General features: G+C 39.8%; 119 protein-coding genes and 5 tRNA genes (1 of these 124 running past the window's edge). 40 read left to right on the top strand and 84 right to left on the bottom strand.

Features of this window, described 5'->3' with window-relative positions; all coding sequences use genetic code 11:
* The 8 genes from PF327_RS06170 to rdgB all read right to left on the bottom strand — a co-directional run.
* Positions 1–490 carry the start of a D-alanine--D-alanine ligase gene (locus tag PF327_RS06170; protein ID WP_289401751.1) on the bottom strand. Its footprint begins 551 nt before the window's first position, so only the first 490 of its 1041 coding nucleotides appear in the window; its start codon is at positions 488–490; its stop codon lies beyond the left edge, outside the window.
* Between the two features lie 9 nt (positions 491–499).
* On the bottom strand, positions 500–1618 hold the full coding sequence (gene carA, locus PF327_RS06165) for a glutamine-hydrolyzing carbamoyl-phosphate synthase small subunit (protein WP_289401749.1): 1119 nt from the start codon (positions 1616–1618) through the stop codon (positions 500–502).
* Positions 1618–2169 (bottom strand): DUF507 family protein, encoded by a 552-nt coding sequence (locus PF327_RS06160; protein WP_008245712.1) that lies wholly within the window; start codon positions 2167–2169, stop codon positions 1618–1620. The genes carA and PF327_RS06160 overlap by 1 nt, the downstream gene beginning before the upstream one ends.
* Before the next feature lie 12 nt (positions 2170–2181).
* A complete protein-coding gene (locus PF327_RS06155) occupies positions 2182–3432 on the bottom strand; it encodes an adenylosuccinate synthase (protein WP_289401746.1) in 1251 nt (416 codons plus the stop codon).
* Positions 3433–3438: 6 nt separating this feature from the next.
* Complete coding sequence (locus PF327_RS06150; RefSeq protein ID WP_289401744.1) at positions 3439–4284, bottom strand: ATP phosphoribosyltransferase regulatory subunit; 846 nt, start codon at positions 4282–4284, stop codon at positions 3439–3441.
* Positions 4285–5394 (bottom strand): pyridoxal-phosphate-dependent aminotransferase family protein, encoded by a 1110-nt coding sequence (locus PF327_RS06145; RefSeq protein ID WP_289401743.1) that lies wholly within the window; start codon positions 5392–5394, stop codon positions 4285–4287.
* A 130-nt stretch (positions 5395–5524) separates the two neighbouring features.
* Positions 5525–7360 (bottom strand): invasion protein CiaB, encoded by a 1836-nt coding sequence (gene ciaB / locus PF327_RS06140; RefSeq protein ID WP_289401741.1) that lies wholly within the window; start codon positions 7358–7360, stop codon positions 5525–5527.
* On the bottom strand, positions 7357–7950 hold the full coding sequence (gene rdgB / locus PF327_RS06135) for an RdgB/HAM1 family non-canonical purine NTP pyrophosphatase (RefSeq protein WP_289401740.1): 594 nt from the start codon (positions 7948–7950) through the stop codon (positions 7357–7359). Before rdgB ends, ciaB begins: the two co-directional genes overlap by 4 nt.
* Before the next feature lie 153 nt (positions 7951–8103).
* On the opposite strand from rdgB, the gene PF327_RS06130 reads away from it, so the two are divergent.
* Positions 8104–9435, top strand: coding sequence for an MFS transporter (locus PF327_RS06130; RefSeq protein ID WP_289401738.1), 1332 nt, complete (start codon positions 8104–8106; stop codon positions 9433–9435).
* On the top strand, positions 9435–10112 hold the full coding sequence (locus PF327_RS06125) for a hypothetical protein (protein ID WP_289401737.1): 678 nt from the start codon (positions 9435–9437) through the stop codon (positions 10110–10112). Before PF327_RS06130 ends, PF327_RS06125 begins: the two co-directional genes overlap by 1 nt.
* Positions 10113–10156: 44 nt before the next feature.
* On the opposite strand, the gene tkt is transcribed toward PF327_RS06125, so the two are convergent.
* Both tkt and PF327_RS06115 read right to left on the bottom strand, forming a co-directional pair.
* The gene (gene tkt, locus PF327_RS06120) at positions 10157–12145 is read right to left on the bottom strand and encodes a transketolase (RefSeq protein WP_289401736.1); all 1989 of its coding nucleotides are present in this window, start codon (positions 12143–12145) and stop codon (positions 10157–10159) included.
* 10 nt (positions 12146–12155) lie between these two features.
* Positions 12156–13004, bottom strand: coding sequence for a polyprenyl synthetase family protein (locus PF327_RS06115; protein ID WP_289401735.1), 849 nt, complete (start codon positions 13002–13004; stop codon positions 12156–12158).
* A gap of 57 nt (positions 13005–13061) precedes the next feature.
* On the opposite strand from PF327_RS06115, the gene PF327_RS06110 reads away from it, so the two are divergent.
* Positions 13062–13283 carry a hypothetical protein gene (locus PF327_RS06110; RefSeq protein ID WP_289401734.1) on the top strand — a complete coding sequence of 74 codons (222 nt, stop codon included), beginning with the start codon at positions 13062–13064 and terminating at the stop codon, positions 13281–13283.
* A gap of 224 nt (positions 13284–13507) precedes the next feature.
* On the opposite strand, the gene PF327_RS06105 is transcribed toward PF327_RS06110, so the two are convergent.
* Together PF327_RS06105 and PF327_RS06100 are read right to left on the bottom strand one after the other, a co-directional pair.
* Positions 13508–14020, bottom strand: coding sequence for a shikimate kinase (locus PF327_RS06105; protein WP_008245751.1), 513 nt, complete (start codon positions 14018–14020; stop codon positions 13508–13510).
* Between the two features lie 3 nt (positions 14021–14023).
* Entirely contained in the window at positions 14024–14275 is a 252-nt protein-coding gene (locus PF327_RS06100; protein WP_008245752.1) for a hypothetical protein, read from the bottom strand.
* Positions 14276–14406: 131 nt separating this feature from the next.
* Between PF327_RS06100 and PF327_RS06095 the strand changes: the two genes are divergently transcribed.
* On the top strand, positions 14407–15099 hold the full coding sequence (locus PF327_RS06095; RefSeq protein ID WP_289401731.1) for an SDR family NAD(P)-dependent oxidoreductase: 693 nt from the start codon (positions 14407–14409) through the stop codon (positions 15097–15099).
* A gap of 38 nt (positions 15100–15137) precedes the next feature.
* On the opposite strand, the gene PF327_RS06090 is transcribed toward PF327_RS06095, so the two are convergent.
* From PF327_RS06090 to PF327_RS06075, 4 genes are all read right to left on the bottom strand, one after another.
* Positions 15138–16463, bottom strand: a complete 1326-nt coding sequence (locus tag PF327_RS06090) for an MATE family efflux transporter (RefSeq protein ID WP_289401729.1) — start codon at positions 16461–16463, stop codon at positions 15138–15140.
* Positions 16464–16472: 9 nt separating this feature from the next.
* Positions 16473–16793, bottom strand: coding sequence for a hypothetical protein (locus PF327_RS06085; RefSeq protein ID WP_289401728.1), 321 nt, complete (start codon positions 16791–16793; stop codon positions 16473–16475).
* A gap of 93 nt (positions 16794–16886) precedes the next feature.
* Positions 16887–17159, bottom strand: coding sequence for a DUF4389 domain-containing protein (locus PF327_RS06080; RefSeq protein WP_008245766.1), 273 nt, complete (start codon positions 17157–17159; stop codon positions 16887–16889).
* 79 nt (positions 17160–17238) lie between these two features.
* Positions 17239–18372: a site-2 protease family protein gene (locus PF327_RS06075; RefSeq protein ID WP_289401726.1), complete on the bottom strand. Its 1134-nt coding sequence runs from the start codon at positions 18370–18372 to the stop codon at positions 17239–17241.
* Between the two features lie 176 nt (positions 18373–18548).
* On the opposite strand from PF327_RS06075, the gene thpR reads away from it, so the two are divergent.
* Entirely contained in the window at positions 18549–19049 is a 501-nt protein-coding gene (gene thpR / locus PF327_RS06070; protein ID WP_008245769.1) for an RNA 2',3'-cyclic phosphodiesterase, read from the top strand.
* Here thpR and purN read toward each other — a convergent pair.
* Both purN and PF327_RS06060 read right to left on the bottom strand, forming a co-directional pair.
* A complete protein-coding gene (gene purN, locus PF327_RS06065; RefSeq protein WP_008245771.1) occupies positions 19046–19603 on the bottom strand; it encodes a phosphoribosylglycinamide formyltransferase in 558 nt (185 codons plus the stop codon). The two genes, thpR and purN, sit on opposite strands and share 4 nt — an antisense overlap.
* A gap of 54 nt (positions 19604–19657) precedes the next feature.
* Complete coding sequence (locus tag PF327_RS06060) at positions 19658–21076, bottom strand: NAD(P)H-hydrate dehydratase (RefSeq protein ID WP_289401725.1); 1419 nt, start codon at positions 21074–21076, stop codon at positions 19658–19660.
* Between the two features lie 132 nt (positions 21077–21208).
* On the opposite strand from PF327_RS06060, the gene rpsU reads away from it, so the two are divergent.
* From rpsU to PF327_RS06030, 6 genes are all read left to right on the top strand, one after another.
* Entirely contained in the window at positions 21209–21421 is a 213-nt protein-coding gene (rpsU, locus tag PF327_RS06055; protein WP_008245774.1) for a 30S ribosomal protein S21, read from the top strand.
* 135 nt (positions 21422–21556) lie between these two features.
* A complete protein-coding gene (gene purT, locus PF327_RS06050; protein ID WP_289401723.1) occupies positions 21557–22720 on the top strand; it encodes a formate-dependent phosphoribosylglycinamide formyltransferase in 1164 nt (387 codons plus the stop codon).
* A gap of 11 nt (positions 22721–22731) precedes the next feature.
* Positions 22732–23580, top strand: coding sequence for a thioredoxin domain-containing protein (locus PF327_RS06045; RefSeq protein ID WP_289401722.1), 849 nt, complete (start codon positions 22732–22734; stop codon positions 23578–23580).
* Between the two features lie 8 nt (positions 23581–23588).
* Positions 23589–24524, top strand: a complete 936-nt coding sequence (locus tag PF327_RS06040) for a D-2-hydroxyacid dehydrogenase (protein ID WP_289401721.1) — start codon at positions 23589–23591, stop codon at positions 24522–24524.
* Positions 24521–26125: an FAD-dependent oxidoreductase gene (locus PF327_RS06035; RefSeq protein WP_289401720.1), complete on the top strand. Its 1605-nt coding sequence runs from the start codon at positions 24521–24523 to the stop codon at positions 26123–26125. Before PF327_RS06040 ends, PF327_RS06035 begins: the two co-directional genes overlap by 4 nt.
* On the top strand, positions 26116–26847 hold the full coding sequence (locus PF327_RS06030) for a succinate dehydrogenase/fumarate reductase iron-sulfur subunit (protein ID WP_289401719.1): 732 nt from the start codon (positions 26116–26118) through the stop codon (positions 26845–26847). The genes PF327_RS06035 and PF327_RS06030 overlap by 10 nt, the downstream gene beginning before the upstream one ends.
* On the opposite strand, the gene PF327_RS06025 is transcribed toward PF327_RS06030, so the two are convergent.
* Positions 26844–28124, bottom strand: a complete 1281-nt coding sequence (locus PF327_RS06025; RefSeq protein ID WP_289401718.1) for a 3-isopropylmalate dehydratase large subunit — start codon at positions 28122–28124, stop codon at positions 26844–26846. The genes PF327_RS06030 and PF327_RS06025 overlap by 4 nt on opposite strands.
* 99 nt (positions 28125–28223) lie before the next feature.
* On the opposite strand from PF327_RS06025, the gene PF327_RS06020 reads away from it, so the two are divergent.
* The 10 genes from PF327_RS06020 to PF327_RS05975 all read left to right on the top strand — a co-directional run bounded on the left by PF327_RS06020 (position 28224) and on the right by PF327_RS05975 (position 37953).
* A complete protein-coding gene (locus PF327_RS06020; protein WP_289401717.1) occupies positions 28224–29567 on the top strand; it encodes an NFACT RNA binding domain-containing protein in 1344 nt (447 codons plus the stop codon).
* A 58-nt stretch (positions 29568–29625) separates the two neighbouring features.
* Positions 29626–30384 carry a phosphatidate cytidylyltransferase gene (locus PF327_RS06015; protein WP_289401716.1) on the top strand — a complete coding sequence of 253 codons (759 nt, stop codon included), beginning with the start codon at positions 29626–29628 and terminating at the stop codon, positions 30382–30384.
* Positions 30385–30396: 12 nt separating this feature from the next.
* Positions 30397–31467, top strand: coding sequence for a 1-deoxy-D-xylulose-5-phosphate reductoisomerase (gene dxr, locus PF327_RS06010; protein WP_289401924.1), 1071 nt, complete (start codon positions 30397–30399; stop codon positions 31465–31467).
* A complete protein-coding gene (locus tag PF327_RS06005) occupies positions 31451–32008 on the top strand; it encodes an RBBP9/YdeN family alpha/beta hydrolase (protein ID WP_289401715.1) in 558 nt (185 codons plus the stop codon). Before dxr ends, PF327_RS06005 begins: the two co-directional genes overlap by 17 nt.
* Entirely contained in the window at positions 32005–33018 is a 1014-nt protein-coding gene (tsaD, locus tag PF327_RS06000) for a tRNA (adenosine(37)-N6)-threonylcarbamoyltransferase complex transferase subunit TsaD (protein ID WP_289401714.1), read from the top strand. Before PF327_RS06005 ends, tsaD begins: the two co-directional genes overlap by 4 nt.
* 92 nt (positions 33019–33110) lie before the next feature.
* Entirely contained in the window at positions 33111–35426 is a 2316-nt protein-coding gene (gene gyrB, locus PF327_RS05995; RefSeq protein ID WP_289401713.1) for a DNA topoisomerase (ATP-hydrolyzing) subunit B, read from the top strand.
* On the top strand, positions 35426–36853 hold the full coding sequence (locus PF327_RS05990) for an EAL domain-containing protein (protein ID WP_289401712.1): 1428 nt from the start codon (positions 35426–35428) through the stop codon (positions 36851–36853). Before gyrB ends, PF327_RS05990 begins: the two co-directional genes overlap by 1 nt.
* Before the next feature lie 10 nt (positions 36854–36863).
* Positions 36864–37241, top strand: coding sequence for a preQ(1) synthase (gene queF / locus PF327_RS05985; RefSeq protein ID WP_008245801.1), 378 nt, complete (start codon positions 36864–36866; stop codon positions 37239–37241).
* A 79-nt stretch (positions 37242–37320) separates the two neighbouring features.
* Positions 37321–37557 carry a helix-turn-helix domain-containing protein gene (locus PF327_RS05980; protein WP_289401711.1) on the top strand — a complete coding sequence of 79 codons (237 nt, stop codon included), beginning with the start codon at positions 37321–37323 and terminating at the stop codon, positions 37555–37557.
* Positions 37558–37611: 54 nt separating this feature from the next.
* Positions 37612–37953, top strand: coding sequence for a DUF2853 family protein (locus tag PF327_RS05975; RefSeq protein ID WP_289401710.1), 342 nt, complete (start codon positions 37612–37614; stop codon positions 37951–37953).
* Positions 37954–37968: 15 nt separating this feature from the next.
* Here the strand turns inward: PF327_RS05975 and PF327_RS05970 are convergent, their stop codons facing one another.
* The 19 genes from PF327_RS05970 to PF327_RS05880 all read right to left on the bottom strand — a co-directional run bounded on the left by PF327_RS05970 (position 37969) and on the right by PF327_RS05880 (position 55963).
* Complete coding sequence (locus PF327_RS05970) at positions 37969–38334, bottom strand: hypothetical protein (RefSeq protein ID WP_289401709.1); 366 nt, start codon at positions 38332–38334, stop codon at positions 37969–37971.
* A gap of 206 nt (positions 38335–38540) precedes the next feature.
* On the bottom strand, positions 38541–40631 hold the full coding sequence (fusA, locus tag PF327_RS05965; RefSeq protein ID WP_289401708.1) for an elongation factor G: 2091 nt from the start codon (positions 40629–40631) through the stop codon (positions 38541–38543).
* 11 nt (positions 40632–40642) lie between these two features.
* Positions 40643–41110, bottom strand: a complete 468-nt coding sequence (gene rpsG, locus PF327_RS05960; RefSeq protein ID WP_008245811.1) for a 30S ribosomal protein S7 — start codon at positions 41108–41110, stop codon at positions 40643–40645.
* Positions 41111–41240: 130 nt separating this feature from the next.
* On the bottom strand, positions 41241–41612 hold the full coding sequence (gene rpsL / locus PF327_RS05955; RefSeq protein ID WP_008245813.1) for a 30S ribosomal protein S12: 372 nt from the start codon (positions 41610–41612) through the stop codon (positions 41241–41243).
* Positions 41613–41835: 223 nt separating this feature from the next.
* On the bottom strand, positions 41836–46395 hold the full coding sequence (gene rpoC, locus PF327_RS05950) for a DNA-directed RNA polymerase subunit beta' (RefSeq protein WP_434481330.1): 4560 nt from the start codon (positions 46393–46395) through the stop codon (positions 41836–41838).
* Complete coding sequence (gene rpoB, locus PF327_RS05945; RefSeq protein WP_289401706.1) at positions 46358–50515, bottom strand: DNA-directed RNA polymerase subunit beta; 4158 nt, start codon at positions 50513–50515, stop codon at positions 46358–46360. Before rpoB ends, rpoC begins: the two co-directional genes overlap by 38 nt.
* 182 nt (positions 50516–50697) lie before the next feature.
* On the bottom strand, positions 50698–51069 hold the full coding sequence (gene rplL, locus PF327_RS05940) for a 50S ribosomal protein L7/L12 (RefSeq protein ID WP_008245819.1): 372 nt from the start codon (positions 51067–51069) through the stop codon (positions 50698–50700).
* Between the two features lie 81 nt (positions 51070–51150).
* Complete coding sequence (gene rplJ, locus PF327_RS05935) at positions 51151–51636, bottom strand: 50S ribosomal protein L10 (protein ID WP_289401705.1); 486 nt, start codon at positions 51634–51636, stop codon at positions 51151–51153.
* Between the two features lie 196 nt (positions 51637–51832).
* Positions 51833–52537 (bottom strand): 50S ribosomal protein L1, encoded by a 705-nt coding sequence (rplA, locus tag PF327_RS05930; protein WP_008245825.1) that lies wholly within the window; start codon positions 52535–52537, stop codon positions 51833–51835.
* A gap of 64 nt (positions 52538–52601) precedes the next feature.
* A complete protein-coding gene (gene rplK, locus PF327_RS05925) occupies positions 52602–53027 on the bottom strand; it encodes a 50S ribosomal protein L11 (protein WP_289401704.1) in 426 nt (141 codons plus the stop codon).
* A gap of 34 nt (positions 53028–53061) precedes the next feature.
* Complete coding sequence (gene nusG, locus PF327_RS05920) at positions 53062–53592, bottom strand: transcription termination/antitermination protein NusG (RefSeq protein WP_008245829.1); 531 nt, start codon at positions 53590–53592, stop codon at positions 53062–53064.
* Positions 53593–53600: 8 nt separating this feature from the next.
* Positions 53601–53780, bottom strand: a complete 180-nt coding sequence (gene secE, locus PF327_RS05915) for a preprotein translocase subunit SecE (protein ID WP_008245831.1) — start codon at positions 53778–53780, stop codon at positions 53601–53603.
* An 18-nt stretch (positions 53781–53798) separates the two neighbouring features.
* Positions 53799–53874, bottom strand: a tRNA-Trp gene (locus tag PF327_RS05910).
* Between the two features lie 51 nt (positions 53875–53925).
* Positions 53926–54078, bottom strand: coding sequence for a 50S ribosomal protein L33 (gene rpmG, locus PF327_RS05905; RefSeq protein ID WP_008245833.1), 153 nt, complete (start codon positions 54076–54078; stop codon positions 53926–53928).
* Between the two features lie 51 nt (positions 54079–54129).
* Entirely contained in the window at positions 54130–55338 is a 1209-nt protein-coding gene (gene tuf / locus PF327_RS05900; RefSeq protein ID WP_289401703.1) for an elongation factor Tu, read from the bottom strand.
* Positions 55339–55461: 123 nt separating this feature from the next.
* Positions 55462–55536: transfer RNA gene (locus PF327_RS05895), tRNA-Thr, on the bottom strand.
* A gap of 118 nt (positions 55537–55654) precedes the next feature.
* Positions 55655–55730, bottom strand: a tRNA-Gly gene (locus PF327_RS05890).
* Between the two features lie 22 nt (positions 55731–55752).
* Positions 55753–55837, bottom strand: a tRNA-Tyr gene (locus PF327_RS05885).
* A 49-nt stretch (positions 55838–55886) separates the two neighbouring features.
* Positions 55887–55963 (bottom strand) — tRNA-Thr (locus tag PF327_RS05880).
* 157 nt (positions 55964–56120) lie between these two features.
* On the opposite strand from PF327_RS05880, the gene PF327_RS05875 reads away from it, so the two are divergent.
* The gene (locus PF327_RS05875; protein WP_289401702.1) at positions 56121–56855 is read left to right on the top strand and encodes a YaaA family protein; all 735 of its coding nucleotides are present in this window, start codon (positions 56121–56123) and stop codon (positions 56853–56855) included.
* A gap of 110 nt (positions 56856–56965) precedes the next feature.
* Positions 56966–57298 (top strand): SUI1 family translation initiation factor, encoded by a 333-nt coding sequence (locus PF327_RS05870; RefSeq protein WP_008245841.1) that lies wholly within the window; start codon positions 56966–56968, stop codon positions 57296–57298.
* A gap of 15 nt (positions 57299–57313) precedes the next feature.
* On the opposite strand, the gene PF327_RS05865 is transcribed toward PF327_RS05870, so the two are convergent.
* Together PF327_RS05865 and PF327_RS05860 are read right to left on the bottom strand one after the other, a co-directional pair.
* Positions 57314–58588, bottom strand: coding sequence for a SagB family peptide dehydrogenase (locus PF327_RS05865; protein ID WP_289401701.1), 1275 nt, complete (start codon positions 58586–58588; stop codon positions 57314–57316).
* Positions 58572–58934: a DUF309 domain-containing protein gene (locus PF327_RS05860; RefSeq protein WP_289401699.1), complete on the bottom strand. Its 363-nt coding sequence runs from the start codon at positions 58932–58934 to the stop codon at positions 58572–58574. Before PF327_RS05860 ends, PF327_RS05865 begins: the two co-directional genes overlap by 17 nt.
* A gap of 192 nt (positions 58935–59126) precedes the next feature.
* On the opposite strand from PF327_RS05860, the gene PF327_RS05855 reads away from it, so the two are divergent.
* Complete coding sequence (locus tag PF327_RS05855; protein ID WP_289401698.1) at positions 59127–59465, top strand: TraR/DksA family transcriptional regulator; 339 nt, start codon at positions 59127–59129, stop codon at positions 59463–59465.
* Positions 59466–59631: 166 nt separating this feature from the next.
* Here the strand turns inward: PF327_RS05855 and PF327_RS05850 are convergent, their stop codons facing one another.
* The 4 genes from PF327_RS05850 to PF327_RS05835 all read right to left on the bottom strand — a co-directional run bounded on the left by PF327_RS05850 (position 59632) and on the right by PF327_RS05835 (position 62423).
* Positions 59632–60285, bottom strand: coding sequence for a LexA family transcriptional regulator (locus tag PF327_RS05850; protein ID WP_289401697.1), 654 nt, complete (start codon positions 60283–60285; stop codon positions 59632–59634).
* Between the two features lie 265 nt (positions 60286–60550).
* Complete coding sequence (locus tag PF327_RS05845; protein WP_289401696.1) at positions 60551–61756, bottom strand: molybdopterin molybdotransferase MoeA; 1206 nt, start codon at positions 61754–61756, stop codon at positions 60551–60553.
* Between the two features lie 8 nt (positions 61757–61764).
* The gene (locus PF327_RS05840) at positions 61765–62199 is read right to left on the bottom strand and encodes a molybdopterin synthase catalytic subunit (RefSeq protein WP_289401695.1); all 435 of its coding nucleotides are present in this window, start codon (positions 62197–62199) and stop codon (positions 61765–61767) included.
* A 2-nt stretch (positions 62200–62201) separates the two neighbouring features.
* Entirely contained in the window at positions 62202–62423 is a 222-nt protein-coding gene (locus PF327_RS05835) for a MoaD/ThiS family protein (RefSeq protein ID WP_289401694.1), read from the bottom strand.
* A gap of 108 nt (positions 62424–62531) precedes the next feature.
* Between PF327_RS05835 and PF327_RS05830 the strand changes: the two genes are divergently transcribed.
* Entirely contained in the window at positions 62532–63179 is a 648-nt protein-coding gene (locus tag PF327_RS05830) for an MqnA/MqnD/SBP family protein (protein ID WP_289401693.1), read from the top strand.
* Between the two features lie 16 nt (positions 63180–63195).
* On the opposite strand, the gene gltX is transcribed toward PF327_RS05830, so the two are convergent.
* Both gltX and PF327_RS05820 read right to left on the bottom strand, forming a co-directional pair.
* The gene (gltX, locus tag PF327_RS05825; RefSeq protein ID WP_289401692.1) at positions 63196–64584 is read right to left on the bottom strand and encodes a glutamate--tRNA ligase; all 1389 of its coding nucleotides are present in this window, start codon (positions 64582–64584) and stop codon (positions 63196–63198) included.
* 140 nt (positions 64585–64724) lie between these two features.
* Positions 64725–64922 carry a ComEA family DNA-binding protein gene (locus PF327_RS05820; protein WP_289401923.1) on the bottom strand — a complete coding sequence of 66 codons (198 nt, stop codon included), beginning with the start codon at positions 64920–64922 and terminating at the stop codon, positions 64725–64727.
* 131 nt (positions 64923–65053) lie between these two features.
* Here PF327_RS05820 and PF327_RS05815 point away from each other — a divergent pair, with 131 nt between their 5' ends.
* Positions 65054–66070 (top strand): glycosyltransferase family 4 protein, encoded by a 1017-nt coding sequence (locus PF327_RS05815; protein WP_289401691.1) that lies wholly within the window; start codon positions 65054–65056, stop codon positions 66068–66070.
* A 2-nt stretch (positions 66071–66072) separates the two neighbouring features.
* On the opposite strand, the gene PF327_RS05810 is transcribed toward PF327_RS05815, so the two are convergent.
* The 13 genes from PF327_RS05810 to rfbF all read right to left on the bottom strand — a co-directional run bounded on the left by PF327_RS05810 (position 66073) and on the right by rfbF (position 80161).
* Positions 66073–68184: an STT3 domain-containing protein gene (locus PF327_RS05810; protein WP_289401690.1), complete on the bottom strand. Its 2112-nt coding sequence runs from the start codon at positions 68182–68184 to the stop codon at positions 66073–66075.
* Positions 68185–68261: 77 nt separating this feature from the next.
* The gene (locus PF327_RS05805; protein ID WP_289401689.1) at positions 68262–69011 is read right to left on the bottom strand and encodes a glycosyltransferase family 2 protein; all 750 of its coding nucleotides are present in this window, start codon (positions 69009–69011) and stop codon (positions 68262–68264) included.
* A complete protein-coding gene (locus tag PF327_RS05800) occupies positions 69011–69958 on the bottom strand; it encodes a glycosyltransferase family 2 protein (protein ID WP_289401688.1) in 948 nt (315 codons plus the stop codon). Before PF327_RS05800 ends, PF327_RS05805 begins: the two co-directional genes overlap by 1 nt.
* A 13-nt stretch (positions 69959–69971) precedes the next feature.
* Entirely contained in the window at positions 69972–70907 is a 936-nt protein-coding gene (locus PF327_RS05795) for a glycosyltransferase (RefSeq protein WP_289401687.1), read from the bottom strand.
* A gap of 55 nt (positions 70908–70962) precedes the next feature.
* A complete protein-coding gene (locus tag PF327_RS05790; protein ID WP_289401686.1) occupies positions 70963–71781 on the bottom strand; it encodes a glycosyltransferase family 25 protein in 819 nt (272 codons plus the stop codon).
* 29 nt (positions 71782–71810) lie between these two features.
* A complete protein-coding gene (locus PF327_RS05785) occupies positions 71811–72632 on the bottom strand; it encodes a polysaccharide pyruvyl transferase family protein (protein ID WP_289401685.1) in 822 nt (273 codons plus the stop codon).
* Positions 72633–72662: 30 nt separating this feature from the next.
* Positions 72663–74039 (bottom strand): flippase, encoded by a 1377-nt coding sequence (locus PF327_RS05780; protein ID WP_289401684.1) that lies wholly within the window; start codon positions 74037–74039, stop codon positions 72663–72665.
* Positions 74020–74730, bottom strand: coding sequence for a hypothetical protein (locus PF327_RS05775; RefSeq protein WP_289401683.1), 711 nt, complete (start codon positions 74728–74730; stop codon positions 74020–74022). The genes PF327_RS05780 and PF327_RS05775 overlap by 20 nt, the downstream gene beginning before the upstream one ends.
* A 318-nt stretch (positions 74731–75048) precedes the next feature.
* Entirely contained in the window at positions 75049–76086 is a 1038-nt protein-coding gene (locus PF327_RS05770; protein WP_289401682.1) for a GDP-mannose 4,6-dehydratase, read from the bottom strand.
* Complete coding sequence (gene rfbH / locus PF327_RS05765) at positions 76083–77417, bottom strand: lipopolysaccharide biosynthesis protein RfbH (protein WP_289401681.1); 1335 nt, start codon at positions 77415–77417, stop codon at positions 76083–76085. The genes PF327_RS05770 and rfbH overlap by 4 nt, the downstream gene beginning before the upstream one ends.
* Positions 77410–78285: an NAD-dependent epimerase/dehydratase gene (locus PF327_RS05760; protein WP_289401680.1), complete on the bottom strand. Its 876-nt coding sequence runs from the start codon at positions 78283–78285 to the stop codon at positions 77410–77412. Before PF327_RS05760 ends, rfbH begins: the two co-directional genes overlap by 8 nt.
* The gene (rfbG, locus tag PF327_RS05755) at positions 78285–79394 is read right to left on the bottom strand and encodes a CDP-glucose 4,6-dehydratase (protein ID WP_289401922.1); all 1110 of its coding nucleotides are present in this window, start codon (positions 79392–79394) and stop codon (positions 78285–78287) included. The genes PF327_RS05760 and rfbG overlap by 1 nt, the downstream gene beginning before the upstream one ends.
* On the bottom strand, positions 79388–80161 hold the full coding sequence (gene rfbF / locus PF327_RS05750) for a glucose-1-phosphate cytidylyltransferase (protein ID WP_289401679.1): 774 nt from the start codon (positions 80159–80161) through the stop codon (positions 79388–79390). The genes rfbG and rfbF overlap by 7 nt, the downstream gene beginning before the upstream one ends.
* A 193-nt stretch (positions 80162–80354) precedes the next feature.
* Here rfbF and PF327_RS05745 point away from each other — a divergent pair, with 193 nt between their 5' ends.
* Together PF327_RS05745 and dcd are read left to right on the top strand one after the other, a co-directional pair.
* Positions 80355–81170 carry a peptidylprolyl isomerase gene (locus PF327_RS05745; protein WP_289401678.1) on the top strand — a complete coding sequence of 272 codons (816 nt, stop codon included), beginning with the start codon at positions 80355–80357 and terminating at the stop codon, positions 81168–81170.
* Positions 81171–81197: 27 nt separating this feature from the next.
* Positions 81198–81764, top strand: a complete 567-nt coding sequence (dcd, locus tag PF327_RS05740; RefSeq protein WP_008245898.1) for a dCTP deaminase — start codon at positions 81198–81200, stop codon at positions 81762–81764.
* A gap of 31 nt (positions 81765–81795) precedes the next feature.
* Here dcd and asnB read toward each other — a convergent pair whose 3' ends face one another.
* On the bottom strand, positions 81796–83592 hold the full coding sequence (gene asnB / locus PF327_RS05735) for an asparagine synthase (glutamine-hydrolyzing) (protein WP_289401676.1): 1797 nt from the start codon (positions 83590–83592) through the stop codon (positions 81796–81798).
* 124 nt (positions 83593–83716) lie between these two features.
* Between asnB and topA the strand changes: the two genes are divergently transcribed.
* From topA to PF327_RS05720, 3 genes are read left to right on the top strand one after another with little or no spacing between them, the layout of a single operon-like run.
* A complete protein-coding gene (topA, locus tag PF327_RS05730) occupies positions 83717–85915 on the top strand; it encodes a type I DNA topoisomerase (protein ID WP_289401675.1) in 2199 nt (732 codons plus the stop codon).
* A complete protein-coding gene (locus tag PF327_RS05725) occupies positions 85915–86775 on the top strand; it encodes a biotin synthase (RefSeq protein ID WP_289401674.1) in 861 nt (286 codons plus the stop codon). Before topA ends, PF327_RS05725 begins: the two co-directional genes overlap by 1 nt.
* On the top strand, positions 86762–87940 hold the full coding sequence (locus PF327_RS05720) for a cation:proton antiporter (protein WP_289401673.1): 1179 nt from the start codon (positions 86762–86764) through the stop codon (positions 87938–87940). The genes PF327_RS05725 and PF327_RS05720 overlap by 14 nt, the downstream gene beginning before the upstream one ends.
* Before the next feature lie 14 nt (positions 87941–87954).
* Here PF327_RS05720 and PF327_RS05715 read toward each other — a convergent pair whose 3' ends face one another.
* The 4 genes from PF327_RS05715 to recA form a co-directional block, all read right to left on the bottom strand.
* Positions 87955–88662, bottom strand: a complete 708-nt coding sequence (locus PF327_RS05715) for a hypothetical protein (protein ID WP_289401672.1) — start codon at positions 88660–88662, stop codon at positions 87955–87957.
* A gap of 3 nt (positions 88663–88665) precedes the next feature.
* Positions 88666–88917, bottom strand: a complete 252-nt coding sequence (locus PF327_RS05710) for a hypothetical protein (RefSeq protein WP_223899456.1) — start codon at positions 88915–88917, stop codon at positions 88666–88668.
* A 15-nt stretch (positions 88918–88932) separates the two neighbouring features.
* Positions 88933–90207: a phosphopyruvate hydratase gene (gene eno, locus PF327_RS05705; protein ID WP_008245905.1), complete on the bottom strand. Its 1275-nt coding sequence runs from the start codon at positions 90205–90207 to the stop codon at positions 88933–88935.
* A 293-nt stretch (positions 90208–90500) separates the two neighbouring features.
* Positions 90501–91538, bottom strand: a complete 1038-nt coding sequence (recA, locus tag PF327_RS05700; RefSeq protein ID WP_289401671.1) for a recombinase RecA — start codon at positions 91536–91538, stop codon at positions 90501–90503.
* A gap of 171 nt (positions 91539–91709) precedes the next feature.
* Between recA and PF327_RS05695 the strand changes: the two genes are divergently transcribed.
* Positions 91710–92573, top strand: coding sequence for a menaquinone biosynthesis family protein (locus tag PF327_RS05695; protein ID WP_289401921.1), 864 nt, complete (start codon positions 91710–91712; stop codon positions 92571–92573).
* Positions 92574–93350: a UDP-N-acetylmuramate dehydrogenase gene (locus tag PF327_RS05690; protein ID WP_289401670.1), complete on the top strand. Its 777-nt coding sequence runs from the start codon at positions 92574–92576 to the stop codon at positions 93348–93350. It begins immediately after the preceding gene.
* A 5-nt stretch (positions 93351–93355) separates the two neighbouring features.
* Here PF327_RS05690 and PF327_RS05685 read toward each other — a convergent pair whose 3' ends face one another.
* From PF327_RS05685 to PF327_RS05645, 9 genes are all read right to left on the bottom strand, one after another.
* Entirely contained in the window at positions 93356–93880 is a 525-nt protein-coding gene (locus tag PF327_RS05685; RefSeq protein ID WP_289401669.1) for an Lcl C-terminal domain-containing protein, read from the bottom strand.
* A gap of 108 nt (positions 93881–93988) precedes the next feature.
* Complete coding sequence (locus PF327_RS05680) at positions 93989–94582, bottom strand: L,D-transpeptidase family protein (RefSeq protein ID WP_289401668.1); 594 nt, start codon at positions 94580–94582, stop codon at positions 93989–93991.
* Between the two features lie 22 nt (positions 94583–94604).
* A complete protein-coding gene (locus PF327_RS05675; RefSeq protein ID WP_289401667.1) occupies positions 94605–94991 on the bottom strand; it encodes a hypothetical protein in 387 nt (128 codons plus the stop codon).
* A 9-nt stretch (positions 94992–95000) separates the two neighbouring features.
* Positions 95001–95570: a L,D-transpeptidase family protein gene (locus tag PF327_RS05670; RefSeq protein ID WP_289401666.1), complete on the bottom strand. Its 570-nt coding sequence runs from the start codon at positions 95568–95570 to the stop codon at positions 95001–95003.
* 153 nt (positions 95571–95723) lie between these two features.
* Complete coding sequence (gene tpx, locus PF327_RS05665) at positions 95724–96239, bottom strand: thiol peroxidase (RefSeq protein ID WP_008245916.1); 516 nt, start codon at positions 96237–96239, stop codon at positions 95724–95726.
* Positions 96240–96374: 135 nt separating this feature from the next.
* Positions 96375–97544 carry an NAD(P)/FAD-dependent oxidoreductase gene (locus tag PF327_RS05660; protein ID WP_289401665.1) on the bottom strand — a complete coding sequence of 390 codons (1170 nt, stop codon included), beginning with the start codon at positions 97542–97544 and terminating at the stop codon, positions 96375–96377.
* An 11-nt stretch (positions 97545–97555) separates the two neighbouring features.
* The gene (locus PF327_RS05655; protein ID WP_289401664.1) at positions 97556–97747 is read right to left on the bottom strand and encodes a hypothetical protein; all 192 of its coding nucleotides are present in this window, start codon (positions 97745–97747) and stop codon (positions 97556–97558) included.
* Positions 97748–97755: 8 nt separating this feature from the next.
* Complete coding sequence (gene ccoG / locus PF327_RS05650) at positions 97756–99201, bottom strand: cytochrome c oxidase accessory protein CcoG (RefSeq protein ID WP_289401663.1); 1446 nt, start codon at positions 99199–99201, stop codon at positions 97756–97758.
* Positions 99202–99876 carry a recombinase family protein gene (locus PF327_RS05645; RefSeq protein ID WP_289401662.1) on the bottom strand — a complete coding sequence of 225 codons (675 nt, stop codon included), beginning with the start codon at positions 99874–99876 and terminating at the stop codon, positions 99202–99204.
* 163 nt (positions 99877–100039) lie between these two features.
* On the opposite strand from PF327_RS05645, the gene moaC reads away from it, so the two are divergent.
* The gene (gene moaC, locus PF327_RS05640) at positions 100040–100513 is read left to right on the top strand and encodes a cyclic pyranopterin monophosphate synthase MoaC (RefSeq protein ID WP_289401661.1); all 474 of its coding nucleotides are present in this window, start codon (positions 100040–100042) and stop codon (positions 100511–100513) included.
* 18 nt (positions 100514–100531) lie between these two features.
* A complete protein-coding gene (locus PF327_RS05635; RefSeq protein WP_289401660.1) occupies positions 100532–100801 on the top strand; it encodes an HP0495 family protein in 270 nt (89 codons plus the stop codon).
* Between the two features lie 6 nt (positions 100802–100807).
* Here PF327_RS05635 and PF327_RS05630 read toward each other — a convergent pair whose 3' ends face one another.
* Entirely contained in the window at positions 100808–101626 is an 819-nt protein-coding gene (locus PF327_RS05630) for a paraquat-inducible protein A (protein ID WP_289401659.1), read from the bottom strand.
* Between the two features lie 26 nt (positions 101627–101652).
* Between PF327_RS05630 and PF327_RS05625 the strand changes: the two genes are divergently transcribed.
* A complete protein-coding gene (locus PF327_RS05625) occupies positions 101653–102432 on the top strand; it encodes an inositol monophosphatase family protein (RefSeq protein ID WP_289401658.1) in 780 nt (259 codons plus the stop codon).
* A gap of 19 nt (positions 102433–102451) precedes the next feature.
* Here the strand turns inward: PF327_RS05625 and lspA are convergent, their stop codons facing one another.
* Together lspA and glmM are read right to left on the bottom strand one after the other, a co-directional pair.
* Positions 102452–102901 carry a signal peptidase II gene (lspA, locus tag PF327_RS05620; RefSeq protein WP_289401657.1) on the bottom strand — a complete coding sequence of 150 codons (450 nt, stop codon included), beginning with the start codon at positions 102899–102901 and terminating at the stop codon, positions 102452–102454.
* Positions 102901–104238 (bottom strand): phosphoglucosamine mutase, encoded by a 1338-nt coding sequence (gene glmM / locus PF327_RS05615; protein ID WP_289401656.1) that lies wholly within the window; start codon positions 104236–104238, stop codon positions 102901–102903. Before glmM ends, lspA begins: the two co-directional genes overlap by 1 nt.
* Before the next feature lie 225 nt (positions 104239–104463).
* Between glmM and rpsT the strand changes: the two genes are divergently transcribed.
* The 3 genes from rpsT to PF327_RS05600 are packed head-to-tail and all read left to right on the top strand — an operon-like array spanning position 104464 to position 106317.
* The gene (gene rpsT / locus PF327_RS05610) at positions 104464–104733 is read left to right on the top strand and encodes a 30S ribosomal protein S20 (protein WP_008245947.1); all 270 of its coding nucleotides are present in this window, start codon (positions 104464–104466) and stop codon (positions 104731–104733) included.
* Positions 104734–104784: 51 nt separating this feature from the next.
* A complete protein-coding gene (gene prfA, locus PF327_RS05605) occupies positions 104785–105852 on the top strand; it encodes a peptide chain release factor 1 (RefSeq protein ID WP_289401655.1) in 1068 nt (355 codons plus the stop codon).
* Positions 105853–105855: 3 nt separating this feature from the next.
* Positions 105856–106317, top strand: a complete 462-nt coding sequence (locus PF327_RS05600; protein ID WP_289401654.1) for a hypothetical protein — start codon at positions 105856–105858, stop codon at positions 106315–106317.
* Between the two features lie 384 nt (positions 106318–106701).
* Here PF327_RS05600 and soxZ read toward each other — a convergent pair whose 3' ends face one another.
* From soxZ to PF327_RS05570, 6 genes are all read right to left on the bottom strand, one after another.
* Complete coding sequence (soxZ, locus tag PF327_RS05595) at positions 106702–107019, bottom strand: thiosulfate oxidation carrier complex protein SoxZ (RefSeq protein WP_008245951.1); 318 nt, start codon at positions 107017–107019, stop codon at positions 106702–106704.
* 75 nt (positions 107020–107094) lie between these two features.
* Positions 107095–107541 (bottom strand): thiosulfate oxidation carrier protein SoxY, encoded by a 447-nt coding sequence (locus tag PF327_RS05590; protein WP_008245952.1) that lies wholly within the window; start codon positions 107539–107541, stop codon positions 107095–107097.
* Positions 107542–107641: 100 nt separating this feature from the next.
* On the bottom strand, positions 107642–108916 hold the full coding sequence (locus PF327_RS05585; protein WP_289401653.1) for a c-type cytochrome: 1275 nt from the start codon (positions 108914–108916) through the stop codon (positions 107642–107644).
* Entirely contained in the window at positions 108897–110246 is a 1350-nt protein-coding gene (soxC, locus tag PF327_RS05580; RefSeq protein ID WP_289401652.1) for a sulfite dehydrogenase, read from the bottom strand. Before soxC ends, PF327_RS05585 begins: the two co-directional genes overlap by 20 nt.
* A gap of 267 nt (positions 110247–110513) precedes the next feature.
* Positions 110514–110981, bottom strand: a complete 468-nt coding sequence (locus tag PF327_RS05575; RefSeq protein WP_289401651.1) for a thiosulfate oxidation carrier protein SoxY — start codon at positions 110979–110981, stop codon at positions 110514–110516.
* Positions 110978–111415 carry a hypothetical protein gene (locus PF327_RS05570; RefSeq protein WP_289401650.1) on the bottom strand — a complete coding sequence of 146 codons (438 nt, stop codon included), beginning with the start codon at positions 111413–111415 and terminating at the stop codon, positions 110978–110980. The genes PF327_RS05575 and PF327_RS05570 overlap by 4 nt, the downstream gene beginning before the upstream one ends.
* A gap of 132 nt (positions 111416–111547) precedes the next feature.
* On the opposite strand from PF327_RS05570, the gene PF327_RS05565 reads away from it, so the two are divergent.
* Positions 111548–111985 carry an MOSC domain-containing protein gene (locus PF327_RS05565; RefSeq protein ID WP_289401649.1) on the top strand — a complete coding sequence of 146 codons (438 nt, stop codon included), beginning with the start codon at positions 111548–111550 and terminating at the stop codon, positions 111983–111985.
* A 59-nt stretch (positions 111986–112044) separates the two neighbouring features.
* Here PF327_RS05565 and PF327_RS05560 read toward each other — a convergent pair whose 3' ends face one another.
* Positions 112045–113022, bottom strand: a complete 978-nt coding sequence (locus PF327_RS05560) for a DUF302 domain-containing protein (protein WP_289401648.1) — start codon at positions 113020–113022, stop codon at positions 112045–112047.
* A 169-nt stretch (positions 113023–113191) separates the two neighbouring features.
* Positions 113192–114718 carry a DUF3373 family protein gene (locus tag PF327_RS05555; protein WP_289401647.1) on the bottom strand — a complete coding sequence of 509 codons (1527 nt, stop codon included), beginning with the start codon at positions 114716–114718 and terminating at the stop codon, positions 113192–113194.
* Between the last annotated feature and the right edge of the window lie 625 nt (positions 114719–115343).

The following is a 115343-nucleotide window of genomic DNA, read 5'->3' as shown; positions in this document are numbered from 1 at the left end:
TAGGGTATGGCATAGCGATCTTTCTCTCATCATTTTTAGAAAGATATTCGTAGGCTACCGTTTTGACACCTACACTTTCTGCTAAAAATTTGGTATAAAGTTTGTTATAAGAGAGTGCCGAAGCTTCTATTCTAGGGGAGATGAAAGGAATCGTGTAGAATTCCATCAATGATGCTATCTTCCCATCCTCTCCATCTCTTCCATGGATAAGGTTCAGTGCTACATCAAAATCGATACGCTTGCTTCCAAACATACCATCTACCTGGAAACCACCATTTTTAAGTGTCAATTCTTTGGATTTTTTATATTCACCTGATGAAAAGAGTTTAGAATTGATCTTCTGCGTATCTATGAGATAAAATTTTCTGTCACTGCTTACAAAGATATAGACCAGTGTAGCGTTTTTTAAAACTTTTTTCATTGTAATGGCAGACACAATGCTTATCTCATGTTCATAACTGGATCCACCAAACAATATCGCTATTTTCATCTCTCGTCCTTAAAGCATTTTGGCAAATTCGCCAAAGATATAGGCACTTTCATGCGGTCCAGGACTAGCCTCCGGGTGATGTTGTACCGACATGGTTGGAGAATCATTGTATTTGAGTCCCTCTATCGTATTGTCAAAAAGGTTCATATGTGTGACAGTCGCCACTTCAGTAATGTTATCAGGTACATTATAGTTGTGGTTTTGTGCCGTGATCTCTACTTTACCCGTTACCACATTACTCACAGGGTGATTTCCACCATGGTGTCCGAACTTCAGTTTATAGGTATCATAACCATGTGAGATAGAAAGTAACTGATGCCCAAGACAGATACCAAAAATCGGTACTTTGCGAGCGATCAGTTTTTTGATCTTCTCATGTTCCTCTGTTAAAATAAGCGGGTCCCCGGGTCCATTTGAAAGGAATACCCCATCACACTCTTTTGCATCGACTTTCTCAATGATCTCTTCGGCTGATATGGAGTTTGGTACAACCGTGACTTCCATACCTGCATGTGTCAATTCATTAAGAATATTTCTTTTAATACCAAAGTCAAGTGCGATGATCTTTTTTGTGGTATTAGGTGCGTCATACTGGAATGTATCTGTATTGTAACGCCCTTCAGGATGGATATAACTCTCTTTTGTACTGACCTGTTCAATGTAATTCACTTCCTCAATACGCGGGGAAGAGTCCAGTACTTTTTTCAGTGCATCCTGATCATGTATCTCAGTAGAAGCTACCATCATCATCGCCCCTTCGTCTCTAAGCATTTTTGTCAAAAATCGAGTATCTATCTCAGTAATACCAAGTACATTCTCTCTTTTGAGCAACTCTGCTAACGTCTCTTCACATCTAAAGTTAGAAGGGCGATCCTGATAACTGCGTACGATGACCCCTTTACAGTAGGCACCTTTACTCTCCATATCTTGAGCATTGCACCCTACATTACCTATCTCGGGTGTCGTGAATGTCACAAATTGTCCTGCATAAGAAGGGTCTGTCGTGATCTCTTGGTATCCTGTCAGAGATGTATTAAAAACGATCTCTCCTACAGACGTACCTTCTGCACCAAAACTTTTTGCTTCAAGCATCAATCCATTTTCAAAATACAAAGATATCTTATTCATCACAGCATACCTCTTTTCGATAGTTCTTCCTGATACAATCTTTCATAGAGGAGTTCATAATCCTGTGAACCAGGAATCACTTCTTTCTCCATACCTTTGATCTTTGTATAAACTATATCATCTATCTCATCATAGGCATCTGCAAAGGTTTTGAAAGATTTAAATATCACATTCTTCACCTGGTTTTCATTCACTGTATATTCTGCAAGGTAATTTTCATACAATTCATCCAAGATCAAGTGTGCCAGGTCATTGTATCTGTCATCATAATTCATGATCACACCATGCTCAGGGGCCATTTTCTTTTTGATCATAAAAAAGAGTTGTCTCTCATCGGCATGTTGGAACTCTATCTCATCATAATTCTCTTCTATGATCTTTTTGACTTTTTCATCAAGCGCGCGTTCTTTTTCAAGATTTTCATCGATGATCTTTTTTGCTGCAGCCACTACTGCTTCTCTTCCTTTTGGCAGAGTAATAAAAGGTGCATTGGCTAGATCTATCCCGATTTTTGTTGCTACATATCCTGTCTGTTGTGGTTTTAGTCTCATTGCTACCCCTTATTATCGAATTATTGTGTCTTCACGCTCTGGACTTGTCGAAATGATCCCCATCTTTGTTCCGATCATCTCTTCTAGTGCCAAAATATATGATTTGGCTGTCTCCGGCAAGGCATCGAATTCTCTCACACCTTCTGTTTTGTCCCAACCCGGAAAACTCTTATAGACAGGTGTTGCATCATCAAGCTCATAAGGCACATAGTCGATCTCTTTGCCATCTACTTCATAAGCCACACATACTTTTACCTCATCAAAACCATCCAGTACATCCAATTTCATCAGTGCTACCTGGTCTACACCATTTACACGCACTGCATGACGCATCGCTACAGCATCAAACCAACCACATCTTCTCGGACGTCCTGTCGTTGTACCGAACTCATGTCCATTTTTACGAAGTGTGTCACCCTCTGCACCAAAATCTTCACTTGGGAAAGGCCCATTCCCTACTCTTGTACAGTATGCTTTTGCTATACCTGTGACTTTTCCAAGGTCTTTGGGATTGATACCAAGACCAGAACAGGCACCTGCACTGACCGTTGTTGAAGAGGTTACATACGGATAGGTACCATGATCGATATCAAGCATCGTTCCCTGTGCACCCTCTAAAAGTATCTTTTTCCCATCATCCATGATCTCCCACATCATTTGTGTCGTATCTGTGATAAAAGGCCCAAGTACTGCTTTATACCCTTCCAGCTCGGCTAAAAGTTCTTCCTCTTTCGGAGCTTCAACACCCATCGCATCAAAGATCGGCTGGTTCATTGCAAAAAACTCTATAATTTTAGCCGTAAGCTTTTCAGGGTTTAACAATTCTCCCAGTCTATGTCCTACTCTAGCGATCTTATCACCGTAGGCAGGTCCGATACCTTTACCCGTTGTACCGATGGCTTTGTCACCCTTCAAACGCTCTTTGGCTTGGTCTATGAGTGCATGGTAAGGCAAAAGTACATGTGCTTTGTCTGAAAGGAAAAGTCTTCCCTCCAGGTTATCAAACTGCTCCATCTCTTTAATGAAATCTTTTGGAGAAAGTACGACACCATTCCCTACAATATTTTTTGCTTTTGGGTTCAGTACACCAGAAGGGATAAGGTGAAGCGCATACTTCTTGTCACCAATGACGATCGTATGCCCCGCATTATGACCACCTGCAAAACGACATACATAGTCATGTGTCTGCGCCATATGGTCAACGATCTTTCCTTTTCCTTCATCTCCCCATTGGAGACCTACGATCAAATCTGCTTTACTCATCTACCTTTATCCTCTGTTCATTTTATTACTGATACACTCATCTGTATAGAGTGCAAATCCTGCTGCTTCTACGCCGTCTATGGTGTATATTCCGCCCATTGCCAAAAGACTGTTGTCTTCAAACATTCTGAATGTCAAAGAGTCATAGTATCTCATCTTCGCATAGAAGAGTGGAGAGATAACCATGTTGTTGTACGCTACTTTATCTGTGGCTTCTTTGATCTTTTCAAGTTCCGCTTTGATGTCATCAGGGAATGGGTTAAGATCTTCAAGGTCACTGACAGCATTGATTCTTACAAGCTGTTCGATCCAAGGCAGATCTGCCGCCATGATCTGTTCCACATGCATCGATTTCAATACATCTAAAGAGACCCCGTATTTTTCATTTAAAAGATGCGGGATACGGATATTGGCTATCTGCATCACAGGTTCGGATCCTATCTGCTTTAAAAGCGTTGTCGTTGTCTCTGCGATGTCTTTAAAGGTACCATCAATCACTTCTGCCCCGATCTGATACTGCTCTTTTGTCGGGAACGTCACTGTTGGTTGGATATAGAACCACTTTTTTGACTCTGTACTACGCCCCAATCTTTTGGTCACGATACGCACCACATCTGCCGTGGAGTCTGCACGTAACGTGACTTCGTGATTTTCTGCATCATTCAGTCTGACCAAGAGCTTTTGGTCTTCGAAACATTCATGCTGGTGGTAAGAGAAGAGCGGTGTAACGATCTCTTCAAATCCAAGCGTCTCCAATGTTTCACTGGCGATACGTTCTATCTCTCTTTTTATCTTGGCACTTTGTCCAAAATAAAGCCTACTCCCACTAGGGATCTCGTGTTCAAATATCATTTAGTTACTCTTCTCAAAATACGTTTCGTTAAAAACACGGCCTGCCGTACCATCAAACGCTCTTCTACCGAGGTCAGCCAAAGCCAACTCAATAGCATTCACTACCCATGCAGACTCATAGACAGGGATAAGACCCATTTGGTTGATACGGAATATCTTACCTTTGAGGTGGTCTTGCCCACCTGCCATATTTACACCATACTTTGTTTTAAGCAGTTTACGTATAGGTTCAGCATCTTCATCGAACACTGTACTCATAGATGGTGCCGGTGTTTGAGGATACATGGAAAAACCTATCGCTTCCAGTGCTGCCTGTGTTGCACATGCTCTTGCTGCTGTATTTGCATATAAAGCATCGACACCCTCTTCCTCGATCGCATCGAAGATAGCATTGAGCCCTATGATCAGTGTTGTTGCAGCCGTATATGCTGTCGTGTTCTGCTGCTGTTTTTTGATCTCTGAAGCAAGGTTGAAGTAGTAGTCTTCCCCTTTACCTATCTTCTCTACAGCTGCCTGTGAAAGACCGATCATCGCAAGTCCAGGAGGGAGCATCAACGCTTTTTGGCTTCCTGTCACCAATGCATCGATATTCGAGATATCAATACGCTCTACACCTACCGCCGTGATACCATCTGCTACGATCATAATATCAGGGTTGATCTCTTTGGCTCTTTTCGCAATCGCTTCTACAGGATGACGAAGTCCGCCGGCACTTTCACACACCTGTATAAAGATCGCATCGATATCCGCATTCTCATTCAAAGCATTCTCAACATCGGCAACTGAACAAGGTGTATTCCACTCATAGCTGAGCTCCACTTTGTCTCTTCCCATTGCATCAGCGATCTTCCCGAAACGCTCACCAAACTTACCGGCATTTACCGTCAAAGCCTTGCTCTTACACAGGTTTAACATACATGCCTGCATTGCACCTGTGCCTGAAGAGGCTATCATCACACACTCATCCATCCCAAGAAGTTTTAAAAGTCGTTCACGGGCTTCTTTAAAAATAGCTTCAAATTCTGGTGTTCTATGGTGTATCGTAGGTGTTGCCATAGCTTGGCGTACAGACTCCGGTACTGGTGTAGGTCCTGGGGTAAAAAGTAGCATAAGTATCCTCGTTTTCACCGTTCTAATGACGGCATAGTTACGTGGATTATATCCAAAATGAGGTTAGAGAATGGTGAAGGAAAATAATTAAATAATGGCAGAAGAGTAGGAACTCCCTGCTGCTGAGTTCTTAGGATAGTGTAATCGTTTGCTGACCTATCTCTTTATATCTTGCATAATAGTGTTCAACAAATGATCTTATCTCCTCTTTTACCGGTAGATATACACCATTTTCTTTACGCGCATACGTATTCAAATAGAGCGTTGCATCTACTTTTGAAAGATAGTTTTCTGCTAAAGTTCTATAGGCATTTTGATAGGATTCTTTCATCTTGTCATACTTGCTGTAGTCGATACGTATCTCTCCGTCATAGGTGATAACACCTGAGCTGAAAAGGATATCAAGATGGATCAATCCTTCACAATAATAGGGTAAAACTTCACCGACCTCACGCCAGGCCATAAGCCCCACTGCCCGTGAAACCACATCGTCTACAATGTGTGTTTTCAGCGCTTCACGCTCATTAGAGAAAAATGCCATCAGTCCGCCTGCCGTAGCTTTGAACTCTTCGATATTTTTAAACTGTCCCGAGCGGTTCATCTTTTTTTCCGTCTCTTCATCTATCCAAAGGATATGACCATACTCATGTCCTACTGTAGAGATATCGTAGATCTCTTGCCAAAGGTCAGGATCCGTATCTATAAGTTCTCTTTGTTTCTTCACAAAATCTTCACCCATAGTTTCGACTGAAAGTTTCATAATGGGTTTGGATTTTTTGGACTCCATGACAAAATCGGCATAGGCAAAGATCTTTTTCCCAAGTTCTGTTGAAACCTGTTCATCATTCGGTACGACCTGTGCCGAGAAAAGACCGTTGAACTCTGCTCCATAGTAAAGGACAGGTTGACCTATATAAAGCTGGGTTTCATCCACCTGTAAAAGATTCTTACTCATCGTATGCAAGGCTTCTTTACCAAAGTTTTTTGCCATTTCATAGGCAAAAAGTTTAATGTTGTTACGTGTACTTGAACCCTCTTGCAATTTGGGATTGACAATACGCAGATCCCATTCCAGAGCCACAGCTTTTCTGTAATGATCTTCATAATACTCTAAGGGATGCCCTACCTGCAATGGTGTCGTTATAGCCATCCAACGTCTATCAACATCTGCCCATTTACCTATGAGTTCATCGGTTTTCGTATGTGTAAAAGCCACTTTAAGCGCCGTAAAATAGGCGATCCATTCTGATTTTTGATCAAAAACATCATCTTTATATTGGTTCAAAAGAGCAATGAGCTGTTCAAGTGCTGTAGTCACTTGTGCCACCTCTTCAGGAAATGCTTCCGCATAGGCAATGCTTTTATACCCAGTGTCCTCTTTTTTAAGTACAGAGTAAGATCTGTCTCCTATAGATCCGCTCTCGTCTCTGTCTAGCAGCGACTCATTCTGAAGCATCTCAAATACTTTTGCATCATCACCGTGAAACATCTCACTGAGCTCAAGGTTCACAGAGTAAAGAATATGATCTGTCCAGTGGCTTTGCCAGACGCTCATAGCAAGACCAACATGATGTACACCCAACATCAACGCACGATAAAAAGGTGTAAGAAGCTGCTTCTCCTCTACCCATGCAATGAAATTTTCATGCCGGTTTATGTGCATCGTACTCGTAAATCCATAGGCCAACTCTTTTTTCACTGCTATCTCTTCTTTAGAACAGCCCTGCTTCTCCAACACTTGTTCCAGCGCATCTTCACGCAAATTCACAAAACGGGTAAGCGCTGCCATTTCAGAGTCTTTATTTCTCGGTAACCCAATAAGCGTTAAAAATGCCTCTACGCTCTTATAAGCTTGATCGTGCCCTTTTGTTTCATCCAATAGTTCATAGTATTGGTTGAGATCGGCCTGTCTGCTTTGTAATTCATCATATATGACCTGCAGATCTTCCATAAACTGTTTTTTCATGCTTTACCCTTTAACATTTGTATGATCGGTTTGGCCAACTTCAATGCTTGTGCTCTGTGTGAGATCGCTTTTTTAACACAATCATCCAACTCACCCAAAGTCTTGTCAAATCCTGCAGGAATGAAGATCGGATCATACCCAAACCCTTTGTCGCCTCTTACCTCATCTATGACATCCCCATGCATCCATCCATGCACCACATACTCTCCATATTTGGAGACAATAGCGATCGCTGCCGTATAATATGCCGGTGTAGACTTCAAACCTTTTTCTTTCACCGCTTCTATCAGCTTATAGAGGTTCTCTTTGTCTGTGGCACCCTCTCCTGCATAACGTGCGGAGTAAATACCCGGTGCCCCGTCCAGTAGTGGCAGAGAGATACCACTGTCATCAGATATCACTAGATACTCTTCACCCAGTTTTTCATAGATCTTACGTGCTTTAATGAGTGCATTGGCAGCAAATGTATCACCGTCTTCTACGATATCAAATTCACCTAAAAGTTCAGAAAAAGCAACCACTTCATCTTCACACATCTGTTTGAATTCACGTAGTTTTCCTTTGTTCCCTGTCGCTAGAACGATACGCATTTCAGTCTCCTTTTCACAGAGTGAAACCGTGTGAAAATCCCTTCCACTCAGGCTTCCTCTTTTACATAAGATGACAGATCTTCACCTATATCATCTACTCTTAAATATTTCGTTATATAATGAGAGAAATTTTATCTAAATAGAGGTATCACTATGATTAAACAGATCATGCCGCTCAGTCTCATTGTGGGATTGAGGTTTTTTGGACTCTTTATCGTTCTTCCTGTTCTCTCCATCTATGCACTTGACATGGAAGGCGCAACACCTTTCCTTGCAGGTCTTGTTGTAGGTGGTTATGCACTTACACAAGCCGCTTTTCAAGTACCTTTTGGACTGGCAAGTGACAAAATAGGACGTAAAAAGACCCTGCTTTTTGGTCTGATCATCTTCATTATAGGTTCCGTGATCGCTGCAATGAGTGAAAATATCTACATGCTTCTTATCGGGCGTTTTCTACAGGGTGCAGGTGCCATCGGTTCTGTGGTTTCAGCGATGGTTGCAGACCTGGTAAAAGAGGAGCAGCGTGCCCATGCTATGGCCATCATGGGTGGAACGATCGCGCTTAGCTTTGCCGCAGCGATGATCATTGCACCTGTCGTGGGTGGTCACTGGGGGATAGACAAACTCTTTTGGCTGACTGCGATTCTTTCGGTGATGGCGATAGGTATTTTATTTACTGCCGTCCCTCAGCCTCCGACGATCGTTCACAGCTATGAAGAAGAGGAATCCAAGATGCTAGAGGTCTTTAAAGACAGATCTCTGACACGTATGTACATTACGTTTCTTTTCCATTCCTCTATTATGACCATGGCATTTTTTATCATTCCAGTCGTGATGACACAGGGGCTCACTGAAGGCGGCTTTGGTTGGGAAAAGTCTGAACTCTGGAAAGTCTATTTCCCTGCGATGATCTTTGGTTTCTTCGCTATGGCACCTGCAGCAATATTTGGAGAGAAGTACGGTAAGGGGAAACAAGTCTTTATGATCTCGGTTTCTGTGATCTTCTTTGGTTTTCTTGCGATGGGATTTGCGAGTTCTGCGTGGGTCTTTGTCGTGGGTGTCGTGCTTTTTTTCATCGGATTCAATATGTTCGAACCTCTCCTGCAGAGTTTTGTGGCCAAATTTGCCAAAGTCCACCAGAAAGGTGCAGCATTGGGTGTAGCCAATACTTTTGCCTATGTAGGTATCTTCCTGGGTGGTCTGCTTGCAGGTTGGCTCATGCAGCACTATGACAGAGCCACACTTGCCGTTGTGGTGGCAATCATTTCTGTAATATGGTTCATCTGGGTAGCGACCATGCCAAACCCAAACAACAGAGGGAATGTCTATCTTTCTTTAGACATTTTTGACCGCGAAAGGGTGGCTTCCCTGAAGAGTCATGAAGCGATTGTAGAGAGTTATGTGAATGAAACAGAGAACATCGCTGTTATCAAATATGAAAAAGACCTCATAGATGAAGATGAGATCAGAGGGATGTTGAGTTAATGCTTACACCACTTATTAAAGAGCTCCAGGAGGCACTTAGACATACGCCTTCGAATATACAGATAAAAGATGCATTACATCTGCTCTTTAATGAGAGTCACTATGGATGTCAAAAAGACTATCCTGTCGCTGTAGTCCATGAAAAAACCAGGATCACCGACCCCTCATCTCTTAAGTTTTTCACACAAAAAAACCTGATAGATTCAGAGGGTTTTACCCCTGGTGACTATGACGATACGCAGATTGAACAGATTGTTTCACATGCACCTAATTACATCCAAAGGGTCAACTACATCGTTACCCATAGTAAAGCCATTCCTCAACCAACATTTTTCAATAAATTCAAACATGACTACTGGAAAAAAATTCAAAGTGTCAATGGTCTGGAAGCGCTTATTGATGTCACTGTATTGTCTCACGATACGACAGAGTGTGAAGCGGAAGCCTCTTTACGTGCGATCATCCGAAAGAGAAAAGAGGTACATCAATTAAAAAAACTGACCTTTATCTGGATAGCAGAGACCGTAGGTCAAAATACATCTATAGAAACTGTGCTCAAACACTATTTTAAAGAAGACTACACTGTTGTAAAAAATGGAGAAAAAAGCTACTACATAGGGTGGAGCACACCATTGCAAAGTATCAATATGCGTTACTTTGTATGCCCACCCAAATAAAAACCGAGGTTTTAAACGAAAAGGATATGAAATTCTCAGGGAGCTTAGAGTTTACACTCTCCAAGCTCAACTTCTCTATACTCTACATCCATCAATTTACATGCACGCTTCATGATGCCTTCTTGCGTAAATCCGAACTTCTCAAAGAGTTGCTCTGCCGGTGCAGATGCTCCAAAACATTCCATACCAAGGACATCATCTGCATAACGGTAGTACTCTGTTCCTGTTGCTGCTTCAACAGCAAGCACTTTGGTATTTGGATCAATGACTGCTGCCTTGTACGCTGCATCCTGCTCATTGAAGAGATCAAGACACGGTACAGAAACCACGTTTGCCTTAATGCCAAGTACAGCCAGGTGACATGCTGCCTTTAGACACGGCATCAACTCTGAACCTGAAGCCATCAGCGTAAAGTTCGCATCTTTTCTTTTCTTGACGATGTAGGCACCTCTGCTTACATCACCGAAATCTCTTTTTGGTTTGAGTGTTTCAAGCTTTTGACGGCTTAATACAAAACCGTGTGGTGCTTTCATGGTCAGTGCTGTTCTCCATGCTTCCACATTCTCCGTAGCATCTGCCGGTCTCCATACATAGAAGTTAGGCAATGCTCTAAACTGTGACATATGCTCGATAGGCTCATGGGTAGGGCCATCTTCCCCTACTCCGATACTGTCATGCGTCCAAACAAAGAAGTTTTGAATCTTTGTCAATGCTGCGATACGTGCTGCTGGCTTAAGATAATCAGAGAATACAAAGAATGTTGCATTAAATGGGATCGTCGTACCATAGAGTGCCATCGCATTCGTGATAGCAGCCATAGAGTGCTCACGGATACCAAAGTGAAGGTTTCTTCCTTTAGGGAAATCCCCGAGATCTTTCAACTCTGTTTTGTTCGACGGTGCCAGGTCTGCTGAACCACCGATAAAAGAAGGAACCGCTGTTGCAATGGCATTAAGAATCTTACCGTTTGAATCTCTTGTTGCCATCGCTTTATCTCCGGAGAAATCCGGGAATTCGATCGCAGAGAAATCAGGGTTAAGCAGTCTAGCCAATGCTTCGTTCTGCTCGATAAGCGGTGCCTCTTTTTGTCTATGTATCCACTCTTTCTCTGCAAGTTCACCCTGCTCTAAGGCACATCTGAATCTAAGAAGGACATCTTCTGGGATCTGGAAGAATGCTTCAGGATCGAAACCTTCTTTGGCCTTTGACTCAGCGATGATATCGGCACCTAGCGGCGCCCCGTGTGTATGGTGAGACCCTTCCATATCACCTGCACCCTTACCGATGATCGTATTGGCAATGATGATCGTAGGTTTAGTGGCTGTTTGCACTTCTTCTAAGGCTTTTTCAATGTCATCATAACAGTGTCCGTTGATCTTAATCACGTTCCAGTTCTGTGCTTCAAAACGTTTTGCAACATCTTCACTCCACGCGATACTTGTATCACCCTCGATCGTGATCTCATTGTTGTCATAGATCAGTACCATGTCTTTAAGCCCTAAATGCCCGGCAAGTGCACAGGCTTCATAAGAGATACCTTCTTGCAAGTCACCATCACCACAGAGACAATAGACTTTATGGTCTATCAGTTCACAGGTCTCAGAATTTACCTGATTTGCCGTATAGGCTTCTGCCATTGCAAAACCTACAGCATTGGCGATACCCTGTCCCAAAGGACCTGTCGTGATCTCTACGCCTTCCGTATGTCCATACTCCGGGTGTCCCGGTGTTTTAGAGTCTAATTGACGGAAATTTTTCAGGTCATCAAGCGTTACATCATAACCCCAAAGGTGTAAAAGAGAGTAGATCAGTGCTGAACCATGTCCTCCTGAGAAAACCAAACGGTCACGGTTGAGCCATTTTGGGTTTTTAGGATTATGGCTCAGTTTTTCACTCAAAACCACTGCGATATCTGCAAGACCCATAGGTGCACCCGGGTGTCCTGAATTTGCTTTTTGTACCATATCAGCCGCTAAAAATCTGATCGTATTTGCCATCTTTTTACGCATTTTGTTCTGCTCTGTCATTGCCATAGTTATTCCTTTAGTTATGTCTGTATAGGTATGTGTTCATCAAGGGTTGTAAAGCCATTTGCAACTTTTCATCAAAGCTTTCAAATCGTCTTTGTAAATCTTTTGCCAGAGTATTTGCTTCTTCAACACTTTTCTCCAGTCCTAAAAGATTGACAAAGCTATTTTTATCGCTGTCATTTCCTGTGGGTTTTCCCGCCTCTTCTTCACTCTGCGTCTCATCTATAATGTCATCTTGTATCTGAAAAAGTAATCCCAGATCGATACCAAAATCATAGAGGGCATCCTGTACCCTCTTCTCAAGTCCTACGATAACGGCTCCCATCTGCATGGAGGTAGCGATGAGTTTTGCCGTTTTGTTCTTGTGCAGTGTTTTTACCTGTTCTATATCCAATGGTGTGTTTTCAAAATAGCAGTCCATAGCTTGTCCAAGTACCATACCACGGCTTCCTCCATCACGTGCAAGCAACTCTACAAGTTTTATTTTCACATCTGCACGCAATGGTGCTTTAGAGATGAGATAGAAAGCATCCGTGTTAAGTGCATCCCCCGCAAGTATAGCCGTCACTTCATCAAAACGTTTATGTAGCGTCTCATGTCCACGGCGCAGATCTGCATCATCCATCGCAGGCAGATCATCATGTATCAGAGAATAGGTATGGAACATTTCAAGTGCAAGTGCTACGGGTAAAGCACCATTATAAAGCATCGGTTCATAGGCATCAACGATATTTAGAAGTAACATAGGACGAAAACGTTTTCCACCTGCAGTCAGCATCACACCCAGTGCTTCTTCATATACGGGATGAAAGCTTGGGACTTTTGGTAAATTTTCGTTTAGATACGTTTCAAATCGTTGCAATTTATACCTTCGAAGTTTATTTGTTGAAATTATATCAAATTTGGATAAAATAAGCATATGAAAAAAGAAACATCACTCTTACTTATCACATGGAGCAAGCGGTTACTAGGTTTTATCGCTTTTTTGGTGTGGGGATATGTTATTTTTAGCATTTCACAATCACCGGCCCCATTTATAGAACAGGCACCCTACTGCATGGGGAGTACCATGCTTATCTTCGCTTTACTGACCGCTGCCTATAAAGGACTGGATCACTGGAGTTTACAAAATAATAAGTAACACACCTTATTATTCATAACTTCTGTCGTGGCGAACGCCCTTGTAAGCGAAGCGATTGTCCTCGTTCCTGCGGGATTACATCGAGAACCACGACGCTTTTTTCTAAAGAAGTTTTCACTACGTGAACCGCATTTGCTAACTTTGCTTCGTTTTTTTTAAAAAAATGAAGAGAGAAACAACGCCACAAGTTAAACCTAAAGGAAATTTAGTCAATCAAATAAACTTTACACCTTACATTTTTTGGCAATTTGCGCAATCTGTTCCTCTAAAGTAAGCTTCTCGACATCAATGATCACATCTGCCACTTTTCTGTATGCCTTTTCACGTTCATTATAGAGTTTCTTAGCCTTTTTTTCATCTGAAAAAAGTGGGCGTTTCGCAAGTTTTGATTTAGCGTTTTTTGCTGTTTTCAAACGGTTGTGTATCCAGTCAAAGGAAGCATCAAGCAACACCACCGTGCCCAATTTTTTAAGGTTGTTCACTTTGTAAAAACCACCACCGCAAGAGATAAGCGTACCTGTCACGCATTTCTCTATCCAATCGGCAGTGACCTGTTCTTGTGCCCTGAAATACGCTTCACCCTTTTTCTCAAATATCTTTTTGACCTCTTTGTTCTCTTTGGATTCTATCAGATCATCTGTATCTATGATATAGGTACCATATTTTTTAGTAAATGCACGGGCGGTGGTACCTTTACCTACACCCATGAAACCTATGAGAATAATATTCTTTTTCAAAGTTTATACCATATTGTAACGGTCTATAATTCTTGAAAGACGTTTACGCAGATTTTTCAATGCCTCCACCGCATCTTCACCTTCAGCAACAAGAGATTCAAACTCATCGAACTGTATCTTAGCGACCCAACCGATCTTGGTATGTTTTTTGATCCCAACAAAACGTACTTCACCAAAATGTTCTTTTGCCATTTTATAAATACGCTCAATTCTTTGATCTAGAGTTTTGACTTCTTTATTGCTTTTGTTGCTCATTGCTTTCCTTTTTTTTGATTAGATAGATCCCGTTCAAGCATCATATTTTCATTATGTGTTATAGGACTTTTACTTTCTGATATAATTATATCATATCAAAATGGCAAATATATTACAAAAGGATGAGAGTGATGAAAAACATACTGATCACGGGTGTGAGTTCAGGGCTTGGTGAAGCTTTGGCTGAAAAATATTTGGAAAATGGCGACAATGTCTATGCTATAGGGAAAACCATACCCAAAAAACTTGACCATTATCCTCACTTTTTCTTTTTTCCCTATGATCTAAGTGAAACTTTCATGATCCAGTCTACACTCACAGAGTTTCTTCAACACCGTTCCTTTGACCTAGTGATCCTCAATGCAGGGGTTTTAGGTGATATAAAGACTCTCTCTCAGACTGATCTCATGGATGCCAAAGCAGTGATGGAGGTCAATGTCTGGGCGAACAAAGAACTCATAGATACCCTCCAAGCCCATGCACAGGTCAAACAGATTGTAGGTATCAGTTCAGGTGCTGCAGTGAATGGATCTATAGGTTGGGGCGCCTACTCACTTTCTAAAGCAGGTCTCAATATGCTACTCAGTGTCTATGCCAAAGAGTTACCGGAGATCCATTTTACTGCATTGGCACCTGGTGTCATCCGTACCCCTATGGTTGAGCATATCATAGAAGAAGTCGATGATGCCCTATTCCCCTCGGCCAAAAGACTCAAAGAAAATCCTATCCAAACACCTGAGAAAGCAGCCGAAAATCTCATCGCTACTTTTCCCAAACTTCTAGCGTATGAGAGTGGAAGTTTTTTAGATATAAGGACCATGTAAAATAAGCGTAAAAAATGATCTAGTGTGCAATGGATCATTTAGACTTTGATCTTTTGCCATTCACCTTTATCGAAGGTCCTCCAGAGCCATGTCGCTTTGACAAACGTATCGGATATCATTGCAAGATAGACCAGTAAGATAGAATCAAAATACCAGCTCAACACAAAAGCAGGGATGATACGGACAAGCCAGACAGAAATAAGGTTGATCTTCAACGTTCGCTTGGTATCTCCTGCGCCTCGCAGGGCACCAGAGAGAACAAAATTATAAGCCAAAGGAATTTGTGACAATCCCACAATACGCAAATAAAGACTCGCTTCTTCAATGGTCTGTGCATCATCAGTAAAGAGCCATACGATCTTCTCAGGCATAAAGATCATAAAGAAAGAGAGGAAGAACATGAAACCCACGGTGTATTTGAGTACAAGAATGACATCCTCTCTGGACTGTTCAGGCTTTTTAGCCCCTAAACCCTGTCCCATCAGTGCCATGGCTGCAATGGTAAAGCCAATGCCCGGCATGAAAGCCAATCCTTCTACCCGCAGCCCTATCTGATAACCTGCCAATACTTCTGTACCAAATTGTGCAATGATCACCGTAAACAGCATAAAACTTCCAAATGTCAAAGAACGTTCAAAGGAAGCAGGTATACCCACTTTGAGTGCACGTTTTAAAAGAGATCCAGAGTAGTGCCATGCAGGTATGTAAGGTGTTTTATGTCTAAGATAGAGCACCATATAGACGATCAGTTCCAGGACATTGACTATCACGGTACCTACCGCTGCACCCATCACACCTAACTCTGGAAACCCATGGTTACCGAAGATCAAAAGATAGTTTAAAAATACGTTGAGCACAATAGAGACTATCTTGATCATCATAGGTGTCTTTGTGTCACCTGCCGAGTTCAGTGCCGTCACAAAAACTAGTTTCCCAAATACAAAAGGAAGCATCCATGTCAATGTTTGTACATACTCCTCACCCAATCTGATCACCTCAGCTGCTGTGCCAAACCATACATAGATATTTGAGGCAAAAAAGTACCAAAAAACCATCAGAGGCAAAGAGATGTAAAGCACAAAATGAAGCAGGGTTGAAAGTCCCGTTGAAGCACGCTTCATCTGCCCTGCTCCAACAAAACGGGAAAGTAGTGCTGAAGTACCTATATGAAGCAAAGAAAGCATCGCGAACAAGAACATAAGCGACTGCAGTCCCAGTCCTACCGCTGCCACGGCAAAAGCAGAAATACGCCCCACCATGATAAGGTCTGTGATCACTTGCAGCATATCCAACAGGGAATTCACTGCAGCAGGGAGTGAAAGCTTGAGTATCTTTTGGTGTTTTTTAGGGAAGAATCGTATCAAAGAGAAAGGTTACCCTACGATCTGTGCAACATAGACATAAAGTAGCACGATGATCAGTGACGCTGTAGCCATCGTCCATATAAAAGCACCCATCATTTTGCCTGCATTGAACATTTGACGATATTTATAAAGGAGAATAGGAAAAATGACCAGTGCTACAAACACAGGAAAGTACATCAGCGGGCTCATACCATACTCTTCTATGGCATACCCTACAGCCACGAAAGAGGTATAGATGATGATGTAGACCATAACAAGCACTACCATCTGTGCAATCATAAAGAACACTTTGGCACCTGCTTTGTTTTGTTCATCGTTGTAGTACTGCATATAAGTGCTCCTCTATAATATCTTTGCGGAATTATAGCACACCGTTTACTTCAATATCTTACATAGAACTATTTTTCAATCCCTAAAGTTTTGCTACACATCCGGCCAATCACCAAACGGCCATGGTTTTTCATCAGAATTGAATCCTACATAAGAGACAAGCTGTTTTGCGTACTCTGATAAACCCTCTGTAAACTGTAAGATCTTTTCATTCGGCTCACCTGACAGCCAAGTGTAAATAAATTGGGTGATGGCGACCACAAAAAGCACCATAGAGATAAATCTGCCTATGATCAGATATAAAAGTATATAGACTGCCCTTGCGATCCCCGGTTTTTCACGCTCATTCGTTTCGATCTCTTCCATCTTGACTCCCTTTTTGATTTGATTATATCAAATTTCTTTATATTCCTGCAAATCCTATGTGTCTATAAAACAGGCATTGCTAGGGGATGGTTTCCAGCTCCATTTTCAGTGCGATATACTCAAGCAGGTCTTTGAGCGTAATAATACCAACTATTTTGTTATGTTCAACAACTAGTAGACGGATAGTTCCACTTTCATTCATTCTATTCAGGGCATCCTCGATAGGCGTATACGATGCGATCGTATTGGAGGGATTGGGTTCTTCCATGACCTGTCCTACAAAAAGATGTTTCCACTCTTCATGAGTATGCTGTTTTAGCATCTGAACTGTGATGATTCCAAAGATCTTGCTCTCTTTGACCACAGGGAACATTTTATAGTGATAGCGATAGAGATACTTCTCAACAAACGCTTGCAGTGTGATATCAAAAGGCACACTTACCGGGGAGGGGTTCATAAAATGACGTACGGTTTTTCCTGAAAATGACTCCCTGATCAATAATCTCTGATACGAAGCATTCGCAGCGAAGAAGAGAAAAGCTCCGATCAGTATCCACCATAAGCCTCCTATAGTGTTATCTCCCATCATATGCATAAAGCCCATAAAGATAATAACAACGGCAAACATCAGACTGATACGTGAAGCAAGCTGTGTTGCCCAATGGATATCCCCCTTCATCCACCATAACAATGAACGAAGCACCCGTCCTCCATCGGTTGGAAATGCAGGTATCAGATTGAAAATAGCGATCAAGAGATTGATCGTACTCAAATAGCCCAAAAGCGCTATCATGGGTACCGAAAACTTCATGTTCTCTGCGGCTTGTGCTAGCCCGCCAAAGAGTATAGAGAGTGTAAAACTGGCTATCGGCCCTGCGATCGCCATAAAAAATTCACTTTTAGGCGTGCTGGGCTCATCCTGCATCTCAGCCACACCTCCAAAGATAAAGAGTGTAATACCTTTGATCTTCATACCATATTTACGGGCGATCAATGCGTGTGAGAATTCATGGATGATGATGGAAACAAAAAGCCCTATGGCTCCGATGACTCCCATCACCCAGTAGGTTTGTATGCCAAGTCCCGGGAAATAACTCGGGAAGAACCCCTTGGAAAGAGACCATACCACCAAAAAAAGGATAATACCCCAGCTCACATCTAGCGAGACTGTAAATCCAAGCAGTTTAAATAACGCCATTTTTCTTTTTAACATGCCAGTCCTTTACAACTTTGATAGGGTGAACTTTTAATTATAGCGGTTTTTTACACCCTTGGCTTTTTATTTTCCCATTCAACCCATTCCTTGAACAAATCATCTCAGATCTAAAGAAAAAAGTTAGTAAAGTATGTCAATATATGATACTTCATTAGTTAAGAAAGGCAATCCAAATGAGATTCTTCATCGGTTCACCTGTTATCATGGATGACTATGCTTCCATACAAAATGAGTTTAAAGATATTATCGAAGGGAAATGGGTAGAAGAGCAAAATCTGCATCTGACTTGGGTCTTTCTAGGGGATGTGAAAGAAGTAAATCCCATCATTGACAGACTTCAAGATGTATCCCCCATGAAAGATCATACCAGTATCAAAGCGTTAGGATATTTCGGACGGCCGCCAAAAATCTTTTTTGCTAAATCTGAAGAGACGGCATTGTACGACAAAGCAAGAGAGTTTAGAGATTCAGGCTTTGATCTTTACCGTTTCAAACCACATATTACGCTTTGCCGCATCAAAGCCATACATGATTACAAAGCCTACAAAGAGAAACTCAAAACCTATCGTGAAAGATCTTTAGGAGTGATACTCCCTGAAATACACCTTTATGAGAGTAACCTCTCTTCAGAGGGTGCACACTACAGCTGCAGATATACCGTTAAAAAAACTTAACCCAGCACCTTTTGAATGGCTTCCACCAATGCCTCTTTTTCAATACTCCGTATCTTTTTATCATAAGCTTCAAAACTCAAGCCCTCTTTAGCAACCTCTTTTTGTAAGATCACCTCTCCTCCATCAAGTTCAGAAGTGACATAATGCACAGATGCTCCACCATGGGTATGTTCATCTTTATAACTCTTCTCTATAGCATTAAGCCCTTTGTGTCTTGGGAGCAGAGAGGGGTGCAAGTTGATACTTTTGATATGCTCTGTAAAGGTAGGTGTCAAGATACGCATAAAACCTGCAAGTACAGTAAGGTCGGGGTTGTACTTGTGTAGGCACTCTACCACTGCAGCATCAAAATCTTCCCTGCTCTCATAGGCTTTTGAATCTATGATCTCAAGAGGGATAGATGCCTCTTTTGCAATGTGTATACCTTCAGCATTCGGATTATTTGTCAAGGCAACGACAACTTCAAATCCTTTGTGATGTAAAGTCTTGACGATATACGCGAAGTTGCTTCCTTTACCGCTAAAAAGTACAGCTATTTTTTTACCATTTGCCATTCAATGATTCCCTGCCTTGGTGTGTCATGCTTATTATCGTCGCATTGTAGCGTTTTAGCCCTTAACTGTATACTCTAACCTGCCTATCTCCTCTACCAGGTCTGTAGGCAGCATTGCATAAGAAGCCCCCTCATACTGATGTGCAGCGATCACTAAAGCCAAAGAGGCTTGAATGGCCGCATCAATGGCCGTATAGCCCTGTGCAAGTAGTGCAACGATGAGACCGGAAAGTACATCTCCACTGCCTCCTTTACTGAGTTTAGAACATCCTAAAGGGTTAATGTAAAGTCTCTCTTCCTGCATGATAAGGGTATTTGCTCCTTTAAGCAGGATCGTAATATGCGGATACCTGTCATTGAACTTTCGTACCATCTCAAAACGTTTCTCTTGTACCTGTGTCACCGTTAACTGCTCCCCTGTCAATACCTTCCATAGTACGACAAACTCTTTGGGATGCGGGGTGATAACGATCTCCCTGTCCTTCTGCTCCAAAACAGCCAGGATCTCTTCATTATAGAAACTGTCTGCATCCAATACAATAGGCAAGTGGCTCTTTACCACATACTTCTGTAAAAATTCACTCTCAAAGTGACATCCCAGTCCCATACCTATGGCCATGGCCGATGCATTGTCAGGAACGACCGTTGAGTGCATCAGATAAGGAGGCGGTGTGATCTTTTCATGTACTACCAGTGTCGTAAGCCCTGCACCGAATGTAGCTGCAGCCATCCCAGAGATGATACCCGCCCCCTCTTTTTCTCCACAAAATACAGCTGCATGTCCGAAACTGCCTTTATGCGTGGACTGTTCTCTTCTGCTGGGAAGTTTTAGATCACACCTCTCGAGTAGACAAGTGTGACTCTCTCCTTCATAAAACAGTGAACTCACGCCAAGATCAACACGTAAAAGTTCTCCTACTACATCTTTACAGGCATCTAAAAACAATGCTTCTTTATAGGCTCCCATGGTCAAGGTCACATCTGCATGAAATGCCATAGGCATAAGTGTACCTTTCACTCCGACCCCTGTAGGGATATCACAGGCTATCTTATATGCTTTCATCGCATTAAGCTGATGCAGTAGATGTTCTGTAGCCTCATCTATATTCCTATTGAGACCTGCACCAAAAAGAGCATCCACCACTATATCCGTCTGGCTTACCTCATCGACAGTTTTTAGGCCTAAAAGCCTGGCACGTTCAAACTGTCTTTTTGCCATTTCCGAATGTAAAGTAAAAGGGATATGTAGTTTAATCTCGTAATCTCCGTGAAGCTGACGCCCCAATGCGATACCGTCTGCCCCATTGTTCCCAGTACCTGCCACGATCAATACAGACGTGCCTTTGGGAAAATGTTTACGGATATAATCAGCCATACCCGCAGCTGCATGCTCCATCAGTATATCTTCACTCAGCCCATAGCTTTCATAACATCTTTCATCTAAGGCATAACAATTTTCAAATACTTTTTGCATCTTGGCTCCTTCGACTGCTTACTACTCCTCCCATTTTATCACAAATTAATACTAACTCGATATAATCCCATCATAATTTATCTATCTTGGTCCAGAACCAGGAAATTTTGATAAGGAAGGGGGTGCCTTTCGATGCCAGGAATTATGCTATCACAACGTGATTCTTTTGATGATGCTTACAGAAAATTCAAAAGACAATGCGACAGAAACCTTATCGTGACAGAAGCGAGAGCTAGACAAAACCACGAAACTGAGACTGAAAAGAGAAAAAAAGAGAAGATTGCAACTCGCAAGAAAATCCTTAAAAAACTCTTCATGCTTAGAAGATACGAGTCTAGACTGTAATTTTTACAGCTGTAGGGCATCTGCCCTGCGACTCACCTCACTTTTTTACTCAAACCACCACAAATTTCCTTTAACTCATTACACCTTATTTAACTTTTCGCTAAAATAATTTCATATTTTTACGAAGGTTTTCTCATGACATTTACGACCACATTACAAAAAGACGCTATTAAGATCATGCTCCTGGGTTCGGGTGAACTTGGTAAAGAAGTTGCTATTGAAGCACAACGACTTGGGATAGAGGTCATCGCAGTCGATAAATATGAAAATGCCCCTGCACACCTTGTAGCTAACCGCTCTTATGCCATAGACATGCAGGACAAGGAAGCCGTACTGGCACTCATAGAAAAAGAGCAGCCCTCTTTTATCTTACCTGAAGTAGAAGCGATCAGCATTGCAGCCCTTTTTGAAGCAGAAACCAGAGGTTTTCATGTAATCCCAAATGCCGAAGCGGTCAATAAAACAATGAACCGTAAGAACATCCGTGTTTTTGCAGCAGAAGAACTGGGATTAAAAACAAGCAAATATGAGTTTGTGACCACGCTTGAAGGGCTTAAAGAAGCAGGTGAGCGTATAGGTTTCCCTTGTGTCATCAAGCCTGTGATGAGTTCATCAGGCCATGGTCAAAGTATCGCAAGAACAGCGAATGACATAGAAAGATCATGGGAGATGGCAAAAGAGGCACGTGGAGATGCCTCTGAACTGATCGTAGAAGAGTTCATACCTTTTGACTACGAGATCACCCTTTTAACCGTACGTAACGAAACAGGAACGACATTCTGTGAGCCTATCGGGCATGTGCAAAAAGATGGGGATTTCATCCTCTCATGGCAGCCGATGCAAATGACCCCGGCATCGCTTACAAAAGCACAAGAGATCGCAAAATCTGTCACTGACGGTCTAGGTGGCCGTGGTATCTTCGGTGTGGAATTCTTCGTGAAAGATGATGAAGTCTACTTCTCTGAACTAAGCCCTCGTCCCCATGATACAGGGATGGTCACACTCGTGACACAAAGCCAAAGTGAGTTTGCCCTGCATGTAAGAGCAGTACTTGGACTGCCTCTTGACTTTACCTTCTATGGTTCAGGTGCCTGTGGGGCATACAAAGCCAAAAATGAAAGCCATAACCCTACACTTGAAGTCCCGGACACTGCCTTTACAAAAGACAGTTTTGTAAGGGTCTTTGGAAAGCCGGAATCCCACGTAGGCCGTCGTATGGCAGTCAGTCTTGTACTGGATGAAGTAGAAGAGGCCAAAAGAAGAGCCACGCAGATCGTAGAGAATATTTCAGATCACTAAGAGGAGCACTGATGTATTTTTTTGCCAGGGTTTTTTTACCCTTTCTGCTCTTTGTCTATATCGGTATTGAGACATATCTCAGGTTACAACATACCTCGCTTTGCGGAGAAGTAGGTTGTGCACTCGCGGGAGAACTCCTTAGATTTGACCATATTTATCTCAATTATTTTGGTTTGGCCGGCGTACTCTCTTTGATCATCACAGGCTACCGTTCACTCAAAAGCAGTTTTTTTGAAACACTCTTTTTCGTTCTGCTTTACTCTGGTATAGCCTTTGAAACAACTATCATTAGCTACCAGTTCATTGCCAACCCTGAACCCTGTCTCTTCTGTCTGAGTGTCTTCTCCTCTCTGCTTGTCATTGCACTCTTCAGTCAAGTAAAGCATTTTGCTGTAGTTCTGGCTACCGTGCTTTTCATTTTTATCGGATTGAATACCCTGACCATTCCCCAAAATCGATCTTTTGTGACTGCCCCTGGTCTCTATCTCATACAGTCAGCGACATGCAGCCACTGCAAAAAGATAAAAACGTATTTTTCGGAGCATCATATAGCCTATACACCTATCTCTGCAAAAGAGATCAATGCCAGAGGATTTTTAAAATTTGTGGATATCAGCACTATACCCGTACTCATTATCAAAGAGTCCTCAAACATGACCATTTTAAAGGGTGATCAAAAGATCATTGCACATTTTGATGCAAAAAATAAAGAAGAAGTTAATCCCATGCCGGTACAAAACAGTACTTTAGGGCTCTCTTCAGATTTTTTAGCTGCAGGAGGAGATGCAGGCTGTGCACTGACTATCACAGAAACTCCTTCCTGTGCAGATGATAATACTACACCCATACTTCAACACTAAGGCAATAGATGAATATCGTATTACTAGACGCTAAAACATTAGGTAGTGACCTGGACATCACTGCCCTGGAATCTTTTGGAACACTGACCGTCTACCAAACCACTTCTAAAGAAGAGACACTTGAACGCATCCAGAATGCAGACATCATCATCACCAATAAAGTGATCATCTCTGCGGATATGATGCAAGCAACACCTACTCTGAAACTCATTTGCATCGCTGCTACAGGGATGAATAATGTAGACCTGGATGCTGCCAAAGCCAAAGGTATAGAGGTCAAAAATGTTGCAGGGTATTCAACCAAGAGTGTGGTACAACATACCTTTGCGATGGCACTCTATCTCCTTGAAAAAATGGCATATTATGACAGTGTGGTAAAAGATGGTTCATGGAGTGCATCAGGGCTTTTTACGGATGTCAGTCAGCCTTTTTATGAAATATCAGGAAAAAAATGGGGGATCATCGGTTTTGGAACCATAGGCCAAGAGGTTGCCAAGGTCGCAACAGCATTCGGAGCCGAAGTAAGCTACCACTCTACCAGCGGGAAAAACCTTCAACATGCTTACCAGAATCAGAGTTTAGAAGAACTGCTCAAAGCGTGTGACATTATCTCTATTCATGCGCCGCTCAATGATGCTACCTATAACCTCATCAATGAGAACAACCTCTCTTTGATCAAAGAAGGTGCTATTCTTTTAAATCTCGGACGGGGAGGCATCGTCAATGAAAGAGATCTGGCCTTTGAACTGGACAGACGCATACTCTATGCCGGTCTGGACGTGCTTGAAAAAGAACCCCTTACACTCGACAATAGCCTCAATGAAGTCAAACATAAAGAAAGGCTCCTGATCACGCCGCATATGGCTTGGGCAAGTATCGAAGCGAGAAAAAAGCTTCTTGAAGGTATTGTAGAGAATATTCAAAGATTTATGGAGCGCATATGATAGATGTACTGATCATCGGTTCGGGTGGTGCGGGTCTTACAGCGGCACTTTCAGCAAAAAATGCCGGGGCTTCTGTCACCGTAGCAGGTAAAGCCTATCCAACCAATTCACAAACCTCTATGGCACAGGGAGGCATGAACGCTGCCCTTGGCAATGTCGGTGAAGACCATATACGTTCTCATATTGCAGATACCATCAAATCAGCAAAGGGACTTTGTGATGAAGCCATGGTAAAACAAATGTGCGAAGAGGCTCCTGGGACCATCGCATGGTTAGAGCGTTTGGGTGTGCCTTTTTCAAGGCTGGACAACGGAGAGACCGGTACCCAAACCATAGCCCAACGTCAAATGGGTGGGGCATCGGCAAAACGTGCCTGTTATGCCCAAGACTATACCGGGCTGAAAATACTCCATACATTGTATGACACCTGTTTGAAAGAAGAGATTAACTTTTTGGATGAGCACTATCTTCTCAATCTTATCACAGAAGAAGGGAGAGTCAAAGGTGCCACCTTTTTAGAGATACGTACAGGTGAGGTCAAGCAGATCAATGCAAAATCTATTGTGATCGCCACAGGAGGATATGGTGCCCTCTATCATGGGTTTACGACCAACGCCTATGGCTCTACAGGAGACGGTATAGCTGCAGTACTGCGTGCAGGCGGAGCAGTCTCTGACATGGAATTCATCCAATTCCATCCCACGGCACTCAAACACTCCTCCATTTTAGTCTCTGAATCTGCCAGAGGGGAAGGCGGGTATCTTGTCAATGAGAAGGGTGAGCGTTTTGTAGATGAGCTCAAACCACGTGATGAAGTCGCCCGTGCCATCTTTAGCCAGATCCAAGAGGGACAGCGGGTCTTTTTGGATGTACGTCACCTGGGAGAGGAAAAACTCATGGAGCTACTCCCACAAGAGGTAGAGCTCTGTAAATTGCATGAACATGTGGACCCTGCAAAAGCGCTCATCCCCATCAAACCTGTCGCGCACTACACGATGGGCGGGATAGAGGTAGACAGTATGTTGGAGGTCAATGGCATCAAAGGGTGTTTCGCCGTAGGTGAATGTTCCAATGCCAAAGTACATGGTGCCAACCGTCTTGGGGGGAACTCACTGCTTGAGATCACCGCTTTAGGAAAACTGGCAGGAACCAATGCTTGCAAATATACCCTTGATGTAAGCGATACTCCTGCAGATGATACCCAACGACAGAAAGATGCCCAAGAGATAGAAACACTCTTGTCACAGGCAGAAGCTGTCAATTTTTACCCTTACCGAGAGAGACTGGGGAATCTTTTTTATCATAAGGTCGGTATCGTTAGGGACAATGACCATCTCCATGAAGCTTTTGCTGAAGTCACTGCAATGCAAGAGAGTCAAAAAGAGATGGGGATCGCAGACAAAAGCCCTGCGAACAACCAGAACCTCATAGAATTTTTGGAATTTAAAAATGCCCTGCTTTTAGCACCTGCTATCATCACTTCGGCTATTGAAAGGGATGAAAGCCGAGGGGCACACTTCAAAATCGGATTTGAAAGTGAGAATGAAGCACTGAAAAAACACAGTATATACCACTTAGGAAAGGAAGAAACATGCAAATAAAGATCTTTCGAAGTGAAACAGGTACCCATAAATCCTACACCCTTCCTGAAGGAGAGATTCCTCTTCTAAATGCCCTGAGCTATATCAAAGAGACACAGGATGCCTCACTTACTTTTTCTGCAGGATGCCGTGCTTCGGTTTGCGGTACATGTGCCGTACGTGTGAATGGAAGAGAAGTACTTGCCTGTGCCTATAAAGTAAAACCAGAAGATATTATTGAGCCGCTACAGTACCACCCTGTACTGCGTGACCTCAAAGTAGATAAACACAAAGCCAAAGAGACACTTCAAAAAAGTACCGCATGGATGCATAGTGCACAGGAGGCCTCGCTGACACACAGCGATGAAAAACTCTCTGAAAGACAAACAGACTGCATACTTTGTGACTCATGCTATTCCGCCTGTCCTGTCTATGCAGTAAACCCTGACTTCCTTGGCCCTTTTGCGTTGACTCGTGCCTATCGTTACAGTACAGACAAACGTGAAAGTAAAGCAAAAAGCATCATCGATAACATTCAGAGTAATGGTGTGTGGGATTGTACCCTATGCGGTGAGTGTACCGCTGTGTGCCCTAAAGGGATAGACCCCAAAATGGACATCACGATGTTAAGAGGACTCTCTGTACAAGAGGGATATCAAGATCCCTCGTTTGCAACACAGAGTTTTGGCACGCCGGATTTTGGCGGCGGAGGATTTGGGTTTGACCCCAATGCCGGATTTTAGAGGTCTCTAGGATCCACGATCTTCCCAGCTATTGCTGATGCCGCTGCCACAGCTGAGTTCGCCAAGTAGATCTCAGAGGTTCTGGCACCCATACGACCTACGAAGTTACGGTTGGTTGTAGCGACACAACGCTCACCATCACCCAAAATACCCATATATCCACCCAGACATGCACCACAAGTAGGGTTAGAGACTACGGCACCTGCTTCGATCAGAATATCCATCAAACCTTCATGCTGTGCTTGAAGCAATATCTTTTGCGTAGCTGGCGTTACGATCATACGTGTATGCTTTGCCACTCTTTTGCCTTTCATGATCTCCGCTGCGATACGCAGGTCTTCGATACGTCCGTTCGTACAAGACCCGATCATTACCTGGTCTACTTTGAGGTCATCTGCAACCGCTTGTTCTACAGGCTTACCGTTTGATGGCAAGAAAGGATACGCGATCACCGGAGAAAGTGCTGCTGTATCTATCGTGATCACTTGACAGTAGTTGGCATCTGGATCCGCTACATGGATCTTAGGTTCAGCTCTTAACCCACCGTTGATCTCTTTTCGCTCTTCAAGATATGCCAAAGTGATATCATCCACCGCAAAGATACCATTTTTAGCTCCCGCCTCGATCACCATATTCGCAATAGAAAATCTGTCAGCCATACCAAGATGCTGGATCGCCTCACCAGTAAATTCGATCGCTTTGTATAAGGCACCATCCACGCCTATCTGACGGATCAGTTCCAAGATGATATCTTTACCGTAGATATGCTCACCTGGTATACCTGTCAACTCGACTTTGATGGTTTCAGGTACTTTAAACCAGTTACCTCCTGTGATCATTCCGAATGAAAGGTCTGTACTCCCCATACCCGTTGAAAATGCACCCAGTGCACCATGGGTACAAGTGTGGCTGTCTGCACCGATAATCACATCACCAGGAACCACCAATCCTTTTTCCGGGAGTAGCGCATGCTCGATACCCATATCTTTTTCATCAAAAAAGTATTTCATATCATGCTTATAGGCAAAATCCCTAGAGATCTTTGCCTGGTTTGCTGAAGCAATATCTTTTGCCGGAATGTAGTGATCCATTACGATACAAAAGTTGTCAGGTCTTGCCAATTTCTCAGCACCTGACTCTTCAAATGCTCTAATAGAGATAGGTGTCGTAATGTCATTTCCGATGATCATATCGATATCTACTCTAACGATCTCTCCTGCATGCACTTCACGCCCGGCATGCTCCGAGAAGATCTTTTCTGTCATAGTTTGTCCCATAGGTTGTCCTTAGTTCTACATAATGTATATAATATTACGCGAATTATAGCGAAAAAAAATTATGCTAGAATTTCACAACAATTATGAAGAAAGACTCAAATGAAATTATACGAACTCAAAGCCATCGCCAAACGTCTGAATGACTTCTCGTTTATCAGTCGTGCCAGACGTGTTGAAGATAATACTTTAGAGTTGGTATTTGACAAATCCGACAGTTACTTTTTCAACATGACACGAGGGCACAGTTTCATCTACAAAGCCCCGTCACAAAGACCGATCCAAGGCTATAATGCACCTTTTGACACCTTGCTTCATACACTCTTGTCTGCAAGCAGGATCATCTCAGTGGATGTACCAAATGAAGATCGTATCCTTCGTTTGACACTCGCGCCTAAAAGTTCTTATAAAGACAAGATCATCCACCTCCAATTGGAATTTACAGGTAAAAATACCAATGCCATACTCATCGATGACAATGAAGTCATCATAGAAGCACTCAGACATATTGATGCGGACAGCTCGTTTCGTGTCATACGTCCAGGCATAGAACTTCTTCCTATTCCTCCATTTAGACGTACAGAAGAGAGCAAAGAGATCCCAGATATTGATGCCTACCTTGAAGAACAATATCTTCAGATACAGTCTAAAAAACTTTCAGAGCTCAAAAAACAAAAACTCTCTCTTACGGATAAAAAGATTCAAAAACTCAGCCAACTTTTGAAAAAACTTCCCGATGAAACACAATTGAATGAAGAAGCGCAGAAATACAAAGAGTATGCCAACCTCATCCTGGCCAATCTCTATCAGATCAAGCCCTATGACACGAAGCTTCAAACCTATGATTTTGAAGGCAATGAGATTACCATAAAACTGCCTAAAGATACGAAGGTAAACCGCATGAGTGACTACTTTTTCAACCTCTCCAAAAGGGCTAAAAACAAAGCCAAGAATGTACATATAGAAAAAGAGAACCTGGAAAGCAAAAAAACGTTCTATGAAAATATCTATTATGCTCTTGAACAAGCCAATGATCCGTATGAACTTGAACTTCTTGTCCCCAAACGCGGTAAGTCTCAACGTAAAAAAGAGCGTCTGAAAGAGGGAGAACTCTTCTGGATAGAAGACTATAAAGTCCTTGTAGGACGAAACAGTAACGAAAACCAAAAGCTTCTGGAAATGGCCAAAGCCAACGACCTGTGGATGCATATACGTGATGTGCCATCAAGCCATGTCATCATCAGAACCGATAAACAAAACCTGCCCGACTCCGTACTCAAAGCTGCCGCAAAGCTCTGTGTAGATTTTTCTGTGAAAAATCCCGGAGATTACGAAGTCGATTACACCAAGCGTAAATTTGTCAAAGTACAAGAAGGCTCCAATGTTCTTTACAACAAATACGATACGATTTCTGTCACCAAAGAGGGTGTGGAGATCAGAGTCTAGTACCTTCTAATCCAAAGCATGCTATAATATTCTTCATTTCAAAAACGAGGGAAGCGTCATGACAAAACTATTTACAGAGTATCAAGAACGATGGCTTACGGGTATTGGACTATTGGCACTTGTTGGATTTATCGGTTGGGTAGATAACTTTTTTGTGATGTGGGCTTTTTTGGGTACTATCTACATGTTCGCCTTTTATGAAGCGATGAAACTTTTCAAACTGACCGGTCCCTCTATGTATGTATGGGCTGCACTCTTATGGTTCGTTGCCTATTTCTACCCTAATCCGGATGATCTCTTCTTCTTTATGGCCGTTATATTTGCTTCTTCTCTTGCCTATTTCCATAATTTTGACAAGAGGTTGCTCCTTCCTTTCCTTTACCCGGTCAGCGGAATACTCTTCTTTTTGATCCTCTACCAGGATTTTGGTATCGCATCTATGTTCTGGCTTCTTGTCACTGTCGCACTCACGGATGTCGGTGCATTTTTTACAGGTAAAACCATAGGGAAAACAAAATTTTCAGATACCTCCCCAAATAAAACCCTAGAAGGTGTGTTTGGCGGTATTATCATCGCAACTCTTGCAGGTAGTTTTACCGGACTTTTTGTCGTTGAGTGGTGGATCGCGATCATTGTAACGCTTTTGACTTCTGTGGCTTCAGTGTTTGGAGATCTTTTCGAGTCTTATCTTAAACGTGAAGCGGGGGTAAAAGACTCTGGAGATTTGCTCCCGGGTCATGGTGGTATACTGGACCGAATAGATGGGTATCTCTTTGGTGCAGTCATCATGGTCATCGCACTCAGATCTTTGCTCTAATCTATGTCCAGCATCGTTTTACTCGGTTCGACCGGCTCCATCGGGGTCAATACTCTCATCATTGCAGAGCGCTATAATATTGCGATAGAAGCGCTTGTTGCAGGCAACAATATTGACCTGTTGAACGAGCAGATCAAAAAGCACCAACCCAAAGTGGTTGCGATCGCCAATGAATCAGACAGATCAAAAGTGGATCACCCTCATGTACTCTGTGGTACACAAGGTATTTTAGAACTGATAGAGATGTCTCATAGTGATACTGTAGTAAATGCACTTGTAGGCTATACCGGTCTTGCACCTACACTTAAAGCCACCGGTCTTGGTAAAAGAGTAGCATTGGCAAACAAAGAGTCCCTTGTGGTTGCAGGAGAATTCATAGACATGTCCCTCATCACACCTATAGACTCTGAGCACTTTGGACTATGGTACCTTATGAATGAACGTCCTGTCTCTAAACTCTATATCACAGCAAGCGGCGGTGCATTTAGAGACTGGGAACTGGACAAAATGAAAGATGCAAGCTTTTCAGATGCACTCAAACACCCTAACTGGTCCATGGGGAACAAGATCACTATCGATTCAGCTACCATGACCAATAAACTGTTTGAACTTTTGGAAGCAAAATGGCTCTTTAATACAACAAAGGTGGATGCTCTGATAGAAAAAAAATCGATCATTCATGCACTCGCAGAATTCACAGACGGTTCTACCACGGCACATTTTGCGGGTGTAGACATGAAACTCCCTATTGCCTTCGCACTAAGAGGAGAAGTGGAAGAGCCTATCCTGCCCCCGACAGATCTGCTCAGCATAGGTGCCTTGGAGTTTCTCCCCATTGAAGCGGAGCGTTACCCTATCTGGAATATCAAAGAGCATATCTTGGAACATGCCCATCTGGGTGTGGTGGTCAATGCGGCCAACGAAGAAGCGATAGAGGCATTTCAGAAAGATCAATGTTCCTTCTTTGGTATGAGTACAATGGTTTTAGATGCCTATAAACAGTTTGAAGATGTAAAAGCATCAAATATAGAAGAAATTATCCAAATAGATCAAGAGGTAAGAGCGTATGTCAAACAACGATAAAGTACTCATCCTGCATGGTTGGGGAGGGAGTGATACACCGCACTGGCAGGCAGAATTGGCTGCTGCTGTTGCCAAAAACTATGGCACTGTCTCTTTCCCTCTGCTTGACAACTGCCACTTTCCGAGCAAGAACAGATGGATAAAACAACTCAAAGAGATACTTGAAGCGTTTAAACCTGATACCGTTGTGTGTCACTCTTTGGCCAATACGCTGTGGTTTTGGCTCTGCGAAGAAGAGGATTTCATGCAAGAGATATCTAAGGTAAAAAGACTTTTTATGGTATCACCACCAAGTCTTACTACTGATGTAGATACTATCAAAACCTTCTTCCCTTGCAAGATGCCTCCAAAGCTCTATGCAAAAGAGATAAAAATGATCATCTCGGATAATGACCCATACATCGAAATCGCAGAAGCCCAAATAATAGCAAGCCGCTACGACATCCCTTTGAATATTATTGAAAATGCAGGGCACATCAATGCTGACAGCGGCTATGGGAAATGGCCCCTTATAGAAAAACTTGTATTGGACAGATCATGATCTTAAGTATCGAATCAAGCTGCGATGACAGCTCTATAGCCATCACTGAAATAGCCACAAAAAAAGTGCTGTATCATAAGAAGATCTCTCAGGAAGCACAACACTCCTGTTACGGTGGTGTGGTTCCTGAACTTGCATCCAGACTGCATGCTGTAGCACTCCCTGAGATACTGAAAGAGACCCAGCCCTACTTTGAAAAACTCAAAGCCATTGCAGTCACCAATCAACCAGGACTAGGGGTCACCCTGCTTGAAGGTATCGCTATGGCAAAGACCTTAAGTACGCTACTCGAGTTACCTCTGATCCCTGTACATCATCTTAAGGGGCATATTTACTCACTTTTTATAGAAAAGGAAGCTACCCTTCCCCTGCTGGTACTTCTCATCTCAGGAGGGCATACACAAGTCATAAGGGTTGAAAGTTTTGAACATATGGAGATCCTTGCTACGAGTATGGACGATTCTGTAGGTGAAAGTTTTGATAAATGTGCCAAGATGATGGGATTAGGCTATCCTGGAGGACCACTCATAGAAGCACTTGCCCTTAAAGGAGATGAAAACCGTTTCGACCTTCCTGTACCGTTACGCAACTCTCCTCTCATCGCCTTTTCTCTCTCAGGGCTTAAAAATGCGGTCAGACTTCATATAGAAGAGCTTGGCGGCAGTGAAGGGATGAGTGAACAGGACCGTGCGGATCTCTCTGCATCCTTTCAAAAAGCGGTCAAACTGCACCTGCTTCAAAAAAGCAAAAAGATCTTTGCAAAAGAGAAGATCAGAGACTTTGCCATTGTAGGCGGGGCATCCGCAAATAAATATATACGGAGTGCGTATCAAGATCTTTGTGATGAGTTTGGAAAAACAATGCATGTGGCACCCCTTGAATATTGTGCTGACAATGCGGCTATGATAGGGAGATATGCACTGGAAGCCTACAAAAGAAATCTCTTTATTGACCCCAATGAAATCGATATTGTAAGCAACAAAAAACAACAAAATGGCATGCTCCTTTGATTGTCACTTCAATCCCCGCTTTATAGCCAGATATCTAAGCTAGTTTTAGCTAGAATATATAGACTTATACCCCCACGAAATGGAGTTTAAACATGGCAGAATATGGTGCTAGTAATATTAAAGTTCTTAAAGGACTTGAAGCGGTAAGAAAAAGACCTGGTATGTACATCGGTGATACATCGATAAAAGGTCTTCATCACCTTGTATACGAAGTTGTAGACAACTCTATCGATGAAGCGATGGCAGGTTTCTGTGACACGATCAAGGTCACACTTACAAAAGAGGGATCTGCTATCATTGAAGATAATGGTCGTGGTATCCCTGTCAAAGAGCACCCAACTGAAAAAATATCTGCAGCGACAGTCGTATTGACCGTACTTCATGCCGGTGGTAAATTCGATAAAGATACCTACAAGGTTTCAGGTGGACTTCACGGTGTGGGTGTTTCTGTTGTAAATGCACTTTCCAAAAAACTGGATATGACGATCTTCAAAGATGGCGAGATCCACACACAAAGTTTCCAAAAAGGTATCCCTGATGCCCCGCTAGAATCTGGTGACAGTACAAGAAAACACGGAACCAAGATCGAGTTCTGGCCGGATGAGACGATCTTCAAGGATAGTGTCACTTTCCAAAAAGAGATCCTGATGAAACGTTTCAAGGAACTCTGTTACCTCAATCCAAAGATCACGATCGACTTTAGAGATGAACGTGACGGGACAAAAGAGGTGTATCATTTTGAAGGTGGTATCAAGCAGTTCGTTGAAGATATGAATACGAAGACACCGCTTTCAACGGCACAGTTTTTCCAAGGGAAAGCAGATGATATCGAGATAGATATCGCACTCATGTATTGTGATGCGGATTCAGAAAAATCACTCTCTTTTGTAAACAATATTAAAACTGCTGAAGGTGGGACACATGAAGCAGGTTTTAGGGCCGGGCTTACACGTTCTATGGCAAGCTATATCGCTAAAAATGCCAATGCAAAAGAAAAAGGCACCAAAATCACCGGTGATGACTGTAAAGAAGGTCTTATATGTATCGTTTCCGTGCGTGTCCCTGAACCACAGTTTGAGGGACAGACAAAAGGCAAACTAGGTTCTTCTTATGTACGTCCATTGGTACAAAAATTCTTCTCTGAACACTTCAATAAATACCTTGAAGAGACACCTTTAGAAGCAAAAGCGATCATGGGACAAATACTCCTTGCGGCCAGAGGTAGAGATGCAGCAAAACGTGCAAAAGACCTAGTAAAACGTAAAGACTCTATGAGTATCGGGACACTCCCGGGTAAACTTGCAGACTGTCAAAGCAAAGACCCTGAGATCTCTGAGATCTACCTGGTGGAGGGAGACTCTGCCGGTGGTTCTGCCAAACAGGGACGCGACAGGGTTTTCCAGGCGATCCTGCCGCTCAAAGGTAAGATCCTTAATGTAGAAAAAGCACGTTTGGAGAAGATCCTCAAATCTGACGAGATCAAAAATATGATCACGGCACTGGGTTGCGGTATCGGAGACGAGTTTGATGAAGAGAAATTAAGATACCACAAGATCATCATCATGACCGATGCCGACGTCGATGGTTCTCACATTCAGACACTGCTTATGACCTTTTTCTTTAGATTCTTGAAGCCGGTCATTGAAAAAGGATATCTTTATCTTGCACAGCCGCCGCTTTACCGTTATAAAAAAGGTAAAAATGAGGTCTACTTAAAAGATGAGAAAGCACTCAATGATTATCTGATAGAAAACGGTATTTCTGCGATTGAAAGTGAGACTATGGGACAAGCAGACCTTGTGGATCTCTTCAAACTAGTTGCGTACTACCGTATGACCCTTAAAGAGATAGAAAAACGTTTTGCACTGCCTGAAGTACTTCGTTATATGATCGAAAACCCAGATGTAATAGGGACCGACAATAATGAGCTTGCAAAAACGATCGAAGCATACATCGCCGAACTTGGGTATAACATCCTCAACAAAACCATCTCTGATGATACAATACATCTCTTTGTACAAACCAATGATGGACTCGAAGAACTCATCGTAGATGAGATACTCTTTACAAACCCTCACTACAATGAAGCGATCCATATACACCAAAAGATCAAAGACCACATCACAGAGGAGTTTGAAGACCAAGACCTTCTTGCACTCTTTACAGAGGTGGAGAGCTCGGCAAAAAAAGGTGCCTATATCCAGCGTTATAAAGGTTTGGGTGAAATGAACCCTGAACAGCTTTGGGAAACAACGATGACCCCGGAGAACAGAAGACTGTTACAGGTGACCATAGAAGATGATGAGAGTGCCAGTGATACATTCACACTCTTCATGGGTGACGAAGTAGAACCTAGAAGAAACTACATTGAAAGCCATGCAAAAGATGTAAAACACTTGGATGTTTAATGCTCTACTCACAAAAAGAAGAAAGAGAACGACGTTTTACCCTGGCTCTTAGAGCAGGGGTACCCATACTAATTCTTGTTTTTCTTGTTTTTTACACTACACTTGATCATACAAGCACACTGACCATTGGCCTGAAAGATGGCATGCTCCTTGCTGCCATTACTTTTATTGCTATCTATTATATTTATTTTTTAATGAATCTCAGTGTACAGGAGACTTTTTTAGATGCAACTACACAAGGCTTTAATAAAAAAACATTTGTCAAAAAACTACAAGAGTACAAACCAAAATCTTTGGCATGCTTGAGTGTTGAAAACCTTCCCTTACTCAGTGAAAATTACAGCAGCGACCAGATAGATAATCTTCTTTATACCATTTCCAAAAAATTGAACCTCATATTTAAACAAAATGGTTTGGAAAAAGTGCTTATTGGCCGGGGACGCGGTTCAGAATTTTTGATCGCACTGAATGATGACTATACACATATAGAGAAGATTTTGGAAACGCTGATAAAAGAAAATGGACATATCAACGATATTGACGTAGAGTTAAAATTTGCGATTATCACAAATCCAAATGGAGACTTCAAAAAAGCGATCCTGCAACTTCGAGATATTCTTGCAAGTCAAGCTGAAGATAACAATCAAGAGAAAGATACCTCTAAGATCAAAGATGCGCAGGAACTTTCAGACATAGAAAAAGAGGTGATTGCTACAATTCAGAAGAAAAAACTGCTTTTATCATTCAGACCTCTTATGAACACATCCAACCATAAGATAGATACCTATGAAATATCGGTCAAGCTGAAATCAGACACCCATAAAGATATTTTACCGCGCATATTCTTACCCATCATTAACCGTTTAGGGCTGGGAAGGGAGTATGACTTCACATTGATCACACACGTGATAGACCTCTTGCCTCTTGTCAATGAGTCGATCTCATTTACTTTTAATCTCTCTCCCTTTTCCCTCAGAGACAGCTCTTTTCAGGCAAAACTTTTTGCCTACTTAGAGGAGAAACAGGTTGACCCATCTCGTATCATTATTCAGCTCTATGAACGCAAAACACACCATGACCTTAGCGGATACCTTAGAACGCTAAAAAGTTTCAGATCTCACGGTATACGGATCTGCATCGATAACTTTGGTTCCTCTAATGCTTCTATGGAGTATATGAAGCATTTTAAATTTGACATGATACAGTTTGATAGAAGTTATGTAACGAACTTAGAAGATGAAACAACGTATGCTATGCTACACTCTTTGATCAATATGGCAAAAGAGTTAAACGTACAGACGGTGGCTAAATGGGTCGACAATGAGATACAAGAAAATAAACTCAAAGCGCTGGGTATTGACTACATACAAGGATTTGGTGTAAGTAAATCCATCAATGAAGAAACACTTATCAATAGATACAACTAAAGGAAAGACAATGAAATACGGTGAACAAGAGATACTAGAATTCGACATTAACAATGAAGAGAACTACTGGCCCAATGAGCATCCAAAAAATTATACGATCAATATTGAACTCCCCGAGTTCATGTGCATGTGCCCACGTTCAGGATATCCTGATTTTGCTACGATCAAACTCAGCTATCAACCAGATCAGAAAGTGATAGAGCTTAAAGCATTGAAACTCTACATCAATTCTTTTATGAGACGATATATCTCTCATGAAAACTCTGCCAATGAGATCTATGATGCGCTTTATAGTAAGCTCAAGCCTAAATCCATGAAACTCATCGCAGATTTTAATCCCAGAGGAAATGTACATACCGTTATAGAGATAGACAGCACAAAAAACTAAAACATTACAATTTGACATACATTTAAATTTTCTTCAAAAAATCTATTATGATACACTTACATGAACAGTAAGGATACCCATGATAGATTTTCATGATGTGATGCAAAGAGTCAAAGAGATCCTCTCTGCAGAGACCAAAAAAGAAAAAATACTTGACAGAGATATAGCAGACTCTCTGAAACTTGACCCCCAATACTTTGCGGTCATCAAAAGACGCAAAAAGATCCCCTATGAATCGCTGGCCCATTTTTGTAAGCAGCATAAGATCAGTCTGAATTGGATACTTCTGGCACAAAAACCTCAGTATTTGACCTAAATCGACTTTATAGCTATAATAAAACGCGTTATAAAATTTAATTAAAGGAACATCATGAGTAAATTAGACGAAAAAGTTGAACACTATATTGCTGCTTCCGAAGAGTTAGGTTTAGGTCTCTCAGAAAACCTCATTGCCAAAGTAACAACTGGCCTGGGGCCATCTATCTATCAACAGGATGCTGAAACAGTATCATGTTCAGACAGTGCAGAACTTGACACCGTCAAAAAGAATTTTTTAGGGAATAAACTCGGAGTTGATGCAGATGATGCTACGTTGGATGCTGCGATCAAAAAAGTATGTGAAACGATGGGAATATCCAACAGACATAAATACCGTGCACTCTTCTATGCACTTCTTGTCAAGGAATTTGGCAAAGAATCAGTGTATGGATAAGCACTAAAAGAAGATTTATATCTTGATAAACAGGATATATCTCTTCTGCTCATCATTTTTACCAAATCCAACGATCTCCATATCTTTATACTGAGCATTGACATCCATTTTAAGCTCAAAAAGCATCGCTTCCATGTCAAGAATCAAGATGGATGGGATAAGCTCTCCTATGGTCAATTTTTTATCACTGCCATCTATCTTAAATGTCAGTTGTCTTTTTTCTCTCTCCAGTTCCACACTGTTTAAAGGGGCTTCTCCCGCATAGATAAGCTGTTCACTATTCTGGTCATCTATTTTAAGCAGGCCGGCCGTCACCTCATAGGTTTCATGATTACCTATCTGCTCTCTTACATCCTCTATAAGGTCTATAATTACTCTCATACTGTGTCCTTTAAATACTATACTATGCTAATTCAAAAATTAAAATAGAATAATACTCTTCCGTCATATTGGTAATAGTTAAGTTCATAGCTAATTTGCTGTAGATTTGGTTTGATGGTGTTTTCGTAATGAGAGAGCTTACAATGAGTAAGTGGCCGAATGGAGAAAACTCCATCCGACCAAATGTATAGTAAAGAAACTCGAAATTAGCTATTACGCTTTTCGATGATCTCTTTAGCTACGTTCGCTGGAACTTCTTCATAGTGATCAAATTCCATAGCGTACGTTGCACGACCTTGTGTCATTGAACGTAGGTCAGTTGAGTAACCGAACATTTCAGAAAGTGGTACGAACGCATTAACGATCTTGTTACCAGCTCTATCATCCATACCAGAAACATTTCCTCTTCTTTTTGCAACGTCACCGATCACGTCACCCATAAAGTCTTCTGGAGTCTCAACTTCAACTTTCATCATTGGCTCAAGGATTACTGGATTCGCTGTTTTACAACCCTCTCTGAATCCCATAGAACCAGCAAGTTTAAACGCCATTTCAGATGAGTCAACATCATGGTAAGAACCATCGTAAAGTGTTACTTTAACGTCCTCTACAGGATACCCAGCCTGGATACCTCTAGCCATTGCTTCTTGTACACCTTTGTTAACCGGTTGGATAAATTCTTTTGGAACAACCCCACCTTTGACTTCATCAACGAACTCGTAACCAAAACCTGGCTCTTGTGGCTCGATTCTAAGGTATACGTGACCGAACTGTCCACGACCACCAGACTGCTTCGCATACTTGTATTCTTTTTCTACAGATTTTCTAATCGTCTCACGGTATGCAACTTGTGGTGCACCAACTTCCGCTTCAACTTTAAACTCTCTCTTCATTCTGTCTACAAGAATTTCAAGGTGAAGTTCACCCATTCCCGAGATGATCGTTTGACCAGACTCTTCATCTGTAGCAACACGGAAAGATGGATCTTCTGCAGCAAGTTTACCAAGTGCAAGTCCCATTTTTTCCTGGTCAGCTTTTGTTTTAGGCTCAACCGCAACAGAGATAACCGGCTCTGGGAAATCCATTCTTTCAAGTACCACTTTATCTTTGTCTGAACAAAGTGTATCACCTGTTGTTGTATTTTTAAGACCAACAACCGCACCGATCTCACCCGCGTAGATCTCAGATACCTCTTCACGTTTGATCGCATGCATTTTCATGATACGACCGATACGCTCTTTTTTCTCTTTTGTTGAGTTCAGTACATAAGAACCAGACTCCAAAGAACCACGGTAAACACGGATAAATGTCAACTGACCAACAAATGGGTCTGTCATAATTTTAAATGCAAGTGATGCGAATTCACCGTTATCTGTTGATTCAACAGTTACTTCAGCATCTTCATCTTCCATTTTAGTACCTTTGATCGCAGGTGCTTCAACTGGAGATGGAAGGTAAGCAACAACAGCGTCAAGTAGTGTCTGAACACCTTTGTTTTTAAATGCTGTACCTGGAAGCATTGGTACGACATGCATACCGATCGTTGCAGCTTTAATACCAGCAACGATCTCTTCATTCGTAAGCTCTTCACCTTCCATATATTTTTCCATAAGCGCTTCGTTACCGTCTACTGAAGAGATCTCTTCGATCATCTTTTCACGGTACTCTTCAGCTTGCTCTTGAAGCTCAGGACGAATATCTTGCTCGCTGTATGCTGAACCCATTGCTGCGTCTGCATCCCATACAACTTCTTTCATCTTTACAAGGTCAACAACACCTTCAAAGTTCTCTTCTGCACCGATAGGAAGTTGGATAACCAGTGGATTACCTTTAAGTCTTTCACGGATCTGTCTTTCAACTTCAAGGAAATCTGCACCTGTTCTGTCCATTTTATTAACAAATACAAGTGATGGTACACCATAGCGGTTTCTTTGTCTCCAAACTGTTTCTGATTGTGGTTGAACCCCACCAACAGCACAGAATACTGAAACAGCACCATCAAGTACTCTCATTGAACGTTCAACTTCAATAGTAAAGTCAACGTGACCCGGAGTATCGATAATGTTGATCTGCTTGCCTAACCACTCACAAGTTGTAGCAGCAGAAGTAATCGTAATACCTCTCTCCTGCTCTTGCTCCATCCAGTCCATTGTTGCAGCACCGTCATGTACCTCACCGATCTTGTGTTCAACACCTGTATAGAAAAGGATTCTTTCAGTTGTTGTCGTTTTCCCTGCATCAATGTGAGCAGCAATACCGATGTTTCTTACGTCTTCAAGTTTGTGCGTTCTTGCCATAACTTAGTTCCTTACCATCTGTAGTGAGCAAACGCTTTGTTCGCTTCAGCCATTCTATACGTATCTTCTTTCTTCTTGAAAGCAGAACCTTTTTCAGTTGCAGCGTCCATAAGTTCATTACTTAAACGCTCCATCATTGTTCTTTCATTTCTTTTTCTCGCTGCATCAACAATCCATCTGATTCCCAGTGATTGTTGTCTTGCAGGTCTAACTTCTATAGGCACTTGGTACGTAGCACCACCTACTCTTCTAGACTTTACTTCCATTACAGGTTTCACGTTATCCATTGCTTTGTTGAATACGTCAATACCTTTTTCTCCAGATTTTGATTCAATTCTCTCTAACGCAGCATACATAACTCTTTGCGCTGTGCTTTTCTTACCATCAAGCATTACTGCATTGATGAACTTTGTTAATACTTTAGAACCGTGTACTGGATCTGGCAATACCGGTCTAACGGGAGCTTTTCTTCTTCTCATTCTATTTCCTTCTTCAATCTTATATGGTTGATTTACTCAAGTCTTGTCCCCTAAGGATAAATGACAACACCTGTTTAAAGTCTATCTGTAGACTAAACTCTTACTTTATACGCGTTTAAATACTCTAAGATTACTTAGGTCTTTTAGTACCGTATTTAGATCTTGCAACTGTTCTTCCAGTTACACCTGAAGCATCGAGTGCACCACGAACAATGTGATACTTAACACCAGGTAAATCTTTAATTCTTCCGCCTCTTACAAGTACGATAGAGTGCTCCTGAAGGTTGTGACCCTCACCACCAATGTATGAGATTACTTCAAAACCACTTGTCAATCTTACTTTAGCAACTTTTCTAAGCGCCGAGTTAGGTTTCTTTGGTGTTGTAGTATATACTCTTGTACATACGCCTCTTCTCTGAGGACATTTTACGAGTGCAGGTGATTTTGATTTTTTCACTTGCTTTTTACGTTCTTTACGAATCAATTGATTAATTGTAGGCAAATCGTTTCCTTTCTAGTTAGTTTGAATTGAGATCTTATCTCTTGAATCTGGGTTCTTACACCACATAAAAACATTCACTGTGAACGTTTATATCTAGTCTAGTTCCTAGAGAAAATTGGATGCAAATTATATCGAAAAATTCTTTAGAATTTCTTATACTTAGAATAAGGGAGAAGAAAGAGGGTTAAACTGTTTCTTTAAGACAAGAAACAGCCTGCAGAGATTACTCTGCAGCTGTGAATTTGATGCTATCTTTATCTATCATACCAGTACCTACTGGGATAAGACGTCCGATAACAACGTTTTCTTTAAGATCTTCAAGCGTATCTACTGTTCCTGCGATCGATGCAGAAGTCAGTACTTTTGTTGTATCCTGGAATGAGGCAGCAGAGATAATACTGTCTGCTCCAACCGCTGAACGGGTAATACCTACAAGCATTGGCTCAGCAATAGCAGGTTCACCGCTCAGTGCGATCACTCTTTCATTCTCTTCTTGGAACTTACGACGAGAGACGATATCTCCAGCGATAAACTTAGAGTCACCACTCTCAACCACTTTCACTTGTCTCATCATTTGAGATGTCACGATCTCGATGTGCTTATCTGAGATATTAACCCCTTGTCTACGGTAAACCATCTGTACCTCAGATACAATGTACTCATACAATGCTTTTTCACCGAGTGCCGCAAGGATATCATGACTTGAGATCGTACCGTCAGTCAGTTTTTCACCCGCATGCACATATTCACCCGCATGAACAAGTGCTACTTTATTCTTATCTACAAACTGCTCAGTGACCTGATTATTGTCACCAGTAATGATCAGTCTCTCTTTACCACGTAATGGCTTACCGAAACTTACTACACCATCAATCTGTGCAATTAATGCGATATCTTTAGGACGTCTCGCTTCAAAGAGTTCAGAAACTCTTGGAAGACCCCCGGTAATATCTTTTGATTTGATCGCCGCTTTTGGTGTTTTTGCCAAGATATCTGCGATACTTACTTCGTCTCCATCTTTTACAAAAAGGATCGTCTTCGCATCCAATTGATAACGTATCAACTCTCCGCTTTCAGTTGCCAACACGATCGCTGGTTTATAAGCAGCAGGGATATACTCATTCAGCTCAAGTCTTGTATCACCTGTCACTTCATCAAACTGTTCAACCACAGTTACACCCGGGATGATATCTTCAAACTTCAGTTTCCCTTGCTGTTCAGCAATAATAGGCTCTGAATATGGATCCCACTCAGCGATCACTACCTGAGAAGCTGTCTCTGGTGCAGAAAGAAGATCACCTCTTTGTACCATTGCATCATTGTCCACTTTTACGACAGAACCTCTTGAGATATAATGTCTTGCTGCTTCTCTGTTGTTTTCATCAACAACTACAGCAAAGAGACCTTTTTCTACTACTTTTGTACCTTCAGTAATCCCTGTATGTGCTTCAAGGTAATCCCCTTTAAGTAAGAAGAACTTCACTGTACCTTTTGACTCAGAAACCACATTTTGTGTCACTGGTGCACCATCTTCCACTTTAAGTTCAGAAGCAAATGGCACACGGCTTGGTACAGACCAACCCTCATTGATCACTTCAACAATAGAGTCACCCTCTTTTACCTTATCACCATCTTGAAGCGGTAAGAAAAGTTTTCCTTCAACTTTACCTGCAACACCTGCAAGTTCATTTGACTTGGCGACATCTGATTTTCTGAGATTATACTTTATCTCATCTGCGCTGCCTGCATTGACAGAGATCACATACTCGTCATGTGTCACAATAAGAGAGATCGTACCATCTACCGTTGCTTTGATCTTCGGTTCAACCAAAAGAACCCCAGCATTTCTTCTGTTTGCGACGATCAGGTTACCCTCTCTGTTACGGTATACATTCAGGTTGTAGTATCTGATGAAACCTTCTTTGCTCGCGATGACTTGTCTATCTTCTTTACCTGCTGTTGCCGTACCACCTGTGTGGAATGTACGGAGTGTAAGCTGTGTACCTGGCTCACCGATAGATTGTGCGGCGATAACCCCTACCGCTTCTCCACGTTTCACGATTTTGTTATCCGCCATGTTCAGACCATAACATTTTGCACAGATACCTTTTGGTGCTTTACATGATGATGGTGCTCTCATCACCACTGAACGTACACCTGCATCTTGTACTCTTCCCGCAGTCTCTTCATCTATCATCGTACCTTCACTGACCAATACTTCAGAAGTAATAGGATCAATCACATCTTCAGCCAATACTCTACCGTAGATACGATCTGCCAATGGCTCGATCATTTCATTACCCACAACGATATCTGATACTTCTACACCTTCGTGTGTACCACAATCTGTCATAGAGATCTTCACGTTTTGTGCCACATCGATCAGTTTTCTTGTCAAGTAACCCGCATTCGCTGTCTTAAGTGCTGTATCGGCAAGACCTTTTCTCGCACCGTGCGTTGAAATAAAGTACTCAAGTACATTCAGACCTTCACGGAAGTTCGACGTAATAGGTGTTTCAATAATAGACCCGTCCGATTTCGCCATAAGACCCCTCATACCAGAAAGCTGTCTGATCTGTGCTGCGGAACCTCTCGCCCCAGAGTCTGCCATCATGTGAACCGAGTTAAACCCGTCTTTGTCTTCTCTAATAAGAGACATAAGACCCTCGGCAATACCATTGTTCGCATCCGTCCAGATATCGATAATTTTGTTATACCGCTCTTGATCCGTTAAAAGACCCGCACCATACTGTCTTTGGATCTCTTTTACTTCTTCTTTGGCAGAAAGAACGTTCTCTGCTTTCATCTCAGGGATCTTGATATCATCCACAGAGATAGAAACACCTACTTTAGTTGCATATTTGAAACCCATATCCTTAAGATTATCAAGGAAACCTGCAGCTTCAGAAACACCACCTATTTTATAGATATAGTCAACCAACGCACCGATATCTTTTTTCTTCAACACTTTGTTCCAGTATTTTTCCGGTACATAATCAGGAATGATCGATTTCAAGATCAGTCTACCTGCAGTTGATTTTGTAATATGTCCATCGACCACTGTTCTGATACGTGCATTAAGATCCAGTGACTGTTGTTCAAAAGCAATTTCTACTTCTTCTACATTTGCAAAGAGTTTATGTTCACCTTTGACATCATTTTTTTCAAGTGTAAGGTAATACAGACCCAAAATCATATCCTGTGAAGGTACGGCGATCGCCTTACCTGATGCCGGAAGCAAGATGTTCATCGATGCAAGCATCAATACTTTTGCCTCAGCGATCGCTTCATCAGAAAGTGGTACGTGTACGGCCATTTGGTCCCCATCGAAGTCGGCGTTGAACGCAGAACATACCAGCGGGTGCAATTGGATCGCTTTACCCTCGATCAGTCTCGGGTGGAACGCTTGGATCGACAATTTGTGAAGTGTTGGTGCACGGTTCAGTAAGATAGGATAGTTATCAACTACCTCTTCAAGACACTCCCATACTTCATTCTCTTGCTTTTCGATCATCTTTTTGGCTTGTTTCAGTGTCGTTGCATACCCTTTTTCTTCAAGCTTTGCCATCAAATGCGGCTTAAAGAGTTCGATCGCCATTTTCTTAGGCAGTCCACACTGGTCCATACGTAGATCCGGACCAACAACGATAACCGAACGACCAGAGAAGTCAACCCTTTTACCAAGAAGGTTTTGTCTAAAACGACCTTGTTTACCTTTGATCACTTCAGAGAGTGACTTCAATGGTCTTTTGTTTGCACCTTTAACTGCATTTCCTCTTCTACCGTTATCAAAAAGTGCATCGACTGCTTCTTGAAGCATACGCTTTTCATTTCTAACGATAATTTCAGGTGCATCAAGTTCTACCAATCTTTTAAGTCTCTGGTTTCTGTTGATCACTCTTCTATAAAGGTCATTCACATCAGAAACAGCGAATTTACCGCCATCAAGACTTACAAGAGGTCTTAGATCCGGTGGAAGTACGGGCAGTTGTGTCAACATCATCCACTCTGGTCTGTTACCTGAGTGAAGGAATGCTTCGATCACCTTCAGACGTTTAACGATCGTCTTTCTTTTTGCTTCAGATTTTGTCGCTTCTATATCAAGTTTCAACTGATTGAACATATCCACAAGGTCAAGTTCTGCAAGCAGTTCCTGAATGATCTCTCCACCCATTCTTGCATCAAGGTCTGTGCCGCCAAAACGTTGAGTGATCTGTTGATACTGCTCTTCATTCAATACATCATATTTTGCCAGTGGCGTTAAACCTTCACTGTCATAAGATGCTTCACCCGGTGTTTTAACGATATATGCTTCATAATAAAGTACTCTCTCAAGGTCTTTCATCTTTACACCCAAAAGTGTACCGATACGTGATGGAAGTGAAGAGACATACCAGATATGTGCCACAGGCGCGATAAGATCAATGTGCCCCATACGGTTTCTTCTTACTTTAGAAGTGGTGACTTCAACCCCACATTTTTCACATACGACACCTTTATAACGCATCTTTTTGTATTTACCGCAAAGACACTCATAGTCTCTGATAGGTCCAAAGATCTTCGCACAGAAAAGACCATCTCTTTCTGGTTTGAGGGTTCTATAGTTGATCGTCTCTGGTTTTTTTACTTCACCGTAACTCCATGAGAGTACTTTCTCCGGACTTGCAACTCTAAGCTGTAGTGCTGCGACATCATTCGGTCTCTCTTCGCTGTTAAGATCTATTGGTGTTAAATTCTCTAAAAACTTACTCATTTTCACCCTCCACTTCTTTTTTACTCTCATATAATTCTGTATCAAGACCTAATGCTTGAAGCTCTTTTGTCAATACGAACATAGTTTCAGGTACACCTGATTCAGGAACAGCTTCACCTTTGGTGATCGCTCTGTATGCTCTTGCTCTACCTTCAACATCATCTGATTTGATGGTCAGCATCTCTTTAAGTGTATGTGATGCACCATAGGCTTCAAGTGCCCATACTTCCATCTCACCGAATCTTTGTCCACCGAAGAGTGCTTTACCACCCACTGGCTGTTGTGTTACAAGTGAGTAAGGTCCAGTTGAACGTGCATGCACTTTTTCATCAACCAGGTGGTGAAGTTTAAGCATATACATATAACCCACATTGACTCTCTCTATCATCTGCTCACCGGTTTTCCCGTCAAACAGAACCATTTTACCATCACTGTCCATCTTAGCCATTTCGAAAAGTTTGTCGAATTCAGCTTGATTTGCTCCTTCAAATACTGGTGCAGCAAATTTTACACCTCTAGACCAGTCTCTACCGTATTTGATCAACTCTTCATCGCTCATACTCTCTAACAGTGCTTTTGCATTCATCAATTTTGCTACATCTGCAATTTCACTCATCTTCGCTCTGAGATCTTTAATGAACGTCTCTTTTTGATCCTTAAACATCTCTTCGATCTGCTCTCCAAGGTTTTTACCAACCAATCCCAAGTGTACTTCAAGGATCTGCCCGATATTCATACGAGAAGGTACCCCTAGTGGGTTCAAAATAATTTCTACCGGTCTTCCATCTTCCTGGTATGGCATATCGATCTCTGGTACGATATTAGAAACGATACCTTTATTTCCGTGACGTCCTGCCATTTTATCACCTACTTTGAGCTTTCTCTTGGTAGCGATATAGATCTTTACAAGCTTCGTGACACCTGAAGGGAGAATATCATCTTTTTCAAGTACGCTCAATTTCTCTTCATGCTCTGTCTTCAGTCTCTTCTTTTGTTTCAAGAAGTAATTTTTTAGTGACTCATATTCATTCTGTACATCTTCTGTGAAAGACTGAACTACGCCTCTTAGTGCAAATCTGTTTACACCCTTGATCGTCTCTTCATCGATCTTAGAACCTGCTGCATACTCCGTTTCACCGATCGTTACAGCTTTCACCAATTCTTGTCCTGAAAGGTAGTTTGCAATACGCAAGATCTCTTCTCTATCTATCATAAGAAGTTGATCATGATGGTCACTGTCCAGGATCGCTTTCTCTTCTTCATAGGCCTGGATCGCACGTGCGTCTTTTTCATACCCTTTTTTCGTAAAGACTTTGATATCGACAACCACACCTTCCATGGATGCTGGACAGTAGAGCGATTTATTGACCACATGTCCTGCTTTTTCACCAAAGATCGCTCTTAAGAGTCTCTCTTCTGGTGTTGGTTTGATCTCACCTTTAGGACTGACTTTACCTACCAGGATCATACCAGGTTTTACATAGGTACCGATCTGAACGATACCACTCTCATCCAAGTGAAGCAACTCATCTTCGCGGATATTCGGGATATCACGCGTGATCTCTTCCGTACCATGTTTAAGTTCTCTTGCTTCCACTTCTTTTTCATAGGTATGCACTGACGTAAATGTATCTTCACGGATCAGTTTTTCAGAAATAATAATCGCATCCTCATAGTTATATCCATACCAAGGCATAAATGCAACACGGATATTCTTACCGATCGCAAGTTCTCCCTGATCCATATTCGCACCATCGGCGATGACCTGTTTCGCTTCGATCTTGTCACCGAGTTTTACAATAGGTGTTTGCGTGAACGTCGTGTTCTGGTTGGTTCTCATGTTCTTTTCAAGCGGATAGTGGTCTATGAATACACCACTCTCATCTTCGCCCATGATATAGATGTTCTTCGCATCTACTTTTTCAACCGTACCGGCTCTTTCTGCCTTCACACATTCCCATGCATCACGACTCACGATCGCTTCCATACCTGTACCGACCACTGGTGCCTCTGTTTTAAGAAGAGGTACCGCCTGACGTTGCATGTTCGATCCCATCAGTGCACGGTTCGCATCATCGTGCTCCAAGAATGGAATCAATGCCGCTGCAGAACCAGAGATCATCAATGGAGAGATATCGATAAGATCAACTCTTTTTGCCTCATTAAGTTCGATATTCCCGTTCAGTCTGGTCTCGATAAGATCTTCAACGATACGTCCGTTCTCATCAACAACAGTTGACGCAGGCGCGATACATTTGTCCTCTTCCTGTGTGGCAGTAATGTAGACAATTTCATCTGTCACTTGGCAATCTTTCACCACTTTATAGGGTGCTTCAATGAATCCATGTTCATTTACTTTCGAGTAGGTCGCCAAAGTATTGATAAGACCAATGTTCTGACCTTCCGGAGTCTCAATTGGACAGATACGTCCATAATGTGTAGGGTGTACATCCCTTACTTCAAATCCGGCTCTCTCTTTAACAAGACCACCCTCACCCAATGCTGAAAGTCTTCTTTTGTGTGTTACTTCTGAAAGTGGGTTCGTCTGATCCATAAACTGTGAAAGCTGCCCTGATGAGAAGAACTCCAAGATCGTATTGGTGATCATTTTAGAGTTTACCAGATCATGTGGCATCAACTCATCGAGTGTTCCAGATACTGTTGTCATCTTGTCTTTGATCGCTTTTTGCATCTTCACAAGACCACTGTGAAGCTCATTACCAAGAAGCTCACCGATCGCTCTGATTCTTCTGTTACCTAAGTGGTCTCTATCATCGATATGACCTTGACCATTCTTTACTTTAATAAGATATTTCACCGTATGGATAAGATCTTCTGCAGTCAGTACTGTAGCATACTCAGGAATATCCAGACCCAACTTGTGGTTCATTTTCATACGACCGACTTTAGTCAGGTCATATCTTTCCGGATCAAAGAAGAGTTGCTGTAAGAATGCCTTAGCCGCGTCAGGTGTGACTGGTTCACCCGGTCTCATCACTTTGTAGATACGGATCGCTGAAAGTACATTTTCATCATCGATCTGTTCTGTTTGCTTTAAAAGTCTTAAACTTTCGTTATCTGCGATAAATGCATTAATGATCGACATATCCGCACCTTCAGCAAGGTCATTGATGATCTCGATCGTATCAATACCCTCTTCGATCATCTTTTTAAGTTTGCTCTCATCCAAAGGTGTCACGACATCATAGAGTACTTCACCGCTCTCCTGATCAATGATAGGCTTAGCCAAGTGTCTTTCCATCAATACTTCAAGCGGATATTCGATCCACTCCAAACCATCTTCGATCAGTTTCTCTGCTTTTTTCTTTGTCAGTCTTTTCCCAGCATTGACAACCGTATTACCATCCATGTCTTTGACATCATACTCTGCTCTACCGCCAAAATCATTCGCATCAAATCTTACGAGGAATCTGTTGTCTTTGATATGGATCTCTTTTGTTGCGTAGAAGAGTTTTACAATATCATCTTTAGAGTAATCCAATGCTCTGAAAAGAATCGTCACAGGGATCTTTCTTCTTTTGTTGATACGTGCATAGAGGATATCTTTGGAATCATATTCAAAATACAACCATGAACCACGATCTGGGATGATCTGTGCAGAGTAAAGCATACCGCTTCCTGCAGTCGTTCCCTCTTCTTCTTTGAAGATAACACCCGGAGATCTGTGAAGTTGATTGACGATTACTCTTTCAACACCATTGACAACAAATGAAGTTCTGTCTGTCATCAATGGAATATCACGTACGAAAACAGCTTGTTCTTTGATCTCTTTTGGATCAAGTTTTTCCCCTGTTTTTTCATCTCTGTTCCAGATCGTTAGTGCAATATTCATCTTTAGTGATACAGAGTAGGTCAACCCTCTCTCCATACACTCTCTAACGGTATATTTTGGTTTAACAATTTCAGAGTTTTTATACGTAAGTGTCAGTCTGTTTTGTTGGTCATGGATAGGGAAAGAAGATCTGAAAACTTTCTCTAATGTAGAGTTTTTTCTGTCTTTTTCACCTAGCATTAAAAAGTTTTCATAACTTTTTTGTTGAAGTTGGAGCAAATTTGGGATTTCAATTTCTCTTGGTGTTTTGGAAAAGTCAACACGGAGTCTGTTACCAGAATGTAAAGAATTTAACATGGGTTATCCTTATTTCGGTTTAGTTTGGTTTATGTAGTGTGTTTAATGTGTATATATTGGGTATACAAAAAAACTATTGCCGTGAGGGTATGAAAATGTCTCCGAATAGTTTATCGCTATATCCAATGAGGTTTGTGACTTGAGCTTAGGCAAATTGCCTAAGCTCTTTTAAATAATAAAAATTATTTAAGCTCGCATTTAGCGCCAGCTTCTTCAAGTTGTTTCTTGAAGTCTTCTGCTTCTTCTTTAGAAACACCTTCTTTAAGTACAGATGGAGTCTCTTCAACAGCAGCTTTCGCTTCTTTAAGACCAAGACCAGTGATCGCTCTTACTGCTTTAATAGCGTTGATTTTTTTATCACCTGCATCAACAAGTACAACGTTGAACTCTGTTTGTTCTTCAGCAGCTTCAGCAGCTACTGCTCCACCACCAGCTACTACTGTAGCTTGTGCAGATACACCAAATTTTTCTTCAAATTCTTTTACAAGCTCAGAAAGCTCAAGTACTGACATGTTTGAGATAAACTCAAGAACATCTTCTTTAGTTGTTGCCATAATTAATTCCTTAAATTATAATTATATGAAATGAAACATTTTACAGTTTCAAATTAAAAGAGCCTCGTGGCTCTCACCACTCTACGCCTCTTCTTCTTTTTTTGCTGCTAATGCATTCAAACCAATTGTAAAGTTTTGTACCGGTGCATTCCAAACATTAAGAAGCATACCGATAAGCTCGTCTCTAGTAGGAAGTTTAGCCATTGCATTAATGGTTTCCAAGCTAGCAACTTCACCCTGGATCAAACCAGTTTTGATTGAAAAAGTATTTTTAAAATCAGTAGCTGCTTTGTCAGCGATTTTACAAGGTGTAACTTGTGCATCACCCCAGATTACAAGGTTTGTTTCTGTAAACTCAACATCTTCACACCCAGCATTTTTTAATGCGATACGTGCTAGTTTGTTTTTTACAACTTGGACTTTGATCTCTTCATCTTTTGCAAGATTTCTTACAACTTCAAGATTCTCAACAGTCATACCTTTGTAATCACAAACGATAATGGCACCAGCGTCTTTAAACTCTGCTGTCATTTCTGCAACTAGTTCTTCTTTTCTAGTTCTAGTCATATAATTCTCCTTCCGACCTCTAAAAGGGTTCCCCTAAAGGACCATATATTCTTTCGAATATATTAATTAAGCTTTCGCCCCTCTTATCTTTGACCTAAGATTAATGAGTAGTAAAAATTACCCTCAAACAAAAACTACACCCGTAGTTTTTATTTGAAGATAATATAAAGAAGGCACAGCCTTCTTTATGCATGGATTATTTCATCTCCATTAATTCTGCTGTATCTAAAGTGATAGATGGGCTCATTGTAAGTGAAATCGCACCATTCGTGATATATCTACCTTTTGCAGATGCTGGTTTTGCTTTATTGATCGTTTCAAGAAGTGTTACAAAGTTTTCTTTGATCTTCTCTTCTGAAAAAGAAACTTTACCGATACCAGCGTGGATGTTACCTTTTTTGTCTACTCTAAAGTTAACCTGTCCACCTTTTGCATTCTCAACTGCTTTAGCCACATCCATCGTTACCGTACCAGTCTTAGGGTTTGGCATAAGTCCTTTTGGCCCAAGGATTCTTGCTACTTTACCAAGAACACCCATCATGTCTGGTGTTGAGATAACGATATCAAAATCAATGTTACCCGCTTGAATTGATTCGATAAGATCTGTAGAACCTACCAAATCTGCACCTGCTGCTTTTGCTTCATCAGCTTTAGCGTCTTTTGCAAATACTGCTACTCTTACTGTTTTACCAGTTCCATTAGGAAGAACAACTGATCCTCTAACCATTTGATCTGCATGTCTTGGGTCAACGTTCAAGTTAAGTGCAACTTCAACTGTTTCATCAAATTTAGCCGATTTAAGGTTTTTAAGTGTAGCCATTGCTTCATCAACACTATATGTTTTAGTCACATCTACTAGTTTAAGTAGTGCTTCTCTTCTTTTACTTGGTTTTTTTGCCATTTTATTCTCCGCTTTATGTGCTCCCACATTTCAAATCATGTGGTTATGATTGTCTTTAAAAAGACTAGTCTACGATCTCAACACCCATACTTTTACAAGAACCAGCAATAATATTCGCTGCCATTTCTCTGTCGTTTGTGTTAAGGTCAGCAATTTTTTGATCGATAATTTCGTCTAATTTTGCTTTAGTGATAGTTCCAACTTTGTTAAGAAGTGGATTATCCGTGCCTTTTTTAATGTTTGCTGCTTTTTTGATAAGGTCACTTGCAGGCGGTTGTTTTGTTTCAAATGTAAAACTTCTGTCTGCATATACTGTAACGATCACAGGAATCTTATATCCCATTTTATCTTTTGTTTTTTCATTAAAAGCTTTACAAAACTCCATAATGTTTACACCACGTTGTCCAAGTGCAGGACCTACCGGTGGTGATGGATTTGCTGATCCAGCTGGGATCATCATTTTGAACTTTTCAGTTATCTTTTTTGCCATCTGTTCTTCCTTTGTTTGAATTGACCTTTAGGTCTTATAGTATTTTTTCTACTTGTGTGTAGAGTATTTCAACCGGTGTATTTCTACCAAAGATTGAAACATTCAACTTTAACTTACCATGGTCAAGATCATACTCTTCTACCATACCTGTAAAGTTTGCGAACGGACCATCAATAATACGTACCATTTCGCCTGTTTCAAAATCAACTTTAGGTCTTGGTGCAGCTTTTTGCTCCATTTTGTCTAAAATCACTTTGATATCTGCCTCTGAAAGTGCAGTAGGTGTCTTTTGTTCACCGATAAATCTAGATACTCTTGGCAAAGATTGTATCTTATGCCAGAGGTCAGTATCCAGGTCTATATGTGCGAAAGCATACCCAGAATACAATGTTCTTTCAGTAATCTTTTTTACGCCGTTTTTAACTTCGATCACTTCTTCTGTAGGAACGACTACACGTTCAAGCTTCTCTTCAATCCCATGATCTTTTACAAGTTGTTCGATCGCTCTTTTTACAGCTTGCTCAGAACCTGAATATGTTTGAATTGCATACCATTGATAAGCCATTGTCTATCCTATAAAACTGATGATACGATTGATGACATGAGAAAGTCGACCAATGCTAAAAAAATTGATATTACAGTTACTACGAGAACAACTGCTAAAAATGCTTGTCTTACTTGTACTTTTGTTGGAAATATAACTTTATGAATCTCCGCTTTCGCGTGTGCTATAAATGTTGAAAGTTTTCCCATATATATTACCTTTACTTGTGGCAGGCCAAGAGGGACTCGAACCCCCGGCACCTGGTTTTGGAGACCAGTGCTCTACCAACTGAGCTATTGGCCTAGAAATGATACTATGGGACAAAGCCCGATAGTATTTAACAAAAGTCTCCGATTACAGCTTCATCTCTTTGTGTACTGTATGGCACTTACACCATTTACAATACTTTTTAAGAGCAAGTTTCTCTGTTGTCGTTTTCTTGTTTTTATTGGTGTGATAGTTACGTCTTGTACATTTCTCACAACCTAAGTGAACTGTTTCTCTCATTGTTATCTCCTATGATAAGTGCGCAAGAGGCAAGCCTCCTGCATGGTGTTATTAAGCAATAATCTTAGAAACAACACCGGCACCAACTGTTCTACCACCTTCACGGATAGCGAACTTAGTACCTTCATCAAGTGCAACAGGAGCGATAAGCTCAACATTGATTTTAACGTTGTCTCCTGGCATAACCATTTCAGTACCTTCTTGAAGTTGAACTGAACCTGTTACGTCTGTTGTACGAACGTAGAACTGTGGTCTATAGTTGTTAAAGAATGGAGTGTGTCTACCACCCTCTTCTTTAGTAAGAACATAGATCTCAGCTTCAAATGAAGTGTGCGGAGTGATTGAACCTGGCTTACAAAGTACCATACCTCTTTGTACAGCTTCTTTATCGATACCACGGATAAGAACACCACAGTTATCACCAGCTTCACCACAATCCATTTCTTTACGGAACATTTCAACACCAGTTACAGTTGTTTTTTGAGTATCTTTAAGACCAACGATCTCAACTTCGTTACCCACACATACAGTACCTCTGTCAACTTTACCAGTTACAACTGTACCACGACCTTGGATAGTAAAGATATCTTCGATAGCCATTAGGAAATCTTTATCAGTTTCTCTTACTGGCTCAGGAATGTATGCATCTACTTCGTCCATTAGTTTGTAAATCTTTTCAGACCACTCACCAGCTGTACCAGCTTTAGCTTCTTCAAGTGCTTTAAATGCAGAACCAGCTACGATTGGAGTATCGTCACCTGGGAAGTCATACTCAGAAAGAAGTTCACGTACTTCCATCTCTACAAGCTCTAACATCTCTTCTTTATCTTCTTCATCAAGTTGGTCTTCTTTGTTCAAGAATACAACGATGTAAGGTACACCTACTTGCTTAGAAAGAAGGATGTGCTCTCTAGTTTGTGCCATTGGACCATCAGTCGCAGCGATAACAAGGATCGCACCGTCCATTTGAGCAGCACCAGTAATCATGTTTTTAACGTAGTCCGCGTGACCTGGACAGTCAACGTGAGCATAGTGTCTAGTTTCTGTTTCATACTCTACGTGAGAAGTAGCAATTGTAATTCCTCTTTCTCTCTCTTCAGGTGCGTTATCGATTTGATCATAATCCATTGCTGCAGCACCAGTTTTAAGACCTAAACACATTGTGATTGCAGCTGTCAATGTAGTTTTACCGTGGTCAACGTGACCGATAGTACCGATGTTAACATGCGGTTTCGTTCGTTCGAATTTTTCTTTAGCCATGCTATTCTCCTAGCGTAATATGATTTAAAGGCAGTATTATACCTAAATTTTCTTAGACCCCATACCTATATGGACAGAACTATTACAAAGCTGTAATACTTTTGTCCATACCATCATGGAGGGTGGAGCCCATAGTGAGACTTGAACTCACGACCTCTTCCTTACCAAGGAAGTGCTCTACCCCTGAGCCATATGGGCAACTCTATTGTATATAATTAAATGCGTGCGTCAAAGTCATAAATGAATAAAAAAGGAAAGCTTTTATATGTGAAGTTATTAGTCTGTTAAATACATAATTCACACAGCTCCCAGTTTATGGAGCGGGCGAAGGGATTCGAACCCTCGACAGCCTGCTTGGAAGGCAGGACCTCTAGCCACTGAGCTACGCCCGCATCTTTTATGCGATTTAACATATGGTGGTGAGTGAAGGATTCGAACCTTCGAAGACATAGTCAGCAGATTTACAGTCTGCCCTCGTTGGCCACTTGAGTAACTCACCATAATGTTTAAATCATTACTGGTCAAACACTGATAATTATATTTTTTCATGGAGCTGGTGAAGGGACTCGAACCCCCGACCTGCTGATTACAAATCAGCTGCTCTAGCCAACTGAGCTACACCAGCACCATCATTAAAAGTTGTTATACTTAAAATGGACGGGAATTATAGACAAAAAAGTTTTCAATGTCAAGGGTTTTAGGTAAATTTGTAAAAATTTCTCTTTTTTAGGTAATTTCTATAGAATACACCCACATAAAATGAAGATCATAGGCTATATAGAATGAAAATACTACTGGCACCAAGTGAAACCAAAAAAACAGGTGGAGAACGCTCTTTCGATCCTAGTACATTACTCTTTGAAGCGCTTTTGCCTTACAGAACCAAACTCCTGCATACCTATACTAATGTATTGCAAAAAGGGGATATCCCCACACTGTCAAAAATGTTCGGACTCAAAAAAGAAGCAGATATCCTTGCACACAAAAAAGATATCATTCATGAACTTACGATGAAAGCCATTCAAAGATATACAGGTGTAGCATTTGACCATCTGGGGTATGATGCATTGGATGAGAAGGCACAAGCATATATCGACAGCCATGTCATCCTCTTTTCAAACCTGTTTGGTCCCATCCGTGCTTCAGACCTCATCCCTGAGTATAAACTCAAACAGGGAGAGGCTGTCGGTGGCATCAAAACAGAGAAGTTTTACCATGAACACGCTGCAGAACTGATGGAAGCATACCTGGCTGAGGATGAGATACTGGATCTCCGTGCAGGTTTTTATGACAAATTCTATAAACCCACCAAACCCTATACTACACTCAAGTTCATCAAAGAGGGGAAAGTCGTTAGTCATTGGGCAAAGGCGTATAGAGGTATCGTCCTGCGTGAGATCGCCAAAGCGGGTATAGAAACCCTCGAAGCGTTCATGAAACTGCCTATAGAAGGGCTGAGTATTCAAGAGATCCAAACGAAAAAAAATAAAACTGAAATCATTTATGAGATAGGGTAAAGATGAAACTCCCTAGTGATGCAACACTCTATAAAGTATTTATTTTTCTTTTAGTACTGATGGTTGTATTGGGTATACTATTTGATACAGATTATAATTAAGGAAAAGCGATGAAAGAAAATCTTTTTGAAATGGGTGCACATTTTGAAGAGGGATGGTCATCGGACAATAAAAAGAAACCCTCTCAAAAAACCTCTACAGAGATCAGACCGCCAGAGAAACATCAATTGCATGTTGCAAAAGAGAAACGACGAGGTAAAGTGGTTACCATCGTCAAACCTTTTTACTTAGATAAAACAGATCTTCAGGCTCTGCTCAAAACGCTTAAAAAAAAGCTTGGTACAGGAGGTACGCTCAAAGATGACACTTTGGAGTTCCAAGGAGACATCCCTGAACTGCTGCGTACCTATTTGGAAGCTTTGGGGTATCGGTTTAAACACTAGATAACCCCATAGGGCTTACTTGCCTATCGCCAACGCATAGAGTACCATTTCCTCATTCTCCACAAATGCATTGACCTCGTCATCATAATAGGCCCCGATACCAGAACACCCTATACCCATATAGAGTGAAGCCATATAAAGTCTATGTCCTATAATGCCGGCTTTCTGGTAAAGTGCCTGATAGTTCTCTCCTTTGGAAGTGAGGAAAAAGGCTACCGCTCCCTGCATGGAGAGACTATACTGTTCCAAACTCAAATACCCCGCTTTTCTGGCAAAGTCTCCATACTTTATATACTCACCTTCTTTATAGAGTCCCAACGGCATATCAAGCACCCGGTTGATGACGACATACACAGAGACCTCTTCATCGCAGTCACTGGGTACAGGCTGGTGTATCGCTTCCATAATATAATTAAACTGTCCCTTGGTGATCGCACCTTCCTGAAAACCTCGCTGGGATCTACGTGTAAAGATCGTCTCTTGGAGTTTTGTCGTATTATAGGTAAACGTAGGGGCTTTCACTTCCCGTCTGCAGGATCCCAACTGCATTGTTTCATGATACGCCTGTTCTATAAGTGCATTACGTTCAAAGGTTCCACTGGCTTCAACATAAGGGAGGGAGAACTCTATGGGGTCTACTTTCTCTCCTTCTATCGGTCTCACCATAGCACACCCAGACAAGAACCACTCTCTCTCCCCAAACCCGAACATAAGATTAAGTTTTTCTCTGTCTATATCATACCGCACTTCCACTGCATTCGATTGAAGCAATGCGGATGCTTCTATGCTCCCTAAAAGGTGTCCCGCATCCAGAAGACAATATCTGAAGGCACGGTTCTTATATTTCCACGAAGAACGATAATAAACAGCAGAGACCAAAAACAGGTACCCTTGCATAGCGGTGCTATATCCCAAATAAGGTTCTAATCCCTCCTGTTTGGTAATACGTTGTAGCAGTGTCAAAGAGGAGGAACGTACTTCATAATGGTATATACCATCTTCTATACCTTCTACCCCTCGTGCCTGAAAATAGAGTTCATTAGGGTAGAGCGCACCTGCAGAAGGGTTGATGCGCAGGTAATACTCTCCGCTTGGATAACTTTTCTTTGCAGTCAATCCTGCAATATGGTATAGAAAATGGTCTGCTTCTTTTTCCAGATCCAATTTTCGTTTTTCATACTGTACTGGATAGTTTTTATAGGTACTGGGTTGATCCTCCCAAGAGAGCCTGTTAGGATTGGTGCGTACAGAATTGTAGGAGTGTTTGGTTGTACTATGGTACCAAAACATCAAAAACCTCAGCATGTCTGATTTTCAAAGACTCGATCTTTTGACAGGCTTTTTGAAACAATGCTACATGCTCAATACTCTCTGTGCACAAATGTTTATGTCGTTCATAAGAGGCTATAACTGTTTTCGCTTTCTTTTTCATATCTTTGCGGTTACGTTTAATATGTTCAAATGTAATCGCCCCATTGATTAACCCCTTTGCCAGGTTCGCCAAGGGATGTCCACCGAGCCTCAAAGGATGCCAGGCCTCTTCCAGCACTTCATGTGCCTCAAAATATTCTTCTTTATCAAGCAATTCAAGGTACGTTTTGAGTGCACCTTCTAGATCATCATTCATTGTTAACATAATGTATTTTAACTCTTTTTCTATCTATATTTGTCGGTGCCATGACATTTCTATCGTCAAGTAAAACACCTATTGACCTTAGAGGCAAGATACTTACCTCTCTCTTCGGATTTGCTTAAAACAAATGGATTCTTTTCATATTTTGTTCCATTTCGTGTATAATAGATCCAATATAGCATAAAGTAGCCAGATATGACGCAAGAAGAAAGAGATGAGATCAAAGTGCGTATAGAGACAAGTATCCATACGCTTAAAGAACAGATCGCCATACTTGAAGAGAAGGTAAAACCCATTGCTCCGGACTGTTCATTGGGGAGACTCACACGTCTGGAAGCCATGGGAGAGCAGCATGTCAACAACAAGATCATGGATGAATCAAAACTGCGTCTTACAAGGCTCACCAATGCCCTTTTACGTATAGACAAACCTATGTTAGGTATCTGTATCGAGTGTGAAGAACCTATCAAGATAGAACGTATGCGTATACGCCCTGAGAGTGTACGATGTGTCGAGTGTGCAAATCTATTATAGACTTCATCATAAAGGACACTTTTAGAACAAAGTCCTAAAAGCTACGCTTGTCGCTGAGATTACTTACGATTCAGCATTTAATGCCTCACTTGTACTGCAATTTAGTTGCTTGTCAGCAGTAGGCTCTCGCAACTGGTTGCTCTTGATTGCTTTGCAATATCGAAAACTATAGGCTTTCGATATTCCCTACGACTTTACCTACGATCGTCACTTCATCAGGGCCGATCGCCTGAGGTGGGTACATACTGTTATCAGAGATAAGCTCTATCATCCCATCTGCACGCTGCTGGATACGTTTGATGAACAACCCTCCCGTAGTCGATGCGATGAAGATGCCATTTTTATTGATGTTGGTTTGTGTTCTATCGATGAAAACAATACTTCCATCCTGCAAAGTGGGTTCCATCGATTCTCCATCCACATGGATGGCCTCAAGCTCAGTATTTCCCAGCCCTACCATATTACGCATGATCTTCTCATCGATATTGATCACTTCATAGTTCTCATCAAAGACCTCTGCACCCCCTCCCGCACTGGCACGGATATCTGAAAAGTAGTGCACCTGGAAAAACTTCTCTGTCTCCTCTTTGAGCATATCCACAGCCTGGTCAAAAAAGAGCCAGTTCACAGAGATCTTCTTCAGTGCACAAAACTCCAGTATCTCTTCATAGGGAATGGAGTTTCTTTTTTTCATGGTCGCGAAGGTTGCCTGAGGGATATTCAGAGCATGTGCCACATCTTTATCAAATACTTTTTTTCCTATTGTACTCTCAGAGAGCACATCTTTTAACTTTTCTATAATTTCACTGAGCACTAACATTTCAACTCCTTTTTTATTATATATGACAAATTATAAGATATTTTTCTTAAAAGTATGACAATTTGACATATTTTTTAAATATTTTACAATTTATTTATACAATTTGACATATTTTAAAACAAAGGATTGAAAATGATCTACTCAAAAAATAAAGAATTACTAAGCTATGCGATCAAAATGGGATGTACAACAGCAGCGGAATTTGCTATGTTTTTAAAAGCAAGAGAGTCTATCCTCTCTCTATAATATTTAGGTAGAAGAGTCCTTACCCGAAAAGTAAAACGCTTACCTCGTCACCTATCTCTTTGGAAGTGTCATCTTCAGAGGTCACAAGCAGTGCTACATTGCCAAGCATGTTAGTAAGAATGGCTGAGGATCCTACTTTTTTACCTTCAAAGTCAACATAGTATCTTCCCTTTTCTAAAGAGACGTTGCATGCAGTAAATTCTGCTTTTTTTGCACGTTTGATAAACGGCTCTTTGAGTGTTGCATTGACCCTGTGCATCGCACTCTGACCTTGCTGCAACTTCTCAATGAGTGGTACAAGATAAAGCAGTGCTGTCACAGTAGAAGAGTATGCAAATCCCGGGAGTCCGATGATAAATTTATCCTCTTTACGTGCAACCATAATATGCTGTCCAGGCTTGACACGTACACCTTTAAACACAACATCACACCCAAGCTCATAGATGACATCTTTCACAAAGTCAAAATCACCTACACTCACACCACCAGTGGTTACCACAATATCAGCTTTATTTAATGCATCAGAAATATTTTTTGTGATGGTCTCTTTATCATCCTTGATACACCCTAACTGCAAAGGTACACCATCATATTTCTTGACAATAGCTTCGAGGATATAATTATTGGATGAGCGTATCTGTGCATCACTTGTCTGTTCTTCACCAAGTTCAAGTAACTCTGACCCTGTAGAGATGATCGCCACTGTTGGCTTCTCATAGACTGTGACTTGTGGTATATTCAAGCTTGCCATCACCCCTATCTGTGGAAAGTCGATTTTCGTCCCTTTGGGGATAAGCATCTGTCCTTTCGCATAGTTCTCTCCCGGTTCACGTACAGAGAACCCTTGTGGTACTTCTGTCTTGATGATGATCTCATCACCATCTACTTTTACATTTTCTATCGGGATGAGCGTATCAGCACCATGTGGCATCAATGAACCGGTAAACGTCTTGATACACATACCGCTTACCACTTCTTCTTTCAAGTCAGATCCAGCAGGATTAATGCTTCCGATATGTAGTCTACCAAGACTGAGATCTTTATGGATAACCGCATACCCATCCATCGCAGAAGTTGGGAACTCAGGAGAGTTATGATCTGCTACAATATCCTCTGCGAGTATAAATCCCTGTGATTCCATTAAAGGGAGTTGTTTTGTTTTATAATTTTTGATAGCAAGATCGTCTATCATCTGCATTGATTCATCAAAGTGCATAAATGCCATTTCTATCCTTATCCTAACAATCCAGCACCATCCATAGGAGTGCTTCTATCAGCAGCGTAGATACGCTTACCATTTTTTACATCATATTTCCATATAGGTGCATTGGCTTTAAAGTCTTCAACAAACTCATCAATCAGCTCTAGTGCTACTCTGCGTTTAGGAGAAAATACCGCACTCACATAAGAAGAGGTATGTACAGGAACATCCCCAATGGAGTGTGCCATCTTTACGACTGCACCACGCTTAGCCGCCCTTTCCTCCCATGCTTCAAACCATCTTTTAAGCACAGGTTCATAGATATCAAAACTCAGTGCTTCTATACCATCTTCTGCACGTATCGTTCCTACAAAAGGGATATAAGCCCCATAGTTTGACTCGGCCTCTCCATCGAGCCAACGCCCGAATATCTCTTTAACATCTAACGGACCATGATAAAGTTCCACGCTTATCCACCACACACAGGAGGCAAGATAGAAATTCTATCACCATCTTTAAGTTCAGTTGCCAGATCGTTCACCATCGTATCATTTAGTGCTACTGCACATTTATCCAACCATTGAATCAAACTGCTATCTGTTTTGAGTTGTGCCGAAACCTCTGCCAATGTCGAGGCTTCCATCTCCATCGGTGCTTTACCGATAGGACCTAAAAATTCTACTTTTACCATAAATAACTCTTTCAAAATAGGGATTATTTCATCCCCAATAATGACGCGATTATAAAAGTTGTTTGCTATAATTACGCTTAAACAGGATTTTGAGAGGAGCTTTGCACTGTGTTATTCGGGTCTATCAGCTATCTTAATCTACTGCCTTTTCAAGTCTTCTTAAAACGCTATATCTCTAACAATGCCTCTAAAATGACCTTTCGCTACAAACGTGCTGTACCTTCACAGATCAATAAAGCACTCAAAAGAAGAGAGATCAATGCTGGATTTATCTCTTCTGTTGAATCAGCTCAATGTAAATGTACGGATTTAGGTATTATCGCAAATCAAAAAGTCTATAGTGTTCTACTTTTAGAAGGGGAAAGTGAAATGGATCCTGCATCAGCGACTTCCAATCAACTTGCACACCTGTTAGGTCTTAAAGGAAAAGTGCTTATAGGAGATGCTGCCCTCAAACACTATCTACATGAGGGAGAAGGTATTGACTTGGCTGAAGCCTGGTACAAAGAGACCGGACTTCCTTTTGTCTTTGCCAGGCTCTGCTACAATAAACATGAAGAAGCTATACAAAAAATGGCGCGTGCATTTTCACAAACCAAAGTAAAGATCCCACAATACATCCTCAAAAAAGAAGCGAAAAAAAGAGGTATCACACCCAAACAGCTTACCTGGTATTTGAGTCATATCCATTATCAAATGGATGACAAAGCAAAGAAATCTTTGAAGTTATTTTTAGATAAAACCAGACGTTTGTAGGTTTATACCCTACAAACTATTCTATGGTTTGAATCGCCCTTTCTATACGTGATACCGTTGCATCCACACCTAAAATAGCCATGATCTCATCAAGCCCAGATCCTGTCATCGAACCAAGTAGACTCACACGAAGCGGCATACCGATCTTCCCGAAACCAATCTCTTTTGTCTCAACAATTTTTTCCATCACTTCATGGTAATCACAAGGAAGGTGCAGTGTCTTATCCCAGCTTTTTAACATCAAAGCAAAATCATTCAAGATCTCTTTGGCTTCACCTTTAAACGCTTTTTTGGAAGCCTTCTCATCATACTGCGTAGGTGTTGTAAGTATTAGATTGATCTGCTCTGCAAGCTCTACGAGTGTTTTCCCTCTCTCTTTTGTTGCATCAAGAAGCAATTCAAGCTTATCGTGCCCATGGATATCCACCCCAAAATCTTTGAGAAGTATGGCAAGCTGATCGTTTGGCGTATTTTTAATATAGTGAGAATTCAACCAAAGCAGTTTATCTAGATTATAGTTGGATGCACTCTTGTTAATATTTTTAGGATCAAATAGCGCTATCATCTCTTCAATACTAAAAATTTCCTGGTCTCCATGACTCCAGCCAAGACGGACCAAAAAGTTCAAAAGTGCTTCAGGGAGATATCCCATTTCTTTATAATCCATGACATCCGTAGCCCCATCTCTTTTAGAGAGTTTTTTACCTTGTTCATTGTTGATCATTGCAACATGGTTAAACTTTGGGATCGGGAACCCCAAAGCATTGTAGACTACGATCTGTTTAGGCGTATTGTAAAGGTGATCATCCCCACGGATCACATCTGTCAGTCCCATCAATGCATCATCTATGGCTACAACAAAATTATACGTTGGTGACCCGTCTGCTCTAGCGATGACAAAATCATCTACTTCAGATGCGGCAATGTTCATCTCACCTTTTACACCATCCACAAAAGAGATGGTCCCCTCTTGCGGAGCTTTGATACGGATCACCGGTTCAACACCTTCTGGTGGTGTACCGGTGAAATCACGATAACGTCCATCATAACGTGTACGTTCTTTTTTCGCCATCTGCTCTTCACGTAAAGCATCAAGCTCCTCTTTACTCATATAGCACTTATAGGCTTTGCCCTCTTCAAGAAGCTGATCAATGTATTTTTTATAAAGATCAAATCTTTTAGACTGATAGACCACTTCGCCATCATGGCTCAGACCGACCCATTCAAATGCCTTGAGTATCGCTTCTGTCGCCTCTTCAGAATTACGTGCCATATCGGTATCTTCAATACGGAGTAAAAACTCACCCTTGTTGTGCTGTGCAGTAAGCCAGGAAAAAAGTGCTGTTCTAAGCCCACCAATGTGAAGATACCCTGTAGGAGAAGGTGCAAAACGTGTAACTGTCATGATCATGCCTTAAGTCTAAAAATAAATTAGTGAATTGTAGCAAAAATGTGGTTAAAGAGGATTATATTTTTAACGAGGAGGAGAAGCCGAAGGGCTAAAGCACTTCTGACTAATCATTTGTATTTTTCAATGTTTGAGCTTTACTTAACATGCTCTTTTACATTAAATGCAGCCTTTTCACCAACTCCTTCGACGCGTTGAAAATCATCAAAAGAAGTAAATTTACCGTTTTGTCTCTCTTCAATAATAGCATCTGCTTTAGCAGCACCGATACCTTTCACTTCCATTAACTCTTCTTTGGATGCGTAGTTTCCTTGTAGTTTCCTTGATAAATTTATTTTTAGTTATATTAAAATATAACTTTTTATATTACAATATTAACTATACTTATAGGGTTAAAAAAGAGGTATTTTATACAAAAAATATTTTTAATGTCGATTGTGATAGAATTAGCCCAAAAAGGTCAACCATGAATCAACTAGAATCGTCCATCCTAGGTGCATTTATCCTATCTTTTACTTTACAATTTTTGGTAATCCATTTTTCTCATAGACATGACTTCTTTATTGATTCCCATACAGAGGAAAAGCCTCAAAACTTTCATCATTTTTCTACGCCAAGGGCAGGAGGGATTGGTATTATCGTAGGTATGTGTTTTCTTCTTCTAACACCCTTAGGATGGAAACTTCTATTTTCCATAATCCTTGCCTTCCTAAGCGGTATCTTTGAAGACTTTCATAATTCATTAAGTCCAAGAAGACGACTTTTATTACAGTTAATTGCTGCCACAAGTGCTGTTTTATTAACCGGTTCTGTCGTTACCTATCTGGGTCTTGATATTCATATACCGTATTGGAGTGGGGTATTATTCAGTATTTTTAGTATTGTAGGATTAATGAATGCTGTCAATATTATCGATGGGTTCAATGGACTTGCCTCAGGTATTGTATTACTGATCCTTCTCTCATTCAGTACTACAGCTGTACAGGTAGAAAGTCATGAAATCCTACAAATATCTATGATCGTTACTTCAGCAGTACTCGCCTTCTTTGTGGTCAATTTCCCTAAAGGGAAGATCTTTCTTGGGGATGGAGGTGCTTATTTACTTGGGTTCATTACAGCACTGATAGGGATTTTCCTTGCAAGTAATTATGCTACAGTCAGCCCATGGTACATTCTTGCTGTATTGATCTATCCTGTCTGGGAAGTACTATTTTCTATCTACAGAAAAAGAAAAGCCAAACGTTCTCCTATGGAACCAGACGAGTATCATCTACATATGCTTATCTATAAACATATCACCCATAACAACCCGCTCACATCAGTGTTCATTGTTTTAGGTACGGCACCTTTTATTTTTTGTGCCACCCTCTATGCCCATAACTCTAAAGCAAATCTTCTTATTGTACTGGTTTTTATCGGTTGCTATACTCTACTTTACCGATATCTTTATAAAAAAGAATTTGCTCTAAAGAAGCAGTCTTGATCCTATATTTTCAGTTTATAAATTTTACTATAGGGTGATGAAACGACCAGTTCAAAAAGATTATTATCATATTTTTCAAGCATGAACATTTGCACATACATAGAATTGAACGTTTCACTGTCCATGATAACAAACTGTCCATAACTTTTCATATAAACTACCACATATTCACCATCAGCATGATAGACCTGGGACTGCAGTTGTAACTTGCCATCTTTTGTATTTTGTGTTACTATAAAATGCTTCACATCTTTTTCTTGCTGACCTAACTTGATCACCCCTCTCTTTATATCAAACACAATGCCATTACTGAAAGTAAGTAACCCCTCTTTGTTACTTACCGCCTGTGTAGGATAAAAAGCGATCTTTCGTTCTTCTTTTCCTGTTGTCAAGTCCAAATTACCAAAAACAGCTACAGTAGGGAAAATCCTCATCATCCTGTATGGGAGATAGAGATAGATATCTCTTGTTTTTTTGGGAACTGCATAGGTACCACTGTCCAATTCAGATAAAAGAAGATTTGGATCAAGCTGATCTTCTTGTCTGTTTTTAAATAGTGTGTCTGCAATATTTTTATAACCTGAATCAACATAAGTTTCTACAGCCAAACGGCTTAAGTTTGCTGCTAACTCAGGAGAAGCTGTCTGCATAATCTTCGATATGATGAAGTTGTCATTCTGATGTTTCCCTCCATCTATAATTGTATTTGTATTGGCATAAAACCAGATAGGATACCCGTAATCCCACCATGCCAAAGTATAGTCTTTATCGTTAACAATTTTATTTAATGCATCAAGATCTTCAACTTCTGCTTTATTTAAAACCGTAGGCACTTTATATTCGATGATGTGTGCAATATTCGGGTACAACATACTCGTAGTCAATATAGTCATTGCAGTTATGTAGATACTCTTTTTATCTGAAATTGTTGTCACAATGACATGAAACAGATAAATAGCAGACATTGCCGCTATGGGTACGGCATACACAGTAAATCTAAGTCCGCCCCATAAAGCAAAAGCACCTATGCCTATAAGTGGTAGTGCTAAGATAAATGCCCTGTGTCTTACGACCAACACTATGTATCCCACAAAAGAAAGAATGACCCCAATTTGTGAACCTGAAATTCTATTTGCAAAAGTAGAAAATGGAATTTGGCCTGCTTCTCTAATGGTTTGCACTACCGAGTAAAAGTGCAAACCTTCACTCGACGTTCCCGTAGCAAGATAAGTCATTACTTTACGAAGTATTAATCCGAAGACATCTCCATAATACATAAACAAAATAAATAATATACTTGAGACAATCATCAATATTTTCTGTTCTATAGATAATTTTTTTAATATAAAGTATAGGGTAATAAGTACAACTACTTTTGTAATGTAACTAAATGGATCCATTAAAGGAAAGGGAATGAGGGCTACAAACACTATAATTAAAGATAGATACGTAGTATTATCATTACGATGATAAAAGATCATATACAATGCATATATAATACCCATAGCATAAACTATAGATTGTCCAGCATCATACAAGAATGGATAAAGTGCTATTGCAATAGCTGCATATAATGCACTCCGTAAATTAAAATCCATTGTGCTTTTCATTAAAAAATAAAGAATGAACATTGGAGCCATAGCTGAGAACATATCGGTATCATAATAACCAATCATCGTACGATTATAGTAACTCCATGCGATTGAACCTAGCAGCGCAGCAAATAATCCCCAAAGTGCTTGATTATACAGCCTTGCAATAAGTATAATAGGTATTACCACTAAACTAGATATTAATGCAGGCATATAAAGAATGATGGTTTCTAAGCTAAATGGTGTGATCTTTGCAAAAAGGACGGTAAAGAATATAATACCATTAGCCCATATATCACGTATAAGTGGATTGGTTTTATGCATACCATAAAGGATATTCTGAACACTTGCCGCCCAAGTATATCCATCATTGGTGTTGATCATAAATTGATTGTTCCAAAAAAAGTTTGGATTGTCTTGAAATTGATAGACCCAAATCATACGTATTGCAAAACTAAATGCATATGCGACAATTATCATCCACAGAATCTCTTTAGTTCCATATCCATTTTTACTATTCATTCTATTATCAACCTTCACAATTTTATCTTTGCATTATACATGATATCTATTTAATGTCGGTGAGAAAAAAGTTAGTACTATCTCTTTTTAAAGAAACCCAATATTTTAATTGGATACTTAAGCAATATCTTAAATATATTGGTTTTTATATTATTTTCCCTACATACTCTTAGTTGCTCTAAACTATTGATCCATATGCTGCTTAACGATGTACTAACACCACCCACCCTCATTTTAATAATAGGCTCTTTTAAATAGCTAAATGAAATCTTCCTAGTATATAAAAACCTGGCCATAACATCAAAATCTGCTGCTATTTTATAATCTGTTTTATATAGCCCATATTTTTCATAGGCCCATCTTTTAACAAAAAATGTTGGATGTGCTGGATATAATGCATATTGGAATCTATTTGGAAAACCACTACTGCTATCATAATAACGTACAATATTTCCCAGATTATCAGGCTTAACATATACTAAATCAGCAAATACACTATCTACTTTTTTCTCTTGAAATATTTTAACAATCTTCTCTATGACAAATTCATCTATATAAAAATCATCACTATTCAGTATTCCTACAACATCTCCAGTAGCTAACTTTATACCTTTATTCATAGCATCATAAAGTCCTTTATCTGGTTCACTTATAAACTTAGTGATCCTATCTCCATAACTTTGCACAACCTCAACTGTACCATCACTACTTGCACCATCTACTATAATATATTCTATATCTTTATAAGTTTGATTTAAAACTGAGTCTATTGCGTATTTTATGGTCTCTTTGTTATTCCAAACTACTGTTATGATTGATATTTTCATTAAAAGAACTTTCTAAATGCTCTTTTTATATACGCATCAAAAGTAAAAAGATGTTTTATTAAAAACACAAAATCTTTTTTATATTCTTTATTATTAAAATAAAACTTACTAATATCTTGATTTGTTTTAAAAACTTTATTATGTAGCCATAATAGAGCATTGAATTTTCTAATTAATTGCACATTATCTATAAAATTATCAACAAAATATGCTTTTGCTATGTCATAATTTAGAACCATTTTTGTTTTTTGGGTACTTGTCGATATAGATTTATCATGCGCTCTAAACAAAGCAAGTGGTTCATTGACATAGGCAAATTTTTTATAATCTTTAGCCGTTAAAAGATAAATTAATAAATCATTCCCTATCGCATGTATGCTTGCATCGCTATCAAAACGATTTGGAATTTTTAATAATAAATTTTTCTTTAAATCTTTTAATCTAAATAACCCACAAGCTGGTGAACTTGGATAATCTTTATCAAGTAAAACACCTTCTATAAAACTTGTTGTACAATATATACCACTTTTCTTGGTAATAGTATAAAATATTTTTTCTTTTGAGATATCTCCAAAAAGAATTGCCGGAGTAAGGACAAAACCTACATCACGATTCTTCGCTAAGATATCAACTGTTTGTTCCAAAAATGTTTTTTTTATCAAGTCATCCGACCAAAGTATTTTGCCATATTCTCCAGATGCTTCTTCAATACATCTCATCCAATTTCTGATAGGACCGATATTTTCTTCATTTCTAAATATTTTAATATTATTATACTCTTGTGCATATTTTTGCATTATTTCCCAAGTTTTATCACTGCTCGCATTGTCTACAATTATTATTTCAAAATCCTTATAAGTCTGAGATAATGCACTTTCAATAGTTTCTTCTATATATCTCTCTGAATTATAAGTCGGAATCAATATTGATACTTTTAATTTTGTCATGAATTCCTTCTTTTTATTGATTTTTTAAATATTTATAGAATTTCTTAGCTATTTTATAGCCAGTATTTTTTTTTAAAAAATATCCTATCTTTGTTATCAAGCTCAAATTGTGATAATGCTGAAAACATTCAATAATTTCTTTTTTGATAGTAGTATCGTTAAAGGTTATTGTTTTGTTATCGAGTTCTGTAATCCATTTGTTATTTACCCCACTATTGTGTGTACCTTTTTCATCACTAAATCCATCATTAATGATTTTTGATTTTTTAGGATAAACAGTATAAGAATCAAATTTAAACTGATTATAACACCATCGTATCGCCCAAGAATCAATCTTACCAAGCATTTGTAACTCAAGCATTTTATACAGATCATTACCACCTAAATTAAATTTTTCAATCAAATCTTTGTTTTTCTGAAAAGTATTCCAATCTTTTATATGCCAATCGATAGTATTCCATCTATCTTTCCATGTAGCCCAACCCCAAGATGATCCTCTAACCGTAAGATATATATCATCATTATAATTTGCAAGACATGGTAACTTTGGCCCATACCCAGATATAGACCAGATTTTTTTGTCTTTTTCATAAAAATTTAAAGCACCATTCATATATTCTAAAAAATCTGTAGATACTATTAAATCATCTTCCAGAACAATGACTTTTCCATATTTATCAATAACTTGCGTTACCCCATCAATAATTGAGTCTGCAAGACCTTTATTTACTTCAGATTCAATAATCTTAATACTTTTAAAACCTTCTATGGTTTGTAAATATTTTCGTACTTCAATTACATCTTCTAAGTCATTTTCATTTTTACTTCCATCAGAAAAAATATATAATTCACTATCTTGAGCTAATTCATTACTTAACAAACTTTCAATAGTTTGATTAATAAGTCTTCTGTAGGTAAATATAACTATTGGTGCTAAACAGTTTTTCATCATATTCTCACATATTTTATACTATCTGATTTATAGGTCATATATTGTATCTTTCTTAGTGAGATTTATATTTATTCAATATTTTAAATTGTATAAAAAAAGATTTTAAAATGAAAAATGCTTCAAATAGGTGTAACGTTCTTAAAAGTAATTGTATTCTATCTTTAAATCTTTCAAAAGATGTTCTGATTGTTGTTTCATCCATCTTACTTCTTTCTAGATCCAAAGAGCTATAGTCTGAGAAATATTCATTTATTTTAATAATCGATGGATAAGCACCATACAAGTTGAGTTTTTTATCATCCCAATGATCAATAGGTCTATCTATAATTTTAAAATCATTTAACCTCTTTAATACACCATCTTTATTTATAATATAACCATATCCACCAAAAGGCTGCTCAGCAAATCGTACACATTTTAGCTTGTCATTTATTTGTATTTTATTCCAAAAGGAAGCTAATGTATCTATATCTCGTGACCTTTTTGTATGGTGCCCAAGCATAATACACTCCCAATCATTAGGTAATTTCGTTACTATATCTATCAAGTCTTGATGATTTATTTTAAAATCTACATCATCTTCTAAGATTAAAGCTTCCTGGATGTTTTGATCTATAATTTGCCTATATATCTCTAAGTGACTTAACGCAGTGCCTATTTCACCTTTTGTTAATTCTCTACCAAAATATTTTAAAGCTAAGTCTTTAGAGTAAACTTGTGATATTGTGTCTTCGCTTAGCTCATCACCGTATATAGCTTCTGTAAATATTGGTGTTAGCTTGTTTTTTTCACAATACTTTTGCATATTCTCTTTTTTTTGTTTATCTTTTTTTAGATTTATAATAAAAATTGGAATTTCTTTATAATCCATTTATTTTCGTCCTTTATAATTGATGTATTTTAACGAAACGGACAGGATTCCATTAATCTGTCTAAGTCTATATCAATTTTATAATGTTTCTTAAATTTTAAAATATCTTCTACTCGCGAAGTAGAAATTATCTTAATGGGTTTTTCATTCAAACGTTTGACCGATTCAAAATAATCATAAAATTTAAAATCATCGCCTATTATATTATTAGATAATTTTATCCAAATAGATGGTATTCCATAAGCATCCGATACTATTAATCCATGTAAGGAACTTGAAGCAATATTTTCGCAACTTAACAAATCATCTATAAATTTTAGCGGGTTATGTTCTTGAATATCTAATAGTTTTATATCGTTTTCATCTTCTATACTCTTTAACCAACTATGCCCTTTATCAATATAGTGGGGAATTATACCAAGCTTATATTTTTTTTCAATTTTTGGAGAATAAATTTTAGGTAACAATAATGCAGGGTCACCATAGACCTTAGGGCAATCTATACCAAAGTCTAATAATTTTTGTCGTGTTTTTGGACCTCTAACAGCATAGATTTTTTTAGGTTTTTTTACTTGTGAAATATTATCTGAAATAAAACCTGAACCCCATACAATACTATTTCCAGACGCTTCTTGTAGAATTGAACCAATGCATAAATAATTGTCTGATAACCAATACTTTGGATATATCCAAATAGGTTTTTTCTTTGATAAGTTCTTAACAATATATAGGTTTATCGAATCTCCAAAATTGACCTTTCTATTAAACCAATAAATATGTATATATCTATTGGTATTTTTAAATATATATATATAAATATGATATAGACCTAATTTTATTTTATTTATCATAGTCTTCCTTTTATAATTTAACTAATATGCTCATCTTTTATTTTTAGGTTCAATTGGATGTAGCCAAGTATTTATATTAAATATATTGATAATGGATTTTGTTTGTAACATAAAGTTTAACCTTGTCTTTTTATAAAAGAAATTTACAAAGTAGCTTGATATTGAATATGAAATGAGTGTTGAGTATGCAGCACCTACTAAACCAAAATACTCAATAAAATATATATTCAAAACGATATTTATAAATGCACCATAAATAAGTCTCATACTCGCTAATTTTTGTAAATTCTCATTTAAGTAGTATGCCCAAGAACCATTACTTAAAAAAACAAATACAATAGACCAAATATAAATATTTAATATTTCTATACTCGATGTATATTCTTTTCCATATAATAAAGTAATAATATCTTTTGAAAAAACAAAAATTATTATTGATATAAATACTGATATTTTAATTAATAAATTATATATAGCCTGTACCCTCTCTAAATATAGTTTATTATTATTTTTTTTTGCATTAATAATTGATGGAGCAAATGATTGAGTCAATACAATAGTTATAATTAACCATACTTCGCTTAGTTTAACTGCTACTACATAATATCCAACTGCTTCGCTGCCTAACATCTCTTTAATCATCACTTGATCTATTTTCATATAAAGAGTAGCTGCTATAGAACCAAAAATTAGAGGCCAACTATTTTTTAGTAAGATTTGAGCCATACCCTTTTCAAACTTCCATGACTTTAAAGAAAGGTGATTATATAAATAAAAATACAAAAGTCCTAAAGCCAATACAATACTATCAAACAACACTACCCAAACAAAAGCTATTAAAGCTGCTTCGTTAAGAAGAAGAGTGATTTTAATCATAGTTGATATAAACAAAGATATGATGTTTGAATAAACTACATATTTACTTAATACTTTACTTTGAAAATACATATCTATCACATTCAAACTTTGAAATATAGTCGCAGATGCAATGATATATATCAACATATTTGTATAATGATCATTCGAGGTAAAATTAACTGCCACAGCCAAAAAAAGTAAAACTAGCAATGCCCCCACAAGTTTAAGCCTAAAAGCTGTTCCTAAAAGCACATCTCGCTTACTCTCATCTCTGACAAGCTCTCGTATAACAATTCCGTCTAACCCTAAGGTAGCGATGGCCGTAAAAAGTCCTACAAAGCTTTGTGCATAAGAAAATAAACCAAATTGTTCAGGACCTAAATACCTTGCTATCCAAATGCCAACAAAAAGTCCTACGATCATTCTTAAGACCTTTTCTGCAAAAAGCCAAGAGGTATTTTTAAAGTACTTCATAAAGCCTTTTTGGTTTTTGAGGGATTTTAATTTTTGAATCAACATTTTAATATATTTAATTATCTCTTTTACCATTATATAATTTTAAAATCACATCCAGTGATAAAGAATATTTTTCTACACATAATTCAAAATTTCTTAATGCTTTATCATGATCATATGAAATTCTATCTGATAAAGCCTCTTCATCATTAATATAATAAAACCCTTTTAGAAACTTCTCACCAAGAGGCGTTTCTTTAAAAATAACAGGAACAGTAAGGACCATACAGCACTCAATAAACCTATACGTCCACATTGTTTCAGGATTACCTACAAAATCTTTTTGATGCGGACATAATCCAAACTTTGAAGTCGATAGTTCTGAATAATAATGGTTATTGAATTTATTCTTTGTAAATCTGGATCTACCATAATCTGATTCAACTAATTTAGAATTCCGATTAAAAAATTTTGACAACATTTTTTTTCTTCCACCAGTATCAGACATATTCCCATTAAAGTAATAGGTTAATATCTTTTCTGATGTATGTAATTTTTTTGCTTTTTGAAAAAAAGATTTTGGATATATCACTGGTAACTTAATACCATTTATATAGTTGAATCCATTAACATGATCGATTTTAATATCAAAATTTTTATAATTTAGCCCTTCTTCTTTTAAAGCTAACCGAAGCATCGCTTCTTGTTTTAATAAATTTAGTCCCAATAAACTATAAATCTTATTTTTTATATAGTTTATATATTTTTTTAATAAAATCATCATTGTATACCTATTTTTTTACTTGAAATATATACTTTAATTATTTGAATCATATAACTAATAGCCTCATCCTTCACTCCTGGGTACAAATCGATCCTAAAACTAAATTCATGATCTTATCTGTATTTTTTAATTCACCAATTACTTTATACTTATTATTTTCAATCAAGCTATCAAAGAGAATCTGTTTCATTGTCAGAAGTATTATCAGATATTGAAATTGCAATCTTTTCATTCAAATTATACTTGTTAATCTGCTTGACAAGAAGATCCAAATTTTTTTCTAAGTCTTTGGCTCTGTTGAATGTAGGAATCAATATATCAATCATTTTTTGCTCTTTTTTCAAAATTAACCCACTCAATCATTTTTCGAATACCTTCTTCTTTAGAAACCTTTGGTTCCCAGCCTATTAACTCTTTTGCTTTTGTTATATCTGCGACGAATACCCTTTGGTCTGATTCTCTTGGAGGAAGTTGAATATAAGTCATCTTAATGTTTAATTCTGATTCTAAGAAACTAAAAAGTTCAAGCAGGGAAGATGAATTTTCCATTCCTCCTCCGACATTGAATGCTTGACCTTTAATAGTCTCTATTTTTTCTGCCGCTTTGAGATAAAGAGCTACAACATCATCAGCATAAAGAAGATCCCTGACTTGTTTACCATTTCCAGAGATCGTAAAAGGTTCTTTTAGAATACCTTCTTTTATCTGAATTGCCTGTGTTGTAAACCAACCTAGCCAACCTTGATCAAATGTTGCGAATTGTCTTCCACCAAACATAGAAGAGTGTCTAAAAACAACTGTTTTAAGTCCATAGATACGAGCGAAATCAAGCATGTATTGGTCTGCACTCCCTTTTGAGGTACCGTAAGGAGAGTGGAAGTCTAGATTTACATTCTCATCGAATCCATTTGGCTTATCAATACACTTATATCTTGTCTCTGTCTCTTCATAATCAAACTGTTCTAAGTCACCATAGACCTTATTCGTCGATGAATAGATGATAGTTGATTCAGGGCTATATAATCTTACGGCATTAAGCAGGTTAAAGCTACCACCTACATTGACTTCAAAGTCCATTCTTGGATCGGAAATCGAAGTGGTCATAGCAACTTGTCCTGCAAGATGATAGATCACATCAGGTTTATGTGTTTTGATAGTTCTTTCTACATCGTTCGTATTTCTTATATCCCCATGAATAAATACAAATTCTCCTTGAGATTCAAGCCACTCTTTATTTTGATAACTACCAAATCTATAAAGGCTATCAAATATGACAAGCTCATCACCTCTTTTTAAAATCTCACTTGCAATGTTTGATCCTAAAAAACCACATCCCCCTGTAATCAAGTACTTCATACATTAGCCTTTACAAATTCTCTGATCTTTTTGATCATATAATTAATAGCATCATCTCCCATACCAGGATATAGACCTATCCAGAAACTATTATTCATGATAATATCTGTATTTGTTAATTCTCCGACGACTCTATACTCTTCATCTTCATTCAGGCTGTCGAAGAGGGGGTGGCTCAACATATTCCCTGCAAAAAGGTTTCTTGTTTGGATGTTATTGTTCTCAAGAAACTCAACGATCTCATTTCTTGTGAACTTCACACCATCTTTCAGTGTCATCATAAACCCAAACCAACTCGGATCTGAGTTAGGCTGTTTTTCTACCAAGATCAACTCTTGTACATCTTTGAGTCCATCATAAAGTTTTTTATAGTTTTCCTTACGTTTTTCTACAAAGCTAGGGAACTTTTCAAGTTGGGCAACACCCACTGCTGCCTGCATGTCAGATACTTTGAGGTTAAAACCAAAGTGAGAGTAGACATACTTATGATCATACCCTTTTGGTAGTGACCCAAAGCTCATAGAAAAGCGTTTTCCACAAGTATTATCTACACCACTTTCACACCAGCAATCTCTTCCCCAGTCACGCATAGAGAGCATGATCTTTTTAAGTAGAGGATTATCTGTATAAGTAGCTCCACCTTCACCCATAGTCATATGATGTGGAGGGTAAAAACTAGATGTTCCTATGTCTCCCCATGTCCCCGTAGGCTTTCCTTCATAAGTAGAGCCAAGTGCATCGCAGTTGTCTTCTATTAACCAAAGATTATGTTTGTCGCAGAACTCTTTAATAGCTTTGATGTTAAAAGGATTACCTAAAGTATGTGCTATCATAATAGCTTTAGTCTTAGGGCTTAATGCCTTTTCTAATTGTGTAACATCCATATTAAAGTGAGTAAGTTCCATATCTACAAATACAGGAATAGCTCCATACTGAACGATAGGTGCAACCGTTGTTGGGAACCCTGCAGCTACAGTGATCACTTCATCACCACGTTTAACTTGTCTCTCATTTAGAAGAGGAGAAGTGAGTGCATAAAAAGCAAGTAAATTAGCAGAACTTCCACTGTTCACCAAAAATGCCCAGCGAACCCCAAGGTATTCAGAAAGTTTCTTTTCAAACTTTTTAGAGTAATCTCCGTACGTCAACCAAAAGTCCAATGAACTATCCACAAGATATTGCATCTCTGTTTCATCAAAGACACGACCGGCATAATTAACTCTGCTCTCACCTTCTACAAACGCTTTGGTTTGTTGTGGTTTATGTACCAGTTCATAATACTCTTTTGTCTTTTGTAGAATCTCTTGTTTTAATTGTTCTTGCTTAGTCACTTAACTCTCCATTTAATATTTTTTTTATTCCTTCTTCAAGCTTTACACTTGGTTCCCATCCCAAAGATAGTAGTTTTGAAATGTCTGCTTCCATACACATATTCTCTTTAGGACGATATTCAACTGCACCAAAGTTCAGTTTTGTGGTCAATACTTGTTTTTGACTTATCTCATTGTAGACAAGATTCAAAAACTCTTTTACTTCTATAGCATCTCCGCTGCCCAACTCAAACTCTTCATAAGAGGAGAATTTTTCTATGTTAATAATAATTGTCATATATGCTTCAACAACATCATCAATATAAATAAAATCTCTTTTTTGGACACCATTTGTTAGATCGATCTTTTCTACATTTTGTTGTAACTGATTGATGACCCAATAGATAAACTTGTTGTCATCATCCAACGGACCATACATATGCTCTATTTTGATGTTTATCATATTGATCTTATCAGATAAAAATTGCATCCATTGAACCAATTGGTTTTTTGATAATGCATATGCATTGATCTCTTTTTCAAGCAAGGTATCTGTATTGATAAAGGTTTTTACATTGTTTTCTACGGCATTCTCAAGAAGTCTTACAGAAAACATTAGGTTGGTCTCTAAAATACTTGATATTCGACTATTTGATCTACCATAGTCTGTAACTGTGTTCACTACAATATCAATATTGTGCTTTTTGAATATCTCTTTTATTTCTGTTGTGTCGACATCATAATATGTAATTGTACTAAGCAGTTCTTTGATTCTGTAGGTATCTGAAGTTGATCTTGTTAATGCAATGACATCAAAGCCTTCTTGCATAAATCTCTTTAAAAGATAACTCCCTAAAAATCCAGTTGCACCGCTCAGTAAAATTGTCATTACTTACTTTCAGCCCACTCTATCTTTTTAACTTTTGCATCAGATATATAACAGTCCAGATCTTCTTGCGTTAAAATCTTTCCATTTTCATAATAAGATTTATACCATGAAGTCATTTTATCAAATGTTTTTTGACTATCCCATACATCTGTCCATTTTAGTCTGATATGTGCTTTTGAACAGTCTAACTTTAGTAAGTTTGCTTCATGAGGATGATCTTCACTTTGGTTCAGTTCATACTCTATCTTATCCCAGTACTGCTGAATATACTTTACAACTTCTTCTACAGTAATGGAACCTTCATCAGATGGTCCGAAGTTCCAGCCTTCTGCAAACTCTTTTTTTCCCTCAAGTAGTTTTTGACCGATATGAAGGTAGCCACTTAACGGCTCTAAAACATGCTGCCAAGGTCTTGTTGCATAGGGATTTCTTATTTTTACTTTTTCACCTTTGCTCACTGCTACCATGATATCAGTGATGAGTCTATCTTGAGCCCAATCACCACCACCTATAACATTACCGGCTCTGCAACTTGCCAACAATGTATTGTGCTTATTACCATAGTCATTTAGGTTGAAGTATGAGTTTCTATAACTCGAAGCCAATAGTTCAGCACATCCTTTGGAGGAACTGTATGGGTCATACCCGCCCATAGGATCATTCTCTCTATATCCCCATATCCACTCTTTATTTTCATAGGCTTTATCACTTGTGATATTGACTATGGCTTTTACAGAGTCTGTTTTACGGCAAGCCTCTAATACTTTTAATGTCCCCATAACGTTTGTTTCATAGGTTTCAACTGGTTCATCGTACGAGAGTCTTACAAGAGGTTGTGCAGCCAGATGAAAAACAATATCTGGTTTATATGCAGCAAATGTCTCATCTAATTTTTGTTGATCTCTAATATCACCAATAATAGAAGTAATATCTAGCTCAAGTAGACTGAGATGATTTGGAGTAGTAGGAGCTTCAAGTGAGTACCCTACCACTTTTGCACCCATCTCTTTCAGCCAATACACAAGCCAGGACCCCTTAAAACCGGTATGACCTGTTACAAGGACTGTTTTGTCTTTATAGATACCTCCAAAAAGAGAGTGCATTACCATACTTTCCAAGGGGCTTTGTTTGTATCCCAAAGTTTATTGAGATTATTTTTATCGTTCAATGAATCCATCGGTTTCCAGAAACCTTCATGTTTATAGGTAAAGATCTCACCATCATTTGCCAGGTTTTGCAATGGAGCTTGTTCGAAGACCGTACCGTCACCTTCTGTGATGTAATCAAATACTTTTGGTTCACATACAAAATAACCGGCATTGATCCAACCGCCGTCACCTTTTGGTTTTTCTAAAAAGTGTGTTACTTGATTATCATCTTCAATATTCAATGCTCCAAATCTTCCTTCAGGTTGTGCAGATGTCATAGTCATGGCTTTTCCATGGGATTTATGGAATTTTACTAACTCTTCAATGTTGATATCACTTACACCGTCCCCGTATGTCAGCATAAATGGTTCATCACCGATAAAGTCTTGGGCACGTTTAACACGGCCTCCAGTCATACTATTTAAACCAGTATCTAAAAGCGTAACTTTCCAAGGTTCACTTGAATTGTTAAGGACTTCCATTTTTCCATTTTGCATATCGATTGTTACATCACTTTGGTGTAGAAAATAGTTTGCAAAGTATTCTTTGATATAGTAGCCTTTGTAGCCAAGGAGAACAACAAAGTCATTGAAGCCGTATTGAGAATATGTTTTCATAATGTGCCACAATATAGGTTTACCGCCTATTTCTACCATAGGTTTTGGTCTAACATCCGTTTCCTCACTTAAACGTGTTCCAAACCCTCCTGCTAATAATAATACCTTCATTTGCTTCCTTGTTCACTAAATAATAAGCCTTTTTAATCAGAAGATTATATCTAAACAGATTTAATTATATGTCAAACTGAAATGTATTCCTATTCCCTTCTGAAACTTTTTATATGTTCAAAGTGATTTCATTCAAATAATATTTACATGATTATGCTATAATTTTCCAACTTATTAGGGAAACGAAAACTATATGAAAAAACTTATTCTACTTGGATTTATTACTTTACTGACACTCTCACAGGCCAAAATGGTGGATGCCATTGCAATCATCGTTGAGGGGGAGCCTATTACCACAGCAGAGATACGTGCGGTACAACGACAGATGCAGGTTTCTAAAGAGCAAGCCACTGATCTTCTTATCCAGGATCGTTTACAAAAATCAGCGATGAAAGATGTACAGATCGCTGAAGCAGATGTCGATGCAAAAATATCAGCGATTGCAGCACAAAACAATCTTACTGTTCCTAAAATGCAAAAGATCCTCAAAGAACAGGGTACCACATGGAATCAATACCGTGCAAGTGTCAAAGAAGCGATGAAAAAAGAGAAGTTCTTCCAGGAAAATGTGGTCAGTTCTATCCCAGCTCCAAGTGAAGATGAACTCAAGCTTTTTTACAGAAACCACCAAGATGAATTTACCATCCCTGCCTCTGTCAGTCTGGTCGAATACTCTGCCCCCTCTGAAGAGCACATGAAGAAATTTCTTCAGACAAAAAATCCAAAAGGTGTAAAAAGCCGTTCTGTGACCAAATCGACAAAAGACCTCAACCCTGCTTTGCTTGGTAGTATTTTACAAACACAAAATGGTTCATTTACACGCCCTTTTAATGCAGGAGACCGCTATATCAGCTACAAGGTGCTTTCCAAGAAAGGCAAGGTAAATATGTCTTTTGAAGCAGCCCAAGGTGCCGTTGCCGCCAAATGGAGACAACAACAGCAAAGCAAAGCGCTCAAAGACTATTTTGAAAAGATTAAAACAAACGCTGATATACAAGTAATCAGATAACATTTTATTTATAAACGAAGGAAGAACATGGGACTAAAATCCGATAAATGGATACGTGAGAAATCACTGAACGAAGAGATGATCACCCCTTTTTGTGAAGGGCTGGTAGGAGAAGGAGTGGTCAGTTACGGGCTAAGCTCATACGGTTATGACATTCGTGTTACAGATGAATTTAAGATCTTTACGAACATCAATGCAGAAGTGGTGGACCCAAAAGATTTTAACGAGAACAATGTAGTGGACTTTAAAGGAGACGTATGTATCGTACCCCCTAACTCTTTTGCCCTTGCAAGAACCGTAGAGTACTTTAAAATGCCGAGTGATACTTTGGCGATCTGTCTAGGGAAAAGCACCTATGCGCGTTGTGGTATCATCGTCAATGTAACACCATTCGAGCCTGGATTTGAAGGGCATATCACGATAGAGATCTCCAACACGACACCTCTACCTGCGAAGATCTATGCCAATGAAGGTATCGCACAGGTACTCTTCTTGCAAGGAGATGAGCAGTGTGAAACGACGTATAGTGACAGAGCCGGGAAATACCAAAGCCAAACAGGTATCACCCTCCCAAGAATCCTTAAAAATAAATAATTAAAGCCCTAGGTAATAAGTATACCATTACCTAGGAACTACGATTTACCTTTTCCAACCACTTACATAACATATAGAGTGAAAAAAGATGTTGCTTGAACATTCCCTGTTTCCCTTTCTCCAAATACATTTCAAGTTCACTTTCATTAAAAAGGTTCATTTTTTCTTGTATACGATGTATGACTTCTAACTCTCCACTCTCCTGCAGCCATTCCATGTAAGGATAGTTAAACCCTTTTTTCTTACGATCAACGATCTCGTTAGGAAGATATTTTCTAGCAACATTTTTCACTAGGGCCTTGGAAGGTTTCATCATACGAAGATCAGGCGTACAGGAGAATGCTGTAGCCACCACTTCTTTGTCTAAAAATGGACTTCTTGCCTCGATGCTGTGTGCCATACTCATACGGTCAAGCTTGCGCAAAAAGACATTTCCCAGCATCACCTTGAGATCTACAAAACTATACCACTCCATAGGTGAGACACGGCCGCTCTGTTCGAACTCTTCTTTGTAAGACTCAAGTGCTGCTAAAGAACGATTATCTTTCACATTCATACGCAAAAGCCTGTTTTGCTGGAGATCCGTAAATATCTCTGCTGTGGACCTGAACAATGTACTCCCTTCAAAGATACGTTTATACCACTCCCACTCTTTATGCATGGAAAAATGCGATTTAAAATAGTTTTGTAACCACCCTTTGAACCCTAGTTCCTTGGCCTGTTCCAGGGCATAAAACTCTTTATAGGTCCTGTACCCCATAAAGAGTTCGTCACTTCCATCACCGGTCAGCACCACCTTGAACCCCTCTTTATGGACTGCTTTCATCAGGTGGTAAAGGGGTAGCATGGCAGGATCGGCCAAAGGTTCATCTAAAGATCCGATCACCTCCTCTATGGTTTGCAAAAAATCTGTTTTACTGAAGAGCACTTCATGATGGTTGGATTTTATATGCTCCGAAACTGTCTTGGCATAGGGACGCTCATCATACTTCTCATACCCTTCATACCCTATACTGAAGGTGTGCACCTTTTGTATTAAAGATGCCATGGCACAGATAAGCGAAGAGTCCACACCTCCGGAAAGAAGACAGGCGAATTTTACCTCTTTGGGCAGACGCATTGCCACAGACTCCAAAAGTACATTTTCCAATTGCTCTTCCGCTTTCTTCTGTTCCGAAATGGTTTGGCCCTCACTGAACGGCGTGTAATACCTTTTCCGTTTTACCCTCCTCTCATCTACAGAAAACGTTACCATTTCCCCTGCATCTACCTGATGAATATACCTATGAAATGTATGAGGAGGGAGTGGAGTTTGAAAAGAGAGATATTGTGTCACTATCTGCCTGTCAAATGTAAACGGAACAAGGGAGTGGATCGCTTTCATTTCACTGGCAAAGATAAATCGTTGCTCATCCAACGTATAATAGATCGGTTTCTTTCCAAAAGGGTCACGAAATAACTTGACCTGTGCCTCTTCAATGATCGCAATGGCGAACATCCCCCGAAGATGCTTTACAAAATCATCTCCCCAGACCCTATAAGCAGCATAGAGGACATCTATCTCACTTGCTTTGTGAAGCTGAAGTTCCACCGCCAAGACTTCATAATTGTAAATTTCACCATTGAAAAGTATCTGTAGCCCATCATGATTATATATGGGTGTGAGTGTTTTCGTTACATCTGTAATAGCAAGCCGATGGACACCAAGAAAACAATGCGCATTCACAGAGGTATACTTTGCATCTATCCCCCGATGGGCCAATGTATCAAAAGCCTCTATGGCTTTTTCCTCCTCATAGGTTCCGATGATCCCAAATATTGCACACACCTATCGAAGTCCTTCTTGATCGCTTGTTTTCTCAATTATACTTGCTTAAAATAATACTCTTCTCTTGCTTTTACTCTCTTTTGTGTTACAATGCCAAAAATTGTTCACTATAAAGTAAGGAAATATGAAAAACCTAATTATCGTAGAATCACCAGCCAAAGCACGTACCATTACCAGTTTCTTGAATAAAGACTATAAAGTCATCGCCTCTAAAGGGCATATTCGTGACCTTCCAAAAAGTACTTTTGGTATAACTGTGGATGATGAAAACGGTGATCTTGTTCCTAAATACTCCATTCCAAGAGATGCGAACCCCACTGTCAAAGAGTTAAAGAAGCTTGCTAAAGAAGCAGAGACAGTATTTATCGCAACGGATGAGGATCGAGAAGGAGAGGCTATCGGGTATCATATTGCTAAAGCGATCGGAAAAGAGCCTACCGAACTTCCCCGTATCGTCTTTCATGAGATCACCAAAAATGCTATTCAGCATGCGCTTGAAACACCGCGTAAAGTCGATATGGACTCGGTGGATGCGCAGCAAACAAGAAGACTGCTTGACCGTATCGTAGGCTACAAACTTTCACCTCTGCTTGCCAGTAAGATCCAAAAAGGACTAAGTGCCGGTAGAGTACAAAGTTCGACACTGAAACTGGTAGTGGACAGAGAGCGTGAAATTAAAGCGTTCGTCCCTGAAGAGTATTGGACCATCGATGCACTGTTTGAAAAAGACATTGAAGCTTCTATCTATGATTATAACGGTTTGAAAATAGAGAAACTGACAGTGAAAACGGAAGCAGATGCCACAGAGATCGTCACATCAGCGAAGAGTGAATCCTTTGTCGTTGCTTCACTTGAGAAGACGAAAAGAAAGACAAAAACACCACCTCCGTTCATGACATCGACCTTGCAGCAGACAGCCTCTACCCAACTGGGATTTTCACCTAAAAAAACGATGATGGTCGCACAGAAACTCTACGAAGGGGTGAAAACAGACAAAGGTACGATGGGGGTCATTACCTATATGAGAACCGACTCGCTCAATCTTGCCAAAGAAGCGGTAACTGCTGCGAGAGAACATATCAAAAACACTTACGGAGACAAATATCTCCCAGCCAAAGCCAAAAACTACGCCACTAAGTCCAAAGGTGCACAAGAAGCCCATGAAGCGATCCGTCCGACCATGATCGAGTTTGACGGCAAGACTGCGGCTGACTACCTTTCTGTAGATGAACTGAAACTCTATAGACTGATCTACAACCGCTTCTTAGCCTGTCAAATGACAGAAGCAGAGATGGAATCGCAGACACTTCTCTTCAAAGGAGATAAATGTACCTTCAAAGCAAGCGGGAGAAAACTCCTTTTTGACGGCTTCTATAAAGTCACAGGATACACCGACAAAGACAAACTCTTGCCGGAACTGGAGACAGGTCAAGCGGTAAGTCTAGACAATATCAAGCAGGAACAGCATTTTACAGAACCCCCTGCCCGATACAATGAAGCGAGTCTCATCAAGAAGCTCGAGTCACTGGGTATCGGTCGTCCAAGTACCTATGCACCGACGGTGACCACACTTCAAACACGTAAGTACATTGAAGTAGAAAAAAAACGTATTCATCCTACAGAGGTGGCCTTTACGGTTACAGAGATGCTTGAAAAGCACTTCCCTGAGATAGTAGACAGCGGATTTACTTCAAATATGGAAGAGACACTCGATGAGATCGCAGAAGGAAACACGGACTGGCAAACGGTTCTCAAAGCGTTCTATACCCCATTTCTGCATAAAGTAGAAGAGGGAAAGAAAAAGATCAAAAGTCTCAAGGTAGCTGTACCTACAGGAGAAAAGTGTCCTAAATGTGACTCTGAACTTCTCTTGCGTAAAGGGCGGTATGGCGAATTTATCGCATGTAGTAACTTCCCTAAATGTAAATACACCAAAAATCCGGATGGTACAGAAGTAGAAGGGCCGGAAGAGACGGATGAGAAGTGTGAAAAATGCGGTTCGATGATGGTCATCAAAAACTCTAAAAGAGGAAAATTCCTTGCCTGTTCCGCTTACCCGAAATGTAAAAATGCCAAGTCTCTTGAACCGGCAAGGGAACTCACAGTTCCCTGCCCGGAATGTGGAGGAAAACTCCAGGAGAGAGAAGGGAAAAGAGGTAAATTCTTTGGCTGTGTGAATTATCCGAAATGTAAATTCATCGCCAATTTTGAGCCTGTAGACAAAAAATGTTCGGAGTGTGGATATACTATGGGGATCAAACATCTCAAAAGCGGTGATGTCTATGAGTGCTTTAAATGTAAACATAAAGAGGAGGCAAAGTAATGTCTAGCCCTAAACAACAAATATTTTTATGTGCGATCAACAACATCCTTAGCGGTACCTGTAAAGAAGACTGTAAATTCTGTACCCAAAGTGTCAGATATCATGCAGATATCGAACGTTACAGTTACAAAGATATAGGACAAATTGTCTCTGAAGCAAAAGCGGCAAAAGCCAATGGTGCTTTGGGCTACTGTCTGGTTACTGCCGGTAAAGGACTGGATGATAAAAAAGTAGATTTTGTTGCACGTGCCGCACAGGCGGTCAAGGCCGAAGTCAGAGACCTCAACCTTATCGCATGCAATGGTACAGCCAGCAAAGAGCAGCTTCGCTACCTGAAGCAGCATGGTATCGATAGCTACAACCATAACCTTGAAACCTCTGAACGTTATTATGCGGATATCTGTACCACCCATGCCTGGAGTGAACGTTATGAGACCTGCGAAAATGTAAAATCTGTAGGTTTGGCACTCTGTTCTGGAGGAATCTTCGGTATGGGAGAAACCAAGGAAGACAGAGATGCCCTTCTCAATGCAATCGCATCTCTCAGCCCGGAATCAACACCGCTCAACTTCTATCATCCCAACCCTGCACTTCCTATCAAAGCAAGAAACATAGAACTGGATGAAGCTGTTGCGATCATCAAAAAAGCACGTGCACTTCTAGGAGAAGATAAACTTCTTATGGTAGCAGGCGGACGAGAGCTACTTTTCAACGGAAAAGAAAATCTCATGTTCGAATCTGGTGCGAATGCTATGGTTATAGGGAATTACTTAACCACTAAAGGTATTGAAGCAAGCAGTGATCAAGAGATGCTCGATAGACTTGGCTACAAGGTAGCAACAAGCTGTGATACACACTAACATCGTCCATATACTCACACTATCACTGCTCATATGGGGAAGCCCTTTTGTTGCCAAGTTTTTACGTTTACCTATGCCTCCTGTGGAGATCATATTAGGGTCTATTGTTGCCTATTTTGGATTGGTGGGTCATAACCCATACTTTACCCTCATTGCAGAGGTCGGCTTTCTCTATCTCATGTTCTTGGCCGGGATGGAAGTCGATCTGAAACAGATCACAAAAAGCCCTAAAAGTGTGATACAGAGGTCCATGCTATTCCTCTTCTTCATGGTCGTTTTTTCTATGATATTTGGTTTTATCTTTGATCTCAATACGATTGTCATTATCTCTATGCCACTGATATCCATAGGTTTGTTAGCTTCTTTATCCAAAGTATACGGGAAAGAGGAATCATGGATACGTTTAGCTTTTATCGCTGGTGTTCTGGGAGAGATCTTAAGTATTGCCGCACTGACCATCTTCGATGCATACATTACTACGGGGTCACCTATAGAACTTATTCTTAAAGTCAGTTACCTTCTTTTGTTCATCTTTGTTGTCTATATACTCTATAGAATGTTCAACCTGCTCTTTTGGTGGTACCCGGAACTCAAAAGTATTTTGGTTCCAAAGTTGGACACTTCCGCACAAGACATACGTCTCTCCATGTCTCTGTTCTTTATCATGATCGCTGTCATGCTGTCGCTCGAACTGGAAGTTGCCTTGGGTGCATTTATCGCGGGAATAGCAATCTCTGCCTTCTTCCATCATGAGAAACAACTTGAAGAAAAAATGTCCAGTCTAGGCTTCGGTTTCCTGGTACCTCTCTTCTTTATCCATGTCGGTGCATCCTTTGATCTGAAGGCACTTCTTCTAGAGGGCGTTGTTCCCGGCGCTCTGCTAATTACGGTCTTGATGATTGTTGCTAGATTATTTGCTGCGATTGTATTGAGAGGAATTCATGGTAGTTCGAAGGATGCTATACTTATAGCACTTTCTCTCTCTATGCCATTGACCCTTCTTGTTGCTGTTGCAACCATTGGGTATGACACAAAGTTATTAGACCAGTTGACCTATTATCAGCTGATCTTAGCCAGTATCTTTGAAATATTGATCTCTATGACGATCATTAAAGCTATACAGGTGAGGAATCGTTCTAATAAAAAAGAGAGCAATAAGGATTAAAAGAGCAGAAAAGCTTACTCAGCATCTGCCTTTCTCATCTCTTGTACTGCTTCCCAATACTGCTTATCTGCAGCCTCTTTTGCTGCTCTCTTTTCTGCATCCACATCAATATCTACACCCTTCGATGCACTTGCAACCTTTTTTGCCGCTGCTTCTTTTTCAGCTAATGCTTTTTCTGCTGCTCTAGCTTCCGCAGCTATCTTTTCTAATTCCGCTTTTTCTTGTGCTTCTTTGGCAAGCTTCTCAGCTCTTTTTCTCTCATAAGCTTCTACTTCTCGTTGTTCTTGTTCCGCTTGTTCTTTTGCTTTCTTTAACTCTTCTTCTTTAGCAGCGATCTTAGCCAATAGTGCTTCTTCTTTTTGAGCCTCTGCCTCTTCAGCTTTTTTCGCTTCTAGTGCTTCTCTCTTCTCTGCTTCCTCTTTTTTCTTGGCTTCATCTATGGCTTTTTGGCGGATTGCCTCTGCTTTATCATCTTCAGGCTCGCTTGCTTCTTCTGAAACTTCCTCTTCCCCTGCTGCGTCTTTTTCTACAGTTGCATCTTCTTCTACAGCTTCAGGAGTATCAATGGCATCTTCTTCCTCATCCGCGAACTCATCATCTGATCCTGCTGCATCTCTCAGATCTGAAAGAAATGAATGTGTTGCTATATCTATATCTCTAAAACCTGATGCATTTGCACTCATAAATAATACCGCCATTACTGCCCATAGATACTTTTTCATACTTTACTCCTTAGGTTCTAACTGTTTTAATTCAAAATACTCTTTTTGAAGTCTTTGATTTTCCACTTTTAATATTTTCTCTTCAAGAGACAAGCCTTGTTTTTTCTCTTTTAACTGATTCAAAACAGTTAGTGAGTTCTCCCCGTAGACCAAGACACCAACATAGATGCCAAAGAGAAGAATACCCAGTACTGTCACTAAAAAAGTTTTTAGTGACAGTCCGGCTATGCTATCTTCCTCTCTTGGACCTGCCATATATTATACCTTCATTTACTTTGTAAAAATTGACGCACCCAAATACTCAAACTGACCAAGTTCCGCTTCGATCTCAAGCAGTCTGTTATATTTAGCGATTCTATCGCTTCTTGCTGTTGATCCCGTCTTTATTTCACCGGTATTCAAAGCGACAGCAAAGTCAGCGATAAATGTATCTTCACTCTCTCCTGAACGGTGAGACATCACACACGTATACCCGCTTCTTTGAGCAAGACGTACTGTCTGCATCGTCTCAGAAACTGTTCCTATCTGATTTGGTTTGATCAAGATAGAGTTTGCGATATCTTTTTCGATCCCCTCTGCCAAGATAGAAACATTGGTCACAAAGAGGTCATCACCTACAAGCTGTACTTTATCCCCTAATACTTCTGTAAGATGCTTCCAGCCATCCCAGTCATCTTCACTTAATCCATCTTCGATCGATACAATAGGGTACTTCGCACACATATCAGCATAATATGCAGTAAGTTCCTCAGATGTCAATTCTCTATTTTCTGACTTAAGTACATATTTCCCTGCGTCATTGATGAGCTCAGATGCTGCAACATCAAGGGCAATAGCGATCTGCTCACCTGGTTTATATCCGGCTTTTTCGATCGCTTGCATAATGACCTGAATAGGTTCCTCGTTCGACTTAAGGTTTGGAGCAAAACCACCTTCATCGCCAACTGCTGTACTCTCACCCATCCCGTCAATGATCTTTTTAAGGTTGTGATACACTTCTGCACAAGCTCTCAATCCTTCTGAAAATCTATCAAACCCTACTGGCATGACCATATATTCTTGAAAGTCTACAGAGTTGTTCGCATGTTCTCCACCGTTAATGATATTAAGCATTGGTACCGGCATCACCACAGCATTCGCCCCGCCAAGGTAACGGTAAAGCGGCATACCCATACTTTTTGCAGCCGCACGTGCTACCGCCATAGAGACACCAAGTACCGCATTGGCACCCATGTTTCCATAATTGTTCGTACCATCAACCTCTTTCATCACAAGGTCTACTTCTGCCTGGTTAAAAGGACTAAGACCGACAAGCGCATCACTGATAGGACCATTTACATTTTCACAGGCTTGAAGGACACCTTTCCCCATGTATCTGTCACCACCGTCACGAAGTTCAAGTGCTTCACGTTTACCTGTACTTGCACCACTTGGGACAATAGCGCTCTCCACTGTTCCGTCACTCAAACTTACCGTTGCTTTTACTGTAGGGTTTCCTCTACTGTCCATCACCTCTGTTGCTACGATCTCATCGATAAAAATCATCTCTATCCTTTACATATTTGCTATTTTACATTTATCTATTATTTTATCGAATTTTACCCAATACTTAAGTAAATATTTATCTCAAAGAATCATTAGGAAGCTAGAGTGTAGCATAATGTGAAGTTTTGCTCTTCTTCATCTAAAAAAACCTCATTTTAAAAGATATGAGGGAACCCTTAGAAGAGTAAAAGTAGTAAGGTGTAGTTATTTTAATTTATTGGGTTATTATAGAAGAGTATCAAATCATGCCAGAACCTCCAGGGTATTTGAGGTTCTAGGTTAGATGTTCAGATTTAATCTTCGATCATTTCGCTCTCATCTACTGCCAAGGCTTCACCAAAGCCGAGTGCTTCTTTGATTTTGCCTTCTAGTTCTGCCATCAGTTCAGGATTTTCTTTGATGGTGATCTTTGCATTCTCCTTCCCTTGTCCCAGTTTCTCACTACCATAAGAGAACCATGCACCTGATTTGTCAATGATATCCATCTTCACACCATAATCAATAAGTTCTCCTACAAAAGAGATCCCCTCACCGAACATAATGTCAAACTCAGCCTGTCTAAATGGAGGTGCTACTTTATTTTTCACTACTTTTGCTTTGACACGGTTACCTATGGAAGATTCACCTTGTTTGAGTGTCGCGATACGACGCACATCAATTCTCACAGAACAGTAGAATTTCAAGGCATTCCCCCCTGTCGTTGTTTCCGGTGATCCGTATCCCATGGTACCGATCTTCATACGAATTTGGTTAATGAAGATCACTGTTGTGTTCGTTTTATGCAAGATCGCAGTGAGTTTACGTAGTGCTTGTGACATCAATCTTGCCTGAAGTCCCACATGCTGATCTCCCATATCCCCCTCTATCTCACTTTTTGGCGTAAGTGCGGCAACGGAGTCAACGATGATCAGATCAACTGCTGCTGATCTTGCCAAGGTTTCAAGTACATCCAGTGCCTGCTCACCAAAATCCGGTTGAGAAACCAAAAGGTTATCCGTATCCACACCCAGATTTCTGGCATACACCACATCCAGTGCATGTTCTGCATCGATGAATGCACACACCATATCTTTTTTCTGTGCTGAAGCAATGGTCTGTAGGGCAAGTGTGGTTTTACCAGATGACTCAGGACCATAGATCTCTATGATACGCCCTTGAGGTATACCGCCGATCCCTAATGCCATGTCTAAACCGAGTGAGCCTGTTGAGATAGATTCGATAGGTTCGAACTCTTTATCTCCAAGTCTCATCAGCGTACCTTTACCAAACGTCTTATCGATCTGCTTGATCGCCATATCCAGTGCTTTTTGTTTATTTGCATCCATTGCCATTGTCATATCCTTAACCTTAATGTTGAATTCTAGCACCATTCTATTACGTTTCCCATGCAAGTTTCAAAAATATGTCAAATTGACATGTTTTTTATAAAATTTTTCAAAAAGTTGCCACAAATACAAACAATGATAAAATACATCTATCCTAACAAAGAGAGTACCCTATCCATGAATCCTATACAATTAGCCCATTCTCCAGATGCAGATGATATTTTTATGTATTTTGCCATTAAATTCGGATGGGTTGATACCAAAGGCTATACGTTTGAGAACATTGGTCTTGACATTGAAACGCTCAATGTAGAAGCACTAAAAGGAACCTATGATGTCTCTGCCATAAGTTTTGGGATGTATCCGCTCATTAAAGATGAGTATGCGTTGCTTCGTACCGCAGTAAGTTTCGGTGAGGGGTATGGTCCCAAGCTCATACGCCGCAAAGATAAAAAGCTCAAACGCAATTTTAAAGTGGCGCTTTCTGGAAAATACACGACCAATGCCATGCTGTTCAGGATCTATTATCCTGATGCAAGACCTGTCTATATGGATTTCCTTGAGATAGAAGAGGCTGTCGTTTCAGGAAAGGTCGATGCAGGTGTACTGATCCATGAGTCCATCTTGGATTTTGATACAAGTCTGGAAGTTGAAAAAGAGGTATGGGATATTTGGGTAGAGTTAGCAGGAGAAGGTCTCCCCCTACCCCTTGGCGGTATGGCGATACGAAGAAGCCTCCCATTAAACCGTGCGATCGATATAGAAAATATTCTCATAGAGGGTGTCAAAGTGGCTAATGAGCGAAAAGAGGAACTCTGTGCCAAACTGGAAGCAGAACACCTTGTACGCATCTCAGATAAAATGCTTAAAAAATATCTTGATATGTATGCCTCTGATACATCGGTCGAACTCTCTACGCTTCAAATAAAAGCACTTGACAGACTCTATGAATTGGGCTTTCAGCATGGGTTATGGGAAACACCTATCAAAACGGAACAGTATTTGATCCCCAAAGAGTATGAAACCCTCCGGAACAGCTAAATGTTTTTTAAGACCATAGACTTTTCCAAATACTCCAGTATCAAAGTGGGGCAGCCCACACAAGTCCTAATGATAGAAGAGGGTGATACCATACCTGAGGACAGGTACCTCATCGGAGGTGCGAACAACCTGCTTGTCTCGCCTACACCTCCTCCGCTTATGATGCTCTCTAAAGATTTTGCTACTATCACCCAAGAAGATAATATGCTGGTGATTGGTGCAGCGATGCCCACAGGACGCATCGTCTCTTATGCGAAGAAACATGATATTGGCGGTTTTGAGTTTTGCTCCAAACTTCCAGGAACATTAGGTGGCATGCTTGCTATGAATGCAGGTGTCAAAGCATATGAGATATTTAATATTTTACACTCCGTAAAGATCAATGGAAAATGGGTTTTAGCAGATGAGATAGAACACGGCTATCGTTTCGCTAAACTGGGAGGTATCGCAACCCATGCAAAGTTTGAGATACAGCATGGTTTTGACCAAAAACTCCTAGATGAACTGCTCAACCTACGATCCAATCAACCGCTTGAACCCAGTGCAGGTTCTGCATTTAAAAACCCTGAAGGTGATTATGCCGGACGTCTAATAGAAGCTGTGGGATTAAAAGGCGTACGCAAAGGTCAAATGCAATGGAGTACGGTGCATGCCAATTTCTTGGTCAATTTAGGAGGGGGAACGTATGAGGAAGCCAAGTCGCTTATAGACCTGGCAAAAAGTAAAGTGTTAAATCGATTTAATATAGTATTAATCGAAGAGATAAAGCTTCTCTAAAAAACCTATTTTACATCTTTTGATCTAGAAAATACATACCCCTTACCTAAACAACGTACACATCTAATATAATTAGACTCACTAGGTTTTCTTGCATACTGCATTGCATCTGCTGTGAATACCACATAATATCTGTTCTCTGTGCTAGGTGTAGTCGACCAAAAGTCTGAACCACGATAGTATGCAAAGGGATTACCTGGTGCATCATGTACATGTGATAATTCATCTGCTGTAGGCAATCTCCAGTCATTATATCCTGCATAGTTCAATGTACGACAGTAATTCATCGCATGTCTATGCTTCCCAGCTTTACCTACTGAATGTCCACGTTTGTACGCGCCATCTTCTCCATCTGTATAGGCTGCATCCTGCCACATAAGACCTGCATCCGATTCAATGTAAACTTTATTGGTCTTGCAAGGTGTTTGTGATACTTCAGCTACAGGTGCAAGCGTTTCGGTTGTATCTCCCCCTGCCATCAGTAAAGTTGTGAATATAGATAAACATGCCGATATCAGTACTTTTTTCATATTTTTCTCCTTTGGTGACCCAATATTATTCAATATGATAATATAAGATACATCAAACCAAGCTAAATTTTACATATAATCTGAAATAATCTAATATTATATAACAAATCATGCGTGTATTTCTATTTCTACACCTTTTTCAACAGCCGCCCAAAGTTTATCCATAGCAAAGTTTGGAACTGCCATACATCCCTCTGTCCAATCACGCGAAAGGGTATATTCATCCCCCCGTCCATCTGCATTCCATTTAGGTTGCCCATGGATCGTGATATATCCACCCGGATTTAGACCTCTTTTCCTTGCTCTTGCCTTATCCGCCTCACTGGGGTACGAGATCATAAGCGACCTATAGAGTCTTGCATCACATTTCTTTCTCACAATGCTATAGGTACCCTCCGGCGTTCTATAATCTCCCGCCTTTACTTTGTTTCCCGCATCGGCGCCACCATTTGCACCTAGAGAGATACGGAACGTTTCAACCACTTTACCATCTTTATAGGCATACAACACTCTTTTTTTCTTATAGACAACGATCTTATCTATTTTATTCTTGTGGTCTATCTCTGCCCCACTTGCTAATTCCTTTAGACACTCTTTTGTTGCATAAGGTGTATTATCCACCTTTCCATAGTAAGGTGTTTCTCCACACCCAACGATGAAGAGCACAACAAGCAGGCCTAGCATACTCAATTTTATCTTCATAGCTTTCCTTTCATAAGAACAATCAACCCCAATCCTCATTTTGGCGTTTGGATTTATGTTTATCTTTTTTATAAGAGGTACCGTTCTTTAACTTCTGCAACCGATTTAAATTACTCATCTCTGCCTCACGCATATCGGAAAGATTTTTATCCGAAAACTCCTCAACCAGGCATGTACTTTGATAGATACGCGTGATATACTCTTTAAGTTGTTGATGATACTCAGATTCTAACTGCACCTCTTCTTTTTCATCAAACTTACTTTTTAGCTGCCCAAATTTTTTAACAAAATTCTCAGCAGTCACATGCTCATCTCTGAACATACGAAAAAGGTTTTTACTGATCTTTTCGAGTTCTACTATATATTTCTGACGATTAAATTTGTCGATCTGTTTTTGCGTATATCTCACAAGTCACCTTTATCGTATAATAATAGGGACACCTTCACGCACAGCATACCACAACTCTTTCATGGCAGAGTTTGTCACAGCCACACACCCTTGCGTCCAATTTTTAGATAACGTATAGCTATCTCCCTTACCATCCGCATTCCAGGTAGGCTGTCCATGAAGTGTCACCGCTCCACCTGGATTAACGCCCCTTCTAGCAGCACTTACTTTGTCTTCAGGACGTGGGTATGAGATACAAAGAGAACGAAAGTATTGAGGAGAACATAGCTTTCTGGAGATCCAAAATTCACCTTCAGGTGTTCTATTGTCGCCTTGCTGCTGCTTGTGCCCTATCGGATTTTTCCCTAAAGAGACAGGAAGTGTATTTTGTACTTTACCCTCTTTATACAAATACATTTTACGCTCTTTCTTAACCACAACGATCTTATCGATACTTTCACCCTGAGAATAATCTTCAGCCTCTAGTAATTCTTCTTTGCACTCTTCTAAAGTATAGTGGTTATTCACTACCCTAGGTTCAAGAGGTTGCTTACATCCTGTCAACCATAAGAGCATTATAAATCCATAAAAGTATCGCATATGTTTTACTGTCCTTGAAGCGTATAATGAGGAAATTTTAGCACAAGTTAGATAACTAACGGTAAATAAAAAAGAGTCAACGGCAAGAGAAAAAGAGTAGGTAGAGATAAACACTCTTCAAAAGAAGAGGTTTATCGAAAAGGAGTAAGCAAATTAACAAGCTGCCTTAGCTGCTGCTAATGCTTCTTCGTAGTTAGGCTCTTCTGTAATTTCCGGAACCACTTGCTTATACGCAACTTTACCATCTTTACCGATAACAAAGATCACTCTCGCCATGATACCCGCTAAAGGACCATCTGCCAAAAGAACACCATAATTGTTAGCAAAATCTTTGTTTCTAAAGTCTGAACATACTTTAATGTTATCGATCCCTGCAGCACCACACCATCTAGCTGCAGCAAATGGAAGGTCCATAGAGACTGTAATCACTTCTACACCGTCAAGACCAGCAGCTTCAGTGTTGAATCTTCTAGTCTCTGCATCACATACACCTGTGTCAAGTGATGGTACAGCAATGACCAATTGCACTTTACCTTCACCACCGATTGTTTCATCTTGAAGCATTGGATCACAGTTTACTACTGTAGTTACAGGTGCTGTGTCACCTACATTGATTTCTGTACCTGCTAGATTACATACGATGTCGTTTTTAAATGTTACTGTTGCCATTTAATTTCCTTAAAATAATTTTTGTACATGCATTATCTCTTAAAAGATATAAATACAATCTTAAGTAGGACAAAAATACTCTTATTTATAAGAAAAAGGCAAAAAATCGATTTAAAAAGCTAAGCTGTACCACAATTACATCCCAGGCAGCCTAGGGATTCTTCCTAGTTTGGAATAACGGCAGTACCATCCCCACATCTTTTTCATCCAGTGACCCACGATAGGCATAGGGATCATTTTCCCACCTTTATCGCTGCGATAAACAAATGCGGCACCATTCCCAGTATCCATCACACATAAAATATTTAGATGTTCCATATAACTTCTTTTTGAATCGATGTTTTGTATGCGATTCATGATGTTATAGGCTACATTTTGAGCCATGACCTCAGTAACATGCCCTTGTTTGGCTCTCCACTCAGGTCCCATAAGAGAAGCTGAATCACCAATGGCATAGATGCCATCAAAGCCCTCTATCTCATTGTATTCATTGGTGACCACATAACCCGCATCGCTGAGTGGCAGTCCAGATACTTTGAGTATGTGATGCCCGGTTCCAGCGGAGATAAACATTGTTAGGTCTGATTCCAGTTTCATTCCATCAGCAAAACAAATACCATCCTCTTCAAAATGCGTAATTTTAGTGCCCACTTTTTTCTGGATATTCGTCATCTTGAACATCTTGTCCATCATCACTAACGCTTTTTCACCCATCTTTTGTCCGGGTTTTTCCATAGGGGCAAAAAAAGTAAGTTCAAAATTCTCACGTACCCCTTTTTTCTTCAGATAGGTATCCACATTAAAAAGTACTTCAAATGCAGGTCCCCCACGTACAGCAGAGGTATCTTTGGGATTACCGCCAAAGCCCATGGCAATTCTTCCCTGTTTTTTCTGAATTAATGTCTCCAAACGTTCATAAAGTGCCGTAGCCTCTTCTGGCTTACCGCAGATTGAAAGTGTATGCTCCAACCCCTTCAACTGCATCTTGTCCTGTCCAAGTGCAACAACGATATAAGGGTAACCCTCCAAGATACGCCCACTCTCTAAAGTGACTTTTTTGGCTTCCGCCTCAAATTGAAGTACTGGGTCTATGATAAGCTGGAATCCATGTTTCATCGCAAGCTTGTCGAGAGGGACAGAGACATCTTCCCGCGTTGCTTCACCCGTGGGTATCCAGATGGAAGTAGGATAGATATAAAAATAATCTCTGTTACTCACCAGTGTAACATCCAAGTCTTGCTTTGTCAGATAGATCGCTGCTTCAACGCCTGCAAAGCCGCCACCCAATACCAATACTTTATCCATCTGCCCTCCTGTTACTTGAATATACTAATGGCTTTTTGTGTTTCCAAACGGTCTGATACACTTGAATTTGCAATCAAAATACCATAGATCGCGCCTACCAAGAGGCCTGATAGAATCACGATCCATACCGTTAATCTTTTTTCCGTACTTCCTTTGCCTTTATAATCTTCAATGTTTTCAAGTGTTGGTTCTGTACTATGCATCGTTTCTCCTATTTTTTCACTAAGTCTGCACGAGGGTAGAAAAACACTTGTTCTCTTTCCACCATGATCTTCTCTTTGTCATCTGTAGCATAGGCTCTTATCACTATAGGGATAGGGACATCTTTTCTTGTATTATTCGCCAGTTGCTCTTTTGTTTCCAGGACCACTACTTTTTTCTTTTTCTGACCTGCACCAAGCTCAAATGGCTCCGAAGGTCTCCTTATGGTGATCTTGTCATTCCCTACGATCTCAAAGAAGTAAGTATGATCTTTACTGTCTGTATTGGCAAACATGAAAATATAGTCATTCTGAACTACACCGTTGTCCAACACTTTATAGAGTCTCTGACTCTTGTTGATATTTAAAAGCATATGCTCTTTCTTACTTCCCATCACGAACAGTGTTACCAGTACGATCATAAGCACGGCAAAGTATGCAATGACCTTGCCTCTCAAGTAGTTCGTTTTGCCTTCATGACGAAGGGTCTCTTTTTCACTTGACCACTGTACCAGACTTGGTTTACCTAATGCGCCCATCACTGAAGTACAGGCATCTACACACTCCAGACAGTTGATACACTCAAGCTGCAACCCTTTACGGATATCAATATGTGTCGGACAGACCGTCACACAACTTTCACATGTGGTACACTCAGCATTAGGCTCCACGCTTAGAAGATCTTTTTGTTTCGTAAATTTCTTTTCTCTCTCATATCCATGCCCTTCATAGATCTCGCCACCTCTTATAGGATCATAGACGGCCATAATGGTGTCATCATCATACAGTACTGACTGCACACGGCTGTAAGGACAGACATAGACACAAAAGTTCTCTTTGATGAATACCACATCAAGTATGATAAAGAGTGCCGTACTCACCAACACACCTACCAATACCATATGCTCAGCAGGATCGCTCAAATACCTGAAGAAATCTTCAGGAGGCACAAAGTACCATAAAAAGTTGGCAGAAGCTACAAATGCCAACACAGACCAGAGCAAGATAGCGATGACACTTTTCACTTTGTTTTCCATTTTGCTCATATCCGGTTCTTTTTGCTTGTTTTTGATCTTTTTTCTCAACCCTAAAAGTTTTGTCTCTATACCGTCTCTATAGATCACCCTAAATATAGTCTGAGGACAGGCCCAACCACACCATGCTCTACCCCCTACTGCTGTGATAGCAAAGATACCCAGGAAAAGGAGCATCAGCAGAAACGGCATCAAGTAAAGCTCTTGCATATCAAAAGCGATCCCTGCCAAATGCAACTTCTTCTGATCAAAACTCAATAAAAAAAGATGGTTACCATTGATCGTGATCCATGGCATAACCATGGCAATGACCGTTGCGGCTGCATAAAACCAATATCTTTTGATACGATAAGGTACCCAACCTTTTAAATACTCTTTTGACTGATTTTTCTTTGGTTTTTCTGTTGTGATTGTAGATTCCATTTATGATACCTTTCGTTCTTTTGCTTCTTTATCTTTTTCAAACGGACATATCAGCACTATATTATCCATATCTCTCTCACCTTCTGATGGGTTCAGCTCCATCCATGCCCCTTCTACTAACTCTCTGATCCCCCGTGACTCGATATAATCTTTCAGTGAACTACGGCTTACGTCCAACTCTCTGGCTATCGCACTAACATTCATTCCCCCTCTCAAAAAAGAGATGATCTCTCTCTGATAGATATCAAACTTAGAGCTTGATTTGCTCCCTTTTGGACGTCCTATCTGATTTGTCTTCTCTTTTTCTTCCTGTCTTAATGCATTTAATAAGGGGAATATCTCTACCATGCTGGTCTCTTTGTTCATGAGCATATTTGAGTCTACAATCCAAAGATTCACATTATGACTAAGCATACAATTTATCACCTTTATTAATTCTTCAACTTTGTCGCTTAATAGAAACAAAGAAGAGACGATCACGGTATACCCATCTTGCATGGTTTGCAAAAATGCTTCAAAATCCTTTCTCTCATCCAAAAGAAGATTTTTCGTTGCGTATTCCACCACTTCTTGATCAATATTCAGTTCATTTCTCAGAGCAAATGCAAGAATATCGCTCTGCTGTGTGGTCAAATGTGGAAAACCTGGCACCTGCCTCATATATGCATAAACCATATTATTCCTTTTGATAATTTTTATTATATTATCTTATGTGACGATAAAAGTCAAGTAATTTCAGACTATTTTCATCATTTTTACTACAATCATCGTCATTTTTTCTTCCTTGCACCTATTTTATGTTAAAATACGCCTAGAGAAACAAGCATGAGGATAAAAAGTGAACCTTACACACCTAGATGAACAAAACAAACCCAAAATGGTCGATGTCTCAGACAAAGACAACACTACCCGTATCGCCACGGCAAGCGGTATCATAGAAGTAGGACAGGCTGCTTTTGATGCCGTACTGGAAAATACAGCCAAAAAAGGGCCCGTTCTGCAAACCGCGGTCATTGCTGCCATCCAAGGGACGAAGCAGACCTCAACGCTTATCCCTATGTGCCATCCGCTCATGCTCACATCAGTAAAAACAGATATTGAAGAGCTTCCGGACCTCCCTGGATTCAAACTCACGGTCACTGCAAAACTCAATGGACAGACAGGCGTAGAGATGGAAGCGCTTACCGGAGTCAGTGTAGGACTGCTCACGATCTACGATATGCTCAAAGCCATAGACAAAGGGATGGTTATTAGAAATGTACAACTGGAACATAAATCCGGTGGCAAGAGCGGCGATTTTAATCGTGCATAAGTCTAAAAAGGAGAATCCATGATCTTAGATGATAAAACACCTCAAAGACCACAAATCGAGTATCCGACACGATGGGGCTTTAAACTTATAGGCAGAGATAAGGAAGCCCTTTTACGGTGTATCAAGGAAGCAATGGGAGATAAAGAACATCTTTGTTCTCTAGGGAATTCCTCAAGAACAGGGAAATTCCATACTTACAATGCCAGCTGTGTTGTAGATACAGAAGAAGAGAGAAACCGTATCTTTAAATACTGTCAGGATCATGACGACGTGGACATGGTGATTTAAATCACCTCAACGTTGTAGTTTGTGCAACATTTTATCAGCACCCAAACTCACCAGCATAGAGACGATCACATAGGCTAAAAAGAAATATAGCCCTACTTGTATCTCAGCATGACTAACATCAGAACCACTGCTTGTAAGATACACCAACAATGTAGCCACCACAAAGACATCCAGCATTGACCATTTCCCAACCCATTTGAAAAACTGTACGATACTATGGGCGAACCTACTTTCTATGACTATCGCAACAAACATTAAAGAGAGCGTCTTGAAGAGCGGTATGAATACCGAAAAGAGAAGGATGACCAAAGCTACCGTTATTTCACCACCCTCCCACAACTTCACAACTGATCCCAAGAGACTTTTGGACTCAAAAGAGAGTATCACATCACCTATATACTCAAACTCTCTATGGATCGTCACTGTCAGTAAGGGGGCAAAAAGACCAAATATTAACACAACCAATGCCGTCAAACCACCAAAAAATGTGAAGAGCCTCAACTCTATCAAAAAAGCACTGATCAAAATCACAAGAAGCATCCCCATCACATAGAAGGTATAACGCTTTGCTTCTAATTGATGCTCTTTTTGTGCATGGATAATTGCTTCTCGTAAAAGCCGTTTATCATTCTCATAGTATCCCAAACTGAATTGCTCCGCCCAACTTTTTGCCTGATATTCAGCCTGTGCTGAAATCTCTTTATCCATGACAAGTGTTTGAGTACTCTGCTCATACTTTTTTGCCTGCGAGTAAGCCTGCAGTCCAAAATACCCCATGATGATCACCAATGAGGATAATAACAGTATCATTATCTTTTTTTTCATAGAGAGATTATACTATAATCATTCCTATGAATATAGATACATTAAAACAGATAGCACGAGAAGCAGGTAGGATTGTTAAAGAGGGATATGCCTCTCATCACAAAGGTGTCTCCCATAAAGGAGTGGTAGATCTTGTCACCGAATTTGATCTCAAAACTGAAGCCTTTATTCTCGATCAACTCAAAAAAGCATTTCCTGAACATACCCTTGTAGGTGAAGAGAGTCACCATGGAATTTACCACTATGATAAGGCCATCTACATTGACCCCATCGATGGTACGACAAATTTCGTTCACGGTATTCCGCACCTTGCGATCTCACTTGGGGTCTGGGAACAGGGAAGGCCTACACTGGCTGTCGTCTATAACCCTATTTTGGAAGAACTGTTCTGGGCTGTACATGGAGAGGGTGCCTATTGTAATGGACAAAGACTTGAAGTAAGCCTACAAAGTGAGCTTCAAAACGCACTGATCGCCACAGGCTTCCCCTATACCAAGGTCAATGCCGGTATTGAGTACCAGTGGGTGATCAAATGTATGACCAACCTGCTGCCGCATATCCAGGATATCCGAAGGCTGGGTGCAGCAGCGATCGACCTGTGCTATCTTGCACAGGGAAAGGTAGAAGCTTTCTATGAGATCGATCTTAAACCGTGGGATGTGGCTGCAGGGATTTTGATTGTACAAGAAGCAGGTGGTAAGATCAGCAACGTAGATAATCAACCATTTGATTTTGATGATAAAAGTATTGTCGCAAGCAATGGCAAAGTACATCAACAGCTGATACACTATTTAGAAAAGATCTAAATAGTGAAAGAACCCCGTTTTATTTACTTTCTGATTTTTGAGGAAAGAAATAGATCATCACCAAGATCCACACAACAGCAAGATCTATAGCCACATCTGCAAAATTAAATACGGCAAAATTAAAGCCACAATGCCAGGCAACATAATCCACGACACCCCCATGTACAAAACGATCATACACATTACCTAGTGCACCACCTACGAGTAACCCTACAGGAAAGGCATAACGTTTGATATACCCTTCCTTAAATACAAAGAACAAGATCGCCACTACAAGGAGTGACTGTATCCATTTAAGGTAAGGTCCAAGAAAGGATAGCATGGAGAAAGCCACACCTTTATTATAGTGCAGTTCAAGATCTATACATGCTCCCGGACGATAATACCCCTCAATAAAGAGAGCTTTGATATTCTGGTCTACAATGAAGGTACCCAAAAGTACCAAAAAAAAGACAGCAAAAGCTCTCATTAAGCTAAAGCCTTTTGAAAGAACACTACACACTCTTCCATGATCGCTTCAACTTTTTTCTCATCTTTCCCCTCAAGCAAAAGACGTATTTTATTTTCTGTCCCGGAGTAACGGAAAAGATGACGTATCCCTAACCTTTCAATTTTTTCTTTGAGGACATCTAACCCTTCGATCGTATCAAAATCTCTTTTTTCCTGGACCAAAAGGTTCACTAAAAGTTGAGGGTACGACTCATACGGATTAAATGCTTCACTCGCTTTTTTCTCAGTCTCTACCAGGTATGCCAAAGCCTGCAGTGCGCTGGAGATACCATCTCCCGTCTTTGCATAATCTGAGAAAATAATGTGCCCACTCTGTTCTCCACCAAAGTTCATACCATGCGCTTGCATCATCTCTACAACATTTTTATCCCCGACTGCAGAACGATAGAGCTTAAGCCCCTGTGAAGCAAGATACTCATCAAGTCCCTGATTGCTCATCACCGTAGCAACCATCCCATCACCTTTGAGGGTCCCTTGATTTTTAAGATGTACAGCAAGCACACCCATCAACTTATCTCCATCGACGACGTCACCTTTCTCGTCGACTATCACAAGTCGATCCGCATCACCATCCAAGGCGATACCCACATCTGCACGATACTCAAGTACTGCTTTTGCCAAATACTCCGGATGCATTGCCCCGCATCCTTCATTGATGTTAAATCCGTTAGGCTTATCCCCTAACACCACAACTTCTGCACCAAGCTCTTGCAGTATCGTAGGTCCTACAATGTACCCCGCTCCGTTCGCACAGTCGATTACGACACGTTTACCCGATAATGTTGCCGTTCCGGGAAAAGAGTTTTTGATATGTACAATATAACGGCCTATCACATCATCTATTCTTTTTGACTTTCCTATCTCTTTACCAATTACCTGTGCTTCTTCTATCCGTGTATCATCTTCATAGATCGCTTCTATTTCCTTCTCTTTTTCACGGTTCAGTTTGTTTCCGTCCCGATCAAAGAACTTAATACCGTTATCATAATAAGGATTATGGCTTGCAGAGATCATGATCCCTGCATCACAACGCATATTTGCCGTTAAAAATGCGATGGCCGGTGTAGGCATAGGTCCTATCTGTATCACATCAAACCCTACAGCAGTGAGCCCTGAGACCATAGCATTTTCGATCATATACCCACTACGTCTGGTATCTTTTCCTACTAATATTTTATTGGTTCTGGCAAATTGTTTAAAATAGATACCCGTGGCCATAGCCAAACGCATTGCATTCACTGCACTGACTTTTTTCCCTGCTTTTCCACGTACTCCGTCGGTTCCAAAAAGTTCCAAAATTACTTCCTTATAAGGGTTTACATTAGCCCTTCATTCTATTGCCATCATTTTAACGCAAATATGATTAACCTTTCTCTATAACAAACACCCTCTTCATCTTCATACAATTCACCAACTATAAGATTACATTAATAAATCTTTAATCTTTTTTTAGCTATTATTCGCGAACTATTTTCACTCTATGAATTGAGTAATAACAACATACCTAATAAAGGAAACAACATGGCACACCATAAATCAGCAAAAAAACGTATTTTGCAAACTGCTGTAAAAACTGAAAGAAACAGATATTACAGAACAAGAATTAAAAACATCACAAAAGCTGTACATGAAGCAGTAGCAGCAGCTGATAAAGCAGCGGCAACGGCAGCATTCGCAACAGCGAACAAACAAATCCACTCATTAGTAAGCAAAGGTTTCATCAAGAAAACAACTGCTGCTAGAAAAGTAAGCCGTCTTCATAAAATGGTAAATGCTATCGAAGCTGCATAAGCAGTCTCGATACACCCTCATTAAAATCACAATCTAACACAAAGAACGCCTATGTTCAAAGAAAAACTTCAACCTTTTATCGACAGATACAACGAAATCAGTCAACTTTTAAGCTCTCCGGATATCGCCAGTGATATTAAGCGTATGACAGAACTCAGTAAAGAGCAATCTGACCTTAGTGCATTAGTAGAAAAAGCAAATCTTTACGTTGAGACTTCCGATGCTATAGATGAAAACAAAGAACTTTTAGGGGATGCAGAGCTTGGTGATCTTGCAAAAGAAGAACTAAGTGAGTTAGAGCCGATGCTGCCTGTCTTGGAAGAAGAGATCAAAGTGCTTATGATACCCAAAGACAAAAATGATGACAAGAATATCTTCCTTGAGCTACGTGCAGGTGCAGGAGGAGATGAAAGTGCACTTTTTGTGGCTGATGTTTTTAAAATGTACTCGCGCTATGCAGAACAAATGGGATGGAAGATAGAGATCGTCAGTACCAATGAAGGTACCTCAGGAGGATATAAAGAGCTTATCGCCCAGATCAAAGGTGATAGTGTCTACTCCAAACTTAAATACGAAGCAGGTACACACCGTGTACAACGTGTTCCAGACACAGAAACACAGGGACGTGTACATACATCTGCAATTACTGTAGCGGTCATACCTGAAGTAGATGACGTTGAGATAGACATCAAACCCAATGAAATTAAAATGGATGTCTACCGTTCAAGCGGTTGTGGGGGTCAATCGGTCAATACCACGGACTCTGCCGTACGTTTGACACATATTCCTACAGGCATTGTCGTCGCTATACAAGATGAAAAGTCTCAGCACAAGAACAGAGACAAAGCCATGAAGGTACTAAAAGCAAGAGTTTACGAAGCGGAACTACAGAAACAACTTGATGAAACATCAAGTCAAAGAAAACTTCAAGTGGGTTCAGGGGATCGTTCAGAGAAGATCAGAACATATAACTACCCTCAAAACAGATTGACCGATCACCGTATAGGATTGACACTCTATGCTTTGGATGATGTCATGAACAACGGTAACTTAAAATTGGTCATAGATCCGCTCATCGCCCATGCACAAACAGAAGCTATCCAAGAAGCAGGACTCTGATCCATGCTACAATTTGAACAACTCAAAAGCGATAATGATCTCAAAGAGGTTATCAAGGCAGCTTTTGATGCAGATCTTTCCGTCTCCGGTGCCTGGGGCTATACACAAGAGCTTTCTACAATCATTGAATCCTCTGAAGTACCAGTCAAACAACTCGAGCATATGCTTGCATCTATGCGTACCTATATAGAGATGAATATGACCCTTCCTAGAGAGGAACGGTATGGTAGTATCAATCTTAATGAAATAGAGAGAGAACAAATACAGGTTGATGGCCTAATCTATGATATGGTAACCTACGAGATCACTGCCATGAAAGAAGAGACCTATACTGCTTTTATCAATGCATATAAAGAGGGATTGGGCAAAGAAGGCTTTGATATAACAGAACACTTTGATCAACGAAAAAAAGCTACGATCACAAGAAGTGAAGTCTATTGGTTTGAAGTGCATCAAGTACTTTAATCCTCATCCTCACTTTCAAACTCTACATTACTTTTAAACCATCACTTTTATATTCACCACGGTAAATAGAATAAAGAAGAGAGATTTTCTCTATATCTGATCAAACTCTACGCGATACCGTCCCTACTTAGATAAAAAACCACTGCCATTCTTATAAAAAGAAAGCAAAATATCTTTCCGCTTTTTTTCCGGAAGAGAGGTTGCATCAGCGTTGTTATTTGGATAGGATGTAATAATAGTTTAGATAAAAGAGCTAAAGAGTATTTTGGTTATCAAAATGTGAAGTATGTACTTTAAGTTGTAATAGAGTTAATCCATAAACTCTATCTAAAGTCTATGGATTAACTCTTTATGAAATCTGACCGAAAACGGTCAGAAGAGGTATTATTTAATACCTTTGATCTTTTTGTCTTCAGTAACAGTTTTACCGCTAAGGTCTGTCCAAGTGATTTCGATCTTGTCACCTTTTTTCAATCCTGCATCTCTAAAAGAAAATTTGAACTGTGGATTTTTAGACCAGAACTGGCTAGTAGATACATCAAATACTACTTTACCGTTTACATTTGCACTAATGTGAGTGATGAAGTTTGCCTCAACACCTTTTTTCTTTGCTTGATCATAAGTAAGCATGTCATGTTTTGCCATTACTTTTACTTCTACAACATCGCCTTTAAGCTTTGCTTTAATTTTCATATTAGCCATAATATTCCTTTTTCTTTCTATTTCTGTTTATACTTAATTAGATTTTACTATCTAACCCAATTGCTTGAAGGATGATTAACCTTCACATCCACCAAGAGCAACTTCAAGTGATACTTTACCTGAATAGAATTTACCATCAGTACCTTCTACGATTGCAGTGATTGTACCAGATTCTTTCATCTTGATCTTAGTCATGAAATCAACGATCCCACCCTCTTGTACATCCCATACACATACTGCTGCTTCAGGGTTTACATCTTGGAAAAGAGCTACAGTTTTAGCAGCGATATCAGATTCTACAGTTACAGGGATCGCTCCACCGTTACTTGCTACTTTTGGTGCTTTTACTTTTACACCTTTTTCTTCTGGTTTGATATCACCATAAAGTGCTTTAACTGCGTCTGCTACAGTGTGTGCAGTCCATGTATCAGGCTTTGTAGCTCTGAAATCAATTGCAGATAAGCTTGCTGGCAATACAGCTGCTGCAGCCATACTTAAACTCATAAATTTTCTTCTATCCATTTTATTTCCTTTGTATAAAAAATTTAGATAAAAGGCTGGATGAACCAACCTGATATTTTATTTTACTATTCTATTGTGAAATAATTGTGATAAGTCACAATTATTTACTTGCTCCGATCATATAATCGACTACTTCTTTTATTTTTTCATCTGAAAGGTCCATAGCACCACCTTTTGGAGGCATACCACCTTTTCCAACGATCGCGTTGTGATATACTTGGTCTAACCCTTTTTCAAGTGCTGCTGCCCAAGCTGCTTTATCACCTACTGCAGGTGCACCCATTGCATCTGTAGCATGACATACTGCACAGCTTGCTTCATAGGTATCTTTACCAGGTGCTGCTGGCGCTGCTTCTTCTACTTCAGGCAATGATTTTTCTGAGCTTAACGGTGGGTTAAAGTCAGTAAGTTCAAATCCGATTCTCTGCACTTCAGGCTCACCTTCAAAACAGTCTTTCATACATCTTACACCGTTACCGTAGTTCAATGGGTTATTGAAGTATTTACGTGCATAGTCTTGACCTTCTGGTCCAGTGATCTTTGGCTCAAAACCATCAACGTTTGGCATAACGATCTTTAAGAACTTCTCTCTGTCAAGTTCATACTCATCATCCACAAGCTCACCATCGATCTTCATCTCGTTAATGTAAAGGATATATGCAGATAATGCATAGACTTCATCCGTAGTTAAAGACATTGGTGCTTGGTGAGGCATACCTGTTTTGATGTACCACCATAATGTACTTGCATATGGCCAGTATGGACCGAATGCACGCTGAGGACCTTCAGAATCCGGATTAACTCTTTGATTCTTCATTGTTTTCTGTAATGCATATGAATTACCCAAAGTAAGTTTCGGGTAAAGTCCAGAACCTGCACCGAAGTCACCGTGACAAGATGCACATTTTTCTTCATACAGTTCATCCCCTTCTTCTACAGTACCTGAACCTTCAGGAAGACCTGTACCGTCTGGCATTACATCGATATCCCAAGCTTTTTGCTCATTCGCAGTCGCTACTTTACCTTTGTTGAATGGCGTTGAGTGTGCTGCATCATTGACATAATACGCACCTCTTTTACCATTTACACTTGGATAAGTTACCCCACCATCAACTACAAGTTTATTATTATGCTCATATGTTTTCTTAACACTGTCAGAGACTAAAGCGTTTGCTGGACCTACAGCATCTATTTCTCTTTGAGTGAAACCTTCTGTATTCATTGTAGTATTTGCTGCTACACTTTTTGTTTCAGTTGCAGGATTTGCTCCAGCTGTATCTTTTGTACCGTTAGATGCATTACAAGCTGTTCCTAAAAATACTACTGATGCAAGCAGTGTACTTGCAACAATTTTTTTATGATAAGATTTGTACATTTGTAACCTCTCCTTTTGCATCTATTTCCCATGTATGGATACCATTTCTATGGTAAACACCTTCGATTCCTACCGCAGCTCTTTCATTTTTCACTGTTGGCTGAATGTGTCCTGCGTCATCTGAAGCACGTGAACTAAGGAGCATAGGCTCACCTGTATATTCATGCATAATAGAGAATCTAGTCCAAGCTCTATCAAGTACTAGACCTTTCAATGATGCTTCTACCCAGTTTTTACCGCCATCGAATGATACATCAACAGTTGAGATTGTTCCCATACCAGACCATGCAAGTCCTTCGATCTCTACCATATCACCTTTTTTAAGGTCTGTCCATGGTTTCTCAGGACATGGTGAAGTAATAACAGAGTTTACTTCGTTTGCGTAGAAGTGTTGTATCGCTTTACCAGTATGCTTCAATGCTGTATATTTAGATGTCTCTTCTTTCGCAAAGAATGGCTCTGCTGCGAACTCAAGTCTAGCCAACCATTTTACACATAAGTTTGCTTCCCAACCTGGAACAACGATTCTGATCGGGTACCCTTGCTCTGGACGTAATGCTTCACCATTTTGTCCCCAAACGATCATTGCATCATCAAGTACTTTATCTACAGGGATAGTTCTACCCATATGAGAGTTATCTATACCCTCTGCAAGCATCCATTGTGCCTCTGGCTTAAGACCAAGGTCTTTAAGAATATCTTTGATGTAAACACCAGTCCACTCAGCACAAGACATAAATCCTTTTGCAAATTGGATAGAGTTAAACTGAGGTCCTCTCCACTCCGGCCCACCGTTCGCTGGACACTCAAGGAAGTGAACTCTACTTACATTTGGATATCTTTTCAACTGATCCATTGTTAAAACGATCGGCTTCTCAACAAGACCGTGAATCATTAGTCTATGCTGGTTTGGATCGATTGTTGGTGTACCACCGTGATTTCTGTTAAAGAAAAGACCATTTGGTGTGATAATTCCATTCAGATCCTGAATAGGTGTTACCGCAATTGATGCTCTATAGTTACCAGAAGACAAAATAGGTGTTGTTCTTCTTGTTACCTGATGCTCATATGGTGATGGCTGACCGTATAGGTTCTCTGTTACAGGTGCACCAAACTTAAGACTCCATGGTTTCTCTTCCATGATGTTTGGATCATCCTCAGGGTTTGCTTTAATATGCTCACTCGCATCTATTGTGACGGGTGCGACAACACTAGCTGCAGCTAATGCGCCCATAGAATAAGTTGCTGTTTTCTTGAAAAAGTTTCTTCTTGATGTTTGCTCTGATACTTCAGAAACAACGTCAAACTCTTCTTTAGTTATCTTATTCATTTGTCCTCCTTGATTAATTTTAAAATGACTAAGGATGTATCCCTTAATTTCGTCATATGCCATAGATTATATTCAAATAAAATAAAAGTTAGGGATTAAAATGATTAATCTCTACTTAGAAACTATGTAATTATCTTCTCTCTGTAACAAAAATGCACCACAAACATAAAAAAACTATATAATTATCATAAATATTATATATAGGGTTTGCAAAACAGATCTAAAGTACTGAATAAGTGATTATTGTAAGCACATCAAGCAACCTTTTTACTCTCCGGAACCCATACAGCTTAAGTGGAGTACCTCAATATATTCACGCGTGTAATAGAGTTTCCCATCCAACCCTTCAAGTACCGCAAAAACAGTTCCCTTAAACTCCATGATTATATTCAGCTCATACTCGATCACACTCTCTTCATTGATATCAAAGACGGCGACCAGACTCTTAGGATTGGCATCCTGGAAAATAGCAAGGGTTTTTGCTTGGAGTGATGAACGTATGGTGATCGGGATGTTTTCTGGATCCCTAACGATACCTCGAGGGACAATAAGTTCTATAGCTGTACTTTTTTGAATCGTTGCAAATTTTTCTCTTCCATACAGTTCCATAGCTGCATCATTGATCGAAGAGGCTTTCCATGCGAGGGGATTACGCTTTCTGTAATCTACCGCGAACACCTCTCCGGCATAGGGGAAAATACAAAAACTAAAAACTAAAAAATGACGTCGATTCATACTTTTTCCAAAACTCTCCGTATAGCCTTGGCACGTGATTCCACATCACCTGCACACTTCTCATTCGCTTCTAATGCCTTGTTTAATCCATCTTCTTCTTTCCCATACTTCATGATAAAATAGATCGACTCGGCCAGAGTGTTTTCCAAAGGTGTCGATGCATCCGGCTCTATCGGATTAAAATAGGTATTATCCCAAAGTACGCCCATGCTTAAGAGTGCCAAGGCATCTTTATCTTCCTCTTGGGACAGATGAGACTGCGGGTGAATCGCCTCTTGGTACTTGGCCATCGCCTGGGACACTTTAGCGGTGATAAGACCGCCTACCGTCACTGCTGCCAACTCTATGGCATCCCTGTAGAGCATACCATTCTCTATATTCTCTTCCACCATACTATAGAACTGTTCTATTCTCTCTTCACTGCTTGTACTCACTGAAACCCCTAAAAATCAAATATTGATTAAAGATAATATAAAAGAGCTTTAAGTTTTCTGACACAAACCATCAGGTCAGCCTCTATAAAATCTTTATGGTACAATTCTAAAAAACTAAAGAGGAGCACGTTGATGAAAAATGTAGGAAAAGTAACAACTCTTTTTATATCTGTACAAGGCTCTTCTACTCGCATTGAAAAAGAGTTATTTAACCTGGATCCAAAAGGTATCATAGAAGATAAGTATTATGATACAAATATCAACAGATCCGTACTGCTTACATCAGAAGCGAGTTATGCCTTAGCCAGCAAACATAACATCACTTTTCCTTTTGGTTCATTGGGAGAAAACATCTTGATGGACTACAATCCTTACCATCTTATACCAGGAGATAAACTCCGTATCGGTGAAGCGATTTTGGAGATCAGCCAAAACTGTACGATGTGCGATCATCTTTCAAAAATTGATGAGAATCTACCTACACTGCTTAAAGATGACAGGGGTATTTTTGCTAAAGTGATTGAGGGGGGTATGATTAAAAAAGGTGATGAAATAACTCTTTTAAGTTAAGAGGTATGTTTTATAATGTAGTTAGATTAGAGGGCAGTTGCCCTCTAGAAATATCTTGATTACTTAGCTGTAAGCTTTTTAAGTATATCTTCCATTTTTTTCTGTGCCATGAGTAGAATATCATGAGACGCTTTATCTTCGATCGCTAATGATGCTATCCAGTTATACACTGAAGGGAATCCGATCTCCATAGTATGTGTTCCTCTTTTTTGATACATATACATTGAACAAGGCGCGAATGCTCCTGCTTCAGGGTGTGTTTTAGCCACTGTATAGATCACTTCTAGGTAACAGATAGAGTATACGTCATAAAAAGTATACCCTTCAAAACCACTCTCTTCCATATCATAGTTAAGGTCATTAAATCCTGCATTGATGAACATAGCCGGGATCAATTCTTGCTCAAAAGCAGCCTGGAACTCTTCTTTGATCTCTTCCCAGTCTCCATCAGGATCCATAGCAAATTGTGCTGTTGAAACAAGTGGACCTTCCGGCTGTTTCATCTCATAAGATACTGTTTCTACTTTTGCATTTGGAAGTGCAGCTCTAAGCGTCTCTTCCACAAGCTTTCCGTATGCAACTAGCTCTGCATCATCCGCAGGAACGCCCATGATCTCTGCCATTGCTGCAGCACTCAAAGAAGAGACAGAAATTGTTTTTGACCCTTTTTTTGCCCAGATAGACATACTCATTGGAGAGAAAAGACCGATATTCGGGTATTTTTGACCCAATTTTACCACTACATCTTTTTTAAAGATCGTAAAGAGGTTATAAACATCAAAGTCAAGCGTATCAAAGTTTTTTGTACCATCTTTGATCTGTTTTTTCCATGGTGCTGTCATATCTCTGTTGTCATTGATGAAAAAACCTGCTTTTTCAAATGCCGCTGCGATCGTTTTAGGTGTGATCTTACCGTCGCTGTTGTCTGCTGTCAAGATCGTTACATTGTGTGTAGCTTTTGTGTCATTTGCAACAGTTCCCGTTACCATTCCCATCGTAACAACCATTGCAAGTAGCAATTTTGTGAAGTGTTTCATTGTAGTCCTTTTTGTGTGTGTTTTATACATGGCCATTATTATAACTGAACTTCATTTAATTTCAATTAATAATTTTATGTGTAATAAGATAAAGAAAAAAAGTGGATTATGTGTGGAAAAATTTAAAGAATGAAGGGTTAACAAAGGGGAATCCCTTTGTTAAGTAATATTAGAATCTATATCTGATGTAGAATCTAAAGTCTTCAGCTGTTTCAACAGTATTTTGAGCCCATCCAATAGTTTGCATTGCCTGTAACTCATTAGCAGTTGGAGCGTTTGGATCAAATGAACCATCTCCTCCATTAGCCAAATAAGTTTGTGCACCTGCCGCCCATTGTTTAAGATCATCAATTTTGACTGGAGTACCTGTAGAACTTCCAAAGAATCCGTTACTACCTGTATAGTCATAGTCCATTTTTACATATCTAAGTTGCATACTAAGTGCCTCATTGATCTGGTAAGTATAGTTAGCTTCAAACGCATCACCTCTTACAGCCATCTTAGAACCAGCCATTGTGTCTTCAGCATATGTAAATGGTCTCCAGTATTTTGAACCGTGGTTATACTCAAGTCCAAGTCTACCGTAGTTATTCTCACCATCTGTTACTGGAAGATATGCACCAAACCAGTAAGAAGTCCCTGTTTCGCTATCTACTGAACCTAACATAGAACTACCAGCATCTGGGTCAGTTTTAGTATACGCAATTGAACCGAATACTTTTGCGTCTGCAAAATAACCCTCTTCAGCAAGACCGTCAATTAACGCTGAGAATGCTCCACCTTCAATGTTACCAACTTGTTGCATAGCACCAAATAATGGGTTGATTGTTCCATCCATATTAATTGGTGACATCGCCATTGGATCAATTAGATCAGGAAGGTCAAATGCTTTAAACCAAAGGGCCTTAGTAATAATCTGACCATCATTGTATGGTTCAGCGATAAACCCAGCCAGTTGAATATCTTCCATTCCATTTGCTTCAACATCAGCATTTGGAGATGGAGTACCGATCAATGGTGTTGCATTAGTAGAACCATTCCCCATACATAATTTGATAGACATTCCTGGAACACCTGTTACTTTAGAAAGATCAAGCTTAGAGCTCAAACCATCATATTCAACATTAATGATATGCCCTAGTGGAGACGCAGCTGCATCGTCTTGAGACAAGTTAGCAAGAAAACCATTTGTTGATGGTCTTCTACCGATTGAAAATGTCCAAGGGATATCTGCACCAAATGCTTTCTCACCAAGGTATAACCAGTATGCTTGTCTTACTCTAAGTGTAGTATCTCTTAATGCTTCATTTGTTGTCCAGTCAAATGCATCATACGGACGCATCATAGGATTGTCAAAACTCGCACCCATAGCTTTATTCATAGAAAGCTGCCCTTTAAATACATTGTTTGCATCTGGAGCATACGCCATATTTAACCAAAGTCTGTAGCTGTAAAGGTTATCTTTACTTCGTGTAGAACCATCAGCCATATCATAGTTGATATTATCATATGATGTTCTCATATCAACACCCCATTTGATGTTATCGCCTGCATCATGTGCTTTTACTTCATTGATCTTTTTGTTTAGCTTTTTAAGCTTTTTCTCTAATGAATCTATTCTATCTGACGTAGATTCCGCTTGAACACTAGTTACTGCTAATGCTGCAACAAGTGATGCTGTTATTATTTTCTTCATGTTTACTCCTTTAATTTATGTTTGTCCAAAACATGTAACGGTTAGTTTAGACCATCTAGACTGATTTTAGACTTAAAAAAGTAAATTTTTAAAATATTTTATCGTTAGTTAACATTATGTTATAAATGTTATAAAAAGTCTCGTAAAAAAGGGGTAAATATAGATGAAGAGCCTAAGGGAAATTAAAAAGGGAGGAAGTGAAGGCTCTTCAGTAAAAAAGTCAGCCGATGGACCACGAGACAAGGAAGTTATTACAAATATTGGACAAGGAGTAAAACAATTCTCTTGGAAAGGGAGATTGGCTGCCTTTCTCGAAGTATTCTAAGGTATGGGAGTTAATGAGGAGTAAATAGAGGATTAATCAAAGATTTAAATGTTAAATGTTTTATAAATAAAGATATAAAAGGTAGATCTTAAGAAAGAAGACCTATATATAAATAATAAAGGTAAAGAGAGATATTTTTTAGAAAAAGATAACCGATACAATATATCAAGGAAGACTACTTATATTGGACAAGAGTAAAACACGATCTCTTAAAAGACAATGGTTATCTTTTCTGCACGTATTATAACCCATGAGTGTAAATCATATGTAAAATAAACAGATAAACAATAAAAAAGTTGG

It is taken from the genome of Sulfurovum xiamenensis, from assembly GCF_030347995.1.
Classification (GTDB): Bacteria; Campylobacterota; Campylobacteria; order Campylobacterales; family Sulfurovaceae; genus Sulfurovum; species Sulfurovum xiamenensis.
The sequence above is the reverse complement of the archived record's forward strand: the minus strand, read 5'-3'. Positions and strand labels throughout refer to the sequence as shown.

Bases quoted from the DNA above. Each gene is read 5' to 3' on its own strand.
- rplA (WP_008245825.1), bottom strand. From the start codon at position 52,537: ATGGCAAAAAAACCAAGTAAAAGAAGAGAAGCACTACTTAAACTAGTA.
- PF327_RS06030 (WP_289401719.1), top strand. From the start codon at position 26,116: ATGCAAATAAAGATCTTTCGAAGTGAAACAGGTACCCATAAATCCTAC.
- gltX (WP_289401692.1), bottom strand. From the start codon at position 64,584: ATGACAGTTACACGTTTTGCACCTTCTCCTACAGGGTATCTTCACATT.
- rplJ (WP_289401705.1), bottom strand. From the start codon at position 51,636: ATGACTAGAACTAGAAAAGAAGAACTAGTTGCAGAAATGACAGCAGAG.
- PF327_RS05835 (WP_289401694.1), bottom strand. From the start codon at position 62,423: ATGGTAAAAGTAGAATTTTTAGGTCCTATCGGTAAAGCACCGATGGAG.
- PF327_RS05805 (WP_289401689.1), bottom strand. From the start codon at position 69,011: ATGAAAATATCAATCATAACAGTAGTTTGGAATAACAAAGAGACCATA.
- PF327_RS06155 (WP_289401746.1), bottom strand. From the start codon at position 3,432: ATGAGTAAAGCAGATTTGATCGTAGGTCTCCAATGGGGAGATGAAGGA.
- PF327_RS05560 (WP_289401648.1), bottom strand. From the start codon at position 113,022: ATGAAACACTTCACAAAATTGCTACTTGCAATGGTTGTTACGATGGGA.
- PF327_RS06110 (WP_289401734.1), top strand. From the start codon at position 13,062: ATGAAAAAAGAAACATCACTCTTACTTATCACATGGAGCAAGCGGTTA.
- ccoG (WP_289401663.1), bottom strand. From the start codon at position 99,201: ATGGAATCTACAATCACAACAGAAAAACCAAAGAAAAATCAGTCAAAA.
- PF327_RS05775 (WP_289401683.1), bottom strand. From the start codon at position 74,730: ATGATGATTTTATTAAAAAAATATATAAACTATATAAAAAATAAGATT.
- PF327_RS05590 (WP_008245952.1), bottom strand. From the start codon at position 107,541: ATGGATAGAAGAAAATTTATGAGTTTAAGTATGGCTGCAGCAGCTGTA.
- PF327_RS05980 (WP_289401711.1), top strand. From the start codon at position 37,321: ATGATAGATTTTCATGATGTGATGCAAAGAGTCAAAGAGATCCTCTCT.
- tpx (WP_008245916.1), bottom strand. From the start codon at position 96,239: ATGGCAACAGTAACATTTAAAAACGACATCGTATGTAATCTAGCAGGT.
- PF327_RS05815 (WP_289401691.1), top strand. From the start codon at position 65,054: ATGAATCAACTAGAATCGTCCATCCTAGGTGCATTTATCCTATCTTTT.
- PF327_RS06020 (WP_289401717.1), top strand. From the start codon at position 28,224: ATGAAATTATACGAACTCAAAGCCATCGCCAAACGTCTGAATGACTTC.
- purT (WP_289401723.1), top strand. From the start codon at position 21,557: ATGACATTTACGACCACATTACAAAAAGACGCTATTAAGATCATGCTC.
- PF327_RS05860 (WP_289401699.1), bottom strand. From the start codon at position 58,934: ATGTTAACAATGAATGATGATCTAGAAGGTGCACTCAAAACGTACCTT.
- PF327_RS05600 (WP_289401654.1), top strand. From the start codon at position 105,856: ATGCTACAATTTGAACAACTCAAAAGCGATAATGATCTCAAAGAGGTT.
- PF327_RS05645 (WP_289401662.1), bottom strand. From the start codon at position 99,876: ATGGTTTATGCATATATGAGGCAGGTGCCAGGTTTTCCACATTTGACC.
- tkt (WP_289401736.1), bottom strand. From the start codon at position 12,145: ATGGCAATGACAGAGCAGAACAAAATGCGTAAAAAGATGGCAAATACG.
- tsaD (WP_289401714.1), top strand. From the start codon at position 32,005: ATGATCTTAAGTATCGAATCAAGCTGCGATGACAGCTCTATAGCCATC.
- PF327_RS06080 (WP_008245766.1), bottom strand. From the start codon at position 17,159: ATGGAAGAGATCGAAACGAATGAGCGTGAAAAACCGGGGATCGCAAGG.
- PF327_RS06075 (WP_289401726.1), bottom strand. From the start codon at position 18,372: ATGTTAAAAAGAAAAATGGCGTTATTTAAACTGCTTGGATTTACAGTC.
- rplL (WP_008245819.1), bottom strand. From the start codon at position 51,069: ATGGCAACAACTAAAGAAGATGTTCTTGAGTTTATCTCAAACATGTCA.
- PF327_RS05655 (WP_289401664.1), bottom strand. From the start codon at position 97,747: ATGCATAGTACAGAACCAACACTTGAAAACATTGAAGATTATAAAGGC.
- PF327_RS05870 (WP_008245841.1), top strand. From the start codon at position 56,966: ATGAAAGAAAATCTTTTTGAAATGGGTGCACATTTTGAAGAGGGATGG.
- PF327_RS05770 (WP_289401682.1), bottom strand. From the start codon at position 76,086: ATGAAGTACTTGATTACAGGGGGATGTGGTTTTTTAGGATCAAACATT.
- PF327_RS06125 (WP_289401737.1), top strand. From the start codon at position 9,435: ATGCTTACACCACTTATTAAAGAGCTCCAGGAGGCACTTAGACATACG.
- PF327_RS05630 (WP_289401659.1), bottom strand. From the start codon at position 101,626: ATGAAAAAAAAGATAATGATACTGTTATTATCCTCATTGGTGATCATC.
- purN (WP_008245771.1), bottom strand. From the start codon at position 19,603: ATGGCAAATGGTAAAAAAATAGCTGTACTTTTTAGCGGTAAAGGAAGC.
- PF327_RS05790 (WP_289401686.1), bottom strand. From the start codon at position 71,781: ATGGATTATAAAGAAATTCCAATTTTTATTATAAATCTAAAAAAAGAT.
- PF327_RS05685 (WP_289401669.1), bottom strand. From the start codon at position 93,880: ATGAAAAAAGTACTGATATCGGCATGTTTATCTATATTCACAACTTTA.
- PF327_RS05990 (WP_289401712.1), top strand. From the start codon at position 35,426: ATGCTCTACTCACAAAAAGAAGAAAGAGAACGACGTTTTACCCTGGCT.
- PF327_RS05725 (WP_289401674.1), top strand. From the start codon at position 85,915: ATGTCTAGCCCTAAACAACAAATATTTTTATGTGCGATCAACAACATC.
- PF327_RS05855 (WP_289401698.1), top strand. From the start codon at position 59,127: ATGACGCAAGAAGAAAGAGATGAGATCAAAGTGCGTATAGAGACAAGT.
- gyrB (WP_289401713.1), top strand. From the start codon at position 33,111: ATGGCAGAATATGGTGCTAGTAATATTAAAGTTCTTAAAGGACTTGAA.
- PF327_RS06085 (WP_289401728.1), bottom strand. From the start codon at position 16,793: ATGCAGTACTACAACGATGAACAAAACAAAGCAGGTGCCAAAGTGTTC.
- topA (WP_289401675.1), top strand. From the start codon at position 83,717: ATGAAAAACCTAATTATCGTAGAATCACCAGCCAAAGCACGTACCATT.
- PF327_RS05670 (WP_289401666.1), bottom strand. From the start codon at position 95,570: ATGCGATACTTTTATGGATTTATAATGCTCTTATGGTTGACAGGATGT.
- PF327_RS05970 (WP_289401709.1), bottom strand. From the start codon at position 38,334: ATGAGAGTAATTATAGACCTTATAGAGGATGTAAGAGAGCAGATAGGT.
- soxC (WP_289401652.1), bottom strand. From the start codon at position 110,246: ATGAATAAGATAACTAAAGAAGAGTTTGACGTTGTTTCTGAAGTATCA.
- rpmG (WP_008245833.1), bottom strand. From the start codon at position 54,078: ATGAGAGAAACAGTTCACTTAGGTTGTGAGAAATGTACAAGACGTAAC.
- nusG (WP_008245829.1), bottom strand. From the start codon at position 53,592: ATGGCTTATCAATGGTATGCAATTCAAACATATTCAGGTTCTGAGCAA.
- PF327_RS05575 (WP_289401651.1), bottom strand. From the start codon at position 110,981: ATGAATCGACGTCATTTTTTAGTTTTTAGTTTTTGTATTTTCCCCTAT.
- PF327_RS05745 (WP_289401678.1), top strand. From the start codon at position 80,355: ATGAAAAAACTTATTCTACTTGGATTTATTACTTTACTGACACTCTCA.
- PF327_RS05975 (WP_289401710.1), top strand. From the start codon at position 37,612: ATGAGTAAATTAGACGAAAAAGTTGAACACTATATTGCTGCTTCCGAA.
- PF327_RS05635 (WP_289401660.1), top strand. From the start codon at position 100,532: ATGATCTTAGATGATAAAACACCTCAAAGACCACAAATCGAGTATCCG.
- PF327_RS05680 (WP_289401668.1), bottom strand. From the start codon at position 94,582: ATGAAGATAAAATTGAGTATGCTAGGCCTGCTTGTTGTGCTCTTCATC.
- PF327_RS05785 (WP_289401685.1), bottom strand. From the start codon at position 72,632: ATGATAAATAAAATAAAATTAGGTCTATATCATATTTATATATATATA.
- PF327_RS05865 (WP_289401701.1), bottom strand. From the start codon at position 58,588: ATGTTTTGGTACCATAGTACAACCAAACACTCCTACAATTCTGTACGC.
- soxZ (WP_008245951.1), bottom strand. From the start codon at position 107,019: ATGGCTAATATGAAAATTAAAGCAAAGCTTAAAGGCGATGTTGTAGAA.
- recA (WP_289401671.1), bottom strand. From the start codon at position 91,538: ATGGCAATGGATGCAAATAAACAAAAAGCACTGGATATGGCGATCAAG.
- PF327_RS05760 (WP_289401680.1), bottom strand. From the start codon at position 78,285: ATGACAATTTTACTGAGCGGTGCAACTGGATTTTTAGGGAGTTATCTT.
- PF327_RS06150 (WP_289401744.1), bottom strand. From the start codon at position 4,284: ATGATATTTGAACACGAGATCCCTAGTGGGAGTAGGCTTTATTTTGGA.
- rpsT (WP_008245947.1), top strand. From the start codon at position 104,464: ATGGCACACCATAAATCAGCAAAAAAACGTATTTTGCAAACTGCTGTA.
- PF327_RS06100 (WP_008245752.1), bottom strand. From the start codon at position 14,275: ATGAGCAACAAAAGCAATAAAGAAGTCAAAACTCTAGATCAAAGAATT.
- ciaB (WP_289401741.1), bottom strand. From the start codon at position 7,360: ATGAAAAAACAGTTTATGGAAGATCTGCAGGTCATATATGATGAATTA.
- secE (WP_008245831.1), bottom strand. From the start codon at position 53,780: ATGGGAAAACTTTCAACATTTATAGCACACGCGAAAGCGGAGATTCAT.
- rfbG (WP_289401922.1), bottom strand. From the start codon at position 79,394: ATGGTAATGCACTCTCTTTTTGGAGGTATCTATAAAGACAAAACAGTC.
- PF327_RS05795 (WP_289401687.1), bottom strand. From the start codon at position 70,907: ATGAAAAACTGTTTAGCACCAATAGTTATATTTACCTACAGAAGACTT.
- PF327_RS05845 (WP_289401696.1), bottom strand. From the start codon at position 61,756: ATGGCATTTATGCACTTTGATGAATCAATGCAGATGATAGACGATCTT.
- dcd (WP_008245898.1), top strand. From the start codon at position 81,198: ATGGGACTAAAATCCGATAAATGGATACGTGAGAAATCACTGAACGAA.
- rpsG (WP_008245811.1), bottom strand. From the start codon at position 41,110: ATGAGAAGAAGAAAAGCTCCCGTTAGACCGGTATTGCCAGATCCAGTA.
- PF327_RS05555 (WP_289401647.1), bottom strand. From the start codon at position 114,718: ATGAAGAAAATAATAACAGCATCACTTGTTGCAGCATTAGCAGTAACT.
- PF327_RS06040 (WP_289401721.1), top strand. From the start codon at position 23,589: ATGAATATCGTATTACTAGACGCTAAAACATTAGGTAGTGACCTGGAC.
- PF327_RS06005 (WP_289401715.1), top strand. From the start codon at position 31,451: ATGTCAAACAACGATAAAGTACTCATCCTGCATGGTTGGGGAGGGAGT.
- carA (WP_289401749.1), bottom strand. From the start codon at position 1,618: ATGAATAAGATATCTTTGTATTTTGAAAATGGATTGATGCTTGAAGCA.
- PF327_RS06035 (WP_289401720.1), top strand. From the start codon at position 24,521: ATGATAGATGTACTGATCATCGGTTCGGGTGGTGCGGGTCTTACAGCG.
- PF327_RS05850 (WP_289401697.1), bottom strand. From the start codon at position 60,285: ATGTTAGTGCTCAGTGAAATTATAGAAAAGTTAAAAGATGTGCTCTCT.
- rfbF (WP_289401679.1), bottom strand. From the start codon at position 80,161: ATGAAGGTATTATTATTAGCAGGAGGGTTTGGAACACGTTTAAGTGAG.
- PF327_RS05810 (WP_289401690.1), bottom strand. From the start codon at position 68,184: ATGAATAGTAAAAATGGATATGGAACTAAAGAGATTCTGTGGATGATA.
- rpoB (WP_289401706.1), bottom strand. From the start codon at position 50,515: ATGTTAAATTCTTTACATTCTGGTAACAGACTCCGTGTTGACTTTTCC.
- PF327_RS06045 (WP_289401722.1), top strand. From the start codon at position 22,732: ATGTATTTTTTTGCCAGGGTTTTTTTACCCTTTCTGCTCTTTGTCTAT.
- PF327_RS05710 (WP_223899456.1), bottom strand. From the start codon at position 88,917: ATGGCAGGTCCAAGAGAGGAAGATAGCATAGCCGGACTGTCACTAAAA.
- PF327_RS06160 (WP_008245712.1), bottom strand. From the start codon at position 2,169: ATGAGACTAAAACCACAACAGACAGGATATGTAGCAACAAAAATCGGG.
- PF327_RS06145 (WP_289401743.1), bottom strand. From the start codon at position 5,394: ATGCTACTTTTTACCCCAGGACCTACACCAGTACCGGAGTCTGTACGC.
- rpoC (WP_434481330.1), bottom strand. From the start codon at position 46,395: ATGAGAGTAAAAAAGAAGTGGAGGGTGAAAATGAGTAAGTTTTTAGAG.
- lspA (WP_289401657.1), bottom strand. From the start codon at position 102,901: ATGAGAGCTTTTGCTGTCTTTTTTTTGGTACTTTTGGGTACCTTCATT.
- prfA (WP_289401655.1), top strand. From the start codon at position 104,785: ATGTTCAAAGAAAAACTTCAACCTTTTATCGACAGATACAACGAAATC.
- PF327_RS06015 (WP_289401716.1), top strand. From the start codon at position 29,626: ATGACAAAACTATTTACAGAGTATCAAGAACGATGGCTTACGGGTATT.
- PF327_RS05715 (WP_289401672.1), bottom strand. From the start codon at position 88,662: ATGAAAAAGTATCTATGGGCAGTAATGGCGGTATTATTTATGAGTGCA.
- queF (WP_008245801.1), top strand. From the start codon at position 36,864: ATGAAATACGGTGAACAAGAGATACTAGAATTCGACATTAACAATGAA.
- PF327_RS05800 (WP_289401688.1), bottom strand. From the start codon at position 69,958: ATGACAAAATTAAAAGTATCAATATTGATTCCGACTTATAATTCAGAG.
- PF327_RS05660 (WP_289401665.1), bottom strand. From the start codon at position 97,544: ATGGATAAAGTATTGGTATTGGGTGGCGGCTTTGCAGGCGTTGAAGCA.
- PF327_RS06095 (WP_289401731.1), top strand. From the start codon at position 14,407: ATGAAAAACATACTGATCACGGGTGTGAGTTCAGGGCTTGGTGAAGCT.
- fusA (WP_289401708.1), bottom strand. From the start codon at position 40,631: ATGGCAAGAACGCACAAACTTGAAGACGTAAGAAACATCGGTATTGCT.
- PF327_RS05875 (WP_289401702.1), top strand. From the start codon at position 56,121: ATGAAAATACTACTGGCACCAAGTGAAACCAAAAAAACAGGTGGAGAA.
- PF327_RS05565 (WP_289401649.1), top strand. From the start codon at position 111,548: ATGAAAAATGTAGGAAAAGTAACAACTCTTTTTATATCTGTACAAGGC.
- PF327_RS06130 (WP_289401738.1), top strand. From the start codon at position 8,104: ATGATTAAACAGATCATGCCGCTCAGTCTCATTGTGGGATTGAGGTTT.
- PF327_RS05690 (WP_289401670.1), top strand. From the start codon at position 92,574: ATGTTTTTTAAGACCATAGACTTTTCCAAATACTCCAGTATCAAAGTG.
- thpR (WP_008245769.1), top strand. From the start codon at position 18,549: ATGAGATTCTTCATCGGTTCACCTGTTATCATGGATGACTATGCTTCC.
- rplK (WP_289401704.1), bottom strand. From the start codon at position 53,027: ATGGCAAAAAAGATAACTGAAAAGTTCAAAATGATGATCCCAGCTGGA.
- PF327_RS06060 (WP_289401725.1), bottom strand. From the start codon at position 21,076: ATGCAAAAAGTATTTGAAAATTGTTATGCCTTAGATGAAAGATGTTAT.
- rdgB (WP_289401740.1), bottom strand. From the start codon at position 7,950: ATGCGTATCGTTCTAGCGACAGGGAACAAAGGAAAACTACGTGAATTC.
- PF327_RS05780 (WP_289401684.1), bottom strand. From the start codon at position 74,039: ATGGTAAAAGAGATAATTAAATATATTAAAATGTTGATTCAAAAATTA.
- PF327_RS05585 (WP_289401653.1), bottom strand. From the start codon at position 108,916: ATGTACAAATCTTATCATAAAAAAATTGTTGCAAGTACACTGCTTGCA.
- eno (WP_008245905.1), bottom strand. From the start codon at position 90,207: ATGATTTTTATCGATGAGATCGTAGCAACAGAGGTGATGGACAGTAGA.
- rpsU (WP_008245774.1), top strand. From the start codon at position 21,209: ATGCCAGGAATTATGCTATCACAACGTGATTCTTTTGATGATGCTTAC.
- PF327_RS06025 (WP_289401718.1), bottom strand. From the start codon at position 28,124: ATGGGACAAACTATGACAGAAAAGATCTTCTCGGAGCATGCCGGGCGT.
- PF327_RS05625 (WP_289401658.1), top strand. From the start codon at position 101,653: ATGAATATAGATACATTAAAACAGATAGCACGAGAAGCAGGTAGGATT.
- PF327_RS05695 (WP_289401921.1), top strand. From the start codon at position 91,710: ATGAATCCTATACAATTAGCCCATTCTCCAGATGCAGATGATATTTTT.
- tuf (WP_289401703.1), bottom strand. From the start codon at position 55,338: ATGGCTAAAGAAAAATTCGAACGAACGAAACCGCATGTTAACATCGGT.